Genomic DNA, 114,992 nt, shown 5'->3' on the forward strand with positions numbered 1-114,992 from the left:
TGAAGGTCTTCCTCGGCGCCGTAACGGACATCTTCGGAGAAGTTCTCCGCCTCGACGACATTCTGGATCTCGTTCTTGGCGTCGCGCCGGATGTTGCGGATCGAAATCTTCGTTTCTTCGGCCCGCTCGCGGCTGGTCTCCACGAGCTCCTTGCGCCGCTCTTCGGAGAGGGGCGGGATCGGAATGCGAATCTTTTCGCCGTCGTTGTTCGGGTTCAGGCCCAGGTCGGCCTTCATGATGCCCCGCTCGATGTTTTCGATGGCGCTGCGGTCGAACGGCTGCACGACGATGAGGTCGGGCTGCGGCGCGCTCACGCTGGCGACCTGCTCCAGGGGGGTCTGGGAGCCGTAGTATTCGACCGTCACGTTTTCGAGCATGGCCGGGGAGGCCCGTCCGGCGCGAATCGTGCGCAGCTCCGAACGCATGTACGAGACCGACTCCTCCATCTCTTCGTCGGCCTCGTCCAGAATGTCCTGAATGGGGTCGTCGGGCATGGGCGACAGGGCGGTTGGTGAGCGAGAGAATGGGGGCGGGAGGGGCGTCAGGCCGGCACCCGTTCGGTGGACGCCCTGGCCTCGTCCCAATGCACGTGGGTGCCCACGGTTTCTCCTTCGAGGAGGCGCCGCAGGTTGTTCGACGTGCCCATGTTGAACACGACGATGGGCATCTTCGACTCCTGGCAGAGCGTGAGGGCGGTCATGTCCATGACGCGCAGGTCGCGATCGATGACTTCCTGTCCGTGGATCTGTTTGAAGCGCTCGGCGGAGGCGTCCTCCTCGGGGTCTGCGGTGAAGATGCCGTCCACGCGGGTGCCTTTCAGGATCACGTCGGCGTCGATCTCCAGCCCCCGGAGGGCGGCGGCGGTGTCGGTCGTGAAGTACGGGTTGCCGGTGCCGGCCCCAAAGATGACGACCCGCCCCTTTTCGAGGTGCCGGATGGCGCGGCGGCGGATAAACGGTTCGGCGATCTCCTCCATCTTGATGCTCGACTGCAGGCGTGTGACGAGATCGACCTGCTCGAAGGCATCCTGGAGCGCCATGCCGTTGATCATGGTGGCCAGCATGCCCATGTAGTCCGCATGAGCCCGTGTCATGCCCTCCATGGCGTGCTCCACCCCCCGAAAGATGTTGCCGCCCCCAATGACGACGGCCACCTCGGCCCCGGCCTCGACGGCGGTCTTGACCTCGTTCGCGTAGGTGCGGAGAACGGCCTCGTCGATCCCAAACTCCCGGTCCCCCAACAGGGCCTGGCCACTGAGCTTCAGCAGCACACGCTGGTGGTCGAGGGATGAAGTGGATTCGTCGTCGGGGGAAGCGCTCATAAGGGAGGCACCGTCAGGTGCGTGTTCGGGTTCGCTGTGCGGGCGTCGGACGACTCCCCGCTGGGGAAGGGGAACAGGGCCGAGACGGCTTGGGAAGACGAGAGGAATTGCATAGCGGTCCGGTGCGGGCGCGAACCGATTGCGGCCCGACGCGGGGCCGACGAGAGGCGACACGCCCGCATCGTCAGTCGCCGAGGGCGTAGCGCGTGAACCGTGCCACCGACAGGCCGGCGTCGTCGAGCATGTCTTTTACCGACACCGACGAGTCCTTCACGAAGGCCTGCTCCATCAATACGTGGTCCTCGAAGAACCGCTCGAGCTTCCCCTCCACAATGTTGTCGATCACGTGCTCGGGCTTGCCCTCGTTGACGGCGGCCTCGCGGGCCACTTCGCGCTCTTCCGCCTTCACCTCGTCGGGCACCTCGTCCCGGGTGACGGCGATCGGTTCGAGGGCGGCGACCTGCATGGCGACGTCGCGGCCGGTCTCCTCCGCCTCGCCGTCGCCGTGCACCTCCACGAGCACGCCGAGCTTCGAGCCGGGGTGGACGTACGAGATGATCTGGCCCTCTTCACTCTCGAGCACGTCGAAGCGGCGAATCGTGAGCTTCTCGCCGATGCGGCCGGTAAGGGCCACCAGCTCTTCTTCGATCGTCACGTCGTCCTCGTAGGGAAGGCTCTCCAGCGCCTCCAGGTCGTCGGGGGTCTCTTCGAGCACCCGCTCCGCCGCCGTGTCGGCGAACGACTGGAAGTCCTCGTTGCGGGCGACGAAGTCGGTTTCGCAGTTGATCTCGACGATGGCGCCGGCGTGGCCGTCGTCGGACACGGCCGTCACGACGAGGCCCTCGTCGGCCTCCACGGCGGCACGGTCGTCCGCCACCTCCTGGCCCTTCTTGCGGAGCAGGCTGACGGCCTCGTCGAAGTCGCCGTCGGTCTCCTGCAGGGCCTCTTTGCAGTCCATCATGCCGACGCCGGTGGCGTCGCGCAACTCTTTTACCTGTTTGGCAGAAACGCTCATGTCTCGTCGGTTGGGGAGGGATCGGGTGAAATGGGCAGCGCGGGGAAGATGGAGGGGGATGCGGGCCCTACGCGGCCGCCTTTTTCTTCTCTTCCTTCTTCATGCGGCGCTCCTGCAGGCCTTCCTGGACGGCGTCCGTGAGGGTCGACGTCACCAGCTCGATCGAGCTCAGCGCGTCGTCGTTCACCGGAATCGGGTAGTCGATGTTCTTCGGGTTTCCGTTGGTGTCGACCATCGCGATGATCGGAATGCCGAGGTTGTTGGCCTCGCTCACCGCAATGTCTTCCCGCTGCACGTCGACGATGTAAATGGCGCTGGGCAGGTTGGCCATGTCGCGGATGCCGCCGAGCGTCTCCTCCAGCTTCTCGTGCTCGCGGAGCCGCATCAGCTTCTCCTTCTTCTTGAGCTTGTCGAGCGTGCCGTCCCGGTCCATCCGCTCGATCTCTTCCATGCGGCGGATCGACTTCCGGATCGTCTGGAAGTTGGTCATGGTGCCGCCAAGCCAGCGGTCGACCATGTGCGGCATGCCGCACTCCTCGGCGTGCTCGCGGACGATGTCCTCGGCCTGCTTCTTGGTGCCGGCGAAGAGAATCTTCTTGCCGCGCCGTGCAAACCGCCTGGCCGCCTCGGCCGCCTCGTCCAGGAGAACCTGGCTTTGCATCAGGTCGATGATGTGGATGTTGTTCCGCTCCATGAAGATGTACTTCTCCATGCGCGGATTCCACCGGCTCGTCAGGTGGCCGAAGTGGGCCCCGGCCTTCAGAAGCTCCTCGATGGTTGCGCGATGAGAGGTTTCCTCCTCCGAGGCCGCCTCCGACGCGTCGTCCCCATCGTCCGTGTCTTGGGGCGCGGCGTCAGGGGCGTCTTCGTCAGGGGCGTCTTCGTCAGGGGCGTTCTCGTCGGGCGCGTCTGCATCGGCGTCCGCAGCGGCTGCCTCGTTCGTGGAGTCCGAAGCGGGGGCGTCCGGAGTTTGAGGGGCGTCTTCGTCGGGGGCGTCTTCGTCCTGAACGTCAGGGGTGTCCGTAGTCGTCTCGTCAGCCATAGTAGAATCTACAAATGCGTGGGAGATTGGGTTTGCACTACTACGACCGTCGCCTGCGCAGCGAAACCACGGTTTGGGGGATGGGGCGTGGGAGTAGAACGGCGCAGGATCTCCTGCGCGCCGCTCCCACGCACCTGTGCTTTCAAACCCAGGGCGCGGTCAACCCACTGTCGCATCGGGCCGTATGGTTGATTGGTGCAGCGTTGAACGGCGGGGGCCGGGCGCTGAACGAATCCCGTTCGGGGCGCGGCGCCGCGCCATTCGCGACTGTCTAACGCTTGCTGTACTGGCTCTTCTTCCGGGCGCCGGGCTGGCCGTACTTCTTGCGCTCGACCATCCGGTCGTCGCGGGTCAGGTAGCCGGCGTCGCGGAGGGGCGCGCGCAGCTCCTCGTCGTACTCAACGAGGGCGCGGGCAATGCCAAGCCGAATGGCCTCGGCCTGCCCGGTGAGGCCGCCGCCGGAGGCGTTGACCTTCACGTTGAACTGACCAATCGTGTCGGTCGCGTCGAAAGGCTGGTCGAGGGTGCGGCGGCGCCAGGCAACCGGAAAGTAGTCCTCGGCGTCTCGCTCGTTGACGACGAAACTGGAGCCGTCGCCCGGGCGCAGATACACACGCGCCGTGGAGGTCTTACGGCGCCCAATGGCCTGGTATTGGGTCATCTTGGGCATAGGAACGGAATCGGGATTTCGGAAAAGTGCGTCGGCAAAAGGGCAGGCGAACCGCTACGCGTTCTCAAGCGGCTCGGGCTGCTGGGCCTCGTGGGGGTGGTCCGGGCCGGCGTAGACCTGCAGCTTTTTGAACGTGTCCCGCCCGAGGGGCCCGGTGGGCAGCATGCCCTCCACGGCCTCCTCAATGATGTATGTGGGCTTGTCTGCGCGCATCTCTTCGGGGGAGTGGGAGTGATCGCCGCCCGGGTACCCGCTGTACTCGTGGTATTCCTTCTGCTGCTCCTTCCTGCCTGTGAACCGGGCCTTGTCCGCATTCACCACGATCACGTGGTCGCCCGTGTCCACGTGTGGCGTGAAGGTCGGCTTGTGCTTGCCGCGGAGCACGCGAGCAATTTGGGAGGCAAGGCGGCCCACGACCCGGTTCGTGGCGTCCACGACGTACCAGTCGCGCTCCACCTCGTCCGGCTTGGCGTTAAAGGTCTTGAAGCTTTGCGTGTCCATCGGTCGGAATCCGTCGGTTGGCACAGGTCCGGAGGACGAGGCGGATGCACGAAGTGGTGCAACACCACGAGAATGCCCCGCAAGCACCGCAGGGCCGAGAAGCCCGCCGGGGGCGGAGGCATCGGCAGCGTGCGAGATGCTCTTCGGCGCCGCGTCCCCACATCAAAAGATTTATTGCAGTCACTGTCGCACGGATGAGGGCGGACCAGGTTTTCGCGCCCCGAAGGGATTCCTGTAATCTTGACGGAGGTGGGGGCGGAAAGAGGGGGGCGAACCGGGAGAGGCCCCGCCGAAGGTCGGGGCGAGGAGGAACTCTGACCGGGGGGGATCATTCCAATTGGGCTTCATAGCGTTGACTGAATGGTCCCGCTCGGTCGCATGTTGACCATCGACATCACGTCCCTTTCGACGGGCATCCACCATGTGGAGTTCGCCCCTTCGGCGAGCCAGGCCGACCTGGACCCCACCACGTTCAGCGACGTGCAGGTCGACGCGGAGCTGCAGTACCACCGCGACCGCATTCTGGTGAAGATGCACGCGACGGCCACGGCCGAGCTGACGTGCGATCGTACCCTTCAGCCTTACGACGAGGCCCTGGAGGGCCAGTACAACGTGCTCTTCGGGCCGCCGTCTATGGTGGGGCAGGAGGGGGACGAGTTTGAGGAGGTGCGGCCGCTCGACGCCTCCGACCGGGAGATCGACCTCACGGACATGGTCCGCGACACGCTGCTCCTCGCCATTCCGCAGCGTCGCATTGCCCCGGGGGCCGAAGACGAGCCCATTGAACGAGAGTTCGGGGGCACGGACGACGCCAACGAGGACGACAGTGCCCCCGTTGACCCACGCTGGAGTGCCCTGGAGGAGCTGAAAGACGATGAGTAGCGCCGTGCTCCCTCGTCAGGCCAGCCCCACCGGTATAAATTCTACGCGAAATGAGGCCCGGCTTCTGAACACCGACGGGGATCCTTCCATCATACGGGAGCCTTTGCCCGAGGTGCTTGGCGGACTTCCGCCACGAATTCGACGTTCATTGTCCCGACGACCCTGAGTCATGGCTGTCCCGAAACGACGACATTCGAAGTCGCGCACCCGAAAGCGCCGCTCGACCTATTACAATGAGCTGGAGCCCCCCCAGCTCATGGAGTGCAACAACTGCGGCAACCCGAAGGTGATGCACCGGGCGTGCAAGCACTGCGGCCACTACCGCGGCCGTCAGGTTATCGAGCCGTCCGACGAACTGATCGCGTAGGGGGCGGAACGGGCAGTCGCCCGGCACCCCCACCGATGCGGCCCGTATTCGGGGCCGGCTTCTCCCATGCGTCGCGCGTCCCGCCCGGGGGGGGCTGCTTTTTTGTCGGGTCTTCGTTCCGAACACGGAGGCGCGTCCGGCGATTGTCTCTGCGTACGCCTATGTTTGCGCCGGAGTGGCGCCGCACTTCTGAGGGGAACAGTGCCCTCTCTTCCGGCGAGGCGACAGGCGTTTCCCCGGCACGCATGTTCTGGCAGACACACGGACGGTTCGTATGGCAGCATCGCGTATCGCAGTGGACGCAATGGGGGGCGACAACGCCCCGGAAGCAGTCGTGGAGGGGGCCATTCAGGCCCTCCACCAGACGCAGGGCGAGCTGTCGGTGCTCCTCGTGGGCCCCGAAGAGCGGCTCCACGGCCTTCTGGCGTCGCGCCCGGAGGCTCCTGAGGAGCGGCTCCGCATTGTCGATGCCCCCGAGGCAATTGGCATGGGGGAGACGCCGTCGACCGCCGTCAAGCAGAAGCCCAATTCGTCCATCCACCAGGGCCTCGCGGCGCATCACGACGACCACGCCGACGCCTTCGTGAGCGCCGGCAACACGGGCGCCATCATGGCGGCGTCCATGTTCATCCTGCAGCGCATCCCGGGCGTGGAGCGCCCGTCGATTGCCGGATTCTTTCCGACCCTGAAGGGGGCCTCCGTGGTCCTCGACATCGGGAGCAACGTCGACTGCAAGCCGGCCCATCTCCTCCAGTTTGCCCGCATGGGCACCGTCTACGCGCGGCAGGTCCTCAAGACCGACCCGCCGTCGGTCGGGCTGCTCAACATCGGCGAAGAGCCGGGCAAGGGCAACGAGCAAGTCAAGGCGGCCCACGAATTGCTCCGGGACGCCGACGATGTGCACTTCGTCGGCAACGTAGAGGGGGGCGACCTGCTTTTTTACGCCGCCGACATCATTATCTGTGACGGGTTTGTCGGCAACGCCCTCCTCAAGTTTGGGGAAAGCATGTCGACGGTCCTGTCGGACATGTGTCAGCAGGAGATGGAGCGCCAGGGCCTCGCCCCCGACGAACAGAAGCTCGTGGCGGGGGTGCTCGACGAGGTGCGCGAGGGGTTCGATCCGGAAGCCTTGGGCGGAGCGCCGCTCCTCGGGGTCAACGGAAATGTGCTCGTGGGGCACGGGCGCTCCACGGCGGACGTGATTGCCCAGATGATTCACTCGGCCCGCACCATCGCCACCGAGAACGTCGCCCACGCCCTGGAAGAAGCGTTCCAGTCCTCCTCCGCATAGTGCCCGGGCGGGTCCCGTCTTCTTCGCACTGTCCGCTTGTCCCATGCCTTCCCTCTCGTCCGCTTCCCCGCAGGCCGCCATCACGTCTGTCGGCCACTACCTTCCCGAGACGCGGCTCACCAACGGCGACCTGGAGGAAATGGTGGAGACCAGCGACGAGTGGATCCGCACGCGGACCGGCATCCAGGAGCGACGCATCCTCGGCGACGACGGCAAGGCAACGGCCTTCATGGCGACGGCGGCCGCCCAGGAGGCCCTCGACAGCCGCGGCATCGATCCGGACGCGGTGGACCTGATCGTCGTCGCCACGGTGACGCCCGACATGTTTTTTCCGTCCACGGCCTGCCTCGTGCAGGACAACCTCGGGGCGTCCAAGGCGTGGGGCTTTGACCTGTCGGCGGCGTGCAGTGGCTTTATCTACGCCCTTACGACCGGGGCCCAGTTCATCGAGACGGGCCAGGCCGAGACGGTGCTCGTGATCGGGGCCGACAAGATGAGCTCGATCGTCGACTACACGGACCGCACCACCTGCATCCTCTTTGGGGACGCGGCGGGGGCGGTGGTGCTGGAGGCCGACGAGGAGGCGGGGCTCCACGACGCGGTCCACCACGTCGACGGGGAGCACAGCGAACTGCTTCGCATGCGAGGGGGCGGCAGCCTCAACCCGCCGACCCACGAGACCGTCGACGCGCACATGCACTACCTCCAACAGGAGGGACGGCAGGTCTTCAAGCTCGCCGTGAACCGGATGGCGAACGTATGCAGGGAGGTGCTGGACCGCAATGGCCTCGACGCGGCGGGGGTGGACTACCTCGTGCCACACCAGGCCAACCAGCGCATCATCGACGCGACCGCGAAGCAGCTCGGGCTCTCCTCCGAGCAGGTCATGGTGAACATCGACCGCTACGGCAACACCACCGCCGCGACGATTCCGCTGTGCCTGTACGACTGGGAGGACGAGCTGGAGCGGGGGGACGACCTCATCGTGACGGCCTTCGGCGGCGGCTTGACCTGGGGCGCCGGCCACCTCACCTGGGCCTACGGTTGACGGTGAGGCAGGGGGCGTCGGCCGTTCGCGCCCCCTTCAATCCCGAACGCGACTCTCGAACCTTGCGCTTCAACAGTGACATGGCGACTGCATTTCTGTTTCCCGGACAGGGCTCGCAGGCCGTGGGGATGGGGCACGAGCTCTACGAACAGCACGACGAAGCCCGCGCCTGCTTCGAGGCGGCCAACGACCTCCTCGACGTTGACCTCCTCTCGTTGATGTTTGGGCTGGGGGCGGACGGGGACGAGGCGGAAGAGCAACTCAAGCAGACGGAGATCACGCAGCCGGCCCTTTACACGCACAGCCTGGCGGCCATGGCGGTGCTCGAGGCGCACGGCCCGGCGCCCGACATGGTGGCGGGGCACAGCCTTGGGGAGTACAGCGCGCTGGCGGCCGCGGGCGCCCTCTCGTTCGAGGACGGCCTGCGCGTGGTGCGCCGGCGCGGGGAGCTCATGGGCGAGGCCGGCGAGCGGCGCCCGGGCCGCATGGCGGCCGTGCTGGGGGCCGATACGGCCCACGTCGAAGAGGTGTGCGACGACGTCTCCGCGAATGGGGACGGGGTGGTGCGGCCCGCGAACTACAACGCCCCGGGCCAGATTGTCATTTCCGGCGACGTGGGGGCGGTGGAGCAGGCGACGGAGGCGGTGGAGGGGCGCGCCATGCCGCTGTCGGTCAGCGGGGCCTTCCACTCGCCCCTCATGGAGTACGCCCGCGATGGGCTCGCGGAGGTGCTCGACGCGGTCCCCGTCGAGGCGCCCCGCTGCCCCGTGTACCCGAACGTGACGGCCGAGCCGACGACGGACCCCGATGAGATTCGGCGCTGCCTGAGGGCACAGCTCCTCTCGCCGGTGCAGTGGGCGCCCACGCTTCGCCGCATGCAGGAAGACGGCGCCGCCCGCTTCGTGGAGGTGGGAACGGGACAGGTGTTGCAGGGCCTCGTGGGCCGCACGCTGGACGACGGGGCCGAGGCGATGGGGGCCGGCACCCCCGGCGAGATTGCGCGTCTGACGGAGGCGTAGCCACGGGCCCGGGCGGGGAACGCGTGTCGGGGGGACGAGTGCTACACCTCGCACAGTGCAGATGCTGAATGCCGGTCTCCGTTCCAACCGCCGCGATCCCATGGGTGCGTTCGCCCTGCCGCCTCCCCGCTCCTCGCTTCGCTGGCTCCTCGGGGCGTGCCTCGCCGCGATGGCCCTCGTGGGGTGTGGCGGGGGCAACACCTACTCGGTCGACGAGGGCAACATCTCCCAGCGGTTCCTGCCGGCGGAACGAACCGTGGATCACCATCCCGACTCCGTGAGGGCCCTCACCATTGCGGCGGCCGACGGCAAGATCCAGTTCGAGGTCGAGCGCGACTTCGAGTCGCTCACCGAAAAGTGGTCCGCGAGCTTCCAAAACATCGGGACGGGGCCCAGCATCCGAGACCGCACCTACGCAACCTTCTGGAGCCTCGAGCTCTCGCTCATGTCCCTCCAGCCGGAGAGGGGGGTACTGTCCCTGCGTGAGGAGCAGGCCCGAGACGTTCTCGACGAGCGGCGCAAGGAGTACGCCGAGACAATTCACATCGACGTGTACTGGTTCGTCGGGCGGGGCAGGGACGGCATCATCACAGGGCCCAGCGCCCGCACGGAGCTTCACGTGGGCGGGAATACGTACCGTCCCGTTCAGTCGGACCACGGCCCCCTCCGTGAGGCCTTCGTGGCGGGCGGCGAAACCGCGCTGTATCGCCGCAACTCGCTGTACTTCTCCCGGCGGGTGGAGGGAACCGATATTCTCGCCGACGCCTCCGGCATGAAGCTCCGCGTCCGCCGGACGGGCGGGGGCGGACGGCAAGAGTTTGCCTGGCGGTGGGGCGAGGGAAACACCGCCCGGGGCCTGAACGAGGGCGTCCTTGAGGACGCCGTCGGGCGCTCCTCCCGGCGATGACGAGACCGGTTCTTCGCCGGCGACGTCCTCACGGCGACGTCCTCATCTGCCGGCGGACCCTGACGTCGGTTCCCGACCGGCCCGACCGACTGTGTGGACCGCGTGCAGCCTTGCCTTTCTGGACGGGAGTGCCAATCTTCCGAAACTGGCGGGGCCTCCTCCTCACCACACTGCCTACAGCACGCAATCCTCCGCACCATGCAGGTCGACCTTCACGGCTCCACGGTTCTCGTCACCGGCGGCACGCGCGGCATCGGCCGTGCCCTCGTTGAGGCCTTCGCCGAGGCCGGGGCCCACGTGGCGTTTACGTTCCGCTCGTCGACCGACGCGGCGGCGGCCCTCGTCGAGTCGCTCGAAGAACAAGGCACCGAGGCGCTGTCGCTGCAGGGGGACGTGGCCGACCTCGACGCCGCCCAGGCCCACGTCAACGCGGTGACGGAGCACTTCGGGTCGCTCGACGTGCTCGTCAACAACGCCGGCATCACGCGGGACGGGCTCCTGCTCCGCATGGGGGAGGACGACTGGGACGACGTGATCGATACGAACCTGAAGGGCACCTTCAACTTCTGCAAGGCGGCGTACATGCCCATGATGCGCCAGCAGAGCGGCTCGATCGTCAACATCTCCTCCGTCGTCGGGACCACGGGCAACGCGGGCCAGACGAACTACGCCGCCTCCAAGGCCGGCATCGTCGGCTTCTCGAAGAGCCTCGCCAAGGAGCTTGGGGGCCGCAACGTGACGGTCAACGTGGTGGCGCCGGGGTACGTGCAGACCGACATGACCGACGAGCTCGACGAGGAAACGCGGGCCTCCATCCTCGACGCGGTGCCGCTCGATCGGCTCGCCACAACCGAAGAAATCGCCGAGGCGGTTTTGTTTCTGGCGGCCCCGGCGTCCGACTACATCACCGGGCACGTCCTGCAGGTGAACGGAGGGCTCTCGATGTAGGCACGACCCCGCCGCCGCCGTCCCCGCTTTTTTCATTCCGTTAAGGAAGAAGAGGATCGATCACGGGCGGGCTCACGTTGTATTTTGCGTTGTTTTGGCGTACCACTCTTCTTGTCTTTGACCGGTCGTGCGACGGAAACTGCTCGACGCCCGGCCGGAGGGTTTCATCCTGCCTCCTTTCGACGTTCCCGAAACCTGACCCCGAGTCGTTTGCCGCATGGCTGCCGATATTTCGCAGAGCAAGTACACGAACGTCATCGACCTGACCTCTGAGGCCCAACAGGAGCGGCGGCGCGACGAGGTTGGGTCGGAGCTGCGCGAGCCGGACCCGCCCCTGGACGAGGTCACGGTCGACGAGCTGTCCGGGCACATGGAGCAGGCGGTGCACGCCGCCGGCTGGACGGAGCTGATGGACGTGCAGCGGAAGGCCATCCCCTATACCCTCGACGGGCGCGACCTGATCGTGCAGTCGCAGACCGGCTCGGGCAAGACCGGCGCCTTCCTGCTGCCGCTGTTCGACCTGGTGAACCCGGACAAGGAGGAACAGCAGGTCCTCCTCCTCACGCCCACCCGGGAGCTGGCGCGGCAGATCCACGAGGAGTACGAGCAGATGAAGATCGCGACGCCGCGCACGAACCGCATGGAGGCGGTGCTCATTTACGGCGGCGTCGGGTACCAGCCGCAGATCGACGGCCTGAAGAACGGCGCGCAGGTCGTCATTGGCACGCCGGGCCGCATCCTCGACCACATCAAGAAGGACAACTTTGACGCCAGCACCCTCCGGATGCTGGTGCTCGACGAGGCCGACGAGATGCTGTCGATGGGCTTCTACCCGGACATGAAGGACATCGTCGAGCACGTGCCGGGGGACCGGGTCTCGTACATGTACAGCGCCACCATGCCGCCGAAGGTGCGGTCCGTGGCGCGCGAATTCCTGGACGACCCCGGCTTCCTCTCGCTCAGCACCGACAAGGTGAGCGTGGAGGAGAACGAGTACCGCTACTACCTGGTCAACCCGATGGACAAGGATCGGGTGATGGCGCAGCTCCTGGAGCTGGAGGAGCCGGAGTCGGCCCTCATCTTCGCCAACACGAAGCGGGAGGTGAGCTACCTCAACAAGTTCCTCTCGAACAAGGGCTACGACATCGACGAGATGTCCGGCGACCTCTCCCAGCGCGACCGGGAGGAGGCGCTCGATCGGCTGCGCGAGGGGAAGCTCCGCCTGCTGGTGGCGACGGACGTGGCGGCCCGCGGCATCGACGTGTCCGACCTGAGCCACGTCTTCATCTACGACGTGCCCCAGGACCACGAGTACATCATCCACCGCTCCGGCCGCACGGCGCGGGCCGGCGAGGAGGGCACGACGATCGTCCTCTCCACCCACGAGGACGAGTACGAGCTCAAGCGGATGGCCAACACCTACGACATCGAGCTCGAGAAGGCCGAGCTGCCGGCCGATCCGCACAGCGAGGCCCGTGAACTGCTCCAGGAGCGCTACGCCGACGCCGATCTCTCGACCAACGGGGAGGAGCCGGGCGTCGAAGATTTCATTCCGCTCGTGAAAGAGCTTTCCGACGAACAGCCGGAGCTGCTGGCGTCCATCATCACGGAGCTGTACGCCGAGGCGAAGACCGAGGACGAGGAGGCCGAGTGATCCGTGACGCGTGATGTGTGAGGGGCCCACCTCCTGCGGCCCCGCACCCCCTTTCACGCATTAGGTCTCATGTTTTACGCCTCACGCCTCAGTCGCGAGCACCCGCTCCGTCTGCCGATACGCGATGAAGCCGCCTGCGGCGAAGATGACGGCGTAGATGCCCAGCGGGGTTTGCGTCTGCGCGATGGCCTGGTAGGCCAGGGCCGAAGCCCCGGCCGCGACGCCCCCGGAGAGAAGAAAAACAACGACGTGCAGAACCCATCGGCCGAGCGCCTGGCCGGGCGTAAGTGAGGAGTCGGACATGGGGCCGCATGCTGGTCGAGAACAATGATGGACCGTGAACCTACCGGGGCTCCGGGATAAGCGCAAACGGCCGTGCGACGGAGGAGCACGGGGCCACCGGCGGCGCCCTTCCGCTTCGATCTTCGTTGCGAGATCGTCACCCTGAGTTTAAGCCCGACTGGGGGGTGATTTTGTTATACTGTTGATGGACGTGTTGACGAAAAACTGCGTTCCGCCAGACGGACATCTTTTCTATCTGGGTCCGAATTTTCGCTTCTCTCGGGCCTCGTGTCCTCAATCTTTCCCTTTTTCGGGGTGTCATCGCGTCGCTCAATCGGGCCCCGAGCCCTGCCTCAACGTCCAGAGTCGGCACGTTTTGGGTTCAACTGCGGGCACGGTGGGAGACGTGAGGCACGCTCGCGTCGATCTGAGTGGGCAGTCCCCTTGCCGCGGGCAACGAGATCGCTCTGAGCGGGGCCGAGTGCGCCCCTTTTTCTGCATGCTGGACGGCCCCGGCGTAGGAAGGCCCCTCGTTTGCCCTCCCGCGACGGACTGCAGTCTCACCCATCCGGGCCTGGGGACGAGGGACTGAGCGTGGCTCCCGGCCCCAACTGCGGTCGGGGGGCGGGCGCTGCCGCGGACGAATACGAGGCGCTCGTTTCAGTTTTGCGCTGCCGGGCGCCGGGGCGACCCCGGCACGATCGGGGCCGGCGGGCGTCGCCACTTCGCGTCCAGCGACCAGCGCCCGCTCCCGAACGTGCACACGAGCAGCAGCAGGAACAGCACCAGCGCCGAAAACTCCAGCGACTGGTCCGCCGACAACAGGCCGTCCCGCCAGTGCACGAGAAAGACGGCCCCGACGAGGACGGGCAGTTGGACGAGGGCAGCGAGGCGCGTATAGAGCCCCACGGCGAGAAGGGCGCCGCCCACCAGGTGCGCCGCGATCACGTATACGGACAATCCCGTGAGTCCGAGGCCCGGCTCCGTGGCGCCCAGCAGTTGTTGCAGCCCGCCCTCCGTCATCAGCAGGGCAAGCCCCCGAAAAAACAAGCCGGTCCCCAGGTACACGCGGAGGGCATCGAGAACGAGGTCGCGCTGGGCTTCAAGACTGCGAAGCATAGACGAGAGGCGTGGGTTGGCGAATACGGCGAACAGGTTTGTAACAAATGACCGCCGGGGGACGATCCGTCTCGGGCTGGATGGGGGGCGGAACCACTTTGCCGGACCGGGGCGTGTCAGACCCCCTGCCTCGCACACAAGTCCATGCACTGCCGATCCGTCCGCAATGGGTGAGCACGCCCCGCCTCGATCGCTCCAGCAGCTTCGGGCCGAGTGGCGCGAGCGGCTGCAGACGGCCCGCGACCGCGCCGCCGCTCAGGTTGACGACATGGGCCTTGCGGACCTGCGGGCGCTCCGGGCGACGATTGGGGAAGAAATGGAGCGGGTGGAGGACCGCCTTCCCGATCCGGGCCCCGTCGAAACCAAGGGCCCGATGACGGCCGAGCAGCAGGCCGAGCACGTCCAGGCGGCCCTTCAGTACCACGCGCTGCAGGTGCGGAAGCAGCTCGTCGCCCACGAGTTGCGGCGCCGCGCCCTCGGCCCCGCCGCGGTGGAAGGGGAGATTGGGGTGCCTCCCACCACCCGACACTACGCCACCCTTGCCTGGGACGTGATGGGGGAAACGGACGTGGAGACCACCGCGGACGTATATCGCGAGGTGGCCCGTCGTGCGGAGGAGGATGTGCACCTCACGACCGTGGAGATGTGGCTGCGGGAAAAGAACCCCCACCATCCCGAAGAGACGGACGGCCGCTGGACGGAGCTCCGTCGGGCCGTGCTCCTGGCGTCCGCTTAGGAGCCCCGACGGGATTGTTTTCGGGATCGGCCCGGCCCCTCACGGGGCCCCGTCTCGGCCTGCGGCCCCTTCTTCGATGTACCCCAGGAATCTGAGAAGCGCCCCGAGCCCCACCAGAAGCCCCGCGCCGACGAGCCCCATCGCGCCCAGGGTCGTCTGGAGGTCGTCGCCCGGCCCGGCCATCGCCAGCAGCACGAGGCCGCCCACGCTGATCAGCAGGGCGAGGCGGGAGGCGACGTTGTGCACGGGCCGGGGGCTGAAGAACGAGAGGGAAGAAAAGGGAGCCCGCAATAAAAAAGCCCGCCCTGCGGGGCTGGCTCACTTTTCCTGTTAATGCCTCACTCATCATAATAGCAAAATTGCCCCCCGGGTTGTCAACCCTTTTCGTTTTGGGTTCGTGAAAACGTAGTTGAATACGTGTGAATAACGGGGGCGACCATGCGACGGGGCCTCCGAACCCCGGGAGAAACGGGTTCCGAACACGAGACCGGCCCGACCGTGAACCGCCGTGTGTCGGTCCTTTCGGCACCCCTCCCTCGCAGGCGCCCGACTGTCTTTCTCCGCATCGAATACGTGTTATGGACGAGCGCATTCAAGAGCACGCCCGCACTCTTCTCAACTGGTCGACGGACGTTCAGCGCGACGACGACGTCGTGATCGCGGCCGGCCCGGAGGCCCACGACCTTGTGGTGGCCCTGCACCGGGAGCTCGGCGACCGCGGGGCGAATCCGACGACCCTGTACTCCTCGGGGGAGGCCTCCCGGGCGCACCTCAAGGCCCACGACGGGGACTTTTCGCTGCCCGAGCACACGCTCGCCCTCTACGAGGCGTGCGACGTGGCCATCCACGTGCGGTCGTCCCCAAACCTGGCCGCCCTCAACGACGTCCCCGGCACGCGCCTCGCGGAGCGCTCCCGGGCGCACAAGCCCATCATCGAGGAGCGCCTGTCGAAGCGGTGGTGCCTCACCCAGCACCCCACGAACGCGCACGCCCAGGCCGCGGACCTGCCGCTTGGGGCGTACCGCGACTTCGTCTACGGGGCCATCCTACGCGATTGGGCGGCGGTTGAGGCGTACCAGGAGGAGCTCCGCCGGCGGCTCGAAGACGCGAGCACGGTGCGTGTGGTGGCCGGGGAGACCGACATCCAGATGAGCGTGGAGCACATGCACGCCATCAACTCCGCCGGCCGCCACAACATGCCGAGCGGGGAGGTGTTCACCGCGCCCGTGCCCGACAGTGTGGAGGGCACGGTGCACTTCGACAAGCCGCTCATTCACCAGGGGCGCGAGATGGAGGGCGTGCGCCTGCGCTTCGAGGGCGGCGAGGTGGTCGAGTCGGCCGCCGAGCGCAACGAGGAGGCCCTCGACGACCTGCTCGACACCGACGACGGGGCGCGGCGCCTCGGGGAGCTCGGCATCGGGACGAACCGCGAGATCGACCGGTTCACCAAGAACATGCTCTTCGACGAGAAGATGGGCGAGACGGTCCACCTCGCCCTCGGGCGGGCCTACGACGCCAACGTGGGGGAGGGGCAGACCGGCAACGACAGCGCCGTGCACGTCGACATGATCCTCGACACGAGCGCCGGCCGCATCGAGTTCGACGGGGAGGTGATCCAGGAGGGCGGGCAGTTCGTGTGGGAGTAGCGCCTCCCCGACGCGTCTCGAACCGAGCCCTCCGGCGCCGTGAGTGAGGGGGGAAACGGCCGTGGCACGCGTCCAGGGGGCATGCCGGCCGTCCCGAACGCGCCTTCAAAAGCTGTCTGGTGGACGGACGTTCGGCCGAGATACAGTGGGCGCCGCCCCAGAACGTCCGCCCCTCAGCCTTGCAGTTCTTAATGTCCCCCGCATGACGGCGATAACAGAACCCCGGACGTCCCCGCCGGGGGTCCGGTTCACTTCTTGGGCGTCCCCGTTCGAGGGGGACGACGAATCAACCTGGACGCGTCATGCACCTTTGCAGTCTCAACGTGCCCCGCTCGCGGGGCGGCCGTCTCGTGCTCCTCGGGGTTGCGCTTTTGCTCTCGGGCGCCGTGGGCACCGCGCAGGCCCAGCACCTTGACCACGGGTTTTACGGCAAGCTCGGGGCCGGCCTCTCGGGCTACACCGGCGACCTGGCGGGCCCGCCGGCCGGTGCGCCCCAGGACTTCGGCGCCGATGCGATGGGGCGTCTTCCCCTGGTGGCGGTGGGGGAGTTGGGGTACCAGCTGTCGCCACGCTGGGGCCTTGCCCTGGGCGGGCAGGCCGGCAGCTACGTGTCGGTGGGAAACGTGGCCCCCGCGACCGACTCGTACCGCCGGTACACGTCTCACCTGCTGGGGCGCTACACCTTCGGCGCGCCGGACCGGCGGGTTGCATTTTATCTGGACGCCGGCCTCAACGTGACCGCCGGCGGGCCCACGCACACCGGAATCGGCCCTTCCGTGGGGGGCGGCATTGACATTCGGGCCGGCCGGGCCGTCTCCCTGTACGTCGAGTCTCGCCTCCACGCAACCGCTCCGGACGACGCGGTCGACGGGACGGGGGGCGGCGCGGAGGGATGGTCGTTCGACACCGTCAACCAGCCCCTGGGGTTCGGGCTCCGGTTCAGCCTCACGACGCCGACCGCGCCCGAGGTCATTGCGCTCGACGCCCCCGCGGAAGTGCAGGCGGGCACGACGGCCACGTTCACGGTGACGATCAACGAAGACGAGGCCGCCCGCCCGCTCGACCGCCGCTGGCGCCTGGGGGATGGAGCGGAGAAAACGGGCCGGACCGTCATGCACACGTACCGCCGGCCAGGCACGTACCCCGTAACCGTCTCGGCGCACAACGAGGCCGGGGAGGCGACGGCGTCGACGACGATTCGGGTGACCGGTGCGTCGGACCCGGCGGCCCCCTGGATCGTGTCGCTGACCGCGGCCCCCAATCCGGTCCCGGTCGGCGAGCCCGTCCAGCTTCGCACGGCGGTGGAGGGGGACGGGCCGTTTGACTACCGGTGGACGGTCGGGGACGAGACCGTCGAGCGGGGCCCCGAGCCCACCTTTACGTTCGAGCAGCGGGGCCGGTACCCGGTCCGCGTTCGGGTGTCCAACGACGTCGGCACAGAGACGCGCGCCATGACGGTGCACGCGGGGCGGCGCGGGGCCCGGTCCAGCTCGGGCGCGGCCCCGACGGCCGCGTGGGCGATCGGGGTGGCCTCCATGCGGAGCCGGGCGGGCGCGGAACGGATGGCGCGGCGGTACCGGGAGCGCCTGGCCGACGCCGTGCCGGGGGCCGTGCGGATCGTCGAGCACGTGCTCGACCAGACCCGCCACTTCCGGGTCGTCGTGGGCCGCTACGAGACCCAGAACGCCGTGCGACGGGCCCTCGAGGAACACCAGCGGGCGTTGCCCCCGGGCGCATGGGGGGTCCAGCTTGAGTGACGGCGCGAAGAAGACGTGGGCCGCGACACTGAGTACCGGGAAAAAGAAACCCGCTGGGCCTGAGGTCGACTCTGATCGGACTCACTCGGCGTTCGCTCGAAGGGGCCCTGAACGCCAGGGAAACTCCGAAGAGAAGAGTGGGCGGTGCTGGATTTGAACCAGCGACCCCCTGCTTGTAAGGCAGGTAGTCAGATGAGCGTAGTCAACTGACGCGCATAGGTTTACACAGAAAAGAGAAACCCCTCTTCTGCTAATGTTCTGAAAACGGCCCTTCTAACGGGTACTAACTTCGGGAATTAGGGGTTATCCGTCGCGTTGGGGCCGAGGAGACTACGGCCCGATGTAGGATTGGACCACCTAATTCGTTGCAGACCGTCATCACGTTGGCGGCCTGATGGTTGGGCGGTCGAAATGCGCTACTCTTCAGCGCCAGTATCTTCGTCCTCTTCGTTGTCTTCGAGCACGCTCCGCGCTGCCTGCATCGGAGAAACGGGCGGAAGCAAAAACTTCCCATATGGGGTTTGGCTCGTCATCGTCGCCAGCTCGTTTCGGGCCGCCCCGTAAAGCATCGAGATGCAGGACGACAGCGTGTGGGCCAGGTAGTCGTTGTCTGCGTTCTCATCGTCAAACAACTGGGCTGGGGCTGCACGCTGAAACATTCCGGAGAGCCGGAGACGAATCCGGTAGGTGCCCTTAGCGTCGTCCTCATCGTTGACAAGCACCGTGAGATTGAAGATGAACGCTTCGTCGGGATGGTCGACCTCTTCGACGTCTGCTTCCGGCGGGACTTCCGGATCCGACCAATCCACATCGATGCTCACGGTTGGTTCTTCTTCCAAAATCTCCTCCGCGCGCTCGGGGGCGAGGCGGTATGCAGGATCAACCTCGAAGTGATATTCTTCGGGAACGTAGTCAATTAACTGTATCGGAGGAGGCATAGAGCGTAGAGCTTTTGTTTATGCGGCAGGATCGTCGTCGACACCACTTGCTGGAACGGGACCGAGGTCTACGTTGACAGTGGTGTCAGGATGGGTCCTTCTTCCTGCTTGACTACTCCAGGCAGCCATCTGGTCATCGCTACGCTGAGTGGTCCCCCCATCCAAAGCCAGACGCTTCGTCTTCGTCGGAACGGACTCTACGTCGGGACGGTCACGGTCAACGAGGGCGACCTCGACGCTCTTATCAAGGGCTAGAGCGACGGTGACGAGCCGCTTAAGGGAAATATTCTGGTCACCACTCAGAAGCTGAGACACGGCACTCTTCGAGACATCGAGCTCGTTCGCAAGCTCCTCCTGCGTCTCAAAGCCAGCCTCTTCCATCGCCTCCGCAATCTGCACGGCCACGTCGAGAATGAGCTCCTCGGCAATGAAAGTGGGATCGTGCTGAAGGTCTCTCCAATCGTCGGCGAGCCAGTCAGCGACACGGACAGTGCTTTCGTTGGGCATAGTCGGTGGTCGGTTGCGTGCGTGGTATTTGCGACCAGCGGGAAGAAGACTACTCAGCGTCGAACTTCTGCCTGTAGTACTGTTCCCGAAGGTGAATAAAGTGCTCAATTTCCCGGTCCGGAGTCTCATCCGTCTGCTTCCGGTACCCATGTGTGAGGATCAACCGTGAAGGTCCCTCGTCGGGTACGGGTTCTTCCTCGAAAAAGAAGACGCGAATGCCTCCTTTCCTAATCTCGGCAACTTCTGTTCCATCATAGTCCACCCAGGTCTTGACGACGTTTGTTTTCGCGAGTTGCTGATACCCATGCTGGGCGATGCGTTTGCAGGCAGCCAACAGTTTCTTCCATTCGGGTGGGGATACCGAACGGTCACTTATGGACGGATCGTCGCGCACTTCGGCTGCCATCGGTCCGGTGGCACGCTGATCGTCGACCCAATCCTGAAAAGTGCGCGTGCCTTCGCGGATGTAGTGGATCTCATGACGGGATCCTTTTAGGAGACAGTCGACCACGGGCGTCGTCGTGTTCGCAATTAACCTATAGCTTAACCCAATGTCGAGTTCCCGATCTCCGATTCACAAAATCCCCCCGGAGAAGCGCTGAGGGTAGGTGTGGACGGAGGGAGTAGGAAGATTCTGTTCCGTCAGGCAGTTGCGTCGGCGGGCACGGCGTCTGGTCGGTCTACGCTCGCATCCTTTAGCGCGGCCTTCAACAATTGTTCACCGTGCTCGGCTGAGTCTGAAAGAAGGTCCTCAAGATCGTTGCAAACCGAACGGAGGGGGGTTGCCTTCTCCAGGATGCGTTTCTGCTCATTCAATGGAGGAATTGGGATAGCTATCGATCTTATCTTTCCGACGCTAAGATTGTAGAGACCGCTGGTTGTTACTGCTCTCTGCTTCATCTCCTCAATTCCGTAGGCGGAGTTGAGGTAGAGCATGATGTATCGGGCCATGTCCGTCTTGATCGAGCGACACCGGATAAGGTGGTTCTGATGGACACAGTCCGGAATCTCTTCTCTCCACATCGCACACCGCCCGATTTCGCTCTCACTCCCGTTACCCTCTACAACAAGGATGTCTCCGTACTGGAGGCGCCACTTCTCGAGGTCGCCTTCGTAGAGTTCGAAGTGCTTTATCTCATCGAGCACGAGTTTATTTCTCTGCACGTTTGCGACTCGGAGGTAGGGGTAGGGATTATTCTGCGGTTCCCGATCTGGGGTTTTCTGTATTCCACCACGTATTTCGCAGATGTCGTTAACTCTACTCCACTGCCATCCCGGGGGTAGTTTGAACGGTTCGTCCTCTACTGGGGATGAGTCTTTCGGCTTCCGAATCTCCCCCGCATCGTACAGCCGCTGCTTCTCCTCCTGAATCTGCTCCAGCAGCACGTCAGCGGGTGTGTCAGCCGGGTCGCGCTTCGTGAGGCGGCCCTGTACGGCGAGCTGGAGGATCGTCTGCCGCAGTGCGTCGACGCCCTCGGGAGTGGCGGTGACGGTGTCAAAGTGCTCGCGGACGCGTTCCCACGCCGGGCGTAGCGCCTCCGCATCCTCGGCGGACTGGAGCGCTTCGGTGGCGGCTGTGCCCACCTGCACCTGAAGGGTGCGTTCGCGCTCCTGCTGCTCCTCCAGCGCGTCGCACTCGTCCATCAGCCGGTCTACCGCCTCGACGATGCGCTGTTGCTCTTCGAGTGGGGGAAGGGGAAGAAGACTTTGCTCGACATATTCGCGAGGCACACGTTTTTGCCCGGCCGTGCCTGTCATTCTGCTAACTCCTTCCTCGATAAAACCCTGAGACTGAAAAAAGGAGAGCACAAACTCCGGAAGAATGGTACCCGCAAGCGGTCGGAAGACGTAAAGCTCAGTCGTGCCAGCACCCATCCCATTCTCGAGATCCCGAAAGACCGTTGATTTCCGGTTCTGGAAGCATGGGGTGATCTTAGCGAGCCCGACATCTCCCTCCATGAAGTGAGTGTATCCACGCCGGATCTCGCCCCAGGGCCGTATCTCTGTTGTGTGACCATCACCGACGCCGTCCTCAATCCGCTTCATCGGAACGAAGGAAGCCTTCGTATCCTCGTCGGCGTCGTGTCGCGGGTTCACTACTCCGGCACGCTCCAGTTCGATTGAAATCCATCCATTCGGAAGCGACTCACCATTCTTCGCCAGTTCCGGCAGTTTGGCTTGCGACTTGCGAATAGTGCCATCATCGTAGAGCCGTTTTTTCTCACTTCGGATCGGGTCCAGAAGCTCCTCGGCAGGTGTATCCGAAGAACGACGTTCCGTCAGTCGTCCCCGGACGGCCAATTGCAGAATGAACCGACGCAGCTTGGGCACGCTCTCGGGCGTGTCCATCAGCAGGTCGAACCGGTCGAGCAGGGTGCGTAGCGTCATGCGAGCGTTTTTTGAAGTGCAGATTCCAATTCGTCTTTCAGCGACTGGCGTGTCGCGTTGATTTCCTCTTGGAGGGCTTCGTACCGGGCCAGCAGCTCGTCGGGATCGGTGATCTCCTCGTCGTCCTCGTGCGGGTTGTCGATGTCGAGATTGTAGTCACGGTCCTCGATCTCCTCGACAGGGACCTTCCAGGCGTACTCGTCGAATTTCTCGTTCTCCCGGTCGTCCCACCACTCTTGTTCGAGCTCGAACTCGTCGAATTGAAGCGGCTTCGTCTTCGTGTACTGCTTGTAGCCCTCCGGCAGCGGGTGCTCGAAATACCAGACCTCGTCGGTCGACGGCCCCTTCTCGAAGAAGAGGAGGTTGGTGTTGATGTTCGTGTACGGTGCGAACACGCCCTTCGGCATCCGCACAATGGTGTGTAGGTCGTGCTCCTCCAGAAGCGTTTCCTTTAGGCGCGTCTTTACGCCCTCGCCGAAGAGAAAACCGTCCGGCAGCACAATGGCGCAGCGGCCGCCGGGCTTCAATCGCTTGAAGGCGAGTGCCAGAAAGAGGTCGGCCGTCTCGCGGGTGCGGTACTCCTGCGGGAAGTTGCGCTCAATGCCGTCGGGCTCCTTGCCGCCAAACGGCGGGTTGGTGAGAATTACGTCCACCTTGTCGGAGGGCCCGTACTGGCGGAGCGGCTGGGCCAGGGAGTTATCCCGTTTGAGCTTTGGGGCCTCGATGTCGTGCAGGATGAGATTCGCCATCGCCAGCATGTACGGCAGCGGCTTCTTCTCGATGCCCTGAATGGTGCGCTGAAGCTGGTCGCGCTCCTGCACCGAGTCGACGCCTTTGCGCCGCAGGTGCTCGATGGTGTCGACCAGGAAGCCGCCGGTGCCGCACGCCGGGTCGAGCACCTTTTCACCCAGCTCCGGGTCCACCTGCTCAGCCATGAATCGAGTGACGGGGCGCGGCGTGTAGTACTCGGCGGCGTTGCCCGCGCTCTGGAGGTCACGGAGGATCTTCTCGTAGACGTCGTTGAAGACGTGCCGCTCCTCCTGCGACGTAAAGTCGATCTCCTCCAGCTTGTTGATCACCTTCCGCAGCAGCGTGCCGGACTTCATGTAGTTGTACGAGTCCTCGAATACGCTGCGCACGATGAGGCCGCGCCGGTTGTCTTCGTCGACCTCTAGGTCGCTGAGCGCTGGAAACAGCGTCTCGTCGATGAATTGGAGGAGGTCGTCGCCAGTCACGCCTTCCTCGTCGGCGGCCCAGTTGCGCCAGCGAAGATCCTCCGGGATGGGCGATTCGTAATTGTCGCGGATCAGCTCGAGCTCCCGGTCGCTGGCGTCGAAGAGCTTCAGGAAGATCATCCAGCCCATCTGCGAGATCCGCTGGGCGTCGCCGTCGACGCCCACGTCCTGCCGCATGATGTCCTGGATGGACTTTACAACAGAGTCGGTGGCCATAGGGGATCGTGTTGTGGAAGATGCGTTGCTCGGTGTGTCGTCGAAAAGGTTTTGCTGCATGTCAGGCAAAAGGTACCCGTAGAAGGTCAGAAATGGTACCGATCAATGGGGCACTACGCCATCTGGTACAGCTGGTCCTCCAGCTCACGGACGGCGCCGTCGAAACGGTCGGCCCCGCCAAAGCGCTGCACAATTTCGACCGGTCCGCCAAACTGGTTGAGGGGATCCACCTTGAGCACCTTCTTCTGCTCAATGTTCTCGATGCCCTCGTCGGCGTACTTGTCGAGCAGGGCGTCGAGCACTTCGCGGGCCTCCTCGCCGTACTGGTCAAAATAGTCGCTCTCACGCACCTTCTCCGCTCGTTCGCTGCGCGTGAGGGGCTCGGCATCAAACGCCACGTGGCAGATGAGGTCGAACGGGTCGAGGTCCTTGTCGACCTCCTGTCGTAGCTCATCGATAAAGACGCCCTGGGCCTCCAGTTCGTCGATCACAGCCTGCTTACGGTCGGCTCGGTTCCACCGCTGGAGGAAGTCGTCGAGCGAGGCGAATTGTTCGCGCACGTTTCGGCGGGTATAGTCCGTGAGGCTCTCTGTCACGAGGTCGCCCTCGGGCGTGTAGTACTTCACCCGCTCGTTGACGACCTCTACCTCCACGTCGTCCACGTAGTACTTGCGGCCCCTCTCACCGTCGTCATCGTCAGCAGTGATCTCGTCGAGGTCGTCTTCCGGCGGCTCGCCGTCCGTGGACACATTTTCGTCGTCGGGCGGGACCGGGCTATCGTCCGGACCCGGCTCGTACTCCTGTTCTGGCGTGCCGTCGAACTCCGGATCGGCAAAGTGCCGGGTCACGCCGCGGAAGTCCATAATGGTGAACGACACCTTGTCGAACTCCTCGCGGATGCGGGTGCCACGCCCGATGATCTGCTTGAAGTTGGTGGTGGACCGAATATTCCGGTCGAGCACGATGAGTTCGCACGTTTGCACGTCGACGCCCGTAGAGAGCATCTGCGACGTCGTGGCGATCACAGGATACCGGCTCTCCGGGTCGATGAAGTTGTCGAGCTCCCGTTTGCCTTCGTCGCTGTCGCCGGTGATGCGCATGACGTACCGCGAGTCCTCGTCAACGCGCTCAGGGTTTTCGTTAACGAGGGCCTGCCGCATCCGCTCGGCGTGCTCGATGTCCTCGCAGAAAACAATCGTCTTCGAGTACGGATCGGTCTCTTCCAGGTACTCCGTAATCTTCTCGGCTACGCGCTTGGTGCGCTCGCTGAGCACCAGGTCCCGGTCGAAGTCGGTCCGGGTGTATTCCCGGTCCTCGATCTCGCGGCCGTGTCGGTCACGCTTCCCTTTTTCCGGACGATAGCCTTCCAGGTCGCGGTCCAATCCCACGCGAACGACGCGATACGGCGCCAAAAAGCCGTCGTTGATGCCCTGCTTCAGGGTGTACTCGTACACCGGATCGCCGAAGTAGTAGCGGTTCGACACGTCTTCGGTCTCCTTCGGCGTGGCCGTCATGCCGATCTGAACGGCCGGCTCGAAGTATTCCAGAATGTCCCGCCACTCTGAGTTGGCCTTCGCGCTGCCGCGGTGGCACTCATCGACGATTACGAGGTCGAAGAAGTCCTTCGAGTACTCAGTATAAATGTCGTCATAGGTATCGCCCCCGGTCACAGCCTGGTACAGGGCCATGTAAATCTCGTAGGCCTTCTCCGGCTCGTGATTCCGGATCTTCGTCATGCGCTCCCCGAACGGACGAAAGTCGTTCGTAATGGCCTGGTCGACGAGGATGTTGCGGTCGGCCAGGAACAGTACCCGGCTCATCTGACCCGACTTCCAAAGCCGCCAGATGATTTGGAAGGCGGTGTACGTCTTGCCTGTGCCCGTCGCCATCACCAGGAGCAACCGGTCTTGTCCCTTGGCGATGCGCTCGACAGCCCGGTTCACAGCCACACGCTGGTAGTAGCGAGGCGTTTTCCCGTCGACCTCCTTGTAGTAGTCCTGAAGCACCACATCCTCGTCTTCCTCGTCCAGTCCTTTCCACTGGCGGTACCGATGCCATAGTTCATCGGGGGACGGAAACTGGTCGAGCGGAATCCGACGCTCCCGCTCACCGCCCGTTTCCGTGCGGTCGTGCTCCAGAAAGGCCTTGCCGTTGCTGCTGTATACGAACGGCACGTCCAGGTCGCGGGCGTGCTCTAGGGCATCGGCGTAGTCGAGACCCTGTTGCATGCCACTACCCAGTGGCTTCGTCCGCTTCTTTGCCTCAACGACAGCGAGGGGGATGTTGGGTTTGTAGAACAGCAGATAGTCCACCTTTTTCTGACCGCTACGGCGGTACTCACCACGGGTCCGTCGCGTCACGATCCGCCCATCCGTGAAGGAGTATTCCTCGCGGATTCGTTTCACTGGCCAGCCTGCGTCTTTAATCGCCGGCGTGATGTGACGGGAGCGCGTCTCCTGTTCGGTCAGCTGGCCCATCGGGTGCGGAGGTGAGCATCAGGAAATGACTTCAAGAGATGTCCGACGTATATCTCTCGGCGGCATAGCAGTTCGGACACTACGAAAAAAGCCTAACATCGATGTCAGACATACTGCCCGCCATCGTCAGACCAAACCGTCCCTAATTACTCACACTCCACCCATAAAACCCAACGACCCAGGACCGACCGGAGTGAGACAGTGGTGGTGTCATAACCCCCTCGTGGTCCTAAAGCCGTTGATCTGAACAAACTGGCACTGATGCATCTGATCGAGTCTTCAAAGGTGTGAAGGGAGCCCCTCTCAATGCCGATTACCTCACTGAGCGGTTTCGTTACTATCGGAGGTTAGCCGACCTGCCTGAGGGGGGGGCGTTTCACACCCTCCGTCACACGTGTGCTTCACTCCTGGTGATGGAGGGGACACCAATTCATACAGTGAAAGAGATGCTACGACACTCCAGGATCGAGGTGCCCCAGAACTATTCGCACCTCGCTCCGGAGAAGTTTAAGAACCAAATCGAAGAGGGTATGGACGACGTTGCGCTTCGCCTCGATGAGTGAGGCCCTGTTCGGAAGTGTTCTGCAAATGTTCTGAAAGTTGTGTCGCCAGATGTCATTACGTGGCAAGACCACCAAATAGAAAACGCCTCCCGAACGGCCGTAGGCGCCGCTGAGAGGCGTTTGAGGGGGTGGGCGGTGCTGGATTTGAACCAGCGACCCCCTGCTTGTAAGGCAGGTGCTCTAAACCGCTGAGCTAACCGCCCGGAACGAGTTGAGGGTCTCGCGTTGAGGGCTGACTGAGAGAACCCCCAGCCCCGAACTCTCAACCCTGAACCCTCAACCCAAAACAAAAAGAGACGGAGCGGGAGACGGGGATCGAACCCGCGACCTTCAGCTTGGGAAGCTGATGCTCTGCCACTGAGCTACTCCCGCATCAGAAAGCCAACCTTTGAAATGTGAGGACGGGCCGTCGGTTCCGGCGCGGCGGCCGGCACCTCCCCGCGTCTTGACTGTGTCTTTGTCGCCCGTGGGCAAAACAAGGCGACGCCCCCGCCGTTAGACCTCGTTGCACAAATTTTCTTACGCATCAACCGCGCAGCCGTCATGCCGAAGCGCACCTACCAGCCCAGCCAGAAGAAGCGCAAGAAGAAGCACGGCTTCCTGGAGCGCATGAAGACGAAGGAAGGCCGGAAGATCATCAAGCGGCGCCGCAAGAAGGGCCGCGACAAGCTCTCGGTGAGCGACGAAGACTCCGGCAAGCCCGTGTAACCGGAGACGCCCGTGTCCGACGTTCCCGACCGCGTCGAACAGCGACGCCTCACGTTTCCCCCGTCGTACCGCCTGAAGCGACGACGCCTGATCCGGTCCCTCTTCGACCGGACCCGCGACGACGTCCGGACGGTCGCGGAGGGCTGCGTGCGGCTCCTGTACCGCGTCGTGGACCGGGCGGCGCTCGGGCACGACGTGCCGCTTCAGGTCGGGTTTGCGCCCGGCCCCCGTGCCGAGAGTGGCGTCGAGCGCAACCGGATCCGCCGGCTTCTCCGAGAGGTCTACCGGGTGCACCAGTACACCCTGGTAGACCCTTTCGTATGTCGTCCCGAGGCACTCATCGTCATGATTCTGTTCCGGGGCGCCCCCGAGCAGGCCGACGACGGCATCGGGCGGGACCTGCCGCGGGCCCTGCGGCGCGCCGCCGCCTCGCTCGATGAGCGTGCCGACTGAAGGCGCCGCGCCGGCCGTGACCATTCTACGCCGATTTTGAAACGGCCCCGGGCACGTTGCGCCCGGCCGCTCGTTTCCTCTCCTGTTACATCGGCCCTGCCGTGGCCCGGAGCCCGGCCCCGCACGCCCGGCTCCGGCCCACGATGTGAGAACGCATTCACCAACCCGTCCCTGTCCCTTGGCTTCTCCGCTCCGCAACAACCCCGAGCCGGAAGACCAGCGCAACGTGATCATCGCGACCATCCTGGTCGCCGTGATCATGTTCGCCTGGATCTTCTGGTTTAGCCCGTCGCCCCAGCAGCAACAGTCCCAGCAGGCCGCGGGCCCGGCCGATACGACCGAGCAGACCGACCCGTCCGCCCCGGCGGCCGACACGGGGGCGGACGACGCGCCGTCCGACGCGGCGCCCCCGTCCACCGCGGACGCGGGGACGGACGCCCCGGAGCCCGAAGCGGATCAGCCGGAGGCCCCGGCCCCGGACTCCGTGACGGCCGCGGCCCTCCAGGGCACGCAGCGCAGGATTGTCGTGGAGTCGGACCTGTACACGGTCGTCCTCTCCACCAAGGGCGGGACCATCGAGCGCTTCACGCTCAAGGAGTACAAGCAGTTCAACCAGGAGGACCCCGTCCAGGTCGTCGACACGACGGCGGGCGGCACCCTCTCGCTGTCGTTCACGACGCCCACCCGGCGCCGCGTCGACACCCGGTCGCTCTATTTCTCGGCCGACACCGAGGCCGACACGGTCCGGATCGAGGACGAGTCGAAGACCCTCACCTTCGAGGCGCAGCTCGGGGACGGGGCGCTCCGCCAGTCCTACACGTTCCACCCGGACGACTACGACCTCGGGCTTGCCATCGAGCAGGAGCGGCCCCGCAGCTTCCTCACCAGCGACGGGTACGAGCTGACCTGGCACGGCGGCATGCCCTACTCGGAGGGCGGGGAGGAGGACGAGCTCCCGTACACGGGGCTCTTCGCCCGCAACGGCGAACAAATCCAGAGCCTCACGCTCTCGGACGCGAACCAGAATCAGAAGCGCATCGAGGGGGACGTGTCGTGGATGGCCGTGAAGAACAAGTACTTCACCGCGGCCGTCATGCCGGACCGTCCGGAAACCGCCCTGGGGGCCTCCCTGAGCGGCCGAAAAGAGGGGCGGGCGACCAGCGAGGCCGCCTTCAAGGACCTCACGGGCCGGCTCCAGATGCCCCTCCCGCGCGAGACCACCCACGTCGACAACTTTCACCTCTACGCGGGCCCGATCGACTACTACAGCCTGGCCGACTACGGCCGAAACCTGTACGGCATGGTCGACTACGGGTGGGACTGGTTCGAGTGGATGACCAAGCCGCTCGCCGAGTACCTTTACATCCCGATGCTCACCTACCTCGGGGGCGGGCTGCCGTCGTGGCTCTTCGGAGGCGGCCTCCCGTACGGCATCATCGTCATCCTGATGGCCGTCCTCATCAAGACGGTCGTCTACCCGCTCACCAAGTCGTCGTACCGCAGCATGGCGCAGATGCGGGAGCTGCAGCCGAAGATGCAGGAGATCAAGAACAAGTACGACGACGAGCCGGAGAAGCAACAAGAGGAGATGATGCAGCTGTACCGCGAGACGGGCGTGAACCCGCTCGGGGGCTGTCTGCCCATGTTCCTGCAGTACCCCATCCTTATCTCGCTGTACCAGTTCATCCCGAAGTCCATCCAGCTCCGCCAGGAGAGCTTTCTCTGGGCGGCGGACCTCTCGGCGCCGGACAAGATCCTGCAGCTGCCGTTCGAGATTCCGTTCTACGGCGACTACGTGGCGGGCTTTACGCTCCTGATGGGACTGGCCATGATCGTGACGATGCGGGTGCAGTCCACCGGCGGCGCGGCCGGCGGGCAGGCGAAGATCTTCATGTACGCCATGCCCGGGGTCATCTTCTTTATCTTCAACCGGTTCGCCTCGGGCCTGAGCCTGTACTACCTCTTCTACAACATCGTCACGGCGGCCCAGCAGAAGTGGATCAACATGCAGCTGGAGAAAGAAAAGGACGACGACGGCAACCTCATGAACGGGCGCTCGGACGGGGAGGACGAGGGGGAGCAAGGATTCTTCGCCCGGCTCATGGAACGGGCAGAAGAGGCGCAGAAGCAGCAGAGGTAAAGCGGGACGGCTGAGCGGTGGGGAGGGGACCGATCGCCGCGGGGCTGTCCTGCACAGTCCGTCCGGCCCCCCCGGATCGTCGGCCCGGTGTTCGTCATTGAGGAAAGATCCGTGGACCGAGGTCGTTTGGGGCCGTGGCGCCCTGAGGGCGACGACCGATCGACTCTCTCTTCACCGGTCCCACGTTCCACGATGAGTCAGAGTGACACGATTGCGGCCATCGCGACGGCGCGGGGGCGGGCGGCGCTGGCGGTCGTGCGCACCTCCGGGCCGGCCGCCATCGAGATCGTCGACCGGTGCTTCCGGGGCGACGCCCTGGCGGACGCCGACAGCCACACCGCCCACGTCGGGGTGTTGACGGACGAGGCGGGGACCGACATCGACCAGGTGGTGGCCACCGTCTTCCGCGCCCCCAACTCGGCCACCGGCGAGCACGTCGTCGAGGTGTCGTGCCACGGCGGCGACCTGGCGCCGAAGCTGGCGCTCCAGAGCCTGCTCGACCACGGGGCCCGCATGGCCGAGCCCGGCGAGTTCACCGAGCGCGCGTTTCTCAACGGCAAGATGGACCTGGCGCAGGCCGAGGCGGTGGCCGACCTCATCGACGCCACCTCCACGAAGGCCCATCAGGCCTCGCTTACCCACCTCAAGGGCCGCTACTCCGACCTGCTCGGCGACCTCCGCGAGGAGCTGCTCAACCTCTGCTCGCTCGTGGAACTGGAAATCGACTTCTCGGACGAGGACGTCGAGTTTGCCGACCGGGAGCGCCTGGAGGCCCTGCTGGACGAGACGGAAGAGATCCTCGGAGACCTGCTCGACACCTACCCGACGGGGGAGAAGCTGAAGGACGGCGTGCAGGTCGTCATCGGCGGGCGCCCCAACGCGGGCAAGTCCACCCTCCTGAACGCGCTGGTGGGCCACGACCGCGCCATCGTCAGCGAGACGCCCGGCACCACGCGCGACGAGATCGAGGCGGAGGCGGAGATCGAGGGCGTGCTCTTCCGCTTCGTGGACACTGCGGGCCTGCGCGACGCCGCCGACGAGATCGAGGCGGAGGGCGTGCGCCGCGCCACCGAGTCCATCGAGGCGGCCGACGTGCTCTTCTACCTCTACGACCTCACGGTCGGCCTCGACTCGCAGGAGATCGCGTTTCTCCAAGACCTCGCCGACGACGGGTCGGACGTGCAGCCCGTCCTCATCGGCAACAAGGCCGACCGGGCGCCCGACCTGCCCGTCGCCACCCTCGACGGCCTCACGTCGCTGAAGCTCTCCGCCCTGGAGGCGCGCGAGGACGCCGACGCGGTGCAGCCGCTCCTCGACCACCTCACCGACACGGTCGCCGAGCACCTGAGCCGCGCAGAGGCGTCGCCGGTCGTCATGAACCAGCGCCACCGCCAGCACCTCCGGGACGCCCGCGACGCTGTGCAGCAGGCCCGAGAGGCGCTCGACGCGGGCGTCTCCGGCGACATGCTGACGCTCGACCTCCGCGCGGCCCTCCAGGAGCTGGGCGCCATCACCGGCGAGATCACGAACGAGGACGTGCTCGACCAGATTTTCTCCCGCTTCTGCATTGGCAAGTGAGTCCGGGGGAGGGGCAGCACCGCGAGCGCAGGAGCGCCGGGCTGTGCGTGTCCGTGCCGCCTCGGCTAGCCAGACCCGGGCCGGTCCGTAGGTTCTTTCTCCAAGCTGCGTCCCGCTCGTGACCGCCGGCATTTGGACCGACGAGGTCCGTGTTCGCTCGTACGACGTAACCCCGCAGGGCACCGCCTCTGTCCTCGCCCTTGCCGACTACTTCCAGGAGGCGGCGGGCCGGCATGCGGCTGAGCTCGGGGTGTCCATGACGGACCTCCGGGCCGACGGGCAGGCCTGGGTGCTTGCGTTCATGCACATGCAGGTCGAGCGCCTCCCGCACCAGAACGAATCCATCCGAATCGAAACGTGGCCCTCGGGGCTCGAAAGCGCGTCTGCCCACCGCGAGTTCGTTTTCCACGATGAGGAGGGGGCGATGCTTGCGGGCGGGACCAGTCGCTGGTTTGTGTTCGACGTGGACCGGCGACGTCCGGTGCGGCCCCCTCGCGTTCTCGCCGACATCGAGGGGCCCGATCGCCCGGGTCCGATCGACCAGGATCTGGATGCCCTCCCGGCGCCGGTGCACACCGACCGCGAGCAGACCTTCACGGCACGGTACCACGACCTCGACCTGAACCGGCACGTCAACAACGTTCGCTATCTGGAGTGGGCGCTGGAGACCCTGCCCGCCGCCGTGCTCGACGAGCGACGCTGCCTCGGGTTCGCCGTCCAGTTCGAGGCGGAGACCAGACTCGGAGACCCGGTGCGGGCGTCCGCCGAGCAGATCGAGGACGGCGGTACGCTGCGCGTGCGCCACCGCCTGGCCCAGGCCGAGTCGGATCAGACGCTTGCCCTCGTCCGAACGACGTGGCTGTGAGCATCCCTCGCGTGCGGCGCGCCGCCCCGGGACGAGACCGTGTCCCGTCCCCTCGCCGCCGGCCGCCGAGCGCGCTCCAAGTCCCTGCGGACTCCGGAGGCAGGGCCCCGAGTTGCAATGCAAAAGGCCCGCACCGGACGTTGGTGATGGGGACGGTTGGGCCGCGCGAGGCGGTGCCGACGACGCACGCAGGTTGGCCTCCGAAACAACTTTTGCGTCCAGGGCCGTGAGGGCCTGTCTTCTTCCATACCCATTGGACCCATCGTGACGTCGAACCAGCCGGACTCGCGCACCTCTTCGTTGACGGATGATGAGTTGCAGTGGACGCGACTGGAGGTGGCGTTCACCGCCGGGATTGTCGGCTGCCTCCTGTTTGCCACCTGGCAGCTCGGGGACCTGCTGGCGCGCGACTGGCTTGCAGGGTGGGTGGGAGAGAGCGAGGGCCGCGAGGACCTCGTCTACTACGGCGTGGCCTTCACGGCGGCCCTCGCCGCCCTCGGGGGGACGACGCGGTCGTTGGCCCACGCGGGCCGATTCCGCCGCACCGTGGGGCGCTCGCTGCTCTGGTACGGTGCCCTGCTGCTCATCAGTGCCTCCGGAATGGGGGCCATCGAATACCTGCCGGAGGTGGCGGCCGGGCTGTTCGGGGCGGGGGTGCTCATCGCGGCCGTCTACGTCCTGCAGCAGCGGTACTTCACGCGGGAGCGCATCCGCCGCCGGCGCCTCCGCAACGACAACTGTCCCCAGTGCGGGAGCGATCTCCGTCCCGAGGCCCACCACTGCTCCCGGTGCGGGCGTCGGGTGGGGGAGGACTGTCCCGAGTGCGGGGGCTACCTGGGCCGCTCCGATCGGTACTGCGCGGACTGTGGACGGGAGCGAGCGGAGGGGGCGCCGTAGCCCGGACCGCCTCTGGCCGGGCCGACGAACCCTCCCGCCTCAGCGCTGTTCTCGAAGGAGCGCCGCGATCGGGCCGCCGCTCCGCCGAGGCAGTCTGCCGGCTGCCCGGAGCCCCACAGAAGCGCCGCCCTGATCGATCTGTTCTTTCCCTGCCTCCGTCCTGCCAGCCCAGACGCCTTCGGCCGATGCCCCGCCAACCCGAGCCTGGAAATGCTCCTGAAGAACACGCGCCCCGCCGCTTTGGCCTTTCTCAGTCCCGGCGCTGGATATCTGCGTCCGGTCTCTTGGCCTGTATTCTTCTCGTTGGGACGGCCTATGCCGACGAGGGGGCGGCCGGGAAGTGGTCGGAGCTGGCCCTAGATGCCGGCATCGTGGGCGGACTCGTTCTCGTTGTTTTCAACGCCTTCCGGAAGAGCGTCCTGGTGGGCGAGAACGAGATTCGAAAGGTCCAGCCGCTGTGGAGCGACCGGTCTGTGCCAACGAGTGAGATTCGGCGGGTCCACGTTCCGACGATCGAAAACGGCCTCTGGCTCTACACCGACCCGGACGGAAATCCGGCGCTGACGATCGGCGGGGGACTCGAAGCCCCCGAGGAGCTTGAGGAGCTGGTGATTCAGCACGCCCCCTCCGACACAGCGGTGACGGGGCTGGGGCACCGGGCAAACGGCTCGTCGTAGACCGGCCTGCACGCTCTTTGGTTCGAATCCACTGCGTGGGGAGATCGCCCGAAGAAAGGTTCACTCAGTATGGCGTTGATCCCACACGGTCTTGCGGAGGTCGACCTGCCAGGCCGGGAAGGCCCCCGCCCAGCCCCCAGACGGCTCGCGACGACATCGCGCCCGGCTCCCCGGTGCCGTGACGGGGCCCGCTTGAGGAGGGAGACAATCGAAGGGAAGAGCAGACACGTCCATCTAATTTTCCGCTGATCGAGTCATGCCACCCGATCCGCTTCGTCGCCTCGGGCGTCTTGAAGAGGGCGGCTTCCGCCGCCTCGCCGCCCGCCTCGCGCTCCTCCGGGCCTACGCGCGCCGCCGGGACACAGAGGGCCTCTCCGACGCCCAGGCCCAGGCGGCGATTGCCGAGACCTTCGACCAGCGCACCGCCGCGGTGGACGACTGGGTCTACGACGTGTACGACTCGGTGACGGCGCGCACGCTGCGGCGCTGGGCCCAGCAGTTTCGGGAGGAGGGGCTGGAGGGCCTGATCGACAAGCACGGGCGCCGGAGCAAGCGCTCCTACGAGTCGTACTTCGGCGCGGGCTCGGAGCTGCGCAAAATTGCGCTTCACTACCTCGCCGACCATCCGGACTGTACGAGCACGGAGCTTCTGGACGAGCTTGCCCAACACGTCGACGACGACGCGCTGCCCACCCGCCGTACCGTGCAGCGGTTTCTGAAAAAGATGGGCGGTTAAGTGTGGCGGTGTGGACGTGCAAGGCGGTTGACGATGGGTGGATGATGCATGTTGCGTGACATGTAGGGGCGACTGCGGGGCTGCCCTGCTCGACGAGGAGACTGGGCCGCTGACGTGGGGAAAGTCGCCGAGGCGGGGTGCGAGGAGATGTTTCAGACAAAGCACGTGTCGTGCGAAGCACCGATGTGTTGTCGTCTGGAAAAATCACGTGTCGTCCCCTGCGGAGCGTGCCTGACCGGCGGTTTTTGGGTGTTCGCCGGTCGTCCCGCGGGCCGGGCGGGCACACGGCGGCGGGCGGTTCGTTGAGGGGAAGTGCCGGGTATAGGCATCCTCCTTTACAGGCTTCTGCTTTCGACCACGGGTTCAATTGTCATGCATCAGGATTACTTCGAGCACGATGTCATTGTGGTGGGCGGGGGGCACAGCGGCAGCGAGGCCGCGGCCGCGGCGGCCAACATGGGCGCCGACACCTTGCTCATCACGATGAAGCTGGCGGACATCGGGCAGATGTCGTGCAACCCCGCCATCGGGGGGATCGGCAAGGGGCACATCGCCCGTGAAATCGACGCCCTCGGCGGCATCATGGGCAGGGCCACCGACCGGGCCGGCATTCAGTTTCGGATGCTCAACAAGAGCAAGGGGCCGGCCGTGTGGGGGCCGCGGGCCCAGTGCGGGCGCCGCGCCTACGCCCGGGCCATCCGGCAGGAGCTGGAGGCCATCGACAACCTGAAGATGCGGTCGGACATGGTGAAGGAGATTCGGACCGACGACGCGGGGGAGACGGTGACGGGCGTGCGCACGAACCTCGGAAAAGAATTCCGCGCTCCCTGCGTGATTCTCACCACGGGCACCTTCTCGAACGGCGTGATCCACGTGGGGGAGCAGAACTTCGGCGGGGGGCGCATCGGGGAGAGCGCCTCGCACGGCATCACGGGGTGCCTCCACGACCTCGGCTTTGAGAGCGGGCGCCTCAAGACCGGCACGCCGCCGCGCGTGGACGGGCGCTCCATCGACTACAGCGTGATGGAGAAGCAGCCGGGCGATCCGGACGCGACGGCCTTTTCCTTCCTGACCGACGACCTGCCGTCGGTGGAGGAGCAGCTTTCCTGCTGGCTCACGGACACCACGCCCGAGACCCACGAGGTGCTGCGCACCGGCTTCGACCGGAGCCCGATGTTCACGGGGGCGCTCGACGCGGACGGCCCGCGCTACTGCCCGTCCATCGAGGACAAGATCGACCGCTTTTCGGAGAAGGACCACCACCAGCTGTTCATCGAGCCGGAGGGGCGGGACACCCACGAGGTGTACGTCAACGGCTTCTCGTCGAGCCTGCCGGAGGAGGTGCAGTTTGAGGCGCTGCGCACCGTTCCCGGCATGGAGGAGGCGCACATGCACCGGCCCGGCTACGCCATCGAGTACGATTTCTTCCCCCCGTACCAGATCGAGTACAGCCTGGAGACGAAGTACGTCGACGGCCTCTTCTTCGCCGGACAGATCAACGGCACCACCGGCTACGAGGAGGCGGCCGCGCAGGGCATCATGGCCGGCATCAACGCCGTGCAGAAGCTGCGGCAGGCCGACCCGATCGTGCTGAAGCGGTCGGAGGCCTACATTGGCGTGCTCATCGACGACCTCGTGGCGAAGGGCACCGACGAGCCGTACCGCATGTTCACGAGCCGCGCGGAGCACCGCATCCTGCTGCGCCAGGACAACGCCGACCAGCGCCTCACGGAGCTCGGCCACAAGCTGGGCCTCGCCTCGAAGGAGCGCCTCGACCGCACGCGGGAGAAGGAGCGGGCGATCGATGTTACACGTGAAACATTGGCCGACACGACCGTCAGTCCCCAGCAGGTGGACGACTACCTGCAGTCCGTGGGCACCTCCACGCTCGACCAGCCGCGGCCCGTGATCGAGCTCTGCAAGCGTCCGGAGGTCGACTCCGAGGCCCTCCTCCGCCACGCCGGCATCTACGACGAGGTGGTGACGGAGGCGCCGGGCATGCTCAGCGCGCCGCGCCTCATCGAGATCGACCTCAAGTACGAGGGGTACATCGACCGGCAGCAGGACATGGTGGAGGAGATGGAAGAGAAAGAGCGCTGGCCGATCCCCGACGACTTCGACTACCACGCGCTCGACAACATCTCCATCGAGGCCCGCCAGAAGCTAAGCAAGGTGGAGCCGGACAACCTGGGGCAGGCCTCGCGCGTGCCGGGCGTCCGCGCCTCCGACATCTCCGTCCTCATGGTGCTCCTCAAGAACGAGGGCGTGGAGCCGATGTCGACGGACCGCGACCTGAACCTCGACGCGATGGGGGGCGACGGGCAGTCGTTCGGTGTTTCACGTGAAACAGCGGTCGAAGTGGGGTAGTGCGTATTTCGTGTTGCGTGATGCGTGACGCGTGGTTCGTGACGGGTGATGCGTGATGCCATGAACTCTCCGACCGGTCGGTGACCGCCTCTTTATGGAGAACATTGCCTGGAACCCCTTCAAAAGCCTCACGACGGAGCAACAGGAGCAACTCGACCGCTTCCAGGAGCAGCTCCTTCGCTTCAATCAGCGCGTCAACCTCATCTCGCCGGAGACGGAAGACGCGTTTCGGACGCGGCACCTGCTGCACTGCCTGACGCTCACCGTCCGCGATTTTGCGGACGGCTGCACGATTGTCGACTGGGGAACGGGCGGCGGGTTGCCCGCGATTCCGCTCGCGATCTGCTACCCGGAGGTGACCGTCGTGGGCGTTGACTCGGTGGGGAAGAAGAGCCGGGCCGTGCGCACCATTGCGCGGCGGTTGGGGCTGGAGAATTGTTTCACGTGGAACGGGCGGGCGGAGGAGTGGACGGGCGAAGCCCACTACTCGGTCTCCCGCGCCACGGCCCCGCTGGCCGACCTCTGGGCATGGCACCGCCGCGTCGCCGTGTCGCCCGACGACACGCCGAGCAATGACGCGTGGCCGCCGGGTCTTCTCGCGCTCAAGGGCGGCGACCTGAGCGACGAGATTGCGGGCCTCCGTGCCGCAGATCCGGACGTGACGATCGAGCGGCACCCGCTGGAGAAGATTCTGGGACGGAACGGCTTCTTCGGGGAGAAAGAGATTGTGGGGGTGCGCAGCGCACCGTCCTCGTCGCAGCGTTAAGCGGCCGCCTGTTCGTCCTCCAAGTTGTACAGCGCCTCGGGCGCGAGGTCGGCCCCGTTGGGCCAGGCAACGGTCGCCATTGTCTCGTCGAGGGACACCTCGCTGAATCGATCCGGATCGCGGAGGGGCTCGAACACTTTCCCCCAGAGGAGGGGACGAAGGGTTTCCTGTTTCGCGGTTCCGTCGTTGAAGGCGACCTTGAGCGAGTAGGTCCCCACCTGCTCCATCTCGGTCACACGCAAAATCTCAGGCATTTCAGGCGAGCGGTTCGATACTGTAGAATGCTGCAGGTGCGAGGCATTTCGAATGAAAAATTGAGGGCTGGGGTCCGTTCTACCGTACATGATAGCCCTTTCAACCTCCTTCTTCGACCCTCGCAGTTCCGGAGAGAGCGGCTGGATCGCTTCAGGACGCACGACCACGCTCCTCGGATGGGACGACTCCGTTGCGGAAAAGAGAGGTTGTAGCGGTGCGGTCGTAGCGATATGTTTGCTGTGCGAACTCGCCGGGGCTCGTTTCACGTGGAACGTCGCGTTGCTGGTCCCCCCCGCGGCTCCTTCATCACCCGCTCACGGCTATGCGTCGCGCAATGATCAATACCGCCCTCGGGCTCGCCGTCGGCTACGCGGCGATCGCCGGTCTCGCGTTTGCCTTTCAAGATCAGCTCCTCTTTCAGCCGAGCGATCGCCTCCGCGCCACGCCGGACGACGCGGGCCTGGACCACGAGACGGTCCGCCTCGACACCGAAGACGGCGAGACGCTCCACGGCTGGTGGATCCCCACGCCCGATGTTTCACGTGGAACGTTGCTCTTTTTCCACGGCAACGCCGGAAATATTTCGGGGCGGCTGGAGAGCGTTCAGCAATTCCACCAGCTCGGCCTCAACGTGCTGATCGTCGATTACCGCGGGTACGGGCAGAGCACCGGCGCGCCGTCGGAGGAGGGCATCTACCGCGACGCAGAGGCCTGCTGGCGGTACCTGACAGAGACAAAAGACCGTGCGCCCCAGGACGTTGTGATCTTTGGGCGGTCGATGGGCGGCGGACCCGCGACGTGGCTCGCAGCACGGGAAAAACCCGGCGCGGTCATTCTGGAGTCGGTGTTTACCAATGTGCCCGACGTGGGCGCGCACCACTACTCCTTTTTCCCGGTCCGCGCCCTCGCCACGAATCAGTTCGACAACGAGTCGCGCGTATCACAGATCGACGCCCCGAAGCTCTTCATCCACAGCCGCGGGGACCGGGTCGTGCCCTTCAAGCTTGGGCGACAAGTGTTTGCGGCGGCTGCCGAGCCGAAGCAGTTCCTGGAGATCGAGGGCGGGCACAACGACGGGTTTCTCGTGTCCGCCGACAAATACCTCCGGACGATCGGCAACTTTCTGGAGGAGAATTTGGATTCGTGAATGGAGGCCTCGGATGCGTGAAAGAATGTGATTTTGGGTCCGAAGGCGCTGAGTTTTCGGAACGACTATTTCCGAGGGACCAAACGGAGAACTCCGGTCTTCATCTATCGTTTATGCACTAGATTATGTATTCCGTTCAGCGATCTAAAGTCCGCTATGCGACACAGCGTGTCGATTCGGGACGAGATTGGAGAGGAGGTTGAGGCAGTAGCCGAGGAAGAGGGCCTCTCTATCAGCGAGTTTTACGCTCGGGCAGCCGAATCCTATATGAAACGTCTCCGTCGCCGCCGGGCTATCGACGAACTCGACCGACGGGCCGGCATGGTTGACGCACACGGTGACCTCAACCAGGTGCTTGGCGACATTCGGAAGGACGATCCGGAGCGTCCGTAGCCTCAGCCAGTTTCCCGACTCGTCAGCGTAGACGCCATGCGACGCGGATTCGACACCGGATACTTCGTTAAGTACGCCACCGGGGAGCTCTCGGAGGCCCACCGTCAGGCCCTCCGAGATTTAGTTGGAGACGAAGAATTGGGCGTCGCCAACGCACTGGTAATTTACGAGCTGAGGAAGCTGGGCTACCGTGGCGTTTTTGACGAGGAAGATGCCGAGTGGCTCGTCAACATCGTCGGCGATGCGTGTGAGATGGATCGGGTCCTCTCAAACTCGTTTCTCGATGAGGCGGCGCGGCTCTCGCACGGCAACAACTTGTCGATGGCCGACGCGATGATGCTCGCTACGGCCCTTCGGCACGACGCGGACGAACTGTACACCACGGACAGCGATCTTCTCGCTTACGAGGGGCCCATTGAGGTTGTCCTGGTCTGATGCGCTCCGGAGGCATGGAGACAGAGCGTTTTGCCTCCATTCCTCCATGCCGTCCGGTCCTCCATGCCCAGGGTGTTGCACTTGGAACGCTCTCGTCCCGGCCCCGAATCAAGCCTCCACTGTCGCCACTGTCTCCGTTTCTTCCAGCAACAGCCCCTCCATGATCTCAAGCGCGTCGTTGAGCGTCGGCACGTCCTGAATGATGGCGCGCATGAGGCCGCCCTCCACGTCGTCCTTCATCACGTACTCGCGGTCGAGAAGGGTGAGCTTTTCGAGGAGCGGGTGGAAGACCTCATCGTAGAAGTACGGGTCGGCGTCCTCGCTGGGGAGGTAGAGGAAGAGCCGCTCGTTCTTGTAGACCACCTTCGGCATGCGGAGCCGCTCGCCGAGCAGGCGGAGGCGGGCGCCCGTGAGGAGGTTCTGCACCGGCTCCGGCGCGTCGCCGAAGCGGTCTTCCATCTCGTCGAGGAGGTCGACCAGCGTCGTCTCGTCCGGCGCGTCGCTGATGCGGCGGTAGAGGTTGAGGCGCTCGGTGTTGTCCCGCAGGTACGACTCCGGGATGTAGGCGTCCTCCTCCACGTCGACGGAGGTTTCGGGCCCGGGCGGCACGGCCTCCCCGTCGAACACGTCGTCGAACTCTTCCTCGCGGAGCTCCTTGACGGCCTGGTCGAGGATCTTGTGGTAGGTTTCGTAGCCGACGTCCTCGATGAAGCCGCTCTGCTCGGCGCCCAGCAGCGAGCCGGCGCCGCGGATGTCGAGGTCGCGCATGGCGATGTCGAACCCGCTGCCGAGGTCGGAGAACTGCTCCACCGCCTTCAGCCGCTCGCGGGCGTCGTCGGTGAGGCCGTGCACGGAGGGCACCAGGAGGTGGCAGAACGCCTTCCGCTGCGACCGCCCCACGCGGCCCCGCAGCTGGTGGAGCTCGGAGAGCCCAAAGTGCTCGCCCGCGTGGTTGATGATCATCGTGTTCGCGTTCGAGATGTCGAGCCCGTTCTCGATGATGGAGGTGGAGACGAGCACATCGAGCTTCTCGTTGACGAAGTCGAGCATTACGTCTTCCAGCTCGCTCGCGCTCATCTGGCCGTGGCCCACGCCGACCCGCACGTTTGGGACCATGGCGCGCACCATCTCGGCCACCTCGTGGATCGTCTTGACGCGGTTGTGGATGAAGAAGACCTGCCCCCCGCGGCTCGTCTCGTAGACGATCGCGTCGCGGATGACGTCCTCGTCGAAGGTGTGGATCTCGGTGTTGATCGGCTGGCGGTTCGGGGGCGGCGTCTCGATGAGCGACAGGTCCCGCGCCCCGAGAAGCGAGAACTGGAGCGTCCGCGGAATCGGGGTGGCGGTCAGCGTGAGCGTATCGATGGCCTCCCGCACCTTGCGGAGCGTCTCCTTCGTCTTCACGCCGAAGCGCTGCTCCTCGTCGACGACGAGGAGCCCGAGATCGTCGAACGTAATGTCGTCGGACGTGATGCGGTGTGTGCCGATGAGGATGTCGACCTGGCCCTTTTCCAGCTTCTCGAGGACCCTGGACTGTTCGGCCCGGGAGCGGAAACGGGAGAGCACCTCCACGTTCACGGGAAAGCGCTCCATCCGCTCGCTGAACGTGTCGTGGTGCTGCTGGGCGAGGATGGTGGTGGGCACGAGCATGGCCACCTGCTTGCCGTCCTGCACGGCCTTGAAGGCGGCGCGCACGGCCACCTCGGTCTTGCCGAAGCCGACGTCCCCGCATACGAGCCGGTCCATCGGCACCGGCGCCTCCATGTCGCGCTTCACCGCCTTGGTGGCCTCGGCCTGGTCGGGCGTGTCCTCGAACTCGAAGCTCGCCTCCATCTCGCGCTGCCAGGTCGTGTCGCTGGAGAAGGCGTAGCCGTCCGACGCCTTCCGCTTCGCGTACAGCTTGATGAGGTCGCGCGCGACCTCCTTGACCTGATCCTTCGTCCGCTGCTTTTTCTTCTCCCACTGCTCGGAGCCGAGCGTCGTGAGGGTGGGCTGGTGTCCCTCCTTGCCGGTGTACTTGTTGAGCTTGTGGAGGGCGTGGACGTTGACGTACAGCACGTCGTTGTCGGCAAAATTGAGGCGGACGGCCTCCTGCTGGTTGTCGCGGACGGTAATCTTCTTCATGCCGTCGAACCGCCCGATGCCGTGGTCCACGTGCACCACGAAGTCGCCCCGCGTCAGGTTCTTGATGTCGCGGAGGTTCATCCCGTCCGCGTGGCCCTCCCGCTGCTTGGTGGAGGGGCGGTGGTAGCGGTTAAAGATCTGGTGGTCGGTGAAGACGGCCAGGCCCGCCCCGGGCCACTCGAAGCCCTCGTGCAGCGACTCCACGACGAGCCGCGCCCAGCCGTGGTCGATCTCCGACTCCAGCAGGTCGCGCAGGCGGGAGCTCTGGCCGTGGCTGTCGCAGAGAATGAACGTGTCGAGGTCGCGGTCGCCGTTCTCCTGGAGCCGCTTCCGCACCAGGTCCATGTCGCTGTTGAAGGACGGCTGCGGGTCGGCCTCCAGGTCGAGCGTGTCGGTGGGGGTGCCGTTGGTAGAGGACGGGCTGAACGTCCCGAACTGAAGGCGCGGGTGCCGCGTGAGGGCCGCCGCCATCTGGTCCCCGGTGAGAAAGCGATCGTCCGGTGGCGTGAGGGCCTCGGGCGTCTGTTCGGCTTCGTCGTTCTCCGCGAGCTCCGCCCGACGCTCCTCGTAGGCGGCCGCGGCCTCCTCGAACTGCGCCTGCGCACCCTCCCGCACCTGCGCCTCGTCGAGCGTCGCGAGCACCGCCTCGTCGGGCAGGTATTCGAAGAGGGCGATGGAGCCGCGGGCCGCCTCCTCGCGCTCCAGGTTGGGCACGAGGCGGGCGGTGGTGAGGCGGCTCACCGAGCGCTGCGTCTGCGGGTCAAACTCGCGCAGGCCGTCGATCTCGTCCCCGAAAAAATCGATGCGGATGGGGTAGGTGCCGGCGTAGGGGAAGACGTCGAGGATGCCGCCCCGCCGCGCAAACTCGCCGGGCGCCTCCACGAACTCGACCGGCGAGAAGTCCTGCTCCAGCAGCCGATCGGCCAGCGCCCCCAGCGCGATTTCTTCGCCGTTCTGTACAGTCAGCGTTTCCCGCTGCACGGCCTGGGGCGGGGGCACCAGCTCGCCGACCGCCGGGACGCTCGTCACGAGGATGCCCTCGAAGCCCTCCGCCAGTCGCTGCAGGGCGTCGGCCCGCTCGATGAGCGGCGTTGAGTCTGCGATCTGGTCGGGGTCGTAGGGCGTCTTCTGCGTGGCGGGGACGCGGAGGATCGCCTCGTCCGGCTCCCCGACGAGCTGTTCCAGGTCGCTTTGCAGGTACGCCGCCGCGTCCTCGTCGGGCGTCAGCACGCAGAGTGGGGCCCCGGGCTCCCGGTGGAGGTGATACAAGAGGAAGGCCGGAAGGGACCCGGCGGCCCCGGTCACGTGGAGGGCGGGAGAGCGGTCGCCCCGTTGCGCCTCGGCGGTCCAGGCGCGGAGGCGACTGACGGCCGCAGTGGTTTCGATGCGGTTGGCGATGGCGGGGAGGGACACGGGCGGCGGGGTTCCTGATTCGAGAGAATGGTCGTCCTTGAGCGCGCAGCTTCGCTCGGACGTGCCTGGGGCTCGGGGGGGAGGGCGAGTGGGCGAAAGGGCGATTCCCACATTCTAGTCGCGTGGTTCGCGCCCTCTCGCGCCGTCACCCATTCGCAGCCCCCAAACACCGAAAGCCCGACGCCGCAACATCAACGGCGGTCGGGGAGGGGAGGCAGACCCGAGTGCAGACGGCAGGAGGATTCACTTCGGAAAAATCAACGGCGCAAACGAGCGGGGTGGTTCCTCCGTCGTTATGCGTTGACGCAACGGGTGGCGAAGAGTCGCAGATGTTTCACGTGGAACGCGCGGTCGAGCGCCGAGGGGGAGAACCGGAGGGAGGGCACGTTTCACGTGAAACAGGTTGGGCACGTGAGCAGGCATTCCCCGTTCGATTTGTGTTCGCCAGTCAGTTCCCAATCCGGAGTAGTGACGGCCCCGAACCCACGGGACGCCTATGACCGTTGGGCGGCGCAGTGCGACACCGACGCCAACGACACCCGCGACTTGAACGCAGAAGTCCTGCGAGAACAAACAGTTATTGAGGAAGACGATGCCGTGCTCGGGCTCGGGCGCGGCACTGGGCTCAACACCGAGTGGCTCGCCACGCGGGTGGGACACGTCGTGACGACGGACGTGTGTGACGAGATGCCCGCGAGGGCCCGAGGGCGCCTCACTCCCGATTCGGGGACGCTGCAGACACTCGACGTGACGACGCCGTGGCCGTTCGAGGCCGTTCGTTTCGATGCCGTCGTGGCGACGCTGGTGTTGGAGCACGTGGAGGAGCCGGCGCCGGTCTTTCAGGAGGCGCGGCGCGTGCTGCGGGAGGGGGCACCTTCTACCTCGCGGAGCTGCATCCGACCCGCCAGCTCGGCGGCACGCAGGCACATTTCGAGGACGAGGCGACCGGCGAGACGGTCGTGATCGACGCCTTTTTGCATCCGGTGTCGGAATTCGTCACCGCGGGCGTTGAGGCCGGATTTGCCGTGCGGGAGATGGGCGAGTGGCGGGCGGACGGCGACGAGAGGCCGCGGCTGTTGTCCATTCGTTTTGGGGCGGGGCCCGGCGAGGCAGGCTCGTGACGATGGGATTCCCGGTGCAGTCGAAAGAGGGGGAGCTCAACAGTGTCGGGACACATTGGGGCTCCGTTCTGTAGGAGAGAACGCCTACTCCGACACCGATCTGTGAGAGCCATGCACGTCACCCGTACGCCGGCCGACGTATTGGCGACGCTCTCGCGCCGCTACCGGGAGCACTACGGCGATCGTCTGGTGGGGATCTACGCGGTGCCCGAATTTCCTTTCTCCGACGAAGGCCCTGAAGAAACAAAGGACGATGATGTGCGGGCAATCGAGATCCTCGTTATGCTACAGGGGCCGTACGATCACTTCGAGGAAACGGACCCGGTGGTGGATATCGCGATGGAGGTGACGGAGGAATACGATTGGTGGACGGGCATCTTTGCTCGTCATGCAGCACACGACGACGATCTCGCGGACTGGGCCGGAGAGAAAGGAGTGGAGCTATGAGCGAAGTCCAGGAGCGACTCCAGACTGCACGGCGGCGGGTCGAAGCGGCGCAGTGTCTTCATCGTAACGAGTTCGAGTCAGATGCGATAAACCGACTGTGCTTCGGCGTTCTGGAAAGTGCACGGGCACTACTCCTGCTCCGTGATCTCACGCCGAAGACCCATAAGGGTACCGGAATGAAACTGGGACAACACTTCCGAAACGACGTAGACGTTGGTCTACTGACAAAGTTGCGCCAAAATCGAGAAGAGGCGGACTACGATCTGTGGAAGCCGTCCTCGGATGAGGTGGAGCTGTGGCTCGAAAGGGCCGACGAATTTGTGGACGCATCGGCGCACATCGTCGGCAGGGAGTGAGGAGGGAAGCGTTACTCGTCCCCCTCAATCGCCGGCCGCACAAAGCCGTCCGTCGCCTCCAGCCGCCGCCGCGCCTCGTCCACCCCCACGCCCGCGAGGATCATGACGATGGCCGTCTTCACGTGCCCGTCGCACCGGTCGAGCACCGCGTCGGCCTCGTCGTAGTCCACCCCCGTCACCATCATCACCGTGCGGATGCCGCGCTCCACGAGCTTTTCACTGGTGCGCCGCAGGTCCACCATCATGTTCTCGTAGACCTTGCCGAGGCGCACCATCGCCGCGGTGGTAATCATGTTGAGCACGAGCTTCTGCGCCGTCCCGCTCTTCATGCGCGTCGAGCCCATCACGACCTCCGGCCCCACCACCGGGCAGATCGCCACGTCCGGATTCACGTCCAGGTCCTTGCGCGGAATGGTCGTCACGAAGAGTGTGGGGCACCCGATCGTGTCGCGGGCGTGCTCCACGGCCCCCACCACGAACGGCGTGCGCCCGCTAGACGCAATCCCGCACACGACGTCGTTTTCCGTAACCCCTTGACTTTTCAAGGCTTGGGCGCCCCTTTCGGGCACGTCCTCCGCCCCCTCCTGCGACCGAAAGACGGCCTCCTTGCCCCCGGCAATGATCCCCTGCACCATCTCCGGATCGGTCCCAAACGTGGGCGGACACTCCGAGGCGTCCACCACGCCGAGCCGCCCGCTCGTCCCGGCGCCCACGTAAAACAGGCGCCCGTCGTTCTTGAAGGCCTCGACGACAACCTCAACGGCCTCCACGACGTGCGGCAGCTCCCGGCGCACGGCGATGGGCACCTTGTGGTCCTCGGTGTTGATGACGCGCAGGATCTCCTCCACCGACGCCGTGTCGATGTGGGTCGAGTGGGGGTTCTGCTGCTCGGTGGCGAGGTCCTGAAGCTCGTCGAAGAGGGGGGATGAGTCGGGCATGCGGGGCGAGGGGGGCCATGCGGACGTGTTGCGGAGAGCGGCGCTCCTGTGCCGGATGCGTCTTCTATTGGTGCAGGGCGTCGAGCCCCAGCTGGGAGCGAAATCGAACGATGGACCAGCCGAGAAGAACCACGAGGAGCGCGAGGGCGACGGGGCCCCAGGTCCGGAGCGACGAGTCGTCGGAGGCGTTCAGCTGTAGAGGACGGGGGGACCCGTAGAGCACTGTGGGCGCCCAGAAGAAGGGGCTCAGGTTATCGGGGTGGTTCTCCAGGTACGTGAGTTTGGCCTGCCGGAGGGCCCGGTCTTTGGGCTGTCCCGCCTGGAGGTTCTGGTAAAAGCGCTCCATGAGCGCGACACTGGACCGATCGGCCGTGGGCCACAGGTTGGACACCGTGGACCGGGCCCCCATGATCCGGAAGGCATACTGCAGCCCCGACATGCCCTCTCCGCCCCGGAGGGTGCCGCGGGCGGTGTTGCACCCACTGAGAACGGCCAACGGGAGGGCCTGGTCGCGGGTTTGAAGCTCGTGGAGAAACAAAAGCCCGTCCGAGCTGGAGTCGGGGTGGAGAAGAAAGGCGTTCCGGAGGGAGGAGGACGGGGAGACGAGGGCGTGCGAGGCCAGATGCAGAACGTCGGCCTCTTGGCTGGCGGCGGCGAAGGCCGGCTCCGTCGCCTGCTCGTCGAGGAATGTCTTCGCGTTGTCGAACAGCCGGTCGAGGGCGCTGAGCTCGGACCGCACGCCGGGCAGCGGGGGCAGGGACAGGGACGAGGCCGCGGTCGTGTCGGCACGGGAGGACGGCAGGGACGGCGGGGGGCGGAGGGGATCAAACGAGGACACCCCGAAGGCCGCGAGATCGGACGAAGACGGTGCGGCATCGCCTCGTGTCGCGGCGGTGTCGGCCGCCAGTGAGGCCGACAGATCAAGCGCCGTCGGGCGTTCGTGGAGCACAAAGCGAGCCTGTTCGTGGTCGTAGCGCCCCCCCGGTGCCGCCGTGGCCAGCATTGAAAATGGCACGTGAAACATCGGCCCGTCGGGGATGACCGTTAGGGGCTGTCCGTCGGGGAGGTGCGCCGCCACGGGGGCGTAAAGACGGTCGTGCAGCGCCCGGAGCGGGCGGAGGTCGAAGTGCATCGCGCTGATGCTCCGAGACGCCTGCCGGCCCGCAAACAGGGAAGAGATGGTGTTGACGTGAGCCCGGATCGAATCCTGAGAGAGGCCCGGAAGGGCGACCGCCCGGAGCGTGTCCCCCGTCAGGACGAAGGCCGCGGAGCGAGGGGGGCGGTCGTACACGGGCCACGGGTCGTCGAGGAAGTACGAGACGAGGGCCCGATCCTGCTGGGCGATCGACGCAGCGATTTCGTCCACCGACGGCCGCGGTGCCCTTGCCGAATCGAGGCGCAGGACGCGCTGCCGGTTGGCCATGAGGCCCGCCTCGCGGGCGCGGAGGGCGGCCTCCGTGGCGTCGGACAACGAGTCGGTGCCGAGCCGGGTGCGCACGTCCGCGAGGGCACGGCCGAGGCTGTCGAACCGAGCCCGAGTCGCGGGGGGGAGCTGGTTCGCCACCCGGTTCCGCGTGTGCAGGTCTCGGAGATAGCGGGCCCGGGTGCGGTCCAGAGCGGCCAGGGCCGCACGGGGCTGGTTCTGAGCCAGAAGGGTGCGCACGAGCCCGCGGTGCACGTCGCGCCACTGGGCAAAGGCCGTTGAGGCCCACTGCGTGGCGGTAAGCGACTCCCGATACCGCTTGATCACGGCCACGCCCGCCCGGTACTGAGCCTCTGCCGCGGCCCAATTGTGCTGCAGCTCGTGCAGGCGCCCCAATCCCCGCCGGATGCGTCGCTGGTGGTCGAGGTTGTCCACCCGTTCGGCGATGGCGAGTGACGTGTTCAGCACCGACTCGGCCTCCGTCCAGCGCTCGGTCTGCATGTGCAGCACGCCGAGCTTGAGCAGGGCGAAGGCGCGGAGCTGCGCGTCGTCCCGGGCCTGGGCGTACCGGCGCACCTCTGCGTTCAGCACATAGGCACGGTCGAACGACCCTAGGTACCCGAGGCTTTCGGACAGCGCAAGCGCAAGGTCGATGCGTCGGTCGGAGGACGTGGCGAGCGAACGGCCCCTGCGGGCGAGATCGCGGGCTTGGCGCAGGGACGCCCGATCGAACTCGGTGTTGAGGGTTTCTTCCAGAAGCAGGTTGGCCTGGAGGTAGAGCAGGCGGGCCCATTCAGAGGGGTGTTCCTCGGACGTACGGTCGTGCTCGCGCGCCAGCCGCCGTGCGCGGGTGTAGTAGCGACGGGCTGACTGGTAGTCCTGGGTGTACTGATGAAGAAGGCCCACATCGAGGAGGTGGGTGACACGGAGCCCAACCTCGTGCTCCGAGGTGCTCCGGAGGGCCGCCGAATAGTGGGTGATGGACGCGGAGAGGTTTCCGATCCGGAAGTGGAGGAATCCCTGATCCTGATGGAGGGCGCGGATCCACCCCGTGCGGGTGCCGTCGGCAGAGGGAATATCGGGCTCTGATTCGAGGTAGGCGCGGGCGTCTTCGAAGGTCTCAAACGCATCGGCAAATCGGCGCAGGGCGGCGAGTAGGGCCGTTTCCACCTGAAACGTGCGCATGATGTTGCCGAGGTAGGTCCGTTCGACCCCTGAGGGATCAACGGTCCGGAAGCAAGCCCGCGCCGCACGCACTTGAGAAAGATACGCCCGTACCGTGTCCCGGGGCACGGGCGGGGTGCGGGACCACATCTGGGGCACCCCCTCTCCCCAGTTGATCGGTGGGGGCGACTGGACCGGCGCCTGACGCAGGCACGCATCCAGGTCGTCGGCCGCGTCGACCGGGGACGATGGGACGACCAACAGCGATGTGGCCAGGAGAACGACGAGCATCACCGGGGGCTAGACGGAAAGCGGTCTGTTTGTTAGATTAACAAACGCTTCTCCTCAAGAGGGACACCAACGTTCACGCTTCTTTCCACAGTGTCCGGTATCACGCCATGACCACAGCAACTGAACACCTGCGCGACGCCTTTCGACGTTCTGTTCGCTATGCAGGCGGTGGGGCCGACCCCTCGTCGGGAAGCGGTGGGGGCGGGGGGACAGGCGGCGGTGGGGGGAGTGAGGAGAACGAAGAGCTTGAAACCTAAAGACAGGCCCCGACCATCGCAAAGGCCCACGGGGGCGCGACGAAAACGAGATGGGGGGCGTGGACAAAACGCCACGGAGCGCCGGCCGCTCAAAACGATTCTGGGCGCCCGTAGAGGGAGGCCGTACACGTGCAGGTGCCGCCACAGGCGGGACAGTGAGGACGACTGTTCGTCCGGGCGTAGTAGCGCTCGATGGTGGCAATCCGCGTGAAATCGTGCTTTTCGAACAGCACGCGGCTGCCGACGGGGGCGGGCCGGTGCCACGCGATGCCGAACACGCGGGAGACGCCCCGATCGGCAAGCCGCTCCAGCCGGCGCTTGTAGAAGGCGGTTCCGACCCCTCGGTTTTCCCAGTCCGCCCGCACACAGGTGAGGTGAAACAGGCCGTTTTGGGACGCGAGCGACACGTCCAGGTCGAGCGTGTCCAGCCCCTCAAGCGTGTCCAGCCCAAGGTAGTAGCGGGTATAGCGCCGGGTGCCCACCTCCAGGAACGAGACGCCCACGAGGGCATCGTCCGGGCCGACGGCCACGAGCCCAGCGGCCGAGTGGGTCGGGTCCAGGGCCGCTTCGATCCACGTGCGACGCGTGTCGGGCGCGCCCCCGAACCGACTGGCCCAGAGCTGGTCGGCCGTGGAGACATCGGTGGGGGCGAGCGGACGGAGGCGAAACGACGAAGTATTGGGCATAAACAGCGTCGGACGCAACAAAGGAGGGCCGGCGGCGTCATTGGGGGCAACGAACGAAGGCCCCGCCCCTGCCGTAATGGTAGTCTCGGAGCTCGCGCGAGCTCCCGTTCAGGTTTTCCAGAGCTGGTGCCCCCTTCATGATTCTGCACACCCTTCGCCTCCGGTCGTTCCGGGCCCACGCGGAGAGCGAGTTCGACCTCGCCCCGTCGATCAACCTCCTCTACGGGGCCAACGGGGCGGGCAAGACGAACGTCCTGGAGGCGGTCCACTACCTGTGCCTCACCAAGAGCTTCACGGCCTCGCGGGACCGGTATGCCGTCCGCAAGGACGCGCCCTACTTTGAGATTGAAGGCCGCATCGGGCAGGTCCGCGAGGAGCCGATGAGCGTGCGGCTGGCGTACGTGCCGGGCGAGGGCAAGAGCATCTTCGTAAACGGCGCGGAGCTCGACCGGCTGGCGGACATCGTCGGCACGCTGCCGGTGGTTGTCTTCTCGCCGGAGGACTACGACCTGACGGCCGGCGGGCCCAGCGAGCGGCGCCGCTTCGTCAACAACATCCTCAGCCAGGCGCGGTCCGTTTACATGGAGACGCTCATGAAGTACCGTCGCGCGCGGCGCCAGCGCAACGAGGTGCTCCGCAGCTACAAGAAGCGGTCCGCCCCGCCGCCCGACGAGCTCCTGGCCCCCTGGACGGAAAAACTCGTCGGGCTCGGCAGCCGCATCGTGCACCGGCGCCAGCAGTTCCTGCAGGCGTTCGCGGACGACCTCGAAGAGGCGTACCGCCGCATCGACGCGGTGGCCGAGCGGCCCACGATCGAGTACGACACGATTGCGGACCTGGCCCCCGACGCGGCCCCCGACGCCATCGAAGACGCGTTCCGGGCGGCCCTCGCCCGCAAGCAGGGGCAGGAACGAGACCGCGGCACCACCCTCGTGGGGCCGCAGCGGGACGAGCTCGTCTTCCGCCTCGACGACCTGGAGGTGCGCCGGTACGGCTCGCAGGGCCAGCACCGCACCTTCGCCATGGCCCTCAAGCTGGCGCAGTACTTCTACCTGCAACAGCGGAACGACACCGAGCCGCTGCTGCTGCTCGACGACGCCTTCGGCAAGCTCGACGCGGAGCGCACCGGGGTCTTTCTCGACCTCCTCCGGTCGGACGCCGTGGGGCAGAGCCTCGTCACCGCCACGCGCCGGGGCCCCTTCGAGCCGGCCCTCAACGCAGGGCCCGCGTCGCACCGTGCCCTGCAGGTCCGCCCGGGCGGCGGGACGGCGGCGGTGACGCCGGATCCGGAGTACGCCCGTGGAGAGGCGACGGCCGCCAACGGCGTGGCGTCGGCGCCCACAGGGGCCGACGCGGCGCCCACGTCCCGCGACTGAGCGGAGAACGACGCACGTATCTTTGCCAACAAGCGACAGCTCTTTGCCAACAAGCGACAGTACGTCTCCGATGAGCAGGTCTTTGACTGCACGCCGCGCCCCCGCTCGACGCCCGAGGCCCTGGGCCCTCATGCCCGTCCTCCTCTTGCTCCTGGCGGTCGGCACCGGGTGTGTCTCGACGGGCACGAATCCGGTCTCCGGAAACACGCGCGCCTACGGGTATTCGTGGCAGGAGGAGGTCAAGATGGGGAAGAAGGCGGACAAGCAGATCCAGGGCCAGTACGGCGTCTACGACGACGAGGAGCTCCAGGAGTACGTCGACGAGGTGGCGCGGGAGGTGCTAGCGGAGAGCCACATGCGGCGGCCGAACACGCCCGAGCGGTTCCGAAATACGGAGTTTGAGTTCCGCGTGCTCGACAGTCCCATTATCAACGCGTTTGCGCTCCCCGGCGGCTACGTGTACGTAACCCGGGGCCTCGTGGCCCACCTCAACAACGAGGCCCAGCTGGCCATGGTGCTCGGGCACGAGATTGGACACGTCGCCGCCCGGCACGCCTCGCAGCAGGCGGCCCGTCAGACGTTCACGCAGGGGCTTCTGCTCGGCGGGGCCGTCGCCGGGCAGGTGGCGTTCGGGGGCAATGTGGCGGAGAACGTCATGGGGATGGGGGGACAGGCCGCGCAGCTGTTGTCCCTCAGCTACAGCCGCGACAACGAGCGCGAGTCCGACCGGCTCGGGGTGGAGTATGCCGTCCGGGCGGGCTACGACGGGGCCGAAGGGGCGGCCTTCTTCGAGTCCCTCGACCGGGTGCGGGAGCAGGGGGGGCAGTCCATCCCGACGTGGCAGTCCACCCACCCGGACCCAGGGGCACGGCAGCAGACGATTCCGGAGCTGGCCCAGGCGTGGCGGAAGAAGGTGGACAGGCCGGCCACGACGATCGATCAGGATGCGTACTACGACGCCCTCGAGGGCACCGTGCTCGGCAAAAACCCGCGTCAGGGCTTCGTGGAGGAGGGGGTGTTCTATCAGCCCGAGCTGGCGTTCCGGTTTTCGATCCCGAGCCGCTGGGACGTACAGAATCAGCCCCAACAGGTGGCCCTGGTACAGCCCGACCAGTCGGCCTACATGATCTTCACGTTCTCCGACGCCGAGACCCCCGGCGCCGCCGCCCGGAAGTTTGCCGGACAGGACGGCCTCTCGGTGCTCGATCGCCAGAGCACCTCCGTGAACGGAAACGACGCCCGGCGCGTCCTGGCCGAGGGGAAGACGCAGCAGGGGCAGGTTGTTCGCCTGCTGACCTACTTCATCGCCTACGGAGGCAACGTGTACCAATTTCAGGGAGCCACCAGCGCCGATCAGTACGATGCCTACCGGCCTGACTTCGAGCGGACGATGACGAGCTTCGCGCGGCTCACCGACTCGGGGAAGCTGAACCGACAGCCCGCGCGCATCGCGATTCGGGCGGCGGACCGGGAGGGGGGCTTCCGGTCCTTCGTCGATACGGACGCGCTGCCGTCCGACATGACGGAGGAGGACCTCGCGATCATCAACCAACTGGAGGTGGACCAGGCCGTTGCCCCGGGCCGTCCCCTAAAGCTGCCGAACTGACGGGGGGACAGCCCCAGGAGGCCTCGGGGCAGGCGTCCCTCGGCTCCCGCGAAGCCGATTCGGCCGTGGGGGGCGAGCGACATGGGCCCCGTCCCACTAACGGCGGGCCCGGTGGGGATCCTCCTCTTCTTCCGTCGGGGGAATGACGCGCCCCTCGCCGCCGACGACCATCTGGTCGTCCCGGTAGATGTACGTGCGCAGCTTGACGTGCTTCTTGTCCTCAATCTTCTCCGAGACCTTCACCTGGACGCGGACCTCGGAGCCAACCGGAACGGGGCGGAGAAAGCGGCACGAAATGCCGACGGCGATGCTGCCGTGTCCGGGAAAGTCGCGGCCCAGCACCTTTGAGATGAGGCCGAGCAGGAGCACGCCGTGGACGATGGGCCTGCCGAATCGGGAGTGTTCTTCCGCGTAGTCCGGATCGACGTGCACGGGGTTGTCGTCGCCCGTGATGTCGGCGAACTTCTTCACGTCCTCCGCCGTGACGACCCGTGTCCACTCGTGGGAGTCGCCAATCTCAATCGATTCGTAGGTGTTGACCATGGGCAGCGAGTGGTTGGAGAGGGAAAGGGCAAAAGAAGAAAAGGGCATTCCGCACTCAAGGTAGAAAGAAACGACGGAAAAACCTACCGGAGGGGGCGGCGAGACGGATCAGAACCCCGTCGGCGTGTTTAGGAGCCGGGCATCAACGCCCGAGCGGACCGGGGCGTTACTCCTGTGTGGAGGCGGGCGGCCCGTTGATACGGGACGGGAGAGTGCATCTCCGTTTTCGGTCATTCAACGCACGAACGTGATGGATCGTCTTTTTCGGGCCCTTCGGCCGTTCATCCGACGCGTAACGCAGCGTGCCGGCGGGGTGCTCGTGCTTGCCGTCCTGGCGACGATCCTGGGCGGTTACGGGGCGTCTCAGCTCTCCATCGACACCGACATCGCCAACCTCGTCCCCGAAGACTACGAGAGCGTCCAGGCGCTCGATACCCTCCAGCGCACCGTCGGGGGGGAGCGTGACATGGCGGTTGCCATCTCCAGCCCGTCGTTCGAGGCCAACAAGGCGTTTGCGGAAGATTTCATTCCGAGGGCCCTGTCTTTGAGGCGGGAGGCGGACACGAGTGCGACGTACCTGACGCGGGTCGAGTACAAGCGCGAGGTCGAGTTTCTGAAGGACAACGCGCTCTACTTTGCGTCCGACCAGGAGCTGCGCCAGGTCGAAGACTTTTTGGACGATCAGATCGCGGAGGCGAAGCGGGCCCGGCAGGACGCCAACCCGTTCTACTTCGAGCTCGAGGAAGAAGAGGGGGGGACGGCCGACACCGCCGAAACGACGGAAGAGTCCGGCGAGGCGCTGGAGGGGGTCTACGACCGCCTCATCGGAAAACGATACCCGATCTCCGACGACAGCACCACGATGGTGCTGCGCTTCTACCCGTCGGGGGCGAACACGAACATCGGCTACATCGAGAACCTGTACGCCGACACGCGGGCCCTGGTCGACCGGATGGAGCCCGCGTCGTATCACTCGGAGATGGAGGTCGTGCTCGCCGGGCGCCTGTACCGGCAGCTCGTGGAGGTGGAGACCATCTGGAGCGACGTGACGGGCTCGTTCGGGGTGGGGGTGGGGACCGTACTGCTCGTGGTCATTCTGTACTTCCTATACAAGGCCTACCGGGTGCGGTCGGGGCCGGGCTTCGACGGGCGGGGGCTGCTGCGCGAGCTGGTGCGGGCGCCGGTGATGGGCCTCGTGATCGGGGTGCCCCTGTTCATGAGCCTGGCGTGGACGGGCGGCGTGGCCGCCCTGCTGTTCGGGCGCCTCAACCTGATGACCTCGACCCTCGGGCTCGTGCTCTTCGGGCTGGGGATCGACTTTGGCATCCACTTCTACGCCCGGTACGCCGAGGAGCGGGCCGACGGACACTCGGTCGCCGACGCGGTGGAGCGGACCTTCGTCAGCACCGGCCAGGCCATCGCCGTCGGGGCCTTCACGACGGCGGGGGCCCTGTACGTGCTCGTGGTGGCCGACTTCAAAGGCTTCAGCGAGTTTGGGGCCATTGCGGGGACGGGGGTGCTCTTTGCGCTCGTCGCCATGACGGTGGTGATGCCGGCCCTGCTGGCCCTGCTGGAACGGACCGGCCTGCTCGACCTGCGGAGGGGCGCCGGGATGGAGGCGGCGCCCGACGACGCCCCGCGGCGGTATTCGGCGGCACGGCCCGTCGTGGTGGGGGGGCTCGTGGCCGTCCTCCTGGCCCTGGCGCTCGCCCCGCAGGTGGACTTTCAGTACGACTTTGGGGCACTGGAGCCCGAGTACACCGAGTACGAGCAGCGCGACCGGTACGTCGACCGCGTCAGCACCGGGGGCAGTGACAACCGCCGCAACCCGGCCTACATCGTGGCGGACAGCCGCGAGGCCGTGCCCAAGATTGTGACGGCCGTCCGCAAGAAGATGCGGGCGGATACGACCTCCCCGACCATCCTCGCGGTGGAGAGCCTGCAGGAGCGGTTCCCGCTCCGCGATACGGCCCAGGCGGCCAAGCTGGCCCGCATCGCCCAGATCCGCGAGACCGCCACGGAGAACCGGTACCTCCGGGACGAGTCGACCGACGCGCTCGAACGGCTGCGCCGCGCCGCGCAGCCCCGCGCGCCCATCCCGCTCGATCAGGTGCCCCGGTCGCTCCGGAAGCAGTTTACGACGAAGGACGGCGAGCTCGGGCGGTTCGTCATGATCTACCCGTCGGTCGGCCTCTCCGACGGACGGAAGTCGATTGCCTTCGCCAAAGACGTGGGCACCATCACGACCGAGGACGGCACCACCTACCACGCAGGCTCGACGTCGCTCGTGGCGGCGGACATGCTGATGCTGCTGCAGCGGGAGGCGCCCTGGATGATTGCCGGGACGTTCGTCATCGTGGCCCTGCTCATGTGGCTCAACTTTCGGTCGCTCCGGTGGGCGGGCCTGGCGCTCGTGCCGCTCGTGGTGGGGCTGCTGTGGATGCTGCTGGTGATGGAGGTGTTTGGCCTCATGGTCAACTTCTACAACATGATCGTCTTTCCGGCCATCCTGGGGATCGGCAACGACGCGGGCGTGCACATGGCGCACCGGTACCGGGAGGAGGGCCCCGGCTCGCTCTGGACGGTGCTGCGGTCGACGGGCGAGCACGTGACGATGGGCACGCTCACGACGATGGTCGGGTTTGGGGGGCTGCTCCTGAGCTTCCACCCCGGCCTCAACTCGATGGGCACCCTCGCGGTGCTGGGACTGGGGACCACGCTGCTGGCGGCGGTACTCTTCCTGCCCGCCCTGTGGCAGTGGCTGGAGGACCGCGGCGACGCGCCGCACGCGTCGGGGACGAGATAGGGGGCAGGACCAACGCAGGAGTGTGTCCCCTAATTTGCATTGAGAGTGTCGAGTGGGCTCGTCACGCCCTCGCCGCTCTGTTCCAGAACGTGGACGTACTGCATGGTGGTGCGCAGCTGCTCATGGCCCAGCAGTCGCTGAATGGTGCGCACGTCGGTGCCGTCTCGCAGCAGGTGGGTGGCGAACGAATGCCGGAGGGTATGGCAGGTGGCGTGCTTCTCGATGTCTGCCGCGTCGGCGGCGTTCTTGACGGCGCGCTGCACGGCCGAATCGGACCGGTGGTGGCGGCGCACAGCCCCACTGCGCGGGTCGTCCGACAGCCGGGGGGAGGGGAAGACGTACTGCCACCGCCACTCGGTCGCTGCGTTCGGGTACTTCTCCGCAATCGCGTCGGGCAGATACACGCTCCCGACGCCCTCCACACAGTCCGTCTCGTGCTGGGCCCTCACCTTTTTGAGATAGCGCTGGAGGGGGGCGTGCAGGCGCTCGGGGAGTACGGTCGTGCGGTCCTTTCCGCCCTTCCCGTCCCGCACGTGGACGCGGCCCCCGTCAAAGTCGAGCGCCTTCACCCGGAGGCGCAGGGCTTCCGAGAGGCGCAGGCCACTGCCGTAGAGAAGATGAGCAATGAGTCGGTTCGGACCGGGGGGCAGGGTCGCAAAGAGGCGCCGTACCTCCTCGCGGGAGAGCACCGTGGGGAGGCGTTTGGGGCGGTCGGCGCGGTCGAGCGGCCCGAGGTCGCCGAGCTCGACCCCGAGCACCTGTTCGTAGAGGAACACCAGCGCATTGAGGGCCTGGTTCTGGGTGGAGGCCGCCACGTTGCGCTCCGACGCGAGGTGGGACAGGAAGGCCCGGATGTCATCCTCGTTGAGGTGGCGGGGATGGGTGGTGTCGTGAAAGCGGACGAAGCGGATGACCCAGCGCACGTACGCCTTCTCCGTATGGTAGCTGTACTGGCGGCGCTGGCAGACCTGTCGTACCCGGTCGAGGAGCTTGGGGGCGTGGGGGGCGGGCCCAGGCATGGCCGAGGAAAGAGACTCCGGTCAGAGCGTATGGCTTGACAATAAGGTCGCCAATATTCAATATATCAAGGAAGTTGACATATTCCGCCAGTCGTATCCGTTTGACATATGCACAGAGCATCTCGCGTAACCAGCAATGGTTCAATGGGTTACGGGGTTGAAGATGTGCCTATGTCGAGCACCTTGATATAATTATAGGTTATGCACACAGGGTAGGAGAAAATGAGAAAGAGCCGGGCGCATGCTGTAAATGTCGTTCTCTTCGCAGTCTGCATGGGTCTCGGAGGAGGAGCTTATGCCGGGCTGCTTCCGGCGCGGATGAGCATTCTTCCCCTCTTCCCCATTCTCAGCGCCGCACTGTTTTATGGAGCAGCGTGGTGGATACAGCGCTTTCCCGCTCACGTCAATATGCCGAATCAGGCGGCATACGACGCGTTGCCGGAAGAGGAACAACAAAGGGTAGTTGCTTGCACATTACCGTTTTTCTACTGGTCGACCGCGATATGGTTGGGATTCTTTATCACGTGGTTCTCTTTCGACACAACGGCAGCCATTATCGTAGCCGTTGTGGTTGCCAATATTGCGGAGGGAGGACTGGCCGTCCGCATTCTATTTTTGAAGGCGCCGCGAAAGGTCCGCGAGCTTCAGGAGGGTGCGCAGGACAGGTCAAGGTAGAGAAATGTGCATAACCCTCCACTACAGCCGACGCTGGGCGGGTGCTCGCTTCGACCGAGGTCGACTTGCCTGCTCCTTTCGGAAGGCACCACTACCAGCGCGGCTGAGTTATATCGTTATAGCGACCCGACAGTAAGTCGATATCCTTCAACCACACACGAGGTACATGATATGAGAACCGTTGTCCCACTGTGTGTTGCTGTTGCCTTTCTCGCCAGCGGCTGCGATTTCGGCAGCGGTACCACCAGTGATTCGGAGAGGAAGTTGAGCATCACTACCGATCAGCAAGTCTACTCAACCGAAAGAGTGGTGGCACGCTTCGAAAACAATTATTCGCAGGCTGTACTGTACGACCGATGTGGAACGGCACTTTACCGCGGAAGTCCTGAGGGACAACCCTACGACGGAGCGACGTGTACACACGCGTTGACTCATACCCCTGTGCGCATCGGTGCGGGAGAAGTGTATTCTGACACGCTCGTCTGGTTTGGAAGCGATTATGCTTCGGGAACGTATCGATTCGAGTTTGACGTGACCGATACGGAAGGTGAGCCGCTGCCAAAGGAAGAAAGGTTAACGAAGGCAGTGGAGGTAGAAGATGAATGAGACGTAGGGTCGCAATAACCCAACGCTGCACCTGACGAGTAGCGTTGGTTCTTTCTGTGTCGTCGTGGCCACGACAGACGGTTGGCGACTTCGTGAAGCACTCACGCCGTAACGCCCACTCGCAGGTGAGCTATACGTTATGCCGCTCTACGATATTTAGAATAGCTCTCTCCTTTTGGTATGAAGTTTCGTTCGAACAGCAAGCCTCTGCAGCGTGTCTGGTTCGCTGGATGTGTCTTTGCCGGATTGCTTCTCCTGACAGGGGGTGCTGGCTGGATCCTTCCTATTGGTTTCAGCCTTGGGACTCTGATTGGCTACGGGGTTGGCGCTGTCGTGGTGCTTGTGTTCGCTCGAGGGCTTTATCACCGGAGTATTGTAAGCGGCATTTTGCTACTCATGGTGGCCCTGGGGCCAATCGCACGGGGAATGGTTCAATGGACGATGGGAACTGCAGAGATGGAGCAGTCTGTTGCGGTATTGATGAAAGGAGGAGTCGCTCTATCCGGGATAGGTCTCAGCATGCTAGTCATCCACACGATTTATAATCTCAGCAGTGAAGAGAGCACTCAAACATCGCGTCATAACACCCGCTTCACCTGACGAAAAGCAGAGGCGAGTTTGCTTATTTCACCCGTCGAGCGTTTTCTCTGCCTTGCCCATACTTGATGCCGTGACTTTTCGCCGGTGAGCTAACCCGTTACGAGTTCTTTTTAGTAAAAAAGTAGGCAGCAGCACAAATGGGAAAAGAAAGTAGATGGAGGTTTATTCTTTTTCGCGGTGTTTTCCTCTGGGGGTATCCCACGGGCCTGATCGCCAAATCGATAGAGCTGTTTCCACCTGGTGTGCACCTTCCAAGATTTACCTCACTGGCGGAAGTTGCGATATTTTTGATCGTCTGGGCCGTGAGCGGAATTGCGTTCGGCACTTGGATGTGGAATCAGAAAAAGAAGAGCTGCGAACTGCATCATGAGGAAGCGCCTGAGGCCTCATAACCCAGCGTTGCACCTGACCCCTCGCGTACCGCCTTTTTCCTGTGCCGCAGCTTCGTCAGACGTTTCTGCCGACTGGATAGCGCTCACGCCGGAAGGGCCGGGGCAGGTGAACTCGACCGTTATGCTGCGTGGCAACATCCGCGGGTAGCATCGGTTTTCTCTATTCCTATGGCTACCGTTCAAACCAAACAAGATCTGATTGGGCACCTGCGCCGCCACCGAGGCGATCTGCGTCGGCTCGGCGTGCAGCGTCTGGGCTTATTCGGCTCATTTCAGCGAGGCGAGTCCGACCCCGAGAGCGACGTGGATCTTTTGGTTGAGTTTATGCCGGGAGCAAAGTCCTTTGACAACTTCATGGCCGTCTCGTTTTTGTTGGAAGAAGAACTCGGTCGGTCGGTGGAATTGGTGACGCGCGAAGCGCTTAGTCCTCATATCGGTCCCCACATTCTGCAAAACGTCGAGTATGTCGAGATCGGAGACTGAATATCTTCGGCACATCCGAGATGAAGCCTGTTATTTGGGAGAGGCCAGCCGCGAGCATAGCTGAGACGACTTCTCGGACAACGAGACATTGAAGCGAGCATTTGTGCGTAGCATTGAGGTGATCGGAGAGGCCACAAAGAACCTCTCAACCGAATTTCGAGAGCAGCATCCGGACATCGAATGGCGAGCGATGGCTGGGATGCGTGACCAACTCATCCACGGGTATTTCGGAGTAGATTACGAGATTGTATGGGATGTGGCAACCGAGAAGGCTCCGAAATTGAGAGAGGCGGTCAACAGAATTCTTGAAGACCAGGATGCAGCATAACCCTGCGCTAGAGGTAACGGAGGGCTGAGGCCGTCATTGATCGAGGCCTGTTGGAAGGGACGACTTCTATGATCGGGAAGGGCAACGCCGGAGAATAGAAACTGCAGCCGACGTTGTAACTTGGCCCGAGTGAGTTCTGTTTGGTGTTTCCCGCCCCTCCGCACCTCAACTCGATCGTTATACAGCCACAAACTTTTTGTCGCGGTGACGAGTTGAAAGTACGGAATACATCTCATCACCCGGCGAGCCAAGCGCTATGCTTCGAACCTACGAAGGCATTCTTGAAGGCGACCGCGTCCGATGGGCGGGAGAAGACGTGCCGGCTGCCGATCGTCCGCTGCGCGTCCACGTCACCGTGCTTGAGGAGGAGACCGCAAAGGAGGAGCGGGGCCAGCAGATGGCCGACGCGCTCTCCAAACTGGCGGATTCTGGCGCGTTCAGCGAGATTGAGGATCCAAGCGCGTGGCAACGTACGATTCGGGAAGATCGTCCGCTTCCCGGTCGTAACCGCTAGCACATATGCTTCTCGACAGTAACCTGATTATCTATGCAGCGCGACCTGAGCATGGGGCGCTCCGCGACTTTATCGCTCGTGAGGTTCCTTCCGTATCGGTAATCAGCAAAGTGGAAACGTTGGGCTACCACGAGCTCACTGGGCAGGAGAAACAGTTTTTAGAGGAGTTCTTCAAGGCGGCCGGCGTGCTTCCGGTGTCACACTCGGCCATCGCCGAAGCGATTCGACTCCGCCAGCAGCGCCGCATGTCACTTGGCGATGCGCTTATCGCTGGAACGGCGCTCAGTCACGGCGTGCCACTAGCTACCCACAATACAGAAGACTTTGCATGGGTCGAGGATTTGGACGTCGTGGATCCGCTTGCTAACAAGTCGTAAGGCGGCTGTATAACCCACCACTGCTGCCGACGACGGGCAGGGGCGAACTTCCGGCGGTAACGCCTCCGATGCAGGTTGCGTAACTTTTCGTGCCCGTCGCGGCAGAGTTCAGCCGTTATGGCGGCTGGAAACGTGGCTTTGAGCTATTGCGTTGGTTATTTAGTCTTGCTCATCAAACGTTTCCAGCCCTATGTTCGAGCCGCTGGAGGTCAAGGCCCTTTCTGGGTATCGCATCTGGATCCGCTATGCCGACGGGGAAGAAGGAGAAGTGGATCTTTCGCATCTTGCTGGTCAGGGTGTGTTCACACTCTGGGACGATGAGCAGGAGTGGAAAAACGTGAGGGTCGCGGAAGATGGTGCGATTCGGTGGAGCGAGGAGGTCGAGCTCTGCCCGGATGCGACATACCTGAAGCTGACGGGCAAATCCCCAGAGGAGGCATTCCCGAATCTGAAGTCCACGGCTCATGCCTGAGCTCTGTCGCTTCTACGGCGTGCGGATCAAGATGTACTATGACGATCACAATCCGCCGCATTTCCATGCGGAGTATGGAGGGGATGAGGCGCTGATTTCGATTGACACTCTGGACGTGATCGCGGGAGAGCTTCCGAGTCGTGCTCTCGGATTGGTCTACGAATGGGCCGGAAAGCATCGCGCAGAGTTGCGGGAGGTCTGGAAGCGGACGAAAAATCTGGAGCCGACAGGCAAGATCGAGCCGCTCGAATAGGTCATAGGAAGAACGGTTGTCCTCATTGAGGGTGCTATAACCCCGCGATATAGCTGACGGAGAGCCGAGGCCGTGATCGTTCGGCGTCGGGCCGGCAGGATCGATTTCTGTAGTCGAGAGTGACTGCGCGATCGGGCAAACACTTCTTGGGGCGCAGTCAGTTAGAGGTCTCAGTTCTATTTAGCGGACCCGCTGCCCTCCGCAGCTAATCTCCGTCGTTATACCTCGTCACGAACAGCCAGGCTTCGTGCGTCGTATCAGTGAGGTACAAGTCTCCTGTACTGGCCTCAATCATCTACGAAAGTCGCAATCGATCTTCCGGATCGCCCCGATCTCGAGGTCGACGAGCGGTATGCCAAAGAAGCGCTCGTAGCCACTCTATACAGTAACGGCAAGCTGTCTGGCCACGAAGCCCGCCAGATTCTCGGCATGACGCGCCGTGCCTTTGAGGAGATGCTTCCGCGCTATGGGTTTTCGATTCTCGTCGACTCCGATGAGAACATCGAGACGGAGCTAAACGCGTGAGCACATCCCCTCTACGGCAGATCGTCTGTGACACCGGTCCGCTCATCTCGCTAGAGAAGATCACGGGCGGCTATCGCTTCATCGGTCGGCTCTACGCCCGGCTTCTGGTTCCGCCAGCGGTCATGGATGAATTGGTTGCCGGACAGTTCGAGACGAAAGGCGCGTACCTCCGTCATTTCGATTGAGAGCGGCCGCGGCGGAATTCGACGTGTTTCTCACGACGGATGGGGGGATTCCGTATCAGCGAAACCGATCACAGACTGGGCTCGGGATTGTCGTTCTCCGGCCACGGGGCAATCGGTTTGCGGATCTGGTGCCCGTGATGGAGCCGGTGAAGGAGCGCATTCGAGGACGTCAAGGGGGAGATGTGATCCAAGATGGCGCGATAGCCCATCACCGCATCTGAACCCGGGCTGATGCTGTTCTGGACCCGGGCTGATGCCGTTTTCGGGCGGCGCTGTCTCTCTGTGGTTGGCGACCTCGGGGCCGCAGCGCAGGCTACAGACAGATGCAGGGGACGGTTTGAGCGCCGCCCTCGGTGCGACAGAGCCCGCACGCGTTCACGCCTGCACGGCAGCCAACGATCCCCGCCGCAGTTGTCCCTGCAGTGTCGCATCCGGTGTCGTGCCGCGGATGGCAGGCGCCGTACGCGGGGTGGTCATCGCAGCGTCCGGCGGCACGGCGGGGACTGCGATCTCGCTCACCCGTCGTGTCGGTACATCTCCTCCACGTAGTCGAGGACCATGCGCTTGGCGCTGAAGGGGGCCGGCACGCCCGTCATCGCCTCGCGCATCATGTCGATCCAGTCGGTGGGCAGGCCGTCGTCGTTGCGGGTGTAGAAGGTGGGAAGGACGCCCTCTTCGAGCTGCCGATAAAGCGAGGCGGCGTCCTGTTCGTCCTGCACCTCGGGGTCGGCCGTGCCGTAGTCGCCGGTCGGCTCCGGCCCGATGGCCCAGCCGTTGCGGCCGTTGTAGCCCTCGGGCCACCAGCCGTCGAGCACGCTCAGGTTGAGCCCGCCGTGCGCGGCCACCTTCTGGCCGCTCGTGCCGGAGGCCTCCAGCGGGCGGCGCGGGTTGTTGAGCCACACGTCGCAGCCGGACGTGAGCATGCGGCCCATCTCCATGTCGTAGTTCTCCAGGAAGACGACCTTTCCCTCAAAGCCTGCTTCCTGACTGAGGGCGTAGATGCGCCGAATGAACTCCTTGCCGGCGTCGTCGTCGGGGTGGGCCTTGCCCGCGTAGAGAATCTGCAGCGGGCGGTCCGCATCGGAAAAGAGGGCCCGGGCGCGCTCCCGATCCCGAAAGAGGAGCGGGGCGCGCTTGTAGGTGGCGAAGCGGCGCGCGAAGCCGATGGTGAGGGCCTCGGGGTCGAGGTCGGGGTGCATCGGGAGGCTTTGCTCCTGCACCTTCTCCGCGACGTAGTGGAGCAGGCGTTCGCGGAGCGAACACCGGAAGTCCCAGAGCGTCTCGTCGCTTAGGTCCGCGAGATCGGTCCAGTCGTCCGGGTCCTGTGCCTCCGTGAGGTCGACGTGGATGTGGTCGGCGAAGAAGTCGCGGGCCGGCCCGGCCGTCCACGTGGGCAGGTGGACGCCGTTCGTGATCGCGTCGATGGGGACCTCGTCGAGCGGGCGGTCCGGGTAGAGGGCCTCCCACTGCTGGCGCGCCACGTGGCCGTTCAGCTCCGACACCCCATTGGCCGCCCGGGACAGCTTGAGGCCGAGGACGGTCATCGTGAAGGTCTCCGCGTGGTCGTCCGGGTGGACGCGGCCGTAGCCGAGCAGGTCGTGGGTGCTGAGGTGAATTTCGTCCCGGAATCCGGCCATGGCCTCCGAGAAGAGGTCGGGGTCGAAGTGGTCGTGCCCGGCCATCACCGGCGTGTGGGTGGTAAAGACGCTCCGGTCGCGTACCCACGTCTCGGCCTCGGCAACGTCGTCGCCCGCCGCAAGCCGCTCGCGCAGCAGCTCCAGCATGAGGAACGCGCAGTGGCCTTCGTTGGCGTGGTACACGTCGGGCGTCCCGTCCAGGGCCCGCAGCATGCGGAGCCCCCCGATGCCGAGGACGATCTCCTGGCGGATGCGCTCGTGGTCGCCCCCCTGGTAGAGCCGGCGCGTGAGGGGCCGGTACTCGTCCGGGTTGGCGTCGAAGTCCGTGTCGAGCAGGTACAGGTCGGTGTGCCCCAGCGCCACCTTCCAGGCGCGCACCGCAAGCTCGTGGGTGCCGATGGGCACCGTGACGGTCAACGGATCGCCGCCGCCCTCCGAAACAAGCGAGACGGGGTGCTTGGCCGGGTCGAGCACCGGATACGTGGCCTCCTGCCAGCCGTCGGCGTCGAACGACTGTCGGAAGTAGCCCTCCCGCAGGAAGAGGCCGATGCCCGTGAAGGGCAGGCCCAGATCGGAGGCGGCCTTCGAGTGGTCGCCGGCCAGCACGCCGAGGCCGCCCGAGTAGAGCGGCATGCTCTCGTGGAGGCCGTACTCCATGCAGAAGTACGCCGTTTCGGGGGCGTCCTCCACCTGCGGCGTCCGCTCCATGTAGTCCCGGTAGCGCTGGTAGACCACGTCGACATCGTCCTGGAAGGACGAATCGTTGAGCACCTCGTCCTTGGCCGTCGCGAGGGCGGCCCGAGGGTTGTCGTCCGACGCCCGGTATACCTCGGGATTGAGGCGTCGGAAGAGAGAACGGGCGTCGGGGGTCCAGGTCCACCAGAGGTTGGTGGCGATGGACTCGAGCTTGTCGCGCGACGTCATGTGGCCGAAAGACATAGAAGGAAGGACGATGAGCAGACGTGGCGTGTTGCGGATACACTGGGGGACCCAAAGACACCCTACGTACAAGGGTCGCAGTGCGGGACGGATTTGCCAAGTGCCTGGCGTGAAAATCTAATGACCCCCCAATGCAGAAGGAGCGGCTTCGACACAAAAAGCCAGTCGCCTGGACGGGCACCCCGACTGCTATGAACCGGGCGACGCGGGAAAGTGTCCGCGGGGCCCTGGTGAAAACGACGTACGCGGGGGCAAGAGGAAATGAAGGAGGGAAAAAGTTTCGTTTCTACACAGCTCCGGCTCCGCATACCGTTTCTGGCCGCAACGCCTGGGGGGCGCGTGGGAGAGAACCGCCGTTGACGGCCCCGCCCGAATCGGGCGGGGGCGCGTTGGCACACGTTTTTCTCTGTGTTGCCACCCATCGTCCCGCTTTATCCATCTGCCGGCGACCGGACACACATCTGCGCGCCGGCGAACCGCTCACTCGCGCCCAAGCCCGACTGTCGTCATGACTGCTCCCCCCTCGGCTGATTCCGACGGCCCCGCTGTTCGAGCGTGGGCGGGCCCCTGGGGAATGGCTGTGGGCGCCGCCCTCTTCGGGCTCGGGGGGCTGGTGGCCGGACGCCTGGCGGGGGCGGCCGCAGTTGGGTGGGGCGGTGTGCTGCTCGCCGGGGGCGGAATCGGGGCGATGGTGCTCCTGCACGGGCGTCGCCTGCGCCGGGCGCGCCGACGGGCGGCGGCCCGCATCGACGCGGCGCGCAACGACCGGGACGCGGCTCGGGAGGCGCTCGACACGGCCACCGACCGGATCGAGACGCTCGAAGAGATGCGTGCGGCCAAGTCCCAGTTCCTCGAAGAGATCAGCCACGCGTTTCGGCGCCCGCTGACCCTCACCCTCGGTCCCATCGACACCCTCCTGGAGGGCCGCCACGGGCCCCTCGGCGACGAGGTGCGGATGCAACTCCGCCTCGCGGAGCGGAACGGGACGCGCCTCTTGTGGCTCGTGAACCAGCTGCTGGACCTGGCGGAACTGGAGACCGGCCGCACGTCCCTCACGCCCACCGACGGCCGCCTGCCGTCGGTCGTGGTCCAGGGCGTTCGGTCCTTCGAGGGCCTTGCCGAGCGTCGCAACGTGCACCTCCACTTCGAGTCGGCACTCGACAATCCGACCGCCCGGTTTGACGAGGCAAAGATGGAGACGATGCTCGCGAACCTGCTCTCCAGCGCCTTCCAGGCCGCAGGGGAGGACGGGACGATTCGGGTGACCGTCCGCCCGTGTGCCGCCCCGCCGGCCGCCGAACCCGAGACGGACGGCCTCGAACTCGTCGTCGAGCATGCAGGGACGCAGGGGCATCCGCCCGCGGAGGACGATCTGTGGGGGACCCGCGATGAGCCGTCCTTCCGGACGCCGGACCGCATCAGCACGCGGCTCGGGCTGCGCCTCGTGGACGAGTTGGCGACCCTGCACGGGGGCGCCCTGCAGGTCGACCCGGCGGCCGACGGCACGGTGCGGTACGCCGTCCGGCTGCCCCGGTGCCCCCCCGGCTGCGAGAGGCCCGCGTCGGGCGCGAATGCGGGGCCATCCTCGGGCGACACAGGGACTGCGGCGCCGGACGACGGCCTCGGCCACGATCCCCTGGCGCTCTCCCGCGAGGCGCTGGCCGGCCGGGCAGACGCTTCCGCTCCGGCCCCGGAGGCGCCCGCCGCGTCGCCGGACGAGGACCGGACGACCGTGCTGGTCATCGACGACAACTCGGTGGTCTGTACCCTCGTGCGGACCCACCTGGAGCCGGAGTACCGGGTGGAGGAGGCCCACGATGGGGCGGAGGGGTACACCCTGGCCCGGACGCTGCTGCCGGACCTGGTGATCAGCGACGTGATGATGCCGGAGGTGGACGGGTTCGAGCTGTGCCGGAAGATCAAGCAGGACCCCGACATCGACCACGTACCGGTGGTGTTCCTCACCGCGCGGGCCGACCTGGAGGACAAGGTGGAGGGCCTGGACGTGGGCGCCGATGCGTATCTCACCAAGCCCTTCGAGCCGGAGGCGCTGATTGCACGCATCGAGAACCTGATCGCCACGCGGCGGACGCTGCGGGAGTCGTTCCGAGACGCGGGGACGGCGGGGGAGGAGTCTCGGCATTCTCCGGACGAGGCGGGCAACGGGGCCGAGAAGGCGAAGGAAGCACTTCCCCCGACCGCCGAGGCGGCGCCGTTGCGCGATCGAATCGAGGAGGCCATCGCGGAGCGCCTCACCGATCCGGACTTCGGCGTGTCGGAGCTGGCGGCGGCGACGGCCCTGAGCGCCTCCCAACTGCGGCGTCGGATGAAGGCGATGTACGACCGCACGCCGGTGCAGCTCATTCGCCACCGTCGGCTGGAGGCGGGGGCGCGGCTGCTCCAGGAGCGGGCGGACGTGACGATCGGAGAGGTGGCCTACGCGGTCGGCTTCAACAGCCAGTCCTACTTCTCCCGCTCGTTCCGGGAGGCGTTCGGCGTGCCGCCGTCGCAGTACCGGGGCGAGGGCGCGGCCGCGTAGCGTCGCACCTTACGTCTCGCCCGGAAGCGATACAACCCGCGCGTTTTCCGGCGGCTCCAGCTTTGACGCGTCGAACGAGCGGCGGTACGAAATGCTGTCGGCGACGGCCTCATTGCGGAGCGTATCGCCGGGCCCGTCGTCCTCGTCGTACGCGTAGCCCTCGAACCGAGTGGGCACCGTCAGGCCGTCGACGGTCACGTAGTCCTGATAGTCGAAAAACGTCTGGGGGAGGTCCGCGTCGGCCCCCACCTCGCGCCCGTAGCTTACCGTGTACCGGATGGCGTCGACCCGTCCGGTCTCCTTGTCGAGGTAGAGGACGTACGTATCGTCGGGCGAGTCGCCCACGTTCTTTCCAAACGTGACCCGCACCATGTCGTGGGGCGTGCCGTCGATCGAGTCGTCCGGGAGGGCCTCGTACCGGGCGCCGGGGTCGGCCAGGACGAACGGGATCTGCTGGAAGTAGAAGCCGGTCAGTGCCCAGAAGCGCGGGTTGGGGCGCTCGAGGGAGGCCGGCGCGATCCACGCCCGCTCCCCGGTCCAGGCAAAGCGGGCGTCCACCGGCCGGGCGTCGTCGTACGCCCCCACCGCCAAGAGGTCGTGGTAGGCGCGGCGCGTGCGGTTGTGGACGACGAGAAAGGATTTGAAGCGGAGGTCGGCCCCTTCGTTGGCGTAGGTCCAGGTGTAGGAGCTGGTCGGGGCCCGGTGCCACGCCGGGAGCCCGCCGTGGGCCTCGATGGCCCGGAGGAGGCGCTGCCCGCCCTCGTTCTGGGAAAGCCGGTTCCGGGCGTCCGCAACCCGCCGCTCCACCTCGTCCTCGGGCACGACGTTTGCCGCCGGGGACGACGACGAGTCTCCGGTGCCGCAGCCCGTCACCCCGAGCGCGACGACGAGCAGGAGCACGCCCCCCATGACGAGGCGGTGGGGCGGGGCGAGGGGAAGGGGACGAAGTGGCATGAGGGTACCAGGAGGACGAGAGAAGAAGAGAGATGGGTCACCCGTCTGCCCGCCGCTCCGCGGCGGGGCCGAGGTCGAGGCCCGCAAAGAGGTTGTTGAGCGATTCGGCCAGCGTGGGGTGGGCGAAGGGGGCAGCCCGGAGGCGGCCGACCGGCAGGTCCCCCATCATCGCCGTCTGCAGGACCGACATCACCTCTCCGCCCTCAATGCCAAGGACGGCGGCGCCGAGGAGCCGGTTTGTCGTCGAGTCGATGACCGCCTTCATGAGGCCGCGCGTCTCGTCGACCTCCAGGGCGCGGGCCACGCGGGTCATCGGCATCTGCGCCACCGTCACGTCGAGGCCGCGGCTCCGGGCCGCCTTCTCGGTCAGGCCCACGCGGCCGAGCTGCGGGTCGGTGAAGAGGGTGTAGGCGATGAGGCGGTCCTCGGTGGTGCGGTCCCCACCGTGGAGCCAGTGGTCCTGGAGCACGCGGTAGTCGTCGTAGGAGACGTGCGTGAAGGCGGGGCCGCCGGTCACGTCCCCGATTGCGTAGATGCCGTCGGCGGTGGTGGCGAGCCGGGCGTCAACCTGCACGTAGCCCTGCTCGGTGGTCGCCACGCCCGCCGCGCCTGGGTTCAGCGCGTCGGTGTTCGGGCGCCGGCCCGCGGCCACCAGGAGCTCATCGCCCGTGATGCGGGCCGGGGCGTCGTCCCCCTCCAGGTGCGCCGTGATCGTGCCGCCCGCCTCCTCGACGGCCGTCATGCTCGTCTCGTTGAGGAGACGGATCCCGTCCTCCCGCAGAATATCTTCAAGCGCCCCGGCCACGTCGGCGTCCTCACGGCCGAGGACGTGCTCGCCCCGATCGATAATCGTCACCTCCGCCCCGAACCGCCGGAACATCTGCCCGAACTCGAGCCCGATGTACCCGCCGCCGAGGATGAGCAGGTGGCCCGGCACCGCGCCCAGCTCCATGATGGAGGTCGAGGTCAGGAAGTCTACCGCATCGAGCCCGTCGATGGGCGGAATGGCGGGACGGGTGCCGGTGTTGATCACAATGCGGTCCGCCGTGAGGGCGCGGGGCCCGCCGTCATCGACGTCGCCGTTGAGCGCAACCTCCACGGTGTTCGGGTCGACGAACCGGCCGTCGCCCTCAATGAGGTCCAGGGTGTCTTTTTCTTCGATGCTGCTTCGGCTTCCCGACCGAAACATGCCGACGATGTCGCGCTTGCGTTGGCGTACGGCCTGCAGGTCGACGCTCACGTCGCCGGTCTCCACGCCGTAGTCCCCGGCGCGGCGGGCGAGGTGTGCCACGCGGGCGCTGGCGATCATGGTCTTGGTGGGCGTGCAGCCCCGGTTGACACACGTGCCCCCCACGTGCCTCCGTTCGAGGAGGGCGACGTCGTGGCCGGCTTCGGCGACGGTGCCGGCGAGGGGCCCGCCGCCCTGGCCGGCGCCGATGACGATGAGGTCGTAGGAGACTGGATCTGTCATTTTGGGAAGCGGTCGAGGGCTGAGGGAAGCGAGGAGCAGCCGGGCGCGGGCTACGAGGCGGAGGTCGCCTCGGCCCGATGAGATCGGGTGCGGCCGGTCGAGGTCCAGGTGGGGAGGAGGCGGTCTACCGCGTCGGGGCCCCACGTGCCCGCCTCGTAGGAATGCACCGGGAGGTCCGTCTCCAGGAGGGGCGTATAGAGTTGCCACGAGGCCTCCACCTCGTCGGCCCGGACGAAGAGCGTGGGGTCCCCGACGATGATGTCGCGCAGGAGCGTCTCGTAGGCGTCGGGGACGGGACCGAACGCGTCCTGGTAGGAAAAGCTGAGCTGCTGCGTCTCCAGGGGCATCGAGCCGTCGTCGCTGTTGCCGGGGGCCTTCACCTCGAAGCGCAGGTCGAACCCCTCGTCCGGCTGCAGCGTGATCAGCAGCTCGTTCGGGGCGGCTTCACAGTCGGCGTCCCGTGGCACACACGGCCCCTCGTCCGCCTGGAAGAGCGACACCGGCGCGCTCTGGAAGCGCACGGCGATCTGGGTGAGCTTGCGGGGCAGCCGCTTGCCCGTCCGCAGGAAAAAGGGCACGCCCTGCCACCGCCAGTTGGCCACATTCAGGCGCATCGCGGCGAACGTCTCGGTGTCGGAATCCGCCGGCACGTCCGGCTCGTCCCGGTAGCCGGGCACCGGCTCGCCCCCCATCGTGCCCGCCCGGTACTGCCCGAGGGCGACGTCGGCCCTGGGGTCGGGCTGCTGCACCGCGTTCAGAACCTTCACCTTCTCGTCGCGGATGGCGTCGGCGTCCATGCTGGCGGGCGGCTCCATCGCCACCAACGACAGGAGCTGGGTGAGGTGGTTCTGGACCATGTCGCGCACATGGCCGGACTGGTCGTAGTAGCCGGCCCGCCCGCCCACCCCGAGCGGCTCGGCGACCGTGATCTCCACCCGATCGATGTGCTCCCGGTTCCACATCGACTCGAAGAGGGCATTCCCGAACCGGAAGGCCATGAGGTTCTGGACGGTCTCCTTGCCCAGGTAGTGGTCGATGCGGTACACCTGGTCCTCGTCGAAGTGCTGGTGGACCCGCTCGTTGAGGCGCTGTGCCGAGTCGAGGTCGTGGCCGAACGGCTTCTCCACGACGACGCGGCTCCAGCCCGAACTCGTGTTCAGGCCGACCGCCCCGAGCCCCTCAATGGCCTGGGTGTAGATGCTGGGTGGGAGGGAGAAGTAGAAGACCCGGTTGCCGGTCAGGTTGCGGTGCCGCTCCAGCTGTTCTACACGCTCACGCAGCCCCTCGTAGTCGTTTCCCTCGGGCCCGAGGCACTGGTAGTGCAAGTTTCGGGTGCACCAGGCGTCCACCGTCTCCTCCGCGTAGCCCTGCTCGCGGAGGGCCGTCCGGGCGGCCTCCCGAAACCGCTCGTCGGTCCAGTCCGACCGGGCCGCGCCCAGCACGACGCACCGCCGGGCCACGTCTGCGTCCTGCATCAAGTGGTAGAGGGCCGGGATCAGCTTCCGCTTCGTGAGGTCGCCGGTGGCCCCGAAGATGACGAAGAGGTGGGGGTCAATCTGAGACATATCCGGAGTGCGCGTGTCGAGGTACGAACGGGATCGCGGGAACGAGAGCCGTCCCCATTCGGCGTCTGGACGACATCACTCGTCGCTGGATTTGACGTCGTGCCCGCCAAACTGGTTGCGCATGGCGGCGAGGAGCTTGTGGGTGTAGGAGTCCTCCACCCGCGAGTCGAGGCGCGAGATGAGCGCGTCGGTGATGACGGGCGCCGGCACGTCGAGGTCGATCGCCTCCTTCACCGTCCAGCGGCCCTCCCCGCTGTCGTCGACCCAGGGTTCGATGCCCGACAGGTCCTGGCCCTCCTCCAGCGCGCGGGCCGTGAGGTCGAGCAGCCAGGAGCGCACCACGCTCCCGAACCGCCACGTCTCGGCCACCTGCTGCAGGTCGAGGTCGAATTTCTCCTTCGACTTCATGATGTCGAACCCCTCGGCGTAGGCCTGCATCACGCCGTACTCGATGCCGTTGTGCACCATCTTGACGAAGTGGCCCGAGCCGACGTCGCCCATGTGGCCCCAGCCCTTGTCGGGGCCGGGCGCGAGGGTGGTGAGGGCGGGCCGCAGCTGGTCGACGGCCGCGTCCGGACCGCCCACCATCATGCTGTAGCCCTCCTCTAGGCCCCACACGCCGCCGGAGGTGCCCACGTCGACGTAGTGGACGCGGTGCTCCTCCGCGCGCCCGGCGCGGCGGAGCGTGTCCTTGTAGTTCGAGTTGCCGCCGTCCACGACGATGTCGCCCTCGTCGAGGTGGGGCAGCAGGTCGCCCAGGGTGGCGTCCACGGCGTCGCCCGCCGGCACCATCATCCAGCAGACGCGTGGGGGCTCAAGCTCGTCGACGAGGCCCTCAAGGGCGGGGGCCCCCGTCGCGCCGTCGTCCTCAAGGGCCTGCACGGCGCTCTCGTCGAGGTCGAAGCCGACGACCTCGTGGCCGTCGCGCATCAGGCGCCGGCCCATGTTCGCGCCCATCTTGCCGAGTCCGATCATTCCGAGTGTCATAGAAGAGGGAAGCGTTGTTCGTGTAAAAGAGCAGTACGTGGCGCTAGGCGGCGTCCGATTCGGAAAGAACGTGATGCGTGAGGGGTGATGCGTGAGGCACCCAGAATGGACAGCCACGAATCACGTCATCCCGTTTCACGCCTTACGCGCCCCGCGCCGCAACCGCGTCGACGACCCGACCGAGCCCGGAGACGTCCACCTGCACCCGGAGCACGGTCCGGTCCGCCTCCCGGAGGGCCTGATGGTCGCCGGCGGCCTGGGCCGCGATCAGCTCCGCGAACGTGTAGTCGGCCTCCGGCACGGGCGCCTCGCCGGACGGGGCGTCCACGAGCTGGAGGAAGAGCCCGTTCGGCGGGCCGCCCTTGTGCAGCTGGCCGGTGGAGTGGAGGAAGCGCGGGCCGTAGCCGAGCGTGGTGGCACAGCCGGTCGCATCGCGCAGCGCCGTGACGAGGTCGGTGAGGGCCGCGGTCGTCTCGTCGGACGGGGCCAGGTAGGCCTGTACGCCGAGGTAGCCCGTCTCGTCGGCCGCGTCGAGCCAGTCGGCCAGCTCCCGCTCCAGGACGTCGTGATCGTCGGCCGCGACGGTGTGTGTGTCGCTGCCGGCGCCGTGCTCGGCCTGCATTGCCTCGCGGGCGAGGCGCTTGGCGGCCTCCACGTTCGGCTGGTTGAAGGGGTGGATGCCGAGCACCGCCCCGGCCGCGGCGACGCCCATCTCCCACCGGTACATCTCGCGGGCGAGGTCGTAGCGGTCGTCGAGCCGGACGCTGATGACGGGGTGGCCGGCCTCGTCGAGCGCGCTGAGGGTCTCGATCGTGTCCCGGTCCTGCTCCCCGTGGAGGTAGAAGTAGACGAAGACGCGGTCGTCGCCGTAGGCGCCCGGGTCGGCCAGCGGCTCGTCGGCGACGGGCACGATGCCGGTGTCGTCCTTGCCGGTGCTCTCGGCGATGAGCTGCTCCTGCCACGCCGGGAAGCTCTCCAGCGTCGGCGAGGTAAAGAACGTGACCTTGTCACGGCCCGCCGTGGCCAGCTCGCCGAGGGCGGCGCCGAGCTCCAGGCCCGAGTTGTTGGGCGCCTCCACGCAGAAGTCCGAGCCGGCCTCCGCGGCCCAGGCCCGATCCAGCAGCTGCTCAATGTCGACGCCCATCAGGGCCGCCGGCACGAGGCCGAAGGGCGTGAGGGCCGAGTAGCGGCCGCCCACGTCGGGGGGGGCGCGGAAGACGGCGCGAAAGTCGCGGCCCTCGGCGATCTCCTCCAGGTTCGAGCCCGGATCCGTGGTCGCCACGAAGTGATCCCCGGGCGTGTCGGTAACGCCCGCAACCCGGTCCCAGAAGTAGCGGAAGAACGACAGGGTCTCGGTGGTGGTGCCCGACTTGCTGGCGACGACGAAAAGGGTGCGCTCCAGGGCCAGGTCGTCGGCGAGGGCCGTGACGGCGTCGGGGTGGGTGCTGTCGAGCACCGTGACGTCCGGGCAGCCGTCCGCCGGGTCGAACACTTTGCTGAAGACGTCCGGGGCGAGGCTGGAACCGCCCATGCCGAGAACCACCACGTCGTCGACGTCGGCGTGCACGTCCTCGGCGAAGGCCGTGATCTCCTCGGCCTGCTCCTGCATCGACTCCGGCAGGTCGAGCCAGCCGAGGCGGTTCGTGATCTCGGGCGTGTCCTCGTCGGCCCAAAGGGTCGGGTCGCGGCGCCACATCCGGCACGCAAAGTCGTCCTCGCGCCAGGCGTCCAGGCGCTCCGCCACGGCCGCCTCGTGCTCGTGCAGGTGCAGCGAGATCGGGTCGGGCAGGTGGGCGGTGATCGCCTCACGCTTCTCGTCGAGCGCGTCCATCAGGTCGTCGAACGGAGTGGCGAACTTCTCCACGCCGCGGGCCTGGAGCGTCTCGGTGACGTCGTCAAGGTCGATGCCGGCGTCCGCAAGCTGCGCGAGCACCTCCTCGGCCCGGTCGAGGCCGTCGGTCACCGTCTGGCCGTGGACGGTGCCGTGGTCGCGGAAGGCATCGAGCGTGTCGGGCGGGATCGTGTTGACCGTCTCTTCCCCGATGAGCGATTCCACGTACAGCACGTCCGAGCGCGTCGGGTCCTTGGTGCTGGTGGAGGCCCAGAGGGGGCGCTGCACGAAGGCGCCCTGCTCGCGCAGGTCGGCAAAGTCGTCGCCGTGGAAGATCTCCTCGAAGCGACGATAGGCCATCCTGGCGTTGGCGATGGCCACGTCGCTGCCGTCGAAGTCGACCGCGTCGGTCAGGCCGCGCTCGTCGAGCCGGTGGTCGACCTCCCGCGCCACGCGGCTCACGAAGAAGGAGGCCACCGAGACGATGCCGCTCGGGTCGTCGGCCCGGCGGAGCCCCCGCAGGTAGGCCTGGGCCACCTTTTCGTAGTGGTCGAGCGAAAACATGAGGGTGACGTTGACATTGATCCCCTCGCTCAGCAGCTGCTCGATCGCGGGAATGCCCTCATCGGTGGCCGGCACCTTGATCATGAGGTTGGGCCGGTTCACGGCGTCCCAGAGGCGGCGCGCCTCCGCGATGGTGCCCTCGGTGTCGTGGGCGAGGTGGGGCGACACCTCGAGGCTCACGACGCCGTCGACGCCGGTCTCCTCGTAGACCGGCCGCAGCGTGTCGGCGGCGCGGCGAATGTCCTCCACCGCCAGCCGCTCGTAGATGGTGGCGGCGTCCATTGAGGGATCTTCCGTCAAGAACGCGGTGATGGCGTCGTCGTACTCGCTGCTCCCGCCGATGGCCTTCTCGAAGATGGCGGGGTTGGAGGTGAGGCCCCGGAGGGCATCCTCGTCGACGAGCCGCTGAAGCTGGCCGCTCTCCATGAGGCTGCGGCGGATGTAGTCGAGCCAAAGGGACTGGCCCTCGGCGCGGACGGCGCGGGTCGGGGTGTCGGCAGTTTGGGCGGTTGGCATGGGGCGGGGTCGGCTTGTTCGTGCGGAAACGACAGGGCGAACTGTGTGGACGTACCGGGGGGCCTGCGCCCCCGTCTCGCGGCAAAATTTTCTTCAATCAATGCCCAAAACGCATTACGTCCGAGGTGCGAGTGGGGTCCTTTCCCGTATCCTCGTGTCGGTGCCCGGCCGATGACCGCTTTGGCTGACGTCGTTCCAGGAACGGCCCTTTCGTCCCGAACCGAAGAGCAGCGTTACGCCGCGTCCCGGATCCCGAAGGGCCGTCTTGGCCACCACGACGGTCCGGTCGCAATCCGCATGTGCGGTCCAAAAACGGCTCCGGCGTGGGCGGGATCGTTGTGATTGTGCAACACCCCGCGGATGCGATGGGCCCGCTTGAGGACCTGATGCCCTCCTGCCCCCAATCGTCTTGTTGCCAGTGTCGTCGGGTTCGGGGGCTCGGATCTCGTCCCGGGACTTTGGGAGTGGGGGAGCCGGGCCGTCCGGTGCGGGGGCAGGCGTTTCGGTTCGCTCGAAACGAGGCCTTCGCCTACGTCGCCGCCTTCGCGCCGGTGCTGCCGGCGTTTCTCCTCCCCGGCGGCCCGCCCCATGCCCTGCGCCTCCCGGGCTGGAGGGACAACGTGGAGGATGAGAACGGGCCCGAGGACGAGAAACGGGCCCCGGGGACGAGCGCCAGGCCGTCGGCGGACGCGCCAGTGGGCTGAGCCCGGGGCGTTTTGTCTCTCGAAGGCCCACTTTCGACGATGGGGAGGGGAGGGCGGAGAAGGCTGCCTGGGGGAAACTTGCCGAAGGGATTGTGAGAGGCGATGGGAAACCCCGTGAAGTCCGGGGGGTGGGGGAACGACATACCGCCCCACAGATTACCGGAATGAACGTTCATTCAGAAACACAGCGCAGACCGAAAGCACGCAAAGAAAAGACACCGCCCGCCCTGGGCTTGGTGTTCGCCCCGCGTTTTGACCGGGGCCGTCTGCGGTGTGCGCGTGCGCCGACGCAAACGCCCCGGCGCAGGATGAGCAAAAAGAAAACACAGGCAAAAAGAAAACACAGGCGGCACTGCGACCGACGGCACCACCCTATCCGTCGCAGCACCCCTGTGCCACACGATCCACAGCACAACAACCATTTGTAGATCATGCAAACCGCAACATCGAAACTCACAGCCTCAATCGCAACCCTCGCCCTCCTGCTGGGCCTCGCCCTGCCGATGACGAGCCAGGCCCAGTCGCCCATCGACCTCGGCGTCCGGGGCGGCGTCACGCAGGCGACCTTTTACGGCGACGATGTGGCGTCTAATGACTTTCGGCCGGGCTTCACCGGCGGGGTCTTCCTGAACTACCAGGTCAATGATATCTTCTCCGTCCAGCCGGAGGTCCTCTACTCCCGGCGCGGCACGAAGAACCACTTCGACGAGTCCGGTCGATTTGACGACATTCGTGTTCGCCAGGACGTCATCGAAATTCCGGTCCTGCTGAAGCTCAGCGCCCCGACGGCGCCGGTCACCCCGCGCCTGTACGTCGGGCCGGCCCTTGGATTCATTACGAACAGCGAATTGGGCAACGGCAATGACGCCGACGACAGCTTCACCGACGTGGACTTTAGCGGCGTCGTGGGCGGAGAGATTGCCTACGCGCTGAACAAGGGCCCGCTCAGCGAGATTGCGGTCGACGGGCGGTACAACCTCGGGCTTGCCAACCTGGGGGACGCCAACAACTTCGAAGACGTTCGGACGAGTGCCTTCACCGGCACGCTGAGCCTGCGCTTCGACATCTAACCTCAGTCTCTGGCTGACGCCGCGTCCCGAGTGGACGCCAAAGGGCCGTCCCCTTCGCGGGGGGCGGTCCTTTTTATTTTGGCGGTGGGGGCTTGGGGAAAATGTTCCGATTGGGGCCCCCGGGCGCCGACGGGGGAGTGGAGATGGGATAAAGGAGGGGCGAGCCCTATGTGAATAGAGGGACGCAGCGAAACGCCCGATGGCGGCCTGGGTTACCGGAATGAACGTTCATTCCAAACCACCGACCAGGCCAATCGAAGACACACAGGGCAAACGCGGCGATATTCTCGGGGCCGGCCTTCACCTGTTCGACGAGCAGGGATTCCACGGCACCTCCATGTCGGAGATTGCGGAGGCCGCAGGCGTGGGGGCGGGGACCATCTACCGGTACTTCGACGGCAAAGAGGACCTTGTCGACCAGTTGTACGCGGAGGCGCGTGCCGCGGCCCACGAGTCGATCATGGAGATGGGCTTCGACGAAGACGCCTCGGTGCGGGACCGCCTCCGGACGACCTGGCGGGCCGTCATCCGGAACTACATGGAGTGCCCCCGGCTCTACCGGTTCATCCTGCAGTACGAGTCGTCGGCCTACCTCCGACGGGCCCAGCGCGCCCAGCCCGAAGACCTGCGGTCCCCATTCCAGGAAATCCACCAGGATGGAATAGAACAGGGGCTCTTCCCCGACCTCCCGCAGTCGGTGTACGGGTCGTTTTTCATCGGAACGGTGACCCACCTGGTGCAGGAGCACCTCAACGACGGCCCGGAACTGGACGAGGAACTGATCGACCAGTCGTTCGAGATGCTCTGGGCCGCCTACACGAAGGCGTCGGTGGACCCCAGAACCGGCTAAACGATCCGCCGCTGCGCGTGAGTGCGCCCCCCTGAAGGGGCGTGGTATTTGGTATCGCATTTTCCTGCTCCGGCACGGCATTTCCAGTCGGGTGCCGGTGTCCGTCATCGCTAATGTCTACTGTTTCCACATGGATTCCTCGACGTTCGCGGCTCGCCTGTGTGTCAACCGCTGGTTTGCCGACGTGGCCCGTCGGTCCTGGGCCCAGGGCCTCGCGATGGCCCTTCTGGGGGGGCTGCTCGGAATGGCAGCCCGTCCGCCCCAGCCCGCGGCGGCCCAGTCTGCGCCCGGCGAGGAGGCAACCGTGGGGATCGTGCTCGGCGACTCCTCGCAGGCGCACCGACGGGCCGCAAATGCCATTCGGCGAGAACTGCGATCGCTCATGCGCCCGGAGCGCCGGGTGCAGTTTCCGGAGGCGTACCGTCGAGTCCTGGACACGGGAGGCAATGCGGATCTGAAGCGCCTGTTGAGCGGCGAGACGGGCCCCACGATCGTCGTCGCCGTGGGGCTATCGGCCTCTCATCGACTGGCCACGACGTCCAGGCCGGACGTACCGGTGGTGGCCGCCCACGTTCTGGCCCCGAGCCTTCAGGGGGTGCCGAGGGCGGGGGACGCCAGCGGCGCGGCGAATTTGACGTACGTCACCGAGCCGGATCTGGTGCGTGAGAACATGGCCCTGTTGCGGTCCCTGACGCCGGCCTCGGCCCCGGCGCTGCTGGTGCCGGCCCGCATGCTGGAGGCGGCGCCCGCGCTCGCCGACCGGATGCGCCGCCGGCTCGGCCGGCAGGATTCGTCGGACGCGAACTGGCGGGTGGTGCCGGTGCGCTCCACGGCCGAGGCCACGCTGGAGGCCCTGCCCGCCGGCACGGACGCGGCCTACCTGGCAACGCCCCTGCCGCTCTCCTCAGTAGAGCGGGACCGTTTGATCTCGGGCCTGCGTGCGCGACAAATTCCCGCGGCCGTCCATCGGGGGCGTGAACTCGTGGACCGGGGGGCGCTCGCGACGGCGTCCGCGCCGTCCGTCGATCCCGTTCCCCGACGCACGGCCCTGCACGCCGCCGACGTGCTCCGGGGCGCGGCCCCCGGGTCGCTCGCCGTGGCGCTTCCGTCCCCGCGCACCCCCTACGTCAACGAGGCGACGGCCCGCCGGCTCGGCCTCTCCGTGCCGGATGCCCTGCGCCTGCGGGTGACCCTGACCGGCACGCCCGCCCCGGCGCCCACGGACTCGATCACCTACGCGCAGGCGGTGCGCCGGGGCATCGGCGCGAATGACGGGCTGGAGGCCCGGCGGTCGGGGCTGGAGGCCGCGCGCGAGGACGTGCGGGTCGAGCGGGGCGACCTGCTCCCGCAGGTGCGAGTCGGGGCGCGGGCGCAGCAGGTGGACGCCGACCAGGCCGCCGCCAGCTTCGGGGCCCAGCCCGAGCGGACGCTGAGCGGGTCGGTGTCGTTCTCGCAGACCCTGTTTTCTCCCCAAGAGTGGGGCGACCTGGCGATCGCGAAGCGCCAGCAGGCGGCCGACGCGGCCGAGGTGGAACGCTCCGAGCAGGACCTTGCGCTTCAGGTGTCGAGGGCCTACGTGTCGGTCCTGCAGGCCCGCGCCCTGGCCCAGGTCCGCCGGGGCGACCTTGCCCTCAGCCGCGAGAACCTGTCGCTTGCCCGGGCCCGCCGGGAGTCCGGGCAGGTGGGCCGCCAGCAGGTGCTGCGCTTCAAGACCCAGGTGGCTCAGGCCCGGCGCACGGTCCTCGATGCCGAGTCGCGGGTTGAGGTGGCCCGGACCCGCCTTGCGCAGGTGCTGGCCCGGTCCCCCGACGAGCTGGTGGGGGTGGCCGGGCTGTCCCCCTCCGATTCCATCCTGACGCTTCCGGAGTCGGTCTTTGCGGCGTACGGCCACACGTCGGCCGCCCGCCAGCGGCTCACCGACTTTCTGCTGGAGGAGGGACTGTCGAGCGCCCCTGAACTGCAGGCGCTCGACGAACAGATCGCGGCGGCCCAGCGGGGCGTCGAGGCGGGGCAACAGTCGTACTGGGCGCCCACCGTGGCCCTGGAGGGGCAGCTCAACAGCCGTGCGCTGGAGGGCGGGGCGGGCACCGAGTCGCTGTCCCTACCCGGGGGCCCCCCGGGCGGGGCGGCCCTCCCGCAGGCCCCCAACACCACCTGGAACGTGGGCCTCTCCCTCAGCCTGCCGCTCTTTACGGGCCTCAAGCGCGACGGGCAGATTGAGCGGGGGCGCGCCCGGCTCAGCCAACTGAAGGCCCAGCGCCGGGAGGTCCGCTCCAGCCTCGAGGAACGCATCCGGGCGCGAACCGAGCAGGCCACGTCCGGCTACCTCAGTCTGCGGGAGGCGGAGGCCGGCCGGCGCACGGCCCAGGAGACGATCGACCTCGTCCAGGACTCCTACACCGCCGGCGCGGCCGACGTGCTCGATCTTCTCGACGCGCAGGAGGCGGTCCTCAATGCCCGCCTGGCGGAGGTCGACGCCCGCTATTCGTTCCTGCTCCGTCTCCTGCAGACCGAGCGGGCCATCGCGCGCATCGGGCCCCTCCAGACCGCCGACGAGCGGACGGCCGTCCGCGAGCGCCTCCGTGCCTTCATGGACGGGAGGCGGTAGGGGACCCGCCCGTTTCCACTGTTTTCTTCACCGACGCCACCCTTCGTCGATGCCTACGTCTTGTTTTTCGTTTTCGCGCGTCTCCGTGCCACCGGGGGGCGGGCTTGTGCTCATGATTGGCGCGGCCGTGCTTCTGAGCGCCTGTGGCGCCGAGAGCGCGTCCGCGCCGCCGCTGGAGCCGCCGGTGCGTCCGGTCAAAATGCACACCGTGCAGGAGGCGGGGGCGACGCCGGCCCGTGAGTACCCGGGCACCGTCTCGGCGGCCGAGACGGCCACCCTTTCGTTCGAGGTCCCCGGGACGGTCGTCGACCTGCCCGTGCAGGAGGGCGAGCGCGTCGAGGCGGGGCAGCTCATCGCCCGCCTCGACGGCACCGACGCACAGTCGCGCCTGCAGTCCGCCCGTGCAACCCGAAACGCGGCCCGGTCGGCGTACGAGCGGGCCAAGTCCCTGTACGCACAGGGCATCGTGTCGCAGCAGCAGCTGGAGGCGCGGCAGCGCGAGTACGAGGTGGCCCGGTCGCAGCTCGAGCAGGCCCAAAGCCAGGTGGCGGACACGCGCATCACGGCCCCGTTCGACGGGCGTGTGGCCGAGAAAATGGTGGAGCTCAACGAGAACGTGGGGCCGCAGCAGGCCGTCGTGACGGTGCAGGACCTGTCCCGGATGGAGGTGGTGATCGACGTGCCGGAGCAGAGCCGGATGCGCCGCGCGCTGCAGTCGGAATCGCTTGCCGTCACCTTCTCGATGCGTCCGGGCCGTCGCCTCCCGGCCACGCTCAAGGAAATCACGACGACGGCGGACCCGCGCACCCGCACCTACGAGGCGACGCTCACGATCCGGCCGCCCGACGACGCCGGCATCCTGCCCGGCATGACGGCCCGGGCCATCGTGGGGGGCGGGCCGGCCCCGGCGGCCGACGGGGCGGGGACGATTGCAATTCCAACCAGTGCCGTCTTTTCGAGATCGGGCGAGACCGCCTCCGTCTGGGCGGTGCGCGACTCGTCGACGACCGTGGCCCGCCGGTCCGTGTCGCTCGGAACGATGCGCGACAGCACGGTGGTCGTCACTTCGGGCCTCCGGGCCGGCGACCGCATCGCTGCCACCGGGGTCCACCAGCTCAACGACGGCCAACCCGTCCGTCCACTGGAGTGACCTGAAGAAGGCCCCTGCAGCCGACCGCTCTCTTTTTACGTGTTCCGCCGTGAGCCACCATGGACATCGCCAAGGCCGCCATCGAGAACCGGACGCTGACGTACGTCACCACGCTGCTCGTGGTGGTGGGGGGCGTCATTGCGTTCCTGAACCTGGGGCGCCTGGAGGACCCGGAGTTTACCATCAAGCGCGCCCTGGTGGTGACCCAGTACCCCGGAGCGACCGCCCACGAGGTGGAGGCGGAGGTGTCCGACCCCATCGAGGAGGCCGTGCAGGCAATGGGAAAGGTGAAGGAGATCAAGTCCCGCTCCAGCCGGGGGCGCTCGACTTTGGAGGTCGAGATGAAGAGTGACGTCATCGGGGATGCGGTGACGCAGGCCTTCGACGACCTGCGCGACAAGGTCAACGACGCTCAGGGACGCCTGCCGCCCGGGGCGGGCCCGTCCGTCGTGGAGGACGACTTTGGGGACGTGTACGGCATCTTCATGGCCATTACCGGGGAGGGCTACAGCAAGCAGGAGCTGAAGGACCACGCGGAGGCCCTGAAGCGGGAGCTGGTGCAGGTGCAGGGCGTCGCGAAAGTTCGCCTTTTTGCGGACCGACAGGAGACCATCTACGTCGAGCCGAACCGCGACCGGCTGTCGAACCTGGGGATCAGTGTCGACCGGATCGCGGGAAGGCTGCGCACCCAGAACATTGTCGTCGATGCCGGGCGCGTGCGGGTGGGGGACAGCCACATTTCGGTCCGGCCGTCGGGGGCGACGGCGTCGCTGGACGACCTGCGGTCGATTCTGATCGCGAGCCAGGGGGGACGCCAAATCTTCCTGGAGGACATCGCCACGGTGCGGCGGGGCTACGCCGCCCCGCCCCGGGCCCTCATGCGGCACGACGGCGAGCCCGCAATCGGCCTTGGCGTATCGACCGTCGACGGGGGCAACGTCGTTACGATGGGACGGGCCGTGAAGGCCCGCCTCGACGCGTTAAAGGCCGATCGCCCCGTGGGCATCGAGTACAACTACATCAACTTCCAGGCCGACGACGTGAGCGAGGCGGTGAGTGGGTTTGTCTGGAACCTGGTCACCGCCATCGCGATCGTGATCGTCGTGCTGCTGCTGGCGATGGGGTGGCGCAGCGGGCTCCTCATGGGGTTTGTGCTGGCGGTGACCGTGCTCGGCACGTTTATCCTGATGTACGCGACGGACGTGGTGCTGCAGCGGATCTCGCTGGGCGCGCTCATCATCGCGCTCGGGATGCTCGTCGACAACGCCGTGGTGATCGTGGACGGCATCCTGACGCGCCTCAAGGAGGGGCGGGAGCGGGTGGCGGCCGCCTCGGAGATTGTGGAGCAGACGAAGTGGCCGCTCTTCGGGGCCACGGCCGTGGCCATCCTGGGCTTCGCCGCCATCGGGACCTCCTCCGACAGCAGCGGGGAGTTTTTGGGGTCGTTGTTCCTCGTCATCCTCTACTCGCTGTCGCTGAGCTGGGTGCTTTCCGTTACGCTCGCGCCGCTTTTGGGGGTCGACTTTCTGAAGAAGCCCGACCCGGACGAGGCGGTGGAGAGCGCCCACGACGGGCCGGTGTACACGGTCTACCGCCGTCTGCTTCAGGGGGCGATCAACTACCGGTGGGTGACGGTGGCGGTCATCACGGGGCTCATGGGGCTGTCGATATGGGGGGGCGGGTTCGTCAAGCAGAGCTTCTTCCCCGACTCCACGCGGCCGCAGTTTCTTGTGGACGTGTGGATGCCCCAGGGCACGCACATTCGGGACACCGAAGATGCCGTCAAGGAGGCGGAGCAGTACGTGCAGGGCCTCGACGCCGTCACCCACGTCAGTTCGGTGGTGGGGCAGGGGGCGCTCCGGTTCGTGCTGCCGTACAGCCCGGAGCGACCCAACGCGTCTTACGCCCAGCTGATCGTGGACGTCGACGACTGGCGGACGATTTCCAGTCTCAAGGACTCGGTGGACGCCCGCCTCTCCGCGATGCTGCCGCGGGCCAACGTGTACGCGTTTCCGTTTGTCTTTGGGCCCGGGGGCGGCACCGGGCGCATTCAGGCACGCATCAGCGGCCCCAACCCCGACTCGCTGCGGGCCATCGCCCAGCGCGTGGAGGGCATCTTTCGGGCGCACGACAACACCAAGGCCGTCCGCAACGACTGGCGCAACCGGGTGGAGGTCACCCGCCCGCAGGTCGCCGAGGACGCGGCGAGTGCCCTCGGGGTGACGCGCCCCGACGTGGCGCGGGCCGTTCAGCGGACCTTCGAGGGCACCCGCATGGGGGTGTACCGAAGAGGGGAGGACCTGCTGCCCATCATGATGCGGGCCCCGTCCGAGGAGCGGGCCCGTGCCAGCAACATGAAGAACGCGCAGGTGTGGAGTCCGGTGGCGGGCGCGTACGTCCCGATCCGGCAGGTCGTCTCCGGGTTCGAGACCGGCTTCGAGGACGGCATTGTGTGGCGGCACAAGCGCGCCCCGACGGTGAGCGTGTACGCCGACCCCATCTCGGGGACGGCAACCTCGGTCTTTCAGCAGGTGCGGCCGACGGTGGAGAAGCTTTCGCTTCCGCGAGGGTACGACATCGAATGGGGCGGCCAGTACGAGAACTCGAACGAGGCCAATGCCTCGCTCTTCTCGGCGGTCCCGATTTTCTTCGTGCTGATGGTGCTGATCACGGTGGCCCTCTTCAACGCGCTCCGCCAGCCGCTCATCATCTGGCTGACCGTGCCCCTGGCTCTGATCGGCGTGGTGGCGGGCCTGCTCGCCACGGGGGCGGCCTTCGGGTTTACGGCCCTGCTGGGCTTCCTGAGCCTGTCGGGCCTGCTCATCAAGAATGCCGTCGTCGTGATCGACGAGATCGAGATCTGGAAGCAGGACGAACCGCTCTACCAGGCCATCGTGGGCGCGAGCGTCGTCCGGCTGCGCCCGGTCATGATGGCGTCGATTACGACGGCCCTGGGCATGATTCCGCTCTTTACCGACGCGTTCTTCGTGGCCATGGCAGTGACCATCACGTCCGGGCTGCTCTTCGCCACGGTGCTCACAATGATTGTGGTGCCGGTCCTCTACGCCATCCTCTTCGGCGTCAAGCGCCTCCCGTATTCGGAACGCTAGCCGGTCGTTTGCGGGGTGACCCGCCCCGCCCGACGCGAGTCTCTGGGCCGTTCGGGGCCTTCTCGGGCCGTGAGAATTGCACGGCGCCCCAGCCTGCATCGGTTCTTTTGACGGCCCACACTGCCGAGGCGGGGGCGGCACAGAGACGGCAGTTCCGATGAGGGCCCGTGGTGCGCGGGGACGAGGTCGCATCGTGGCCAAAAAGAGACGGTGTGGATGTGTCTCTGGGGTAAACTTTTATGGACTGTCGAGTCCTCGTGGACCTGCCCCGGGAATGGAGTGTTTTTTGCTCAACCTGTGTGCGGTAGGCACCCATCTCCATTTCCGTCCGTCGCGTCGATCCCATGATCCCCCGCCTGGTCCTTTGGGGCCTGCTCGCCGTCGGCCTGCTGCCGCACTGGAGCGGTCTTTGTTCCGCGGACGCCGCCCCGACGGACAGCCTTCAATACAGGGCGCCCGCCCCCATCGCTCAGGTCCGGCGGAACGTCGATGGGGACCGCATGCCAGACCGCGTGGGCGATACGGTGGTGGTCGCGGGGCGCGTGACCGCTGCGCCCGGTGCGGTGCCCCTCCCAGAGGAAGGCGTTGGGGCCCTGCAGGACGCGACCGCGGGGATTCACGTGCGCCTCCCGGAGGCCCGGGCCCTCAGCCGTGGCGACAGTGCGCGGGTGTGGGGCGTGCTGAGGCACGAGGCGGGACTGGCCCAGATTGCGGGAATCGGCCACGAGCGCGTGGAGGCCGCCCGGCGGACGCCCGATCCGGTGCCGCTCTCGGTGCCGTCGGCCGCGTCGGACCGCCACGAGGGACAGCTCGCACGCGTGGACGGCACGATTACGGCACGCAGCGCGAACCGGGGCGGCGACTACTTCGTCCTCCGCGAGGACGAGTCGTCCGACGCTCAGCTCACCGTGTTCGTGTCGAACCAACACACGGAGCGCATCCGTCTGGGGCGGTTCGACGAGGGCGACCGGGTGGAAGTGACGGGCATCATCAGTCAGTACGATCTTTCCTACCAGATCCTCCCCCGCGGCGAAGACGACCTGGCCCACGTCGGGCAGGCGTGGACCTACCTGCGCTGGGCCCTGCTGGGCGTCGGAGGGCTTGGCGTGGTCTCGGTTGCGGTGATCCTGTTCCTACGGTCCGCCGTGCGGCGCCGAACCCGAGAGTTGACCCGGCGGGAGGCGGAGCTGAAGGACCGGCAGATGAAAGTGGAGGCCCTCTACTCGGCGACCGATCACCTGCTCCGGGCTGCCAGTCGCACGGAGGTCGCGGAGGCCCTCATTGACCTCGTCCGGGAGGTGCTGGGCTATCGGGGCGTGTCGGTGCGCTTCGCCGAGGACGGGGCCCTGAAGGCGTTCGACGTGTCGGCGGCTACCTTCACGTTCATGCCCGAGCGGCCGGATTTTAACATTGAGGGGGACAGTGCCGTCGCGGAGGTATACCGGAGCGGCAACACGCTCGCGGTTGACGACGTGGAGGAGGCGGAGGCGGGCGACCCGGCTGCGCACGGCGACCTGCGATCGGTCGTGGTGGTCCCGATCGGCGCGCACGGCACCTTCGCGGTGGCGTCGCCGGAGCCCGGCGCGATCAGTGGGTTCGACACGCACCTGATTGAGGTGCTCGGAAGCTACGCCACGGCGACGCTCGACCGACTCGACCGGGAGGAGGCCCTGCGTGCGGCGAAGGATGAGGCGGAGCGGGCCCGAACGGAGGCGGAGGTGGCGCGGGATCAGGCCGAGGAGGCGGCCCGGCTGAAGTCGGCCTTCCTGGCGAACATGAGCCACGAAATCCGCACGCCCCTCACCTCGATCATCGGGTTTGCCGAGGCCCTCGGCGACGAGGTCGGCGCCGGGGACGGCAATACCGGTCGGTTTGCCGGGCTCATCGAGCGGAGCGGGCGCCGCCTGCTCGACACGCTCGACGGGGTGTTGAACCTCTCAAAACTGGAGGCGGGGCAGATGGGGCTCGAAACGGAGCCGGTCGACCTGGTCAGGAAGGCGCGCCGCGCCGCCGAGGAGCTGCGGCCGCAGGCGACAGAGAAGGGGCTGGGGCTGACGGTCGAGACGGGCCGCCCGGAGGTGTGGGCCCGCGCCGATGCGGGCAGCGTGCAGATCGTGCTACAGAACCTGGTCTCCAACGCCATCAAGTACACCGAGGAGGGAGGCGTCTACGTCCGGGTGTTTTGGGCGGACGGCTGGGCGGTCTTGGAGGTTGAGGACACCGGGATTGGGATGGACCCGGCGCTGGCCGACGATCTGTTCAAGCCGTTCCGGCAGGCGTCGGAGGGCCTCGGCCGGGCCTACGAGGGCAGCGGCGTGGGGCTGGCGGTGACCCAGAAGGCGACGGAGGAGATGGGGGGGCAGGTCGACGTCGAGACGGCGAAAGGGGCCGGCAGCTGCTTCACCGTGCGGCTTCCCAAGGCCACGTCGCCGGAGGCCGAAGTGGCCGAGGGCGGGACGACCGAATCGATGGGGGAGGCGTAGGACCTCCCATGCCGAGCATGGTCCCGCCCATCGGTTCTGCGCCGCGCGCGGCCCAAGCCTACTCGCGGTCCACCTCGGCGCCGGTAACCTCGAAGCGCGCCCCGCCGTCGCGCCCCTCCGTCAGGGCGAGGGCCCATCCGTGGGCGTCCACGATGGTCTTCACGATGCTCAGGCCGAGCCCCGTGCCCTCCTCGTCCGACGAGTACCCGGCCTTGAGCACCTCCTCCTGCTGATCGGACGGGATGCCCGGGCCGTCGTCCTCCACGAAGAACCCGTCGTCGAGCGCGCCGATCCGGAGGGTTACGTCCTCGCCTCCGTGCTCGATGGCGTTGCGGAACAGGTTTTCCAGAAGCCGCTGGAGGCGGTTTGCGTCGGCGCGCACACGGGGGGGGTCGTCGGCCACGAGGCCGGCCTCCGGCACGTCGACGCGCTCCCAGCACGACGCAATCAGGGAGGCAAGGTCACAGTATTCTAGGTCCTCGTCGCTGAGTTTTTGCCCGCCCCAGGTAATTGCCAGCAGGTCCTCGATGATCTCGTCCATCCGCTCCAGGGCCCGGTCGATGGCCGAAAGGTGGCTCAGGTCCTCCGTGTCCTTCACGAGCTCGAGGCGGCCCTTCGCCACGTTGAGTGGGTTTCGGAGGTCGTGGGCCACGAGGCCGGCGAAGTTATCGAGCCGTTCGTTCTGGCGCTCAAGCTGCTCGGTGGCGCGGCGGTGCTCGAGCTCGTAGCTCGCCCACCGGGACATCAGCTCCACGAAGGTCCGCTCCCGCTCCGTGAACGCGGTGGGGCGGGCGCCGGAGGCCGCGAAGCACAGCGTGCCGTAGAGCGTCCCGTCGACCAGGATTTGCGAGCCGATGTAGGTGCCCAACCCGAATTTCTCGTGGGCCGGGTCGCTCGTCCAGCCCGCAGCCGCGGCGTCCTGCACGGCCAGCAGGGTCCCCTCCTCCACCGTCTTTCGGCAGTACGATTCGGAGAGGGGGCACGACTTGCCGGGTTGGAGCAACGGGTGGTCCCCCGTCGCCTGGAGGATGTGCTGCGTGCCGTCCGAGATGCGGGTCAAAAACCCGTACGGGAGGTCCAGGTACGCGCACCCGAGCTCAATGAGGCGGCGCACCTTGTCGTCGAAGGAGGCGTTTCGGTCGGCGGTGATGCGGTACATCGACCGCAGGGCGTCCTGCTCGTCGCGCAGCGTCTGCTCCCGTTCCTTCTGCTCGGTGATGTCGGTGTAGATCGCATACCCTTCCGGCGTCTCGCTATCGGAAAACAGCACCGAGTTGAGCCGGAAGTGCCGGCGCCCTTTGTTCGTTTCGCGGATCACTTCGGCCTGCACACTGCCCTCCTCCACGGCCCGTCGGGTGAGCGTCTCGGCCTGGGAGAGCCGTTCGTCGGGGGCGAGAAGCGCATCGAGGTCGTGGCCGACCACCTCGCTCCGGGATACGCCGAAGGCCTCCTCGAACGCCACGTTGGCGCCACGGGCGATGGCGGCCCCGCCCTGTACCTCGTAGTGCACCACCGGGCTCGGCAGGCCCGTGTACAGCGCCGCCAGCCGGTCGCGTTCGAGCCGGAGCGTTTCGTCCTGGGCCGTAGACAGGGGCGCCATCCGCGCAATGCCCACGACGCAGTTTGGCGGCCCCACGTCGCCGGACAGCGGCCGCGCAGTGAACGTACACGGGCGGGGGGGGCCTTCGCGAGGAAGAAGCGCAACCTCCGCCGGTGCGGTGTCGCGCCCCGCCCGCACGGCACCGAGGGCCTGTTCGACGGCCGCGGCGTCGCCCTTCCCGAACAGTTCCGGCAGGCTTTTTCCGCGGAGGGCAGCGGCCGAGTGCCCGGTGGCCTGTTGGAGGGGAGCGTTGCCCCACGCGAGTGTGTTCTGCGGGCCGAACACAAACACCGGATCGGGCATGGCCGCCAGCACGGCGTCCGCGAAGTCGGACTGTTCGGGCAGAGGTGGGGGGGGCTCCGCGCCTGTATGGTCGTCGGGCGGGGGGCCGCCCTGCGTCTCGCTTGCGGGCATTGCGGTGCGGGCTGGAGCAAAAGGGAGACGTGAAGCGCGCCGCCCGGCAGGCGGTCAGCGAGCGCTTCACTTTGGGGCTTCACGTTCGTTTTGTATTGGTGTCCTACTACGACTCTCCCAGGCCAACGATTCGGCCAGCGCGAAGGCCCTGGGCAAAGTATAGAGAACAGCAAGATTAGTGCCAGGTTCGGGACGCAACGGGGGCGTGGCGGGCGGCCCGCAACAGGCCGGGGCGACACTACGCCGCGGTGCCGTTTTCGTGCTCCTGGATGCGGGTGAGCGAGGCCTCCAGTGCGTCGCGGTGGATCACCTCGCCGGTGTTGGGCTGCACCTGTCCAAATTCGAGCACACCGGTCGGGCACGTCTCCACGCACGCCGAGCACCGGACGCACTCCGGGTCGTCCATCGGCGTGCCCGTCTGGGCGTACGCCATCACGTCGATGCCCTGGTGGCAGACGCTCGTGCACTGGTTGCACGAGATGCACTTCTTCTTGTCCGCCAGGATGCGGAAGCGGCTGAACCGGTGGTAGATGTGCATAATCGCCGCCAGGGGACAGAAAAAGCGGCACCAGAAGCGCCCGCTGAGCCAGAAGTACACCCCGAAGCCCACCATGCCGGCCAGCAGAATGTCCACCACCCAGCTGTAGCCCAGGCCGAGGCCCCCGCCGTAGAGGACGGCCCGGTAGGCCTCCGCCGCCCCGCTGCCCGGCCAGATCCACCCGCCGATGCGCAGGACCAGCAGCGCAAACGCCACCCCCATGATGACCTGCCCCGCCAGGTTGAGCTTATTCCAGCCGGGGCCGTGCGGCATCTTCTCGCGGTGCTGGTCGCCGAGGGTCTCGGCCAGGGCGCCGCAGGTGCAGATCCAGCCGCAGTAGGCCCCCTTCCCCCAGAAGTAGATCATCCCGGGGATCAGCACGAAGGTCTGCACGAAGCAGATGGCGAGCCACCACCAGAGCGGGTCGGTGGTGAACACGTTCCAGATGAAGAGGGGCCAGGCCAAGATAAAGCCGTAGGCCCGCCAGTACTGGCGCCCGTGGACCGCGTACTCGCTGGTGGGGAAGAGGGCGTCGAGGACGCCGGTGGGCAGGAGGCCGTTCGCCCCGAGGTAGGGAAGGACGAATTCCGGAAGGATGAAGAGCGGCAGCACCTGAATGCCCATCAGGGTAAGGGTCTGCACCTTGATGTAGGGCGTTTTGCGCCGCCGGATGCGTTTGACCCCGAAGACGACCACGAGCGCCGAGTAGGCGAACGTGTAGTAGAAGCCCGGCTTCTGCATCGACGTCAGCAGAATGTCGAGCGCGCCCGTTCCGCTCGTGTCGGGGGACCAGCCGAACGGGAAGAACCCGGTGGCCTGCGCCCACTGGCCCACCCAGCCGCCGTCCTTCCAGCTGTAGACGGCCACCATGAAGAAAAAGAAGGCCGCAAACGCCGTGATGCGGTCCCAGCGCAGGTCTTTGAGCCAGGCGAGCCCCGAGAGCGCCTCGTTCAGCGAGTCGGGCACCTCGCCCCAGTCGTTGCGCAGCTCGATGCCGGAGCGGCGGAAGAAGTCGAGCGGCGCCTCCCGCCCGACCGTCGCGAAGACGTGGTCCGCGTCGACCGTCTCCGTATCGCCGTTTTCGTCGGAGAGGACGACCTCGGCCTCACGGATCTCCTCCACGTCGGTCGGCATCTTGAGGGTGAGGCTGCCCTCGCCCTCGTGGTACGTGGCCCGCTCGTAGAGGCGCTCCACGTTCGTCTCCTTCGGCCGCACGAACTCGTCGCGCCGGTACGAGAGGGTGACGTCCGCCCCCGCCTCCGTGAGCGCAGTGGCCGCTTCCGCCGCCGAGTCGCCCCCGCCGATGACCAGGGCCCGGTCGCCGCGGCACCGCGTGGGGTCGTGCAGGCGGTGCTGCACGTGGTCCTTGTCCTCGCCGGGCACGTCCAGGCTTCGGAAGTTGCCGCTCCGCCCGATGGCCACGATCACGCGCTGGCCCCGGATGCGATCCCCATCGGTCGTGACCACCGCGTGGCCCTCGGGGGCCGGGTCGATCCGGTGGGCCGTCGCGTGCCGCACCGGAAGGTCCTTTGTCTGGGCCTCCAACTCGTCAACGAGCGCCTCTTTCACCTGCGCGGTCACCTCGAGGTCGCTCGCCGGCGTCATTGCCTCCGGGTAGGTGTAGATCGGCTTGCCGGCCTGAAAGTCCTTGATCGTCGCAAACCGGCGCTGCGACTCCAGGACGCAGAAAGAGAGCCCGCTCGTTCGGGCCTCCCGGGCGGCGGCCATGCCGCTGGCCCCCGCGCCGATGATGACCACGTCGTACGGCCCGTCCGCGCCCGTCGGCTCCACGGGGTCGATGCCCCGCGTGAGCAGGTCCCGCACGGCCCGCGCGCCGCCGTCGACCGAGAATTTGAGGAGGGGGACCCCAGCCAGGTCGCCCACGACGTACACCCCGTCGACGTTGGTGCGAAAGTGGTCGTCGACCTTGGGAAGTTTTTCGGGCGTGCCGGCGGGCCACTGCAGGTGGAGCCAGTTGGCGTAGCGGGCGAGCGCGTCGAGCATGGGAGCTACAGAACGGTAGGGCGAAGGCCAAGGCGGGAGAAGCGTCCGTGGACCCCAAGCACGTGGACCCCAAACATGTGGTCGGGGCCTACCGGCCGGCGTTACGGGGCCGACCCAGTGTGCAAACACACGGACAAGTCTGTGCGAAGTGCCCGTGAGGCCCATGCGCGCCCGACGCCGTGTTTCGGGGGCCGCCACAGGGGGCTCATCCATGGGGGCCGAAGGTCAAAATAGGGGAGACCGAGGACGTCGGCTCGCGTCCCTGTGCCCAGCCGGACGAACCGCGGGGCGCGGGCGGCGCTACGAGACAAACCACCGCCGGCTCACCTGGATGCCGACCGCGAGCACAGTGCCCCACAGAAGGTGCGCCAGCAGGCTGTTCGGATTGAGGTTCGGGACCGGGGTCGCGATGCCGACGAGGTTAAGCCAGATCGGCATCACGAGTCCCGCCGCCACGAGCCATAGCACGGCCCCCCACACGGCCCCCACACCGGCCGTCCCGATCCAGGTTGTCCGCCACCACCGCGGCAGAAGGGTGAGGAGGCCGGCGTAGATGAGGGCAAAGACGAGACTGTGAAACTCGTGGGTCAGGACGCCGACGACGAGGCTCTTTGTGCCGTAGAGCGCGCCGATGACCGGCACGACGCCGGTGGTGACGTGCATGTACACCCCCATGACCACGCCCGCGATCAGCCCTGACAGGGCGGTGGCCCCGAGCCGGGCCGGCGCGACGCCCAGGAGGGGTGAATCTGCCGGGGCGGCGGACGCGCCTTCGGCGGACTCGGGGACGCGTTCGAGGGCGATCGACACGGTGGTTCCCGCGTCGGTCGCCTCTGTGTGGACGGATCCCCGAACCGTGTGGACGAACAGCCGCACGAGATACAACCCGAGCCCCGCCGTAGGGGCCCCCTGTTCCGAGATGGTCGTGCCGGTCTCCAGTGCTTCCCGGTTCTTGTCCGGCAGCCCGGGCCCCTCGTCGGACACAGAGATCGTCGCGGTGTCGGGGGTCGTGTCGAGGGCGACGGCCACGCGGGGGCCTCCACGCCGGCGTGCTCGGCCCCGTTTTTGAGCAACTGCCCCACCACGTCCGCCAGCCGGTGATTCGCGTACGCCGATAGGTCGGAGGGAAGCGATTGGGCCACGAATGTCGCGTCGGGGTGTCTCTCTCGTGCCTGCTGGAGGGCCGTCTCGACGGCTTCCGGGACGTCCACCGGCTGCCGCTCGGCCCCGGCGCCCGGCTCGGCGAGGTCGTGCACGCTTCCCATGACGGCCTCGATGGACTCGGCCTTTTCCAGAATGGCGTCCACCGACTCCAGTCCCGTGTCCGCACCGTCCCGCAGGAGCGGGGCGCTGCCTTTGATTACCGTGACGGCGTTCATCACCCGGTCGTGTAGCAGGCGATTCAGGATGACGAGCCGATTCTGACGGTTCAGGAGTTTGCGCTGGGCGGCTTTGGTTTGGGCGGCGTACACGCCGGTGAGGGCCCCGCCCACGCTGCCCCCGATCAGCACATTCGAGAAGATGCCGATCGTCCGGACGTCTTCGGCGAAGGAGGACGGGCCTCCGTAGACGGTCGCCACGATGAGCAGGCCGATCACGCCGGCCCCGAGCACCGTCCACTGCGCAATGGTGCGCACGTACCACGTCTCGAACGAGCCGATGGCGAGGGCCACACCGCACACCGACAACGACAGCCCGAGGACGAGGGGGACGATGCCCCCCACCACAAACGCCGTCGACGCCTCCGCGTGGGCGAACGTGATGGTGTAGCGGGTCATCACAAACCCCAAAAGTGCGATGACCAGCCCGCTAGGGGTGAATGTCCGATGCATGCTCTTGTGCGTGTGGCAGAAGACAACAGAAGCAACGACGCGGAACGTGTCTAGGCGACGCGGGGCCGGGGCGCAACCGATTCGTGCCACGTCCGGCTGCGCCCCGCTGCGTGCTGGTCGGAAAGAGAGGCCGCACACCGAACGAGGGGGGCGGTGTTGGCGGCCGGGCGACCGCGGCCTCGTTCCGGTGCTCTGGAGGCCCTCCGACCGGTGCCGACGAGGCATCTCTCCGTTCCGCTCGCCTCTGGTTATCGGCGGTCGGGGTGCGTGCCTTCAATGCGGCCCTGGGTCCGACGGGGGCCGTTCGAGGGGGCACACGCGGGCGACCGGGGGACGAATTCCGTTGACGGAGGCACCGAAGGGGCGAGAACACTCGGCGTGCGACCCTCCCCGATTCGGGGGCTTCCGGTGTGAACTCCGCCCGGTGCGTAACGCTGCCCTAAAAAAGCGCCCTAAGCACAGCCGTAGAGGGCTGCTCACCTCGCGTCTTCTCCGATGACCGATTCTCCGTCCGTGCAGCATCGATTGGTTTTCGCACTGGGTCTGGTGGGACTCTGGGTCGTTTCCGTTGCGCCGGGGGCGCGAGCGCAGTCGTCCCTCCCCCCGAACGCGCCGCCGGCCCTCCAGCAGTTCGACACGGCGTACTCGAAGCACAATATCGACCTCTCGACGCTGGTGTCGGGCGGGCCGCCGAAGGACGGCATCCCGTCGGTGGACGCCCCCGTCTTCGTATCGGTGCGGGAGGCGAGCAGGTGGGTGGCGCCGGAAGAGCCGGTGATCCTACTCGAACACAAGGGCACGGCCCGGGCCTATCCGCTTCAGATCCTCACGCACCACGAGATCGTGAACGACCGGATTGCGGGCACGCCGGTGGCCGTCACCTTCTGTCCGCTCTGCTACAGCGCCCTCGTGTTCGAGCGCACGCTCGACGGCGCGCCGGTCGAGCTTGGCGTTTCCGGCCTGCTCCGCAACTCGGACCTCGTGATGTACGACCGCAAGACCGAAACGCTATGGCAGCAGCTCACGGGGAAAGCGATCGTCGGCGACCTTGCGGGCCGGACGCTGACGCAGATTCCGTCGCAGATCGTCTCCTTCCGCCAGTTCAGCACCACCCATCCGGACGGAGCGGTGCTCTCGCGCGACACGGGGCACGACCGACCGTACGGCCGCAATCCGTACGCCGGCTACGACGACATCGACAATAAGCCCTTCGCCTACCGGGGCCCCACGGACGACCGCCTGCCCCCGATGGCGAAGGTCGTGGCCGTCACCATCGGCGACCGCTACAAGGCCTACCCGCACTCGAAAACCGAAAAGAAGCGTGTCCTTCACGACACGGTCGCCGGCCGGCCGCTGGCCGTGTTTCACGCCCCTGGCGCCGTCTCTGCGCTCGACGCGGCCGAGATCGCGGAGTCGAAAGAGACCGGCTCCACCGGCGTCTTCGACCGCCGCGTGGACGGGCGCACGCTCGCCTTCTCCTACGTGGACGATGGGCGCTTCGAGGACGAGGACACCGGAAGCACGTGGACGGTGACCGGCAGGGCGGTGGAGGGCCCGCTGGAGGGGACCCAGCTCGACCGCGTCCAGCACGGCGACTACTTCGCCTTCGCCTGGTTTGCCTTCCGTCCCGACGCTGCACTCTATGGGGCCGGAGGAAGCTCGTAGGCGTGTGTCTCCCCATCCCCGCGCACGGACTTTTGCAATCACCGACGCGTTTCCATGATGCCTCCTCGATCCACAGCTTGGCTGTCCATTGGAGTGCTCGCCGGCGTCCTCGTGCTCACGGGCTGCGACGTGGGAAGCGTCAGTGACAGTGGGGATGGGAACTCGGGCTTCAACCTCGACAGCTGTACCATTCCGACCGACCGGCTCGTGGACGGGGGCGTTCCTCGAGACGGAATTCCCTCCCTCGACGAATTTACGTCCGGAGACGATCGACTCGTCGAAAAAGACGCGAGTAGTGCCGGCTACCTCGAAGACGACACCCGCACGGGGTTCGAGTTTGCCGCCCGCGAGCTGGTGCAGGTGATCCCGACGGTGGGGTGGAGCGTGGGGCCGGGGGCCGTGCAGCTTGGGGCCCGCCTCCCGGTCCACGGCCAGTCGACCCGCTCGGGCCGTCTCCCCGCAAGCCCGACGGCTACCCTCGGGTATTTTCTGTCGTGGGACGACCCGCTCTGGAAATAACGACTGCGGGAGCGCTTCCATCTTAGACGGGCGTCCGGCGGGTGTTACGATTGACTGAAGAGGCCCCCGCACGCGGCCGAAAACTTGGAGCCGTCGCGGTCGCCCTGTACCTTGGGCACGTCCTCACCGTCTGTTCACATTCCCCGATTCATCATGCCCCGCTGGGACGACCTTGACCTTGAGACGGAGGGCACCGGCATCTCTACGCCCCTGAGCCGCCAGGTGAACCTGGTGGGCAGCATGCTTGGGCACATCGCGGAGGAGCAGGGCGGGACGGCCCTTTTCGGGCACGTCGAGGGGCTGCGCGCGCTCTGCAAGGCGGCGGAGCGGGAGGACGCCCCGGAGAAGCGGGAGGAGGCCGCGGAGCGGATCGCAACGCTCGACCAGGACACCCTGGAGCGGCTGCTGCACGTCTACACGACCTTCTTCCACCTCGTCAACCAGGCAGAGCAGCAGGAGATCATCCGCATCAACCGCGAGCGCGCCCGCCAGTCTGGCCCGTCGGCGTGGCCGCTGGGGCCGGGCGACGAGAACGGCTCGTCCGACGAGGCGGAGCCGCGCCCGCAGTCGATCGACGCGGCGGTGGCGGACCTGAAGGCGGAGGGCCACACGGCCGATGAGGTGGTGGCCTTCTTCCGGCAGCTCGACATTCAGCCCACCCTCACGGCCCACCCCACGGAGGCGCGCCGCCGTTCGGTGCTGCGCAAGGAGCAGCACATCGCCGACCTGCTCTCGACCCTGCGCCGCCCGGACGCCACGCCGGACGAGCGGGCCGAGACGCTGGACCGCCTCTACAGCCAGGTCGCGTTCCTCCTGGGCACCGATGAAGTGCGGGCCGAGCGGCCCACGGTGCGGGAGGAGGTGAAGCAGGGCCACCACTTCCTGCACGGATCCATCTGGGACACCATTCCTGCGATCCACCGCGACGTGCAGCAGGCCCTGCGCCGCCACTACGACACCACGGCCGAGCTGCCGGCCTTCCTGCAGTACCGCTCCTGGATCGGCAGCGACCGGGACGGCAACCCCAACGTGACGGCCGACGTGACGCGCTGGACCGTGGCCCGCCAGCGCCGCACCACGCTGGAGCACTACCTCGACGAGATCGACGAGCTGCGCGACGACCTGAGCATCTCCACGCGCCAGCTCACCGTGTCGGACGCGCTGCGGGCGTCGTTGGACGCGGACGCCGAGGCGATCGACCTGCCCGACGACGTGGAGCGTCGGTACCAGCGCGAGCCGTACCGCCTCAAGCTCTGCTACATTGAGAAACGCCTCCGCGGCCTGCTCGACCGGATCGACGCGACCGACGTGGCGGCGATGGCGGGCGCCTACACCGCCGACGACCTGCTCGCCGACCTCGACCTCATCGCCGAGAGCCTCCAGGGGCACGGCTTCGAGGACGCGGCGCAGAGCGGGCCGCTCCACCGCCTCCGCGCGCTGGTGAAAACGTTCGGGTTTCACCTTGCCGCCCTCGACGTGCGCCAGCACAGCGGGGTCCACGAGGACACGGTGGCCGCGTTGCTGGACGCGGGCGGCGTGGTGGACGATTACGGCGCCCTCTCTGAAGAGGACAAGCTGGCGGTGCTGTCCGAGGAGCTCCAGAACCCGCGTCCGCTGGTGAGCCGCCACGCGGGCCTGCCCCCCGACGCGGCGGAGCTGATGGAGGTGTTCGGCGTGATCCGGGCGATGCACGCGGTCGATCCCGACATCGTGGGCAGCTACGTGGTGAGCATGACCCACACCGTGAGCGACCTGTTGGAGCCAATGCTGCTGGCGAAGGAGGCGGGGCTCGGGGCGGTGGTCGACGGCAGCTACCGGTGCCCGCTCGACGTGGTGCCGCTCTTCGAGACGATCGAGGACCTCGACGCCGCCGACGACCGGATGGAGACGCTCTTTACGCACCCGGTGTACGCCGCGCAGCTGGAGGGGCGCGACGGCTTCCAGGAGATCATGCTGGGCTACTCCGACAGCAACAAGGACGGCGGCTACTGGATGGCCAACTGGGCGCTCCACAAGGCCATCCACGCGCTCGGGGTGGTGTGTGACGAACACGACGTGGACCTGCGTCTCTTCCACGGGCGCGGCGGCACCGTGGGGCGGGGCGGCGGCCACACCTCGCAGGCCATTCGGGCGCTCCCCCCCGTCGTGCACAACGGGCGCATCCGGATGACCGAGCAGGGCGAGATTATCTCGTTCCGCTACGCCCTGCCCGACATCGCGCGGCGCCACGTGGAGCAGATCGTGAACGCGACCCTCACGGCCACGGCCCGCGCCCAGAACACGTCGTCCGCGGAGTCCCCCTTGCTGGCCGACAAGGTGTCGATGGAGTCCGACGTGGTGGCCCTCATGGACCGCCTCGCCGAGGAGGGCATGGCCGCCTACCGCGAATTCATCGACGACCCCGAGGGGTGGCAGTGGTACACCGCGGCCACGCCCATCGAACACATCAGCCGCCTGCCCATCGCCTCGCGGCCCGTCTCCCGCGCCTCCGAGGGGGAGCAGGTCGAGTTCGAGAACCTGCGCGCCATTCCGTGGGTGTTCGCGTGGACGCAGACGCGCTACATCGCGCCGGGCTGGTACGGCACCGGCCAGGGCCTCGGCACCCTCCTGGAGGACGAGCCCGACGCCCGCGACACGCTGAAAGACCTGTACGAGCACTGGCCCTTCTTCCGGACCGTCCTCGACAGCGCCCAGCGCGAGATGGCCCGCGCGCCTCCCGATTGCCGAGCGGTACGACGCCCTCGCCGACGTGGACACGTCGTTTCACGCCCCCATCGTGGACGACTACGAGCGGGCCGAGGAGGCCATCCTCCAAATCACCGGTCAGGACGCCCTCTTTGACGGCAACCCGGTCCTCAAGAAGTCGATCGAGCTCCGCAACCCGTACACCGATGTGCTCAATCTCCTCCAGATTGAGCTCCTGAAACGCTACCGGGCCCGCACGGACGAAACGGAGCAGGAGACGCTCCGCGAGGCCATCTTCCTCAGCATCAACGGCGTCGCCGCCGCCATGCAGAGCACGGGTTGATTCCGGCTGCCGTCGTCAAGGGAGCAGTCGCGGGATGGAGGTTGCCGCCTTGGGTTGAAGGCCTCGCCTGCACGGGTGGGAGAAAGGGCGAGTGGGAGAGCGAAGGCGTGGGAGCACGGGAGTGGAGGGCACTGAGCTCCCAAGTAGGACCCCCTCTTCTCCCTTCCCTTTCCCTCTTCTCCCTTCCCCCTACCGGCGTACGCTTTGAGCACGGAACAAGTGCGCGGCCCCCGATCTACAAGCGGCCCATTTTCTTCGCCCATCGTCCGGCGTGCCATGGCCGATCCCGAATCGACGCCCGACACTGGTGCTGCTTCGCCCGTCCGGTACGGGACGGACGCGTTTGAGCGGGCCCTCCAGGCCCTCCACAGTGGCGAAGACGAGCCGTCTACGGCCCGCATTCTCTTCCACGGCGGCACGCGGGAGACGCGCCAGCAGGCCCTTGCGGCCCTCACCCGCCACACCACTGCCAATCTGCACCAGTTTCGGGTGCCGTCCCTGCTGAACGAGCAGCGCATGCAGACCCAGAACGCCCTGCGCAAGGCCTTCGACCACGCGGCCGAAGAGTCGGCGCTGCTCTACTTCGACGCCGCGGACGCCCTCTTCACGCACTCGCACGTCGACACGCCCGACGACGACGCGGAGCGGGCCGTCCCCTCCACCGTCGAGTACTTCTTTGATCGCGTGCTGGCCTACGGGCACGCGGTCGTGATCGCCCTCCAGACGCAGCGTCATGCGGACTGGGCGGAGGAGCACGTCCATCTCGTCGTCCGCTTCGAGTAGGAATGAGCGCAGTCCGGGGCGGCGGCGTGCACCCTCCCCTACGCGTCCGTTTCGTCCGGCGCTGGCCGGGGCAGGCGTACGACAAAGCGGCTGCCCACCCCTTTTTCGGTGTCGACGTCGATCGTGCCTTCCATCTGTGCGACGGCCTGTTTGGTGACGGCCAGTCCCAGGCCCGTTCCTTCGTACTCCCGTCCTTTGCCCTCCGAGGCCTGCTTGAACGCTTCGAAGAGGGTCGAAACCGCCGCCGGATCCATCCCCTGTCCGGTGTCCTCCACCTCCAGGACCGCCCGGTCCTCGGCCCTGCGGGCTCGGATCCAGACCCGTCCCCCGTCGCCGGTGTACTTGACCGCGTTCGACACCAGATTGCGCAGCACGATGCGCAGCGCGCCCTCGTCGGCCCGCGCCCAGAGGGGACCCGAGGGCACGTCCACCCGCAGGTCGATGCCGGCCTTTTCGGCCTGTTGTTCGAAGAGGGCCCCCGTCTCCGCAGCCTGCTCGGCCACGTTGAGCGGGGCACGGGCGAGCTCCATCTCCTCGGCCTCCAGCTTCGACAGGTTCAACACCGCGTCGAGCGTCTCGAGCAGGCGCCGTCCCCCCTTCTCAATGAGGCCCGCAAATCGGGACACGGTGGGGGCCGCTCCGCTCACCTCGTCCCCGATCGCCTCCGCGAATCCGATGATCGAGGTCAGGGGCGTGCGGATCTCGTGGCTCATGTTGGCCAGGAAGGCCGACTTCATTTCGTTGACCTGCTCGGCGGTCTCCTTCGCCTCACGCAGCTTTTGCTCCCGGCCCAGGCGGTCGAGCACCACAGCGGCGTAGGTCACCAGCATCTCGACGAGGCGCAGGTCAAATGGTTCGAACTCATTGCGTGACGCCTGTCCCATGAATACGATGCCGTGCTCGCCCATGGGCGTGCAGGCCATCGAGCGCAGGTCGCCGTACGCCACGTCGTTGTCGAGGGCCTCCACATCCTGAACCACCACCGTTTCCCCGGACTGGTACGCCCGGGCGCCGATGCTGTCCCCCTCAGCCGAGAGCGACTGGATCGTTGGCATCTGGCGGGGGGACGCGATCGTGCCTTCGACCGGGACGAGCCGGCCGTCCTCCGCGAAGTCGACGCCCGCCAGGGGATAGTCGAACACATCCCGGAGTACGTCCTGGATGCGGGTCGCGACCGCGGCGGGGGTGTCGGCCCCCAGAAGGCGGCGCGTGGCCTCGTAGAGCGATTCCAGCTTTTGCTGCCGGTCCCGCAGCGTCCGGGCCTGCTCTTTCTGCTCGGTGATGTCGGTGATGGCCCCGTCGTAGTACAGCACCTCGCCGTTTTTGTCGCGAACCGTGGTGGCGCTGGCGAGGCCGGTGAACGTTGATCCGTCTCTGCGCTCAAACACGACCTCCACCGCGTCTATGTGGCCCTTCTCTTTTGTGATGCGTCGAGTTTCCTGTCGGGCCTCGGGGGTGGCGTACAACTGAACCGGGTCAATCTGGAGGAGCGCCTCGACGCTCTCGTATCCGAACATCTCCACGAAGGCGTGATTGACGTACACAAGCCCTTCATTGGGCGTCGACCGGTAGATCCCGTCCGAGACGTTCTCGGTGATCGAGCGGAGCTGCTTCTCTCGTTCACGGAGGGCCTGCTCCATCTCCTTCTGCTCGGTGATGTCCCGAAACACCGTCTGCCCGGCCCTCTCCCCGTCAAACTCGATGGGGACCGTGTAGGTCTCGATGACGCGACGGGCTCCATCCACCCCGACGATCTCGAGTTCGCGGGGCGGAGTTGACGCCCGCTCCTGATAGACCGTCCGGAGGCGATTCTCGATGAGGTCCTGTTGCGTCCCGTCCGAGACCACGAATTCTTGGAGGGAGCGGCCAATCACGTCTTCGGGGGCCTCCGCCCCCACGATGGCGGCCCCCGCCGGGTTGACGTACCGAATCTCCCCGTCCACGGCGATGTGGAGCCCATCCTGGAGTTTCTCGACGAGGCGCCGCCACCGCTCGCGGCTCTGCCGGAGGCGTTTCTCCTGTCGCTTCCAGTCGGTGATGTTGGTGACGGCCCCGTCGTAGTACTGCACCGCCCCGTCGGGCCCCCGAACGGTCGTGGCGCTCAGCAGGCCCGTGAAGGTCGTCCCGTCCGTGCGCCGAAATTCGATCTTCGCCCCGTCGATCCCACCGTGCCGGTTGGACCGCCGAAGGACATCCGCCCGCCGACTCGAATCGGCGTAGAACTCAACCGGATCGGCCTCCAAAACCTTGTCGACGCTCTCGTACCCGAGCATGCCGGCGAGGGCCTCGTTGGCGTACACGAGGCCGTCGCCGGGCGTCGAGCGGTAGATGCCGTCCGAGATGTTTTCGGTAATGGACCCGAGCAGGGCGTCGCGGGCCTGGAGGGCCTCTTCGGTCTTCCGCTTTTCCTTCCGGAGTTGGCGCTCCTGTCTCTTGCGGTCGGTAATGTCGCGGCCCTCGGGAATCAGCATCGTAACCGACCCGTCCCCATCGGTAACCGGACGGATCGAGAAGTCGATCGTCCGCGTCTCGTCGGCCCCCTGGACGTCCGCCTCGTACCGCACAAACTCGCCCTCGGCTGCCTGTTCGACGGCGGCCCGGAGTTTCTGCTGCGTCTCTGGGCCCGTCTGCCACCAGTGCGTGTCCCAGAACGGCATTCCGACGACCTCCTCCCGCTCCAGCCCGCCAAACTCGAGGGCCGTGTCGTTGGCTTCAACGAGAATGCCGTCGGGCGTTAGCAGGCCGGTGAACTGATAGGTATGGTTGAAGATGGCCTCGTACTGCTGTCGGGCCCGGTCCCACGCGTCGGCCTGGCGGTGCAGCTCCAACTCGTTGACGAGCATCTCGGCAAGGCCCTCGAGCCGGTCGACGTCCGCGGGCGGCGGAGATTGGGCCTCGGTGTCCAGGACGCACAGCGATCCAATCCGGTGGCCCTGCGGGCCTACCAACGGGGCGCCGGCGTAGAAGTGAATCCCAGGGTCCCCCGCGACCCATGGGTGATCCGCGAGCCGGTCGTCGCGTGTGGCGTCCGTGACGACCGTCGCCCCGGGCGACCGCAGCGCCCGCGTGCAGAGGCGCGCCTTGGTCCCGTCGCCCTCGTCCTGGAGGCCCGCCTCCCGAAGCCCGTCGGCAACCACGACCCGCGGCTGCCCGTTTGCGTGGAGGGTGCCGATCCCCATTGGGGCCGCGAAGAGGCGGGTGGCGAGGTCCAGAACACGGCCAAGGGAGCGCTTGGGATCCACATCGGCCCCCGGATCGGCATAGACCGCCGCGGGCGCGTCTGTGTCTGGACCTCGGTCGGCGGGCTCTGAAAACGGGGGACGGGAGGACTGAGCGTTGGGAGGCTGGTCTGACTCCATGATGGAGCGTGCGCGAGAGCGTGCGTGGGCGAAACGAGGGCCGTTAGGCCCTTCGGGGCCAGGCCCGCCAAAGTGTCGAAGCCGACCGAATGCAGTGTACGTTCTAGACGAAAGAAACGACAAATTCCTCTTCTTTCAAAGCAGCAAGATCTGTTCCGAGGCGGGGTGCTGTGCCCGATTGCGGCACATCCCCGGGCCGCCCGTCTGCGTGCGCGACGTCGACCCGCTCTCCGAAGCGGGCGGGGCCCGAGTGCGGGCGGGAGGGCGGCGGCCCGCTCCATGTTGCTGCGCGCGGTACGCGGTTGGCCTTTCTCCACTCCATCTCCGAGCGGCCCCGTCGCGTGCGACGTCCTGAACTTCCGCAGTAAGCCGCGCACCACCGGTGAGTCATCTTGCCGAGGTCAGTTGGAGGAAAAGAGAAATCGGTTGCCCGTTTGGGTGTACGCTGTCGTCCCCGGCCTCTCCAAGAGGGGCACGACCGTAGAGTATTTCGAGTAGAAAGATGGAGGAGACACGGCGTCCAGTCATTTCGCACAAACAGCCCTCGCCCGCCAATGTCGCTCGTCCAGTCGTGGAGGTTGGGGGGCATGCTCATTCTGATGTCCTTGGGGGGCTGCACGGAGCCTCCGGACGGGGACGCCCCCGCGGCGGCCGACTCCATTGCTGCCGCGGCGCCCGGAACGGACGTGATCGTAGCGCCGCTCGACGCATCCGGGGACACGCTCCGCATGGGCAGGCCGACGCCCGCCACCACGCGGCCCGGCTACGACAACCAGCCGGCCTTTCTGCCGGACGGAAGTGGGCTCGTGTGGACGGCCATCCACGACGGACAGGCGGACGTGTACCGCAAGATTGAGGACGAAGGAGGTCCCGCGCCGGTGACCGACACCCCCGAGAGCGAGTTTTCCCCCACGCCCCGGCCCGGCGGCGCCCTGACGCTCGTCCGCGTCGAGGCCGACGGGCGGCAGCGCCTCTGGCGGTACCGGGCCGACGGCACCCCGGACGCTCCCGTTCTGCCCGACGCCGATTCGGTGGGCTACCACGCCTGGCTCGACAGCAGCCGCGTGGCGCTGTTCGTCCTCGGCGCCCCGCCGACGCTCCACGTAGCCAACGTGACGAGCGGCACCGACACGGTCGTGGCCCGCCGCATCGGCCGGTCGCTCCAGTCGGTGCCCGGACGGGCGGACGTGAGCTTCGTCCAGGTGGGGCCCGACTCGTCGGTTGCGATCCACCGGCTCGACGGCGCCTCCCTCACCACGCGTCGGCTGACGGAGGCGCCCACGAATGCCCCGACCGGCGACCACGCCTGGACGCCGGGTGGACACCTCCTGATGACGACCGAAGACTCACTCGTGGCGTGGCGCCGCGGCAGGGCAGACTGGCGCCCGGTGGCTGCGCTGGACACGGTGGACGCCTCGCGTCTCGCCGTGTCCCCGTCCGGCGACCGGCTGGCGATAGTGGTTGCAGAGTAGGGAGGCGGGGCGCGGGGCCGAAGAGAGGTTCTATCCGGGCCGCGTGTGCCCGACGCGATTGCCGGCGTTTCCGGAGACCGACGGTGCTAGGGCCCGGACGGAATCCCCTCATCGCCTACGTGTGCCCCTGTCGGCGGGCCAGGTCCGGCGGCCCGATAAGTCAGGGCGCAACTCCACACGAAGTCAGCCGTAGGGGCGACCTGACACGCACGCCGCTTCCGTCACCAGAAGATCCCGCGTCCATGCGAAGCAAAGGCGCCATTACCCTCGTCGTCCTCGTGGTTGTCCTCGGCTTCGTCGGCTGCGGGGCCACGAGCTCGTACAACAGCCTCGTCCAGAGCGACGAGCAGGTGCGGGAGGCGTGGTCCAACCTGCAGGCGACCTACCAGCGGCGGGCCGACCTCATCCCCAACCTCGTAGAGACGGTGCAGGGCGCCGCCGACTTTGAGCAGGAGACGCTGCAGTCGGTGACGGAGGCGCGGGCGAAGGCCACCTCCGTCCAGGTGAGCGCCGAGGACCTCGACAACCCCCAGCGGCTCCGCCAATTCCAGGAGGCCCAGTCGGCCCTCGGCAAGTCGCTCGGGCGGCTGCTGGCCGTCTCCGAGAACTACCCGAAGCTGCAGGCCACGCAGAGCTTTAGCGACCTGCAGGCCCAGCTGGAGGGCACGGAGAACCGCATCACGGTGGCGCGGCGCGACTACAACAGCACCGTGCGCCGGTACAACACGCAGGTGCGCTCCTTCCCGACCGTGGTGTTCGCGGGCCTCATGGGCTTTGCGCCGAAAACGCCATTCGAGGCGGAGGCGGGGGCCGAGCAGGCGCCGGACGTGGATTTTAACAGTGACTCGTGAAGCATGAAACGTGAGGCCGAAGGGGATCCGCACCCGTGGGTCGAGTTCGGCATCACGCCGTCACGTCTCGCGGGGCCCTGAGCACAACGTTTCGCCCGAGACTTCTCACCCGGTTCGATTTGGCCTGTGCCGTCTCGTTCCCGCAACATTCTGCTTCTCCTCGCCGCGCTCGGGCTGCTTGCCGCGGCGTGGGCGTCGCCGGCCGTGGCGCAGCGCTACGACTTTCCGCCGAAGCCGAGCGGGCCGGTGCTGGACCAGGGCAACATGCTCTCCGGCGGGGAGGAGCGGGCGCTCGCCCGCAAGCTGGCGGCGTACGCGGACACCTCGTCGACCGCCGTGGTGGTGGCGACCCTCTCCTCCCTCAACGGCGCGCCCGTGGACGACTACGCCATCTCACTGGGGCGCGACTGGGGCGTGGGGCAGGAAGGCAAGGACAACGGCGTGGTGGTGCTCGTCTCGAAGAACGACCGCAAGATGTTCATCGCCACGGGCTACGGCGTGGAGGGGGCCCTCCCGGACGCCATCGCCAACCGGATTGTGGAGCGCGTCATCACCCCCGCGTTCCGGAACGGGGACTTCTACGCCGGGCTCGATCGGGGCACCGACGCCATCATCCGGGCCACCGCGGGGGAGTACACCGCCACGGAGGAGGCCGTTGCGTCCTCCTCCGACGACGGCGGGGTCTCGACGACGCTCATCTACATCTTCCTGATCTTTGCCTACTTCATCGGCAGCTCGCTCTGGCGCGGGGGCGGGGGCAACAAGAAAGGAGCGAAGACGTCCACCCGCCGCCGCGGCGACCTGCCGATCTTCATCTGGGGCGGCGGGGGCTCGCACGGCGGCGGGGGCTTCGGAGGGGGCGGCAGCGTTGGCGGCGGGGGCGGCTTCGGCGGCTTTGGGGGCGGGAGCTTCGGCGGGGGCGGCGCCGGGGGATCATGGTGAGGTGGGAACCGTGATCCGTGACCTCTTTCCCTCACGCGTCACTCTTCACGCGTCCCGCCGCCCTCCACCCGGCCGTCCGGTTGGGAAGCGCTACATTCGACACACGTCACCGCACAGCTTTGACCATGAGTGCCGACCGCCTGGAGCAACTGAAAACCTTCCACGAGGAAGACCCCGAGGACCCGTTCACGCGATACGCCCTCGCGCAGGAGCACCTGAAGCACGACAACGCCTCGCGGGCCCTTGCCCTGTTTGAGGAGCTCGTGGAGACGGACCCCGACTACGTGGGCACGTACTACCACCTCGGCAAGCTCTACGAGCGCCTCGACCGCACCGACGATGCGATCGACACGTACGCGCAGGGCATCGAGGTGGCCCGCGAGGAGGGCACCCAGAAAGACCTGTCGGAGCTCCAGGACGCGAAGCTGAAGGCCGAAGGCGTTGGATTCGACTGACCGTCCCGCCCGCCGATGCGCACCGCCGTTCTCACGTTGGGCGTTCTACTGACCCTGGCCGGCACGGCGCCGGCCGGCCACGCCCAGGCCCCGTCCGACTCGACCTACACAGTGCAGTCCGGCGACACGCTGTACAGCATCGCCCAGCGAGCGGGCGTGTCGGTGGCGGCCCTGCAGCGGTGGAATGACCTGGAGGGCACGGCGCTGCAGATTGGGCAGACGCTCCGCCTCCGGCCGCCCCGACCCGAGGACAGAACAGAAGCATCCGCCGACACGACCGAGGCCCGGCCGGATTCTACCGCCGCGGACTCGCCTCTCCCAGACACTGCCGTTTCCGACACTGCCGTTTCCGACACTGCCGTTTCCGACACTGCCGTTTCCGACACCGTCGTCGCGGACACCACTGTCTCGGACACGGTGGCCATGGGCACTTCCGATCCAGACAGCCCCGCGGTGGACTCCGTGACGGCCCCGCCGGTGTACGGGCGGCACGTGGCGGCGGACGGCGACACGTTTGTGACCCTCGCGCTTCGCCTCGGCACCACGGCGGACACGCTTTCCGCCCTGAACGACCGCACGGCGGCCCCCCTCGCGGCGGGAGAGACGCTCCGGCTTCCCAAGCGGTTTGCCCCGCCGGCCCACGTGGTGGCGTCGGGGGAGACCCTCTACAGCATTGCGGGAGAGTACGGGGTGAGCGCCCGGGCCCTCCGGACGGCCAACGGCCTCGACACGACCGCGCTGGAGCCGGGGCGACGCCTTCGCCTGCCGGGCCGGACGGCCCCTGAGGTGCCGCCCCCGGCGACTGGGCCGCGCCCGACTCGACGGGGGCCGTCGCCGTCTACCCGGACGCGTTCGCCGGGCGCCTCACGGCCAGCGGCACGCCGTACGATCCCGACGCCCTCGTGGTGAGTCATCCGTCGCTCCCGTACGACTCCGTCGTGCTCCTCTCCCGCCCGGATGTAGGCCGCCACACCTTTGCCCGCGTCCTCGACCGCGGGCCGATCGAGGCGGGGACGCTGCTCGACGTGTCGGCGGCCGTGGCGGACCGGCTCGGCATCGACGCCGACGCGACGCCGACCGTGGCGCTGCGAGTCGTGTGGGTGGAGGGGCGTCCGGAATGAGTCGTGAAACGTGAAGCGTGATCTGCGACGTAAGGGAGTAATTTACGTATCACTCCTCACGTGTCACGCGTTTAGCCCTATACCCTCGGCTCCTCGTTCGCCTTCCTGTCGTCTATGCCTTGTCGCACCGCCGCCTGGCACACGTACCACCGGGCCACCCGCTCGGCCACGTACGGCTTCCTCAGCGCCCTGCCGCTCTTTGTGCTCTACGAGACGACGATTGTGCTCGTGAACCTCGACGCCACCCGCCCGGTGCGGGTCGAGGCGGGCGTGTGGATCAAGGAGCTGCTCATGATGACCGGGGCGTCCGGCGGGCTGGGCCTCGCGCTCCTGGTGGCGGGCGGGGGCCTTGCCGCGTACCTGCTGGACCGAGACCGCGACATTCCGCTGCGGTCGCGCTACTTTGTCGGGCTTATGGGCGAGAGCGCGGCGTACGCGGTCGGCGTGGCCCTCGTCGTCTCGTCGGCCGTCGGGGCCCTCTTCGCCGCGATCCCGCCCGCCGACGGGGCGCTCTGGACGCAGCTGGCCCTCTCCATCGGCGCGGGCCTCTACGAAGAGCTGGTCTTCCGGGTGCTGCTCGTGGGGGGGCTGGCCGCCCTCCTCGGGACGCTCATGGAATCGTCCCCCGCGGCCTACGTCCTCGCGGCCGGGGTCGGGGCCGCGCTGTTTAGCCTCGCCCACTACGTCGGGCCCCTGGGCGACCCATTTGCGCTGCCGTCGTTTGCCTTTCGGTTCCTCTTCGGCCTGGCCCTCAACGCCCTCTTCCTCGCCCGCGGCTTCGGCATTGCCGCCTGGACCCACGCGCTCTACGACGTGATGGTGGTGACGGGAATGCTTGGGTAGCGCGTATTGCGTGGTGCGTATTGCGTGATCAATGACGAAACCGCTCCGCGATACGAAACACGCAATACGCTTTACAAGAACGTCTGACATCCCGGCAGGGGTGAGGACCGCGGCACGGCCCTTGTGCATATAAAAAATGGAGTTCAACCAGCCACCAACGCTCCCATAGCGATCCAGATCTAGTATGAACACCTTTCGCACCACCGCGCTCATGGCGGTCATGATCGTGCTCTTTGCCCTCATCGGGCAGGCACTCGGGGGCACGGGCGGCATGCTGCTCGCCTTCCTGATTGCCGTGGGCATGAACGGCGTCAGCTACTGGTACAGCAGCTCCATCGTGCTCCGCATGTACGGGGCCGAAGAGGTGAGCCGCGCCGAGGCGCCGGAGCTGCACGACCTCGTGGATCGCCTGCGCCGGCGGGCCGACCTGCCGATGCCGAAGGTCTGCATCATCCCGCAGGACCAGCCCAACGCCTTCGCCACCGGCCGCAACCCCGACAACGCCGTGGTGGCGGTCACAAAGGGCATTATGGACGTGCTCGACCGTGACGAGTTGGCGGGCGTGATTGCTCACGAGCTGGCCCACATCAAGAACCGCGACATGCTGACGTCCACCGTCGCCGCGACGCTGGCCGGGGCGATCACGATGCTGTCCCGGTTCGCCCTCTTCTTCGGCGGCCGCGACAACAATTTCCTCGTGTCGCTCCTCATGATGATCCTCGCCCCGATGGCGGCGATGCTCATCCAGTCGGCGATCTCTCGCAGCCGCGAGTACGCCGCCGACCGGGAGGGGGCCGAGATCGCGAAAAACCCCCTCGGCCTCGCCAGCGCCCTGCGCAGCATGGAGCGGGCCGCGGAGCACCGGTCCATGCCGGCCAATCAGACGACCTCGCACATGTTCATCGTAAACCCCTTCAGCGGCGGCCTGAGTGGCATCAAGCGGCTCTTCTCCACCCACCCGCCCACGGAGGAGCGCATCGCCCGCCTCGAAGAAATGGCCGGTCGCGCCCAGTGAACCCATGATTCAGAACCGACTCGCCGTATTTGGGGGCGGGCTCTTCGCGTTCTTCCTGGCCGCGGGCGCCCTGCTCCTGTACCTCTTTGGCACGGACACGTACACCGTCGACGGCCGCGTGGCCGGCATCCAGAACGAGGGGCGCACCCTCGTGGTGGAGCACGAAGAGATTCCCGGGTACATGCCACCGATGATTATGCCCCTGCCGGTGGCGGACTCCAGCATGACCGCCCCGCTGGAAAAGGGGGATGCAATCCAGTTCCGCCTCGCCGTGGGCGACAGCGCGAGCATCATCGCCGTCCGCACCTTGCCGGACACGGCAGTGGCCCGAAATCCGGCCCGCACGACCACGCCGATCAAGTCGGCCGCCGACGGGGGGACGCAGATGCTCCAGCAAGGGGACCGCGTCCCCGCGGGCCTCACGCTCACGGACCAGACCGGCGAGTCCCTTCAGATCGGTGACTACCGCGGGCAGACGCTCGTCCTGACCTTCATCTACACCCGGTGCCCACTGCCGACCTACTGCCCCCTCATGTCGAAGCAGTTTGCCGCCCTGCAGCCGCAGCTCCGTGAGCAGCATGGAGAGGAGGCCCAACTGCTGTCGATCAGCTTCGACCCGGCCTACGACACGCCGCAGGTGCTCCGCGAGTACGCGTCGAAGTACACGGATCGGCTCGACACCTGGACCTTCGCCACCGGCGATTCGAGCCAGGTCGAACGGGCCACCGGCCTCTTCGGCGTGCACGCCCAGAAGACGGGCAGCGAGGAGATCACCCACAACCTCACGACGGCCCTGATTGGGCCGGAGGGGCACGTGCGGCGCCTCTGGCGCGGCAACGACTGGACGCCAGAGGACGTGCGGCAGGCCGTCGCCCAGGTGGCCGAGGCGTCCTGATCAGCCCCCGGACGCGCCGATCCAGCCCTCATTGAGCGAGACGCACCGAGACGCACTGAGGCAACCCCCCTGAAACTCCCTCTTTTGTTCTACTTATGAACAAGTGCTCATGTCTTCATAAACAGGAGGTGGGGCCGGAAGGCGATGGCCCTGTCGCTCATTGTCATGCCCGATCACGCCCGGCTCGATCTCCCCGTCGTTCTTCCACACGTCCCCGACGCGACGGACGCGTGCGTTGATCGCCTCATGGACCGCCTCCGTGGGCAACCGGGCGTAAGCAGGGCCCACGTGGTCCCCGCCACGAACGGCGCCCCGGACCGACTCTGCGTGCACTACGACCCCGACACGATTGCGCGCCCTCGCATCCGGCAGCGCGCGGAGAGTGTCGGCGCGGAGCTGACCGACCAGTACGGGCACCTCGTCTGGAGCGTCGAGGGGATTTCGCGTCCCCGGCGCGCCCGGACCATCGCCAATCGGCTGCGCCAACTCAATGGCGTGGTGGAGGCGGAGGCGCGTGCCGCCGAGCAGGTCCGCGTGGAGTACGACCGATCGGTCACTGACGATGATGAAATTTGTGACATGCTGCGGTCGCTGGATGTGCACGTGTGCGATGGTGTGCTCGACGCACGACGGTTTTCTGGAGGGCCAGGGGCGGAACCGGATGCCGATGCCCGTGAGGACGAAGGACATGCCCACGACCATGGCGGCATCTTTGGGGAAAGAACGGAGCTGCTTTTCGCACTCCTTGCCGGGGCGTGTGTGGCCGTCGGGTTCGGGCTCTCGTTCGCAGGTGCTGTGCCTGGCGGCATCTCAGTCGGACTGTACATCGGGGGGTACGTCTTCGGCGGCTACCACACCGTGCGGGAGGCGATCGACACGCTCCGGGACGGTGAGTTCGAGGTGGATTTTCTTATGCTCGTGGCCGCGGGAGGGGCGGCGGTGCTTGGGAAGTGGCTGGAGGGGGCGTTTCTTCTGTTTCTCTTTTCGCTGGGCCACGCGCTGGAGCACTACGCGATGCGCCGGGCGCGCCGGGCCATCGAGTCGCTGGCGGACCTGGCCCCAGACACCGCGCTCGTCCGCCGCGACGGAGAAAAGCGAGAGGTTTCCGTCGATCAGCTGCGGGGGGGAGACACAGTCATCGTGAAGCCGAACGAGCGCATTCCGGCGGACGGATTCGTTACCCAGGGCGAGAGCGCCGTCAACCAGGCCCCGGTGACTGGCGAGAGCGTGCCGGTGGACAAGACGCCCGTCGAAACCACGGCGGCCGTGCGGGACCCGACGACCCTAGACGCGGCCCACCGCGTTTACGCCGGCACGATCAACGGCAGCGGCGTGCTGGAGGTGCGCGTCACGACGCGGGCCGACGAGACGACAATTGCGCAGGTCGTGCAGATGGTCACGGAGGCGGAAGCGGAGAAGTCCCCCACTGAACGCTTCACCGATCGCTTTGAGCGAATCTTCGTCCCGTCGGTCCTCGGGCTCGTGGGGCTGCTCCTCTTCGCCTGGGTGCCCCTCGGCGAGCCCTTCGCCGACAGCTTCTACCGCGCCATGGCCGTGCTCGTGGCCGCCAGCCCGTGCGCCCTCGCCATCGCCACGCCGAGCGCCGTGCTGAGTGCCCTGGCCCGGGCGGGCCAAGGGGGCGTGCTCGTGAAGGGCGGCGGCCCGCTCGAACACCTCGGCCGGCTCGGCGCCGTCGCGTTCGACAAGACGGGCACCCTCACGGAGGGGGCGCCGCGCGTCACGGACGTGCGTCCCCACAACGAAACGTCCGAAGAAGACCTTCTCCGGGCGGCCGTCGCCGCCGAACGGCTCAGCGACCACCCGCTGGCGGAGGCGGTGGTCCAGTACGGGGACGAACACCTCGAGGGCCGCCCGCCCGAAGACGCGGCGGAAATGAAGAGCATCACGGGCCGGGGCGTCCGGGCCTCTGTTGACGGGCGTCCCGTGCACGTCGGGAGCGCGGCGCTCTTCGACGAGATCGACGCGCCGCCGCTCCCGGACCCGCTCCGCGACGAGGTGGAGGCGCTGGAAGCCGATGGGCGAACGACGATGATTGTCCGTCGCGGGGACACCTACCTCGGCGTAGTGGGCCTCGCCGATGCGCCCCGCCCGGAGGCCGCGGGCGTGGTGGAGCGGCTCCGCCGCGCGGGCATCCGTCGGATGATCATGCTCTCGGGCGACAACCAGCGCGTCGTGGGCGCGGTGGCCGAACGGCTGGGGCTCGACGAGGCCCGGGGCGACCTGCTGCCCGGCGACAAGGTGGACACCGTGCGGGCGCTCCGGCAGGACGAAGACGTGGCCATGGTGGGCGATGGGGTGAACGACGCGCCCGCCATGGCGAACGCCACCGTGGGCGTTGCGATGGGGGCGGCGGGATCGGACGCGGCCCTGGAGACCGCCGATGTGGCCCTGATGGCCGATGATCTGTCCCAGCTGCCGTTCGCGGTGGGGCTCAGCCGACAGACCCGCCGCGTTATCGCGCAGAACCTGTGGATTGCGCTCGGCATGGTGGCGGTGCTGGTGCCCGCTACGATCGCGGGGCTCTCCATCGGCCCGGCCGTGGTGCTGCACGAAGGGTCGACGCTGCTCGTCGTGGGCAATGCGCTGCGGCTGCTTCGGTACGACGCGTAATGGCCGCAACGGAACTGGACTGGACCCCTCGTCCTATGAGGCACCGTCTGCGAAGGGACATCCAGTTTTTGCTCGGCCGTTTTCCCCGCCATAGACCCACGCCCATGTCCGGCAATCCCACCTCCGACGCCCCCGCCGACGCGCACGACGGGACCTGTGGAACGGAGGCAGCGCTTTCGGCGTCGCTGCCCACGGCCGCGGTCACCGACGCGACCGTCCGCCTCCTCAAAGGCTTTGCCGACCAGACGCGGCTGCGCATCCTGTGCCTGCTCCGCGACCGCGAGGTCTGCGTGCACGACATCGTGGAGGCGCTCGACATGAGCCAGTCGGCCATCAGCCACCAGCTGCGCGTGCTGCGCGACGCCCGGCTCGTGTCGCATCGACGCGAGGGGCGGCACGTCTACTACCGCCTCGCCGACGACCACGTCCGCGAGATGCTGGAGAACGCCCTGTCGCACGGGGCCGAGCCGGAATCTCCGTGACGTCCAATCGGGATGGGGCTGCGGTCGGGCGCGAACGAGAAATTATTCTTCCGGGAGACCGAATCCGCCGCCCCCCGGCGTCTCGACGCGGAGCCGGCTTCCGGCCGGGAGCGTCCGCGAAAAGTGGGCCGGCAGTTCCTCCTCGCGCCCATTGGGATGGATGAGCACCGTGCGCCCCGGCGCCCCGGGCGTGCCCCCGTTGCGGCCCCACGGCCCCCGGTTCCGCCGCGTGCTGAGCATCGTCGCGGTCGTCGGCACGAGCAGCTCGTAGACGCGCACGAGCCCGTCGCCGCCCCGAAACCGCCCCGCCCCGCCGCTGCCGGGGCGCAGCCGGTAGGCGACGATCCGAAACGGATACGTCTGCTCCAGCGCCTCGACGGGCGTGTTGAGCGTGTTCGTCATGTGCACGTGCACCCCGCTGAGGCCGTCCCCGTCGGCATGGGCGCCCATCCCGCCGCCGATGGTCTCGTAGTAGGCGAAGGCGGATCCGCCGGGCCGCAGCCCGGCGGCGACGCCCTCGTGTCGCTCAGGGCGCGTGCCGCCGAGGGTGAGGTTGTTCATCGTGCCCTGCCCGGCGGCCGGCACGCGGTCGGGCAGCGCCTGCGCGAGCGCCCCGAGCACCGTGTCGACGATGCGCTG

General features: G+C 66.8%; 99 protein-coding genes, 3 tRNA genes and 3 pseudogenes (2 of these 105 cut by a window edge). 69 read left to right on the forward strand and 36 right to left on the reverse strand.

Going from position 1 to position 114,992, the window contains the following annotated elements; translation table 11 throughout:
• The 6 genes from frr to rplM form a co-directional block, all read right to left on the reverse strand.
• Positions 1–494, reverse strand: partial view of a ribosome recycling factor gene (frr, locus tag OJA40_RS08115; RefSeq protein WP_208425231.1) — the 5' portion only. It extends 76 nt beyond the left edge of the window; the window shows 494 of its 570 coding nt (coding positions 1–494); its start codon is at positions 492–494; its stop codon lies beyond the left edge, outside the window.
• A 47-nt stretch (positions 495–541) separates the two neighbouring features.
• Complete coding sequence (pyrH, locus tag OJA40_RS08120; RefSeq protein WP_208425230.1) at positions 542–1,321, reverse strand: UMP kinase; 780 nt, start codon at positions 1,319–1,321, stop codon at positions 542–544.
• Between the two features lie 184 nt (positions 1,322–1,505).
• Positions 1,506–2,336, reverse strand: coding sequence for a translation elongation factor Ts (tsf, locus tag OJA40_RS08125; protein WP_208425229.1), 831 nt, complete (start codon positions 2,334–2,336; stop codon positions 1,506–1,508).
• 67 nt (positions 2,337–2,403) lie between these two features.
• Positions 2,404–3,378, reverse strand: a complete 975-nt coding sequence (gene rpsB / locus OJA40_RS08130; protein ID WP_208425228.1) for a 30S ribosomal protein S2 — start codon at positions 3,376–3,378, stop codon at positions 2,404–2,406.
• Between the two features lie 271 nt (positions 3,379–3,649).
• Positions 3,650–4,048: a 30S ribosomal protein S9 gene (gene rpsI, locus OJA40_RS08135; protein WP_272506508.1), complete on the reverse strand. Its 399-nt coding sequence runs from the start codon at positions 4,046–4,048 to the stop codon at positions 3,650–3,652.
• A gap of 54 nt (positions 4,049–4,102) precedes the next feature.
• Positions 4,103–4,549, reverse strand: a complete 447-nt coding sequence (gene rplM / locus OJA40_RS08140; protein WP_208425227.1) for a 50S ribosomal protein L13 — start codon at positions 4,547–4,549, stop codon at positions 4,103–4,105.
• 378 nt (positions 4,550–4,927) lie between these two features.
• Here rplM and OJA40_RS08145 point away from each other — a divergent pair, with 378 nt between their 5' ends.
• The 8 genes from OJA40_RS08145 (at position 4,928) to OJA40_RS08180 (ending at position 12,665) form a co-directional block, all read left to right on the forward strand.
• Positions 4,928–5,431, forward strand: a complete 504-nt coding sequence (locus OJA40_RS08145; protein WP_263810287.1) for a YceD family protein — start codon at positions 4,928–4,930, stop codon at positions 5,429–5,431.
• Positions 5,432–5,600: 169 nt separating this feature from the next.
• On the forward strand, positions 5,601–5,798 hold the full coding sequence (gene rpmF, locus OJA40_RS08150; RefSeq protein ID WP_011402828.1) for a 50S ribosomal protein L32: 198 nt from the start codon (positions 5,601–5,603) through the stop codon (positions 5,796–5,798).
• A gap of 274 nt (positions 5,799–6,072) precedes the next feature.
• Positions 6,073–7,089, forward strand: a complete 1,017-nt coding sequence (plsX, locus tag OJA40_RS08155) for a phosphate acyltransferase PlsX (protein WP_208425225.1) — start codon at positions 6,073–6,075, stop codon at positions 7,087–7,089.
• 43 nt (positions 7,090–7,132) lie between these two features.
• The gene (locus OJA40_RS08160) at positions 7,133–8,137 is read left to right on the forward strand and encodes a beta-ketoacyl-ACP synthase III (protein ID WP_208425224.1); all 1,005 of its coding nucleotides are present in this window, start codon (positions 7,133–7,135) and stop codon (positions 8,135–8,137) included.
• 80 nt (positions 8,138–8,217) lie between these two features.
• Positions 8,218–9,156 carry an ACP S-malonyltransferase gene (gene fabD, locus OJA40_RS08165; RefSeq protein WP_263810288.1) on the forward strand — a complete coding sequence of 313 codons (939 nt, stop codon included), beginning with the start codon at positions 8,218–8,220 and terminating at the stop codon, positions 9,154–9,156.
• Between the two features lie 100 nt (positions 9,157–9,256).
• Positions 9,257–10,063 (forward strand): hypothetical protein, encoded by an 807-nt coding sequence (locus OJA40_RS08170; protein ID WP_263810290.1) that lies wholly within the window; start codon positions 9,257–9,259, stop codon positions 10,061–10,063.
• Between the two features lie 198 nt (positions 10,064–10,261).
• Positions 10,262–11,011, forward strand: a complete 750-nt coding sequence (gene fabG / locus OJA40_RS08175; RefSeq protein ID WP_208425221.1) for a 3-oxoacyl-[acyl-carrier-protein] reductase — start codon at positions 10,262–10,264, stop codon at positions 11,009–11,011.
• A gap of 217 nt (positions 11,012–11,228) precedes the next feature.
• Positions 11,229–12,665 (forward strand): DEAD/DEAH box helicase, encoded by a 1,437-nt coding sequence (locus OJA40_RS08180; protein WP_208425220.1) that lies wholly within the window; start codon positions 11,229–11,231, stop codon positions 12,663–12,665.
• A gap of 81 nt (positions 12,666–12,746) precedes the next feature.
• On the opposite strand, the gene OJA40_RS08185 is transcribed toward OJA40_RS08180, so the two are convergent.
• Positions 12,747–12,968: a hypothetical protein gene (locus tag OJA40_RS08185; RefSeq protein WP_208425219.1), complete on the reverse strand. Its 222-nt coding sequence runs from the start codon at positions 12,966–12,968 to the stop codon at positions 12,747–12,749.
• 639 nt (positions 12,969–13,607) lie between these two features.
• Positions 13,608–14,066, reverse strand: a complete 459-nt coding sequence (locus OJA40_RS08190; protein ID WP_208425218.1) for a DoxX family protein — start codon at positions 14,064–14,066, stop codon at positions 13,608–13,610.
• A gap of 166 nt (positions 14,067–14,232) precedes the next feature.
• On the opposite strand from OJA40_RS08190, the gene OJA40_RS08195 reads away from it, so the two are divergent.
• A complete protein-coding gene (locus OJA40_RS08195; RefSeq protein WP_208425217.1) occupies positions 14,233–14,802 on the forward strand; it encodes a hypothetical protein in 570 nt (189 codons plus the stop codon).
• 39 nt (positions 14,803–14,841) lie between these two features.
• On the opposite strand, the gene OJA40_RS08200 is transcribed toward OJA40_RS08195, so the two are convergent.
• Positions 14,842–15,048: a hypothetical protein gene (locus OJA40_RS08200; RefSeq protein WP_263810291.1), complete on the reverse strand. Its 207-nt coding sequence runs from the start codon at positions 15,046–15,048 to the stop codon at positions 14,842–14,844.
• Positions 15,049–15,380: 332 nt separating this feature from the next.
• On the opposite strand from OJA40_RS08200, the gene OJA40_RS08205 reads away from it, so the two are divergent.
• Positions 15,381–16,448, forward strand: a complete 1,068-nt coding sequence (locus OJA40_RS08205; RefSeq protein ID WP_263789460.1) for an aminopeptidase — start codon at positions 15,381–15,383, stop codon at positions 16,446–16,448.
• 302 nt (positions 16,449–16,750) lie between these two features.
• Entirely contained in the window at positions 16,751–18,205 is a 1,455-nt protein-coding gene (locus OJA40_RS08210) for a PKD domain-containing protein (protein ID WP_263810292.1), read from the forward strand.
• 138 nt (positions 18,206–18,343) lie between these two features.
• On the opposite strand, the gene OJA40_RS08215 is transcribed toward OJA40_RS08210, so the two are convergent.
• From OJA40_RS08215 to hsdR, 7 genes are all read right to left on the reverse strand, one after another.
• Positions 18,344–18,418: transfer RNA gene (locus tag OJA40_RS08215), tRNA-Val, on the reverse strand.
• A 203-nt stretch (positions 18,419–18,621) separates the two neighbouring features.
• Complete coding sequence (locus OJA40_RS08220) at positions 18,622–19,143, reverse strand: hypothetical protein (RefSeq protein WP_263810294.1); 522 nt, start codon at positions 19,141–19,143, stop codon at positions 18,622–18,624.
• A gap of 18 nt (positions 19,144–19,161) precedes the next feature.
• Positions 19,162–19,650 carry a helix-turn-helix domain-containing protein gene (locus OJA40_RS08225; RefSeq protein ID WP_263810295.1) on the reverse strand — a complete coding sequence of 163 codons (489 nt, stop codon included), beginning with the start codon at positions 19,648–19,650 and terminating at the stop codon, positions 19,162–19,164.
• A 49-nt stretch (positions 19,651–19,699) separates the two neighbouring features.
• Positions 19,700–20,161, reverse strand: a complete 462-nt coding sequence (locus tag OJA40_RS08230; protein ID WP_263810297.1) for a type II toxin-antitoxin system RelE/ParE family toxin — start codon at positions 20,159–20,161, stop codon at positions 19,700–19,702.
• 131 nt (positions 20,162–20,292) lie between these two features.
• A complete protein-coding gene (locus tag OJA40_RS08235; protein WP_263810298.1) occupies positions 20,293–22,038 on the reverse strand; it encodes a restriction endonuclease subunit S in 1,746 nt (581 codons plus the stop codon).
• Positions 22,035–23,489, reverse strand: a complete 1,455-nt coding sequence (locus tag OJA40_RS08240; RefSeq protein ID WP_263810299.1) for a type I restriction-modification system subunit M — start codon at positions 23,487–23,489, stop codon at positions 22,035–22,037. The genes OJA40_RS08235 and OJA40_RS08240 overlap by 4 nt, the downstream gene beginning before the upstream one ends.
• Before the next feature lie 113 nt (positions 23,490–23,602).
• Complete coding sequence (gene hsdR / locus OJA40_RS08245; protein WP_263810300.1) at positions 23,603–25,966, reverse strand: EcoAI/FtnUII family type I restriction enzme subunit R; 2,364 nt, start codon at positions 25,964–25,966, stop codon at positions 23,603–23,605.
• Between the two features lie 269 nt (positions 25,967–26,235).
• Between hsdR and OJA40_RS08250 the strand changes: the two are divergent.
• Positions 26,236–26,529: pseudogene (locus OJA40_RS08250) on the forward strand (tyrosine-type recombinase/integrase); the annotation flags it as partial.
• A gap of 129 nt (positions 26,530–26,658) precedes the next feature.
• Here OJA40_RS08250 and OJA40_RS08255 read toward each other — a convergent pair.
• Together OJA40_RS08255 and OJA40_RS08260 are read right to left on the reverse strand one after the other, a co-directional pair.
• Positions 26,659–26,732 (reverse strand) — tRNA-Val (locus tag OJA40_RS08255).
• 97 nt (positions 26,733–26,829) lie between these two features.
• Positions 26,830–26,901, reverse strand: a tRNA-Gly gene (locus tag OJA40_RS08260).
• A gap of 171 nt (positions 26,902–27,072) precedes the next feature.
• On the opposite strand from OJA40_RS08260, the gene rpmH reads away from it, so the two are divergent.
• From rpmH to OJA40_RS08310, 10 genes are all read left to right on the forward strand, one after another.
• Positions 27,073–27,237, forward strand: coding sequence for a 50S ribosomal protein L34 (gene rpmH / locus OJA40_RS08265; protein WP_043551668.1), 165 nt, complete (start codon positions 27,073–27,075; stop codon positions 27,235–27,237).
• Between the two features lie 12 nt (positions 27,238–27,249).
• The gene (locus OJA40_RS08270) at positions 27,250–27,690 is read left to right on the forward strand and encodes a ribonuclease P protein component (protein ID WP_208425207.1); all 441 of its coding nucleotides are present in this window, start codon (positions 27,250–27,252) and stop codon (positions 27,688–27,690) included.
• A gap of 178 nt (positions 27,691–27,868) precedes the next feature.
• Positions 27,869–29,830 carry a membrane protein insertase YidC gene (gene yidC, locus OJA40_RS08275; RefSeq protein ID WP_263810302.1) on the forward strand — a complete coding sequence of 654 codons (1,962 nt, stop codon included), beginning with the start codon at positions 27,869–27,871 and terminating at the stop codon, positions 29,828–29,830.
• A gap of 192 nt (positions 29,831–30,022) precedes the next feature.
• Positions 30,023–31,408: a tRNA uridine-5-carboxymethylaminomethyl(34) synthesis GTPase MnmE gene (gene mnmE / locus OJA40_RS08280; protein ID WP_208425205.1), complete on the forward strand. Its 1,386-nt coding sequence runs from the start codon at positions 30,023–30,025 to the stop codon at positions 31,406–31,408.
• A gap of 118 nt (positions 31,409–31,526) precedes the next feature.
• A complete protein-coding gene (locus OJA40_RS08285) occupies positions 31,527–32,273 on the forward strand; it encodes an acyl-[acyl-carrier-protein] thioesterase (RefSeq protein ID WP_208425204.1) in 747 nt (248 codons plus the stop codon).
• A 264-nt stretch (positions 32,274–32,537) separates the two neighbouring features.
• Positions 32,538–33,170 (forward strand): zinc ribbon domain-containing protein, encoded by a 633-nt coding sequence (locus tag OJA40_RS08290; protein ID WP_263808431.1) that lies wholly within the window; start codon positions 32,538–32,540, stop codon positions 33,168–33,170.
• Between the two features lie 284 nt (positions 33,171–33,454).
• A complete protein-coding gene (locus OJA40_RS08295) occupies positions 33,455–33,847 on the forward strand; it encodes a hypothetical protein (RefSeq protein WP_263808432.1) in 393 nt (130 codons plus the stop codon).
• Positions 33,848–34,103: 256 nt separating this feature from the next.
• A complete protein-coding gene (locus tag OJA40_RS08300) occupies positions 34,104–34,583 on the forward strand; it encodes a helix-turn-helix domain-containing protein (RefSeq protein ID WP_208425201.1) in 480 nt (159 codons plus the stop codon).
• 372 nt (positions 34,584–34,955) lie between these two features.
• Positions 34,956–36,950: a tRNA uridine-5-carboxymethylaminomethyl(34) synthesis enzyme MnmG gene (gene mnmG, locus OJA40_RS08305; RefSeq protein WP_208425200.1), complete on the forward strand. Its 1,995-nt coding sequence runs from the start codon at positions 34,956–34,958 to the stop codon at positions 36,948–36,950.
• Between the two features lie 94 nt (positions 36,951–37,044).
• Complete coding sequence (locus tag OJA40_RS08310; RefSeq protein ID WP_208425199.1) at positions 37,045–37,716, forward strand: 16S rRNA (guanine(527)-N(7))-methyltransferase RsmG; 672 nt, start codon at positions 37,045–37,047, stop codon at positions 37,714–37,716.
• Here OJA40_RS08310 and OJA40_RS08315 read toward each other — a convergent pair.
• Complete coding sequence (locus OJA40_RS08315) at positions 37,713–37,970, reverse strand: DUF2442 domain-containing protein (RefSeq protein ID WP_208425198.1); 258 nt, start codon at positions 37,968–37,970, stop codon at positions 37,713–37,715. The two genes, OJA40_RS08310 and OJA40_RS08315, sit on opposite strands and share 4 nt — an antisense overlap.
• A gap of 323 nt (positions 37,971–38,293) precedes the next feature.
• Here OJA40_RS08315 and OJA40_RS08320 point away from each other — a divergent pair, with 323 nt between their 5' ends.
• From OJA40_RS08320 to OJA40_RS08330, 3 genes are all read left to right on the forward strand, one after another.
• The gene (locus OJA40_RS08320) at positions 38,294–39,118 is read left to right on the forward strand and encodes an alpha/beta hydrolase (RefSeq protein WP_208425197.1); all 825 of its coding nucleotides are present in this window, start codon (positions 38,294–38,296) and stop codon (positions 39,116–39,118) included.
• A 267-nt stretch (positions 39,119–39,385) separates the two neighbouring features.
• Positions 39,386–39,511, forward strand: a complete 126-nt coding sequence (locus tag OJA40_RS08325) for a hypothetical protein (RefSeq protein WP_263808434.1) — start codon at positions 39,386–39,388, stop codon at positions 39,509–39,511.
• A 36-nt stretch (positions 39,512–39,547) separates the two neighbouring features.
• Positions 39,548–39,946: a type II toxin-antitoxin system VapC family toxin gene (locus OJA40_RS08330; protein WP_208425196.1), complete on the forward strand. Its 399-nt coding sequence runs from the start codon at positions 39,548–39,550 to the stop codon at positions 39,944–39,946.
• Between the two features lie 108 nt (positions 39,947–40,054).
• Here OJA40_RS08330 and mfd read toward each other — a convergent pair whose 3' ends face one another.
• Positions 40,055–43,483: a transcription-repair coupling factor gene (gene mfd, locus OJA40_RS08335; protein ID WP_208425195.1), complete on the reverse strand. Its 3,429-nt coding sequence runs from the start codon at positions 43,481–43,483 to the stop codon at positions 40,055–40,057.
• Positions 43,484–43,951: 468 nt separating this feature from the next.
• Between mfd and OJA40_RS08340 the strand changes: the two genes are divergently transcribed.
• The 4 genes from OJA40_RS08340 (at position 43,952) to OJA40_RS08355 (ending at position 45,407) form a co-directional block, all read left to right on the forward strand.
• The gene (locus tag OJA40_RS08340) at positions 43,952–44,446 is read left to right on the forward strand and encodes a class I SAM-dependent methyltransferase (RefSeq protein ID WP_208427657.1); all 495 of its coding nucleotides are present in this window, start codon (positions 43,952–43,954) and stop codon (positions 44,444–44,446) included.
• On the forward strand, positions 44,443–44,604 hold the full coding sequence (locus OJA40_RS08345) for a hypothetical protein (protein WP_208427658.1): 162 nt from the start codon (positions 44,443–44,445) through the stop codon (positions 44,602–44,604). The genes OJA40_RS08340 and OJA40_RS08345 overlap by 4 nt, the downstream gene beginning before the upstream one ends.
• Positions 44,605–44,715: 111 nt before the next feature.
• Positions 44,716–45,051 carry a hypothetical protein gene (locus tag OJA40_RS08350; RefSeq protein WP_263810305.1) on the forward strand — a complete coding sequence of 112 codons (336 nt, stop codon included), beginning with the start codon at positions 44,716–44,718 and terminating at the stop codon, positions 45,049–45,051.
• Positions 45,048–45,407 carry a HEPN domain-containing protein gene (locus OJA40_RS08355; RefSeq protein ID WP_263808437.1) on the forward strand — a complete coding sequence of 120 codons (360 nt, stop codon included), beginning with the start codon at positions 45,048–45,050 and terminating at the stop codon, positions 45,405–45,407. The genes OJA40_RS08350 and OJA40_RS08355 overlap by 4 nt, the downstream gene beginning before the upstream one ends.
• A gap of 11 nt (positions 45,408–45,418) precedes the next feature.
• On the opposite strand, the gene murQ is transcribed toward OJA40_RS08355, so the two are convergent.
• From murQ to OJA40_RS08370, 3 genes are all read right to left on the reverse strand, one after another.
• Entirely contained in the window at positions 45,419–46,345 is a 927-nt protein-coding gene (gene murQ, locus OJA40_RS08360) for an N-acetylmuramic acid 6-phosphate etherase (protein WP_208427661.1), read from the reverse strand.
• Positions 46,346–46,409: 64 nt separating this feature from the next.
• A complete protein-coding gene (locus OJA40_RS08365) occupies positions 46,410–49,223 on the reverse strand; it encodes a CHAT domain-containing protein (RefSeq protein WP_263808438.1) in 2,814 nt (937 codons plus the stop codon).
• Positions 49,224–49,569: 346 nt separating this feature from the next.
• Positions 49,570–50,166, reverse strand: a complete 597-nt coding sequence (locus OJA40_RS08370; protein ID WP_263809697.1) for a GNAT family N-acetyltransferase — start codon at positions 50,164–50,166, stop codon at positions 49,570–49,572.
• A 137-nt stretch (positions 50,167–50,303) separates the two neighbouring features.
• Here OJA40_RS08370 and recF point away from each other — a divergent pair, with 137 nt between their 5' ends.
• Positions 50,304–51,542, forward strand: a complete 1,239-nt coding sequence (gene recF, locus OJA40_RS08375; RefSeq protein ID WP_208426853.1) for a DNA replication/repair protein RecF — start codon at positions 50,304–50,306, stop codon at positions 51,540–51,542.
• Between the two features lie 130 nt (positions 51,543–51,672).
• Entirely contained in the window at positions 51,673–53,148 is a 1,476-nt protein-coding gene (locus tag OJA40_RS08380; RefSeq protein WP_208426854.1) for a M48 family metalloprotease, read from the forward strand.
• Positions 53,149–53,244: 96 nt separating this feature from the next.
• On the opposite strand, the gene OJA40_RS08385 is transcribed toward OJA40_RS08380, so the two are convergent.
• Positions 53,245–53,739, reverse strand: a complete 495-nt coding sequence (locus tag OJA40_RS08385) for a MaoC family dehydratase (RefSeq protein WP_263792703.1) — start codon at positions 53,737–53,739, stop codon at positions 53,245–53,247.
• Positions 53,740–53,941: 202 nt separating this feature from the next.
• Here OJA40_RS08385 and OJA40_RS08390 point away from each other — a divergent pair, with 202 nt between their 5' ends.
• Positions 53,942–56,497 (forward strand): efflux RND transporter permease subunit, encoded by a 2,556-nt coding sequence (locus tag OJA40_RS08390; RefSeq protein ID WP_263809698.1) that lies wholly within the window; start codon positions 53,942–53,944, stop codon positions 56,495–56,497.
• A 29-nt stretch (positions 56,498–56,526) separates the two neighbouring features.
• On the opposite strand, the gene OJA40_RS08395 is transcribed toward OJA40_RS08390, so the two are convergent.
• A complete protein-coding gene (locus OJA40_RS08395) occupies positions 56,527–57,516 on the reverse strand; it encodes an integron integrase (RefSeq protein ID WP_263809699.1) in 990 nt (329 codons plus the stop codon).
• A 318-nt stretch (positions 57,517–57,834) separates the two neighbouring features.
• On the opposite strand from OJA40_RS08395, the gene OJA40_RS08400 reads away from it, so the two are divergent.
• The 11 genes and pseudogenes from OJA40_RS08400 (at position 57,835) to OJA40_RS08450 (ending at position 62,926) form a co-directional block, all read left to right on the forward strand.
• Complete coding sequence (locus OJA40_RS08400; RefSeq protein WP_208426856.1) at positions 57,835–58,191, forward strand: hypothetical protein; 357 nt, start codon at positions 57,835–57,837, stop codon at positions 58,189–58,191.
• 171 nt (positions 58,192–58,362) lie between these two features.
• On the forward strand, positions 58,363–58,797 hold the full coding sequence (locus OJA40_RS08405; RefSeq protein ID WP_208426857.1) for a hypothetical protein: 435 nt from the start codon (positions 58,363–58,365) through the stop codon (positions 58,795–58,797).
• A 180-nt stretch (positions 58,798–58,977) separates the two neighbouring features.
• On the forward strand, positions 58,978–59,397 hold the full coding sequence (locus tag OJA40_RS08410; protein WP_208426858.1) for a hypothetical protein: 420 nt from the start codon (positions 58,978–58,980) through the stop codon (positions 59,395–59,397).
• A 560-nt stretch (positions 59,398–59,957) separates the two neighbouring features.
• Complete coding sequence (locus tag OJA40_RS08415) at positions 59,958–60,272, forward strand: nucleotidyltransferase family protein (protein ID WP_208426859.1); 315 nt, start codon at positions 59,958–59,960, stop codon at positions 60,270–60,272.
• Between the two features lie 76 nt (positions 60,273–60,348).
• A pseudogene (locus tag OJA40_RS08420) lies at positions 60,349–60,600 on the forward strand (HepT-like ribonuclease domain-containing protein); the annotation flags it as partial.
• A 256-nt stretch (positions 60,601–60,856) separates the two neighbouring features.
• Complete coding sequence (locus OJA40_RS08425) at positions 60,857–61,114, forward strand: hypothetical protein (RefSeq protein ID WP_208426861.1); 258 nt, start codon at positions 60,857–60,859, stop codon at positions 61,112–61,114.
• A gap of 5 nt (positions 61,115–61,119) precedes the next feature.
• Entirely contained in the window at positions 61,120–61,491 is a 372-nt protein-coding gene (locus OJA40_RS08430; RefSeq protein ID WP_208426862.1) for a type II toxin-antitoxin system VapC family toxin, read from the forward strand.
• Positions 61,492–61,681: 190 nt separating this feature from the next.
• Positions 61,682–61,963 (forward strand): DUF2442 domain-containing protein, encoded by a 282-nt coding sequence (locus tag OJA40_RS08435; RefSeq protein WP_208426863.1) that lies wholly within the window; start codon positions 61,682–61,684, stop codon positions 61,961–61,963.
• Positions 61,956–62,216, forward strand: coding sequence for a DUF4160 domain-containing protein (locus tag OJA40_RS08440; protein ID WP_208426864.1), 261 nt, complete (start codon positions 61,956–61,958; stop codon positions 62,214–62,216). The genes OJA40_RS08435 and OJA40_RS08440 overlap by 8 nt, the downstream gene beginning before the upstream one ends.
• A gap of 309 nt (positions 62,217–62,525) precedes the next feature.
• Positions 62,526–62,741: a UPF0175 family protein gene (locus OJA40_RS08445; RefSeq protein ID WP_263809718.1), complete on the forward strand. Its 216-nt coding sequence runs from the start codon at positions 62,526–62,528 to the stop codon at positions 62,739–62,741.
• A complete protein-coding gene (locus OJA40_RS08450; protein ID WP_208426865.1) occupies positions 62,738–62,926 on the forward strand; it encodes a PIN domain-containing protein in 189 nt (62 codons plus the stop codon). The genes OJA40_RS08445 and OJA40_RS08450 overlap by 4 nt, the downstream gene beginning before the upstream one ends.
• A 515-nt stretch (positions 62,927–63,441) precedes the next feature.
• On the opposite strand, the gene glgP is transcribed toward OJA40_RS08450, so the two are convergent.
• Positions 63,442–65,487 (reverse strand): alpha-glucan family phosphorylase, encoded by a 2,046-nt coding sequence (gene glgP / locus OJA40_RS08455; protein WP_263809717.1) that lies wholly within the window; start codon positions 65,485–65,487, stop codon positions 63,442–63,444.
• A gap of 589 nt (positions 65,488–66,076) precedes the next feature.
• Here glgP and OJA40_RS08460 point away from each other — a divergent pair.
• Complete coding sequence (locus OJA40_RS08460; RefSeq protein ID WP_263810308.1) at positions 66,077–68,041, forward strand: hybrid sensor histidine kinase/response regulator transcription factor; 1,965 nt, start codon at positions 66,077–66,079, stop codon at positions 68,039–68,041.
• 9 nt (positions 68,042–68,050) lie between these two features.
• Here the strand turns inward: OJA40_RS08460 and OJA40_RS08465 are convergent, their stop codons facing one another.
• The 5 genes from OJA40_RS08465 to OJA40_RS08485 all read right to left on the reverse strand — a co-directional run bounded on the left by OJA40_RS08465 (position 68,051) and on the right by OJA40_RS08485 (position 75,929).
• Complete coding sequence (locus OJA40_RS08465) at positions 68,051–68,995, reverse strand: hypothetical protein (RefSeq protein WP_263810309.1); 945 nt, start codon at positions 68,993–68,995, stop codon at positions 68,051–68,053.
• Positions 68,996–69,032: 37 nt separating this feature from the next.
• Positions 69,033–70,466 carry a mercuric reductase gene (locus OJA40_RS08470; protein WP_263810310.1) on the reverse strand — a complete coding sequence of 478 codons (1,434 nt, stop codon included), beginning with the start codon at positions 70,464–70,466 and terminating at the stop codon, positions 69,033–69,035.
• A 50-nt stretch (positions 70,467–70,516) separates the two neighbouring features.
• A complete protein-coding gene (gene zwf, locus OJA40_RS08475; RefSeq protein ID WP_263810311.1) occupies positions 70,517–72,031 on the reverse strand; it encodes a glucose-6-phosphate dehydrogenase in 1,515 nt (504 codons plus the stop codon).
• 75 nt (positions 72,032–72,106) lie between these two features.
• Entirely contained in the window at positions 72,107–73,018 is a 912-nt protein-coding gene (gene gnd, locus OJA40_RS08480) for a phosphogluconate dehydrogenase (NAD(+)-dependent, decarboxylating) (protein WP_263810312.1), read from the reverse strand.
• Positions 73,019–73,160: 142 nt separating this feature from the next.
• Entirely contained in the window at positions 73,161–75,929 is a 2,769-nt protein-coding gene (locus OJA40_RS08485; protein ID WP_263810313.1) for a bifunctional transaldolase/phosoglucose isomerase, read from the reverse strand.
• A gap of 464 nt (positions 75,930–76,393) precedes the next feature.
• Here OJA40_RS08485 and OJA40_RS08490 point away from each other — a divergent pair, with 464 nt between their 5' ends.
• The 7 genes from OJA40_RS08490 (at position 76,394) to OJA40_RS08520 (ending at position 87,904) form a co-directional block, all read left to right on the forward strand.
• Entirely contained in the window at positions 76,394–76,633 is a 240-nt protein-coding gene (locus OJA40_RS08490) for a hypothetical protein (protein WP_263810314.1), read from the forward strand.
• Positions 76,634–77,064: 431 nt separating this feature from the next.
• Positions 77,065–77,703 (forward strand): porin family protein, encoded by a 639-nt coding sequence (locus OJA40_RS08495; protein WP_208427231.1) that lies wholly within the window; start codon positions 77,065–77,067, stop codon positions 77,701–77,703.
• Between the two features lie 220 nt (positions 77,704–77,923).
• Positions 77,924–78,553 carry a TetR/AcrR family transcriptional regulator gene (locus tag OJA40_RS08500; RefSeq protein WP_208427234.1) on the forward strand — a complete coding sequence of 210 codons (630 nt, stop codon included), beginning with the start codon at positions 77,924–77,926 and terminating at the stop codon, positions 78,551–78,553.
• Between the two features lie 130 nt (positions 78,554–78,683).
• Positions 78,684–81,161: a TolC family protein gene (locus OJA40_RS08505; protein WP_263809400.1), complete on the forward strand. Its 2,478-nt coding sequence runs from the start codon at positions 78,684–78,686 to the stop codon at positions 81,159–81,161.
• 49 nt (positions 81,162–81,210) lie between these two features.
• Positions 81,211–82,311: an efflux RND transporter periplasmic adaptor subunit gene (locus OJA40_RS08510; protein ID WP_263809399.1), complete on the forward strand. Its 1,101-nt coding sequence runs from the start codon at positions 81,211–81,213 to the stop codon at positions 82,309–82,311.
• A 59-nt stretch (positions 82,312–82,370) separates the two neighbouring features.
• Positions 82,371–85,421: an efflux RND transporter permease subunit gene (locus OJA40_RS08515; protein WP_263809398.1), complete on the forward strand. Its 3,051-nt coding sequence runs from the start codon at positions 82,371–82,373 to the stop codon at positions 85,419–85,421.
• A 500-nt stretch (positions 85,422–85,921) separates the two neighbouring features.
• A complete protein-coding gene (locus OJA40_RS08520) occupies positions 85,922–87,904 on the forward strand; it encodes an ATP-binding protein (protein WP_263810315.1) in 1,983 nt (660 codons plus the stop codon).
• A gap of 58 nt (positions 87,905–87,962) precedes the next feature.
• Here OJA40_RS08520 and OJA40_RS08525 read toward each other — a convergent pair whose 3' ends face one another.
• The 3 genes from OJA40_RS08525 to OJA40_RS08535 form a co-directional block, all read right to left on the reverse strand.
• A complete protein-coding gene (locus OJA40_RS08525; RefSeq protein WP_263810316.1) occupies positions 87,963–89,918 on the reverse strand; it encodes a sensor histidine kinase in 1,956 nt (651 codons plus the stop codon).
• A gap of 238 nt (positions 89,919–90,156) precedes the next feature.
• The gene (locus tag OJA40_RS08530; protein WP_263810317.1) at positions 90,157–92,460 is read right to left on the reverse strand and encodes an FAD-dependent oxidoreductase; all 2,304 of its coding nucleotides are present in this window, start codon (positions 92,458–92,460) and stop codon (positions 90,157–90,159) included.
• A gap of 300 nt (positions 92,461–92,760) precedes the next feature.
• A complete protein-coding gene (locus OJA40_RS08535) occupies positions 92,761–93,489 on the reverse strand; it encodes an ATP-binding protein (RefSeq protein WP_263810319.1) in 729 nt (242 codons plus the stop codon).
• Positions 93,490–93,617: 128 nt separating this feature from the next.
• Here OJA40_RS08535 and OJA40_RS08540 point away from each other — a divergent pair, with 128 nt between their 5' ends.
• The 7 genes from OJA40_RS08540 to OJA40_RS08570 all read left to right on the forward strand — a co-directional run bounded on the left by OJA40_RS08540 (position 93,618) and on the right by OJA40_RS08570 (position 100,287).
• The gene (locus tag OJA40_RS08540) at positions 93,618–93,854 is read left to right on the forward strand and encodes a hypothetical protein (RefSeq protein ID WP_263809393.1); all 237 of its coding nucleotides are present in this window, start codon (positions 93,618–93,620) and stop codon (positions 93,852–93,854) included.
• Positions 93,855–94,041: 187 nt separating this feature from the next.
• Entirely contained in the window at positions 94,042–94,230 is a 189-nt protein-coding gene (locus OJA40_RS08545; RefSeq protein ID WP_263809392.1) for a hypothetical protein, read from the forward strand.
• 557 nt (positions 94,231–94,787) lie between these two features.
• Positions 94,788–95,957 (forward strand): DUF3179 domain-containing protein, encoded by a 1,170-nt coding sequence (locus OJA40_RS08550; RefSeq protein ID WP_263810320.1) that lies wholly within the window; start codon positions 94,788–94,790, stop codon positions 95,955–95,957.
• Positions 95,958–96,011: 54 nt separating this feature from the next.
• The gene (locus tag OJA40_RS08555; protein ID WP_263809390.1) at positions 96,012–96,476 is read left to right on the forward strand and encodes a hypothetical protein; all 465 of its coding nucleotides are present in this window, start codon (positions 96,012–96,014) and stop codon (positions 96,474–96,476) included.
• Between the two features lie 153 nt (positions 96,477–96,629).
• The gene (locus tag OJA40_RS08560) at positions 96,630–99,317 is read left to right on the forward strand and encodes a phosphoenolpyruvate carboxylase (protein ID WP_263810321.1); all 2,688 of its coding nucleotides are present in this window, start codon (positions 96,630–96,632) and stop codon (positions 99,315–99,317) included.
• Positions 99,226–99,504, forward strand: coding sequence for a phosphoenolpyruvate carboxylase (locus tag OJA40_RS08565; RefSeq protein WP_263810322.1), 279 nt, complete (start codon positions 99,226–99,228; stop codon positions 99,502–99,504). The genes OJA40_RS08560 and OJA40_RS08565 overlap by 92 nt, the downstream gene beginning before the upstream one ends.
• A gap of 276 nt (positions 99,505–99,780) precedes the next feature.
• Entirely contained in the window at positions 99,781–100,287 is a 507-nt protein-coding gene (locus OJA40_RS08570) for an AAA family ATPase (RefSeq protein ID WP_263810323.1), read from the forward strand.
• Positions 100,288–100,325: 38 nt separating this feature from the next.
• Here the strand turns inward: OJA40_RS08570 and OJA40_RS08575 are convergent, their stop codons facing one another.
• The gene (locus OJA40_RS08575; protein WP_263810325.1) at positions 100,326–103,529 is read right to left on the reverse strand and encodes a PAS domain S-box protein; all 3,204 of its coding nucleotides are present in this window, start codon (positions 103,527–103,529) and stop codon (positions 100,326–100,328) included.
• A gap of 671 nt (positions 103,530–104,200) precedes the next feature.
• Between OJA40_RS08575 and OJA40_RS08580 the strand changes: the two genes are divergently transcribed.
• The 11 genes and pseudogenes from OJA40_RS08580 to OJA40_RS08630 all read left to right on the forward strand — a co-directional run bounded on the left by OJA40_RS08580 (position 104,201) and on the right by OJA40_RS08630 (position 114,353).
• Entirely contained in the window at positions 104,201–105,118 is a 918-nt protein-coding gene (locus tag OJA40_RS08580) for a TolB family protein (RefSeq protein ID WP_263810326.1), read from the forward strand.
• A gap of 242 nt (positions 105,119–105,360) precedes the next feature.
• The gene (locus OJA40_RS08585; RefSeq protein WP_208426416.1) at positions 105,361–105,969 is read left to right on the forward strand and encodes a LemA family protein; all 609 of its coding nucleotides are present in this window, start codon (positions 105,361–105,363) and stop codon (positions 105,967–105,969) included.
• A gap of 126 nt (positions 105,970–106,095) precedes the next feature.
• Entirely contained in the window at positions 106,096–106,911 is an 816-nt protein-coding gene (locus OJA40_RS08590; RefSeq protein ID WP_263810327.1) for a TPM domain-containing protein, read from the forward strand.
• A gap of 125 nt (positions 106,912–107,036) precedes the next feature.
• The gene (locus tag OJA40_RS08595) at positions 107,037–107,366 is read left to right on the forward strand and encodes a tetratricopeptide repeat protein (protein WP_043551686.1); all 330 of its coding nucleotides are present in this window, start codon (positions 107,037–107,039) and stop codon (positions 107,364–107,366) included.
• Positions 107,367–107,381: 15 nt separating this feature from the next.
• Complete coding sequence (locus OJA40_RS08600) at positions 107,382–108,275, forward strand: LysM peptidoglycan-binding domain-containing protein (protein WP_263810330.1); 894 nt, start codon at positions 107,382–107,384, stop codon at positions 108,273–108,275.
• Positions 108,251–108,487: pseudogene (locus OJA40_RS08605) on the forward strand (LysM peptidoglycan-binding domain-containing protein); the annotation flags it as partial. The gene OJA40_RS08600 and the pseudogene OJA40_RS08605, both read left to right, overlap by 25 nt.
• Before the next feature lie 114 nt (positions 108,488–108,601).
• Positions 108,602–109,330 (forward strand): CPBP family glutamic-type intramembrane protease, encoded by a 729-nt coding sequence (locus tag OJA40_RS08610; RefSeq protein ID WP_263810332.1) that lies wholly within the window; start codon positions 108,602–108,604, stop codon positions 109,328–109,330.
• A 184-nt stretch (positions 109,331–109,514) separates the two neighbouring features.
• The gene (gene htpX / locus OJA40_RS08615; RefSeq protein WP_118837920.1) at positions 109,515–110,345 is read left to right on the forward strand and encodes a zinc metalloprotease HtpX; all 831 of its coding nucleotides are present in this window, start codon (positions 109,515–109,517) and stop codon (positions 110,343–110,345) included.
• 4 nt (positions 110,346–110,349) lie between these two features.
• Positions 110,350–111,240: an SCO family protein gene (locus OJA40_RS08620; protein ID WP_263810333.1), complete on the forward strand. Its 891-nt coding sequence runs from the start codon at positions 110,350–110,352 to the stop codon at positions 111,238–111,240.
• A gap of 165 nt (positions 111,241–111,405) precedes the next feature.
• On the forward strand, positions 111,406–113,871 hold the full coding sequence (locus tag OJA40_RS08625) for a heavy metal translocating P-type ATPase (protein ID WP_263810334.1): 2,466 nt from the start codon (positions 111,406–111,408) through the stop codon (positions 113,869–113,871).
• A gap of 104 nt (positions 113,872–113,975) precedes the next feature.
• Positions 113,976–114,353, forward strand: coding sequence for an ArsR/SmtB family transcription factor (locus tag OJA40_RS08630; RefSeq protein WP_263809382.1), 378 nt, complete (start codon positions 113,976–113,978; stop codon positions 114,351–114,353).
• A gap of 42 nt (positions 114,354–114,395) precedes the next feature.
• Here the strand turns inward: OJA40_RS08630 and OJA40_RS08635 are convergent, their stop codons facing one another.
• A protein-coding gene (locus tag OJA40_RS08635; protein WP_263810336.1) for a hydantoinase B/oxoprolinase family protein crosses the window boundary here: on the reverse strand, positions 114,396–114,992 show its end. Its footprint extends 1,011 nt past the window's final position; 597 of the gene's 1,608 nt are visible here — the last part of the coding sequence; its start codon lies off the right edge, out of view; its stop codon occupies positions 114,396–114,398.

Origin of the sequence: Salinibacter pepae, assembly GCF_947077775.1 — a bacterium.
GTDB lineage: Bacteria > Bacteroidota > Rhodothermia > Rhodothermales > Salinibacteraceae > Salinibacter > Salinibacter pepae.

What these genes read in the sequence shown, in the direction of transcription:
- pyrH (WP_208425230.1), bottom strand. Translation starts at nt 1,321, where the DNA reads ATGAGCGCTTCCCCCGACGACGAATCCACTTCATCCCTCGACCACCAG.
- tsf (WP_208425229.1), bottom strand. Translation starts at nt 2,336, where the DNA reads ATGAGCGTTTCTGCCAAACAGGTAAAAGAGTTGCGCGACGCCACCGGC.
- rpsB (WP_208425228.1), bottom strand. Translation starts at nt 3,378, where the DNA reads ATGGCTGACGAGACGACTACGGACACCCCTGACGTTCAGGACGAAGAC.
- rpsI (WP_272506508.1), bottom strand. Translation starts at nt 4,048, where the DNA reads ATGCCCAAGATGACCCAATACCAGGCCATTGGGCGCCGTAAGACCTCC.
- rplM (WP_208425227.1), bottom strand. Translation starts at nt 4,549, where the DNA reads ATGGACACGCAAAGCTTCAAGACCTTTAACGCCAAGCCGGACGAGGTG.
- OJA40_RS08145 (WP_263810287.1), top strand. Translation starts at nt 4,928, where the DNA reads ATGTTGACCATCGACATCACGTCCCTTTCGACGGGCATCCACCATGTG.
- rpmF (WP_011402828.1), top strand. Translation starts at nt 5,601, where the DNA reads ATGGCTGTCCCGAAACGACGACATTCGAAGTCGCGCACCCGAAAGCGC.
- plsX (WP_208425225.1), top strand. Translation starts at nt 6,073, where the DNA reads ATGGCAGCATCGCGTATCGCAGTGGACGCAATGGGGGGCGACAACGCC.
- OJA40_RS08160 (WP_208425224.1), top strand. Translation starts at nt 7,133, where the DNA reads ATGCCTTCCCTCTCGTCCGCTTCCCCGCAGGCCGCCATCACGTCTGTC.
- fabD (WP_263810288.1), top strand. Translation starts at nt 8,218, where the DNA reads ATGGCGACTGCATTTCTGTTTCCCGGACAGGGCTCGCAGGCCGTGGGG.
- OJA40_RS08170 (WP_263810290.1), top strand. Translation starts at nt 9,257, where the DNA reads ATGGGTGCGTTCGCCCTGCCGCCTCCCCGCTCCTCGCTTCGCTGGCTC.
- fabG (WP_208425221.1), top strand. Translation starts at nt 10,262, where the DNA reads ATGCAGGTCGACCTTCACGGCTCCACGGTTCTCGTCACCGGCGGCACG.
- OJA40_RS08180 (WP_208425220.1), top strand. Translation starts at nt 11,229, where the DNA reads ATGGCTGCCGATATTTCGCAGAGCAAGTACACGAACGTCATCGACCTG.
- OJA40_RS08185 (WP_208425219.1), bottom strand. Translation starts at nt 12,968, where the DNA reads ATGTCCGACTCCTCACTTACGCCCGGCCAGGCGCTCGGCCGATGGGTT.
- OJA40_RS08190 (WP_208425218.1), bottom strand. Translation starts at nt 14,066, where the DNA reads ATGCTTCGCAGTCTTGAAGCCCAGCGCGACCTCGTTCTCGATGCCCTC.
- OJA40_RS08195 (WP_208425217.1), top strand. Translation starts at nt 14,233, where the DNA reads ATGGGTGAGCACGCCCCGCCTCGATCGCTCCAGCAGCTTCGGGCCGAG.
- OJA40_RS08205 (WP_263789460.1), top strand. Translation starts at nt 15,381, where the DNA reads ATGGACGAGCGCATTCAAGAGCACGCCCGCACTCTTCTCAACTGGTCG.
- OJA40_RS08210 (WP_263810292.1), top strand. Translation starts at nt 16,751, where the DNA reads ATGCACCTTTGCAGTCTCAACGTGCCCCGCTCGCGGGGCGGCCGTCTC.
- OJA40_RS08220 (WP_263810294.1), bottom strand. Translation starts at nt 19,143, where the DNA reads ATGCCTCCTCCGATACAGTTAATTGACTACGTTCCCGAAGAATATCAC.
- OJA40_RS08225 (WP_263810295.1), bottom strand. Translation starts at nt 19,650, where the DNA reads ATGCCCAACGAAAGCACTGTCCGTGTCGCTGACTGGCTCGCCGACGAT.
- OJA40_RS08235 (WP_263810298.1), bottom strand. Translation starts at nt 22,038, where the DNA reads ATGACGCTACGCACCCTGCTCGACCGGTTCGACCTGCTGATGGACACG.
- OJA40_RS08240 (WP_263810299.1), bottom strand. Translation starts at nt 23,489, where the DNA reads ATGGCCACCGACTCTGTTGTAAAGTCCATCCAGGACATCATGCGGCAG.
- hsdR (WP_263810300.1), bottom strand. Translation starts at nt 25,966, where the DNA reads ATGGGCCAGCTGACCGAACAGGAGACGCGCTCCCGTCACATCACGCCG.
- rpmH (WP_043551668.1), top strand. Translation starts at nt 27,073, where the DNA reads ATGCCGAAGCGCACCTACCAGCCCAGCCAGAAGAAGCGCAAGAAGAAG.
- mnmE (WP_208425205.1), top strand. Translation starts at nt 30,023, where the DNA reads ATGAGTCAGAGTGACACGATTGCGGCCATCGCGACGGCGCGGGGGCGG.
- OJA40_RS08300 (WP_208425201.1), top strand. Translation starts at nt 34,104, where the DNA reads ATGCCACCCGATCCGCTTCGTCGCCTCGGGCGTCTTGAAGAGGGCGGC.
- mnmG (WP_208425200.1), top strand. Translation starts at nt 34,956, where the DNA reads ATGCATCAGGATTACTTCGAGCACGATGTCATTGTGGTGGGCGGGGGG.
- OJA40_RS08310 (WP_208425199.1), top strand. Translation starts at nt 37,045, where the DNA reads ATGGAGAACATTGCCTGGAACCCCTTCAAAAGCCTCACGACGGAGCAA.
- OJA40_RS08315 (WP_208425198.1), bottom strand. Translation starts at nt 37,970, where the DNA reads ATGCCTGAGATTTTGCGTGTGACCGAGATGGAGCAGGTGGGGACCTAC.
- OJA40_RS08320 (WP_208425197.1), top strand. Translation starts at nt 38,294, where the DNA reads ATGCGTCGCGCAATGATCAATACCGCCCTCGGGCTCGCCGTCGGCTAC.
- OJA40_RS08325 (WP_263808434.1), top strand. Translation starts at nt 39,386, where the DNA reads ATGAAACGTCTCCGTCGCCGCCGGGCTATCGACGAACTCGACCGACGG.
- OJA40_RS08330 (WP_208425196.1), top strand. Translation starts at nt 39,548, where the DNA reads ATGCGACGCGGATTCGACACCGGATACTTCGTTAAGTACGCCACCGGG.
- OJA40_RS08350 (WP_263810305.1), top strand. Translation starts at nt 44,716, where the DNA reads ATGCACGTCACCCGTACGCCGGCCGACGTATTGGCGACGCTCTCGCGC.
- OJA40_RS08355 (WP_263808437.1), top strand. Translation starts at nt 45,048, where the DNA reads ATGAGCGAAGTCCAGGAGCGACTCCAGACTGCACGGCGGCGGGTCGAA.
- murQ (WP_208427661.1), bottom strand. Translation starts at nt 46,345, where the DNA reads ATGCCCGACTCATCCCCCCTCTTCGACGAGCTTCAGGACCTCGCCACC.
- OJA40_RS08365 (WP_263808438.1), bottom strand. Translation starts at nt 49,223, where the DNA reads ATGCTCGTCGTTCTCCTGGCCACATCGCTGTTGGTCGTCCCATCGTCC.
- OJA40_RS08370 (WP_263809697.1), bottom strand. Translation starts at nt 50,166, where the DNA reads ATGCCCAATACTTCGTCGTTTCGCCTCCGTCCGCTCGCCCCCACCGAT.
- recF (WP_208426853.1), top strand. Translation starts at nt 50,304, where the DNA reads ATGATTCTGCACACCCTTCGCCTCCGGTCGTTCCGGGCCCACGCGGAG.
- OJA40_RS08380 (WP_208426854.1), top strand. Translation starts at nt 51,673, where the DNA reads ATGCCCGTCCTCCTCTTGCTCCTGGCGGTCGGCACCGGGTGTGTCTCG.
- OJA40_RS08385 (WP_263792703.1), bottom strand. Translation starts at nt 53,739, where the DNA reads ATGCCCTTTTCTTCTTTTGCCCTTTCCCTCTCCAACCACTCGCTGCCC.
- OJA40_RS08390 (WP_263809698.1), top strand. Translation starts at nt 53,942, where the DNA reads ATGGATCGTCTTTTTCGGGCCCTTCGGCCGTTCATCCGACGCGTAACG.
- OJA40_RS08395 (WP_263809699.1), bottom strand. Translation starts at nt 57,516, where the DNA reads ATGCCTGGGCCCGCCCCCCACGCCCCCAAGCTCCTCGACCGGGTACGA.
- OJA40_RS08400 (WP_208426856.1), top strand. Translation starts at nt 57,835, where the DNA reads ATGAGCATTCTTCCCCTCTTCCCCATTCTCAGCGCCGCACTGTTTTAT.
- OJA40_RS08405 (WP_208426857.1), top strand. Translation starts at nt 58,363, where the DNA reads ATGAGAACCGTTGTCCCACTGTGTGTTGCTGTTGCCTTTCTCGCCAGC.
- OJA40_RS08410 (WP_208426858.1), top strand. Translation starts at nt 58,978, where the DNA reads ATGAAGTTTCGTTCGAACAGCAAGCCTCTGCAGCGTGTCTGGTTCGCT.
- OJA40_RS08415 (WP_208426859.1), top strand. Translation starts at nt 59,958, where the DNA reads ATGGCTACCGTTCAAACCAAACAAGATCTGATTGGGCACCTGCGCCGC.
- OJA40_RS08425 (WP_208426861.1), top strand. Translation starts at nt 60,857, where the DNA reads ATGCTTCGAACCTACGAAGGCATTCTTGAAGGCGACCGCGTCCGATGG.
- OJA40_RS08430 (WP_208426862.1), top strand. Translation starts at nt 61,120, where the DNA reads ATGCTTCTCGACAGTAACCTGATTATCTATGCAGCGCGACCTGAGCAT.
- OJA40_RS08435 (WP_208426863.1), top strand. Translation starts at nt 61,682, where the DNA reads ATGTTCGAGCCGCTGGAGGTCAAGGCCCTTTCTGGGTATCGCATCTGG.
- OJA40_RS08440 (WP_208426864.1), top strand. Translation starts at nt 61,956, where the DNA reads ATGCCTGAGCTCTGTCGCTTCTACGGCGTGCGGATCAAGATGTACTAT.
- glgP (WP_263809717.1), bottom strand. Translation starts at nt 65,487, where the DNA reads ATGACGTCGCGCGACAAGCTCGAGTCCATCGCCACCAACCTCTGGTGG.
- OJA40_RS08460 (WP_263810308.1), top strand. Translation starts at nt 66,077, where the DNA reads ATGGCTGTGGGCGCCGCCCTCTTCGGGCTCGGGGGGCTGGTGGCCGGA.
- OJA40_RS08465 (WP_263810309.1), bottom strand. Translation starts at nt 68,995, where the DNA reads ATGCCACTTCGTCCCCTTCCCCTCGCCCCGCCCCACCGCCTCGTCATG.
- OJA40_RS08470 (WP_263810310.1), bottom strand. Translation starts at nt 70,466, where the DNA reads ATGACAGATCCAGTCTCCTACGACCTCATCGTCATCGGCGCCGGCCAG.
- zwf (WP_263810311.1), bottom strand. Translation starts at nt 72,031, where the DNA reads ATGTCTCAGATTGACCCCCACCTCTTCGTCATCTTCGGGGCCACCGGC.
- gnd (WP_263810312.1), bottom strand. Translation starts at nt 73,018, where the DNA reads ATGACACTCGGAATGATCGGACTCGGCAAGATGGGCGCGAACATGGGC.
- OJA40_RS08485 (WP_263810313.1), bottom strand. Translation starts at nt 75,929, where the DNA reads ATGCCAACCGCCCAAACTGCCGACACCCCGACCCGCGCCGTCCGCGCC.
- OJA40_RS08495 (WP_208427231.1), top strand. Translation starts at nt 77,065, where the DNA reads ATGCAAACCGCAACATCGAAACTCACAGCCTCAATCGCAACCCTCGCC.
- OJA40_RS08500 (WP_208427234.1), top strand. Translation starts at nt 77,924, where the DNA reads ATGAACGTTCATTCCAAACCACCGACCAGGCCAATCGAAGACACACAG.
- OJA40_RS08505 (WP_263809400.1), top strand. Translation starts at nt 78,684, where the DNA reads ATGGATTCCTCGACGTTCGCGGCTCGCCTGTGTGTCAACCGCTGGTTT.
- OJA40_RS08510 (WP_263809399.1), top strand. Translation starts at nt 81,211, where the DNA reads ATGCCTACGTCTTGTTTTTCGTTTTCGCGCGTCTCCGTGCCACCGGGG.
- OJA40_RS08515 (WP_263809398.1), top strand. Translation starts at nt 82,371, where the DNA reads ATGGACATCGCCAAGGCCGCCATCGAGAACCGGACGCTGACGTACGTC.
- OJA40_RS08520 (WP_263810315.1), top strand. Translation starts at nt 85,922, where the DNA reads ATGCCAGACCGCGTGGGCGATACGGTGGTGGTCGCGGGGCGCGTGACC.
- OJA40_RS08525 (WP_263810316.1), bottom strand. Translation starts at nt 89,918, where the DNA reads ATGCCCGCAAGCGAGACGCAGGGCGGCCCCCCGCCCGACGACCATACA.
- OJA40_RS08530 (WP_263810317.1), bottom strand. Translation starts at nt 92,460, where the DNA reads ATGCTCGACGCGCTCGCCCGCTACGCCAACTGGCTCCACCTGCAGTGG.
- OJA40_RS08545 (WP_263809392.1), top strand. Translation starts at nt 94,042, where the DNA reads ATGAGCAGGCCGATCACGCCGGCCCCGAGCACCGTCCACTGCGCAATG.
- OJA40_RS08550 (WP_263810320.1), top strand. Translation starts at nt 94,788, where the DNA reads ATGACCGATTCTCCGTCCGTGCAGCATCGATTGGTTTTCGCACTGGGT.
- OJA40_RS08555 (WP_263809390.1), top strand. Translation starts at nt 96,012, where the DNA reads ATGATGCCTCCTCGATCCACAGCTTGGCTGTCCATTGGAGTGCTCGCC.
- OJA40_RS08560 (WP_263810321.1), top strand. Translation starts at nt 96,630, where the DNA reads ATGCCCCGCTGGGACGACCTTGACCTTGAGACGGAGGGCACCGGCATC.
- OJA40_RS08570 (WP_263810323.1), top strand. Translation starts at nt 99,781, where the DNA reads ATGGCCGATCCCGAATCGACGCCCGACACTGGTGCTGCTTCGCCCGTC.
- OJA40_RS08580 (WP_263810326.1), top strand. Translation starts at nt 104,201, where the DNA reads ATGTCGCTCGTCCAGTCGTGGAGGTTGGGGGGCATGCTCATTCTGATG.
- OJA40_RS08585 (WP_208426416.1), top strand. Translation starts at nt 105,361, where the DNA reads ATGCGAAGCAAAGGCGCCATTACCCTCGTCGTCCTCGTGGTTGTCCTC.
- OJA40_RS08595 (WP_043551686.1), top strand. Translation starts at nt 107,037, where the DNA reads ATGAGTGCCGACCGCCTGGAGCAACTGAAAACCTTCCACGAGGAAGAC.
- OJA40_RS08600 (WP_263810330.1), top strand. Translation starts at nt 107,382, where the DNA reads ATGCGCACCGCCGTTCTCACGTTGGGCGTTCTACTGACCCTGGCCGGC.
- OJA40_RS08610 (WP_263810332.1), top strand. Translation starts at nt 108,602, where the DNA reads ATGCCTTGTCGCACCGCCGCCTGGCACACGTACCACCGGGCCACCCGC.
- htpX (WP_118837920.1), top strand. Translation starts at nt 109,515, where the DNA reads ATGAACACCTTTCGCACCACCGCGCTCATGGCGGTCATGATCGTGCTC.
- OJA40_RS08620 (WP_263810333.1), top strand. Translation starts at nt 110,350, where the DNA reads ATGATTCAGAACCGACTCGCCGTATTTGGGGGCGGGCTCTTCGCGTTC.
- OJA40_RS08625 (WP_263810334.1), top strand. Translation starts at nt 111,406, where the DNA reads ATGCCCGATCACGCCCGGCTCGATCTCCCCGTCGTTCTTCCACACGTC.
- OJA40_RS08630 (WP_263809382.1), top strand. Translation starts at nt 113,976, where the DNA reads ATGTCCGGCAATCCCACCTCCGACGCCCCCGCCGACGCGCACGACGGG.